The sequence below is a fragment of the Streptomyces gossypii genome (assembly GCF_025165795.1).
Classification (GTDB): Bacteria; Actinomycetota; Actinomycetes; order Streptomycetales; family Streptomycetaceae; genus Streptomyces; species Streptomyces gossypii.
Genome location: NZ_JAJAGO010000004.1, coordinates 1 through 115,343, shown reverse-complemented (window position 1 = coordinate 115,343; position 115,343 = coordinate 1). Strand labels below are relative to the sequence as shown.

87 protein-coding genes, 1 other RNA gene and 2 pseudogenes (1 of these 90 running past the window's edge) are annotated in these 115,343 nt (G+C 70.5%); 49 read left to right on the top strand and 41 right to left on the bottom strand.

What is annotated here, in order from left to right:
- Positions 1-506: the 5' portion of a hypothetical protein gene (locus LHJ74_RS09625; protein WP_260217473.1), read on the bottom strand. Its footprint begins 85 nt before the window's first position; 506 of the gene's 591 nt are visible here — the first part of the coding sequence; its start codon is at positions 504-506; its stop codon lies off the left edge, out of view.
- A gap of 167 nt (positions 507-673) precedes the next feature.
- Between LHJ74_RS09625 and LHJ74_RS09620 the strand changes: the two genes are divergently transcribed.
- Together LHJ74_RS09620 and LHJ74_RS09615 are read left to right on the top strand one after the other, a co-directional pair.
- Positions 674-1,885 carry a sensor histidine kinase gene (locus LHJ74_RS09620; RefSeq protein WP_260217472.1) on the top strand — a complete coding sequence of 404 codons (1,212 nt, stop codon included), beginning with the start codon at positions 674-676 and terminating at the stop codon, positions 1,883-1,885.
- On the top strand, positions 1,873-2,565 hold the full coding sequence (locus LHJ74_RS09615; RefSeq protein WP_260217471.1) for a response regulator: 693 nt from the start codon (positions 1,873-1,875) through the stop codon (positions 2,563-2,565). Before LHJ74_RS09620 ends, LHJ74_RS09615 begins: the two co-directional genes overlap by 13 nt.
- Before the next feature lie 56 nt (positions 2,566-2,621).
- On the opposite strand, the gene eda is transcribed toward LHJ74_RS09615, so the two are convergent.
- A complete protein-coding gene (eda, locus tag LHJ74_RS09610; protein ID WP_260217470.1) occupies positions 2,622-3,278 on the bottom strand; it encodes a bifunctional 4-hydroxy-2-oxoglutarate aldolase/2-dehydro-3-deoxy-phosphogluconate aldolase in 657 nt (218 codons plus the stop codon).
- Between the two features lie 78 nt (positions 3,279-3,356).
- On the bottom strand, positions 3,357-4,154 hold the full coding sequence (gene yaaA, locus LHJ74_RS09605; protein ID WP_260217469.1) for a peroxide stress protein YaaA: 798 nt from the start codon (positions 4,152-4,154) through the stop codon (positions 3,357-3,359).
- A 211-nt stretch (positions 4,155-4,365) separates the two neighbouring features.
- Here yaaA and LHJ74_RS09600 point away from each other — a divergent pair, with 211 nt between their 5' ends.
- The 3 genes from LHJ74_RS09600 to LHJ74_RS09590 all read left to right on the top strand — a co-directional run bounded on the left by LHJ74_RS09600 (position 4,366) and on the right by LHJ74_RS09590 (position 6,871).
- Positions 4,366-4,935 carry a Uma2 family endonuclease gene (locus LHJ74_RS09600; protein ID WP_260217850.1) on the top strand — a complete coding sequence of 190 codons (570 nt, stop codon included), beginning with the start codon at positions 4,366-4,368 and terminating at the stop codon, positions 4,933-4,935.
- 51 nt (positions 4,936-4,986) lie between these two features.
- Positions 4,987-5,401: RNase P RNA component class A (gene rnpB, locus LHJ74_RS09595), an RNA gene on the top strand.
- Positions 5,402-5,656: 255 nt separating this feature from the next.
- On the top strand, positions 5,657-6,871 hold the full coding sequence (locus LHJ74_RS09590) for an acyltransferase family protein (RefSeq protein ID WP_260217466.1): 1,215 nt from the start codon (positions 5,657-5,659) through the stop codon (positions 6,869-6,871).
- On the opposite strand, the gene LHJ74_RS09585 is transcribed toward LHJ74_RS09590, so the two are convergent.
- Positions 6,825-7,466, bottom strand: coding sequence for a response regulator (locus tag LHJ74_RS09585; RefSeq protein WP_260217465.1), 642 nt, complete (start codon positions 7,464-7,466; stop codon positions 6,825-6,827). The two genes, LHJ74_RS09590 and LHJ74_RS09585, sit on opposite strands and share 47 nt — an antisense overlap.
- Positions 7,463-8,653, bottom strand: coding sequence for a sensor histidine kinase (locus LHJ74_RS09580; RefSeq protein ID WP_260217464.1), 1,191 nt, complete (start codon positions 8,651-8,653; stop codon positions 7,463-7,465). The genes LHJ74_RS09585 and LHJ74_RS09580 overlap by 4 nt, the downstream gene beginning before the upstream one ends.
- Positions 8,654-8,821: 168 nt before the next feature.
- On the opposite strand from LHJ74_RS09580, the gene LHJ74_RS09575 reads away from it, so the two are divergent.
- Positions 8,822-9,736: an SDR family NAD(P)-dependent oxidoreductase gene (locus LHJ74_RS09575; RefSeq protein ID WP_260217463.1), complete on the top strand. Its 915-nt coding sequence runs from the start codon at positions 8,822-8,824 to the stop codon at positions 9,734-9,736.
- A gap of 445 nt (positions 9,737-10,181) precedes the next feature.
- Here LHJ74_RS09575 and LHJ74_RS09570 read toward each other — a convergent pair whose 3' ends face one another.
- Positions 10,182-10,358 carry a hypothetical protein gene (locus LHJ74_RS09570; RefSeq protein ID WP_260217461.1) on the bottom strand — a complete coding sequence of 59 codons (177 nt, stop codon included), beginning with the start codon at positions 10,356-10,358 and terminating at the stop codon, positions 10,182-10,184.
- A 74-nt stretch (positions 10,359-10,432) separates the two neighbouring features.
- On the bottom strand, positions 10,433-11,377 hold the full coding sequence (locus tag LHJ74_RS09565; RefSeq protein WP_260217849.1) for a PhzF family protein: 945 nt from the start codon (positions 11,375-11,377) through the stop codon (positions 10,433-10,435).
- 267 nt (positions 11,378-11,644) lie between these two features.
- On the opposite strand from LHJ74_RS09565, the gene LHJ74_RS09560 reads away from it, so the two are divergent.
- The 4 genes from LHJ74_RS09560 to LHJ74_RS09545 all read left to right on the top strand — a co-directional run bounded on the left by LHJ74_RS09560 (position 11,645) and on the right by LHJ74_RS09545 (position 17,064).
- Entirely contained in the window at positions 11,645-13,276 is a 1,632-nt protein-coding gene (locus LHJ74_RS09560; RefSeq protein WP_260217460.1) for an alkaline phosphatase D family protein, read from the top strand.
- Between the two features lie 82 nt (positions 13,277-13,358).
- Positions 13,359-14,660 carry a multidrug effflux MFS transporter gene (locus LHJ74_RS09555; protein ID WP_260217459.1) on the top strand — a complete coding sequence of 434 codons (1,302 nt, stop codon included), beginning with the start codon at positions 13,359-13,361 and terminating at the stop codon, positions 14,658-14,660.
- Complete coding sequence (locus tag LHJ74_RS09550; protein WP_375546705.1) at positions 14,642-15,790, top strand: serine hydrolase domain-containing protein; 1,149 nt, start codon at positions 14,642-14,644, stop codon at positions 15,788-15,790. Before LHJ74_RS09555 ends, LHJ74_RS09550 begins: the two co-directional genes overlap by 19 nt.
- Positions 15,791-15,972: 182 nt before the next feature.
- Positions 15,973-17,064: a small ribosomal subunit Rsm22 family protein gene (locus LHJ74_RS09545; RefSeq protein WP_375546704.1), complete on the top strand. Its 1,092-nt coding sequence runs from the start codon at positions 15,973-15,975 to the stop codon at positions 17,062-17,064.
- Positions 17,065-17,144: 80 nt separating this feature from the next.
- Here LHJ74_RS09545 and ddaH read toward each other — a convergent pair whose 3' ends face one another.
- Positions 17,145-17,954, bottom strand: a complete 810-nt coding sequence (ddaH, locus tag LHJ74_RS09540; protein WP_375546703.1) for a dimethylargininase — start codon at positions 17,952-17,954, stop codon at positions 17,145-17,147.
- A 445-nt stretch (positions 17,955-18,399) separates the two neighbouring features.
- Between ddaH and LHJ74_RS09535 the strand changes: the two genes are divergently transcribed.
- Positions 18,400-19,137, top strand: a complete 738-nt coding sequence (locus LHJ74_RS09535; RefSeq protein ID WP_260217457.1) for a bifunctional DNA primase/polymerase — start codon at positions 18,400-18,402, stop codon at positions 19,135-19,137.
- Positions 19,138-19,153: 16 nt separating this feature from the next.
- On the opposite strand, the gene LHJ74_RS09530 is transcribed toward LHJ74_RS09535, so the two are convergent.
- Positions 19,154-20,122 (bottom strand): SCO2278 family lipoprotein, encoded by a 969-nt coding sequence (locus tag LHJ74_RS09530; RefSeq protein WP_260217456.1) that lies wholly within the window; start codon positions 20,120-20,122, stop codon positions 19,154-19,156.
- Between the two features lie 175 nt (positions 20,123-20,297).
- On the opposite strand from LHJ74_RS09530, the gene LHJ74_RS09525 reads away from it, so the two are divergent.
- A complete protein-coding gene (locus LHJ74_RS09525; protein ID WP_260217846.1) occupies positions 20,298-21,020 on the top strand; it encodes a CDP-alcohol phosphatidyltransferase family protein in 723 nt (240 codons plus the stop codon).
- Here the strand turns inward: LHJ74_RS09525 and LHJ74_RS09520 are convergent.
- Positions 20,980-21,459, bottom strand: a complete 480-nt coding sequence (locus LHJ74_RS09520; RefSeq protein ID WP_260217455.1) for an FAD synthase family protein — start codon at positions 21,457-21,459, stop codon at positions 20,980-20,982. The two genes, LHJ74_RS09525 and LHJ74_RS09520, sit on opposite strands and share 41 nt — an antisense overlap.
- Before the next feature lie 177 nt (positions 21,460-21,636).
- Between LHJ74_RS09520 and LHJ74_RS09515 the strand changes: the two genes are divergently transcribed.
- The 3 genes from LHJ74_RS09515 (at position 21,637) to LHJ74_RS09505 (ending at position 26,147) form a co-directional block, all read left to right on the top strand.
- A complete protein-coding gene (locus LHJ74_RS09515; RefSeq protein WP_375546722.1) occupies positions 21,637-22,914 on the top strand; it encodes a glycosyltransferase family 4 protein in 1,278 nt (425 codons plus the stop codon).
- Positions 22,911-24,704 (top strand): lipopolysaccharide biosynthesis protein, encoded by a 1,794-nt coding sequence (locus LHJ74_RS09510; protein WP_260217454.1) that lies wholly within the window; start codon positions 22,911-22,913, stop codon positions 24,702-24,704. Before LHJ74_RS09515 ends, LHJ74_RS09510 begins: the two co-directional genes overlap by 4 nt.
- A gap of 198 nt (positions 24,705-24,902) precedes the next feature.
- Positions 24,903-26,147 carry an MATE family efflux transporter gene (locus LHJ74_RS09505; RefSeq protein ID WP_260217844.1) on the top strand — a complete coding sequence of 415 codons (1,245 nt, stop codon included), beginning with the start codon at positions 24,903-24,905 and terminating at the stop codon, positions 26,145-26,147.
- A 90-nt stretch (positions 26,148-26,237) separates the two neighbouring features.
- Here LHJ74_RS09505 and LHJ74_RS09500 read toward each other — a convergent pair whose 3' ends face one another.
- Both LHJ74_RS09500 and LHJ74_RS09495 read right to left on the bottom strand, forming a co-directional pair.
- Entirely contained in the window at positions 26,238-27,677 is a 1,440-nt protein-coding gene (locus tag LHJ74_RS09500) for an ATP-binding protein (protein WP_260217453.1), read from the bottom strand.
- Positions 27,678-27,760: 83 nt separating this feature from the next.
- The gene (locus LHJ74_RS09495) at positions 27,761-28,618 is read right to left on the bottom strand and encodes a class I SAM-dependent methyltransferase (RefSeq protein WP_311203276.1); all 858 of its coding nucleotides are present in this window, start codon (positions 28,616-28,618) and stop codon (positions 27,761-27,763) included.
- Positions 28,619-28,665: 47 nt separating this feature from the next.
- Between LHJ74_RS09495 and LHJ74_RS09490 the strand changes: the two genes are divergently transcribed.
- The 3 genes from LHJ74_RS09490 to LHJ74_RS09480 all read left to right on the top strand — a co-directional run bounded on the left by LHJ74_RS09490 (position 28,666) and on the right by LHJ74_RS09480 (position 31,435).
- Positions 28,666-29,244, top strand: coding sequence for a helix-turn-helix domain-containing protein (locus LHJ74_RS09490; RefSeq protein WP_260217452.1), 579 nt, complete (start codon positions 28,666-28,668; stop codon positions 29,242-29,244).
- A 177-nt stretch (positions 29,245-29,421) separates the two neighbouring features.
- Positions 29,422-30,654 (top strand): hypothetical protein, encoded by a 1,233-nt coding sequence (locus tag LHJ74_RS09485; protein ID WP_260217450.1) that lies wholly within the window; start codon positions 29,422-29,424, stop codon positions 30,652-30,654.
- Positions 30,638-31,435, top strand: a complete 798-nt coding sequence (locus tag LHJ74_RS09480) for an alpha-ketoglutarate-dependent dioxygenase AlkB family protein (RefSeq protein ID WP_260217842.1) — start codon at positions 30,638-30,640, stop codon at positions 31,433-31,435. The genes LHJ74_RS09485 and LHJ74_RS09480 overlap by 17 nt, the downstream gene beginning before the upstream one ends.
- A gap of 337 nt (positions 31,436-31,772) precedes the next feature.
- Here the strand turns inward: LHJ74_RS09480 and LHJ74_RS09475 are convergent, their stop codons facing one another.
- On the bottom strand, positions 31,773-32,711 hold the full coding sequence (locus LHJ74_RS09475; protein WP_260217449.1) for a MarR family transcriptional regulator: 939 nt from the start codon (positions 32,709-32,711) through the stop codon (positions 31,773-31,775).
- Between the two features lie 349 nt (positions 32,712-33,060).
- Between LHJ74_RS09475 and LHJ74_RS09470 the strand changes: the two genes are divergently transcribed.
- Positions 33,061-33,483 (top strand): hypothetical protein, encoded by a 423-nt coding sequence (locus LHJ74_RS09470; protein ID WP_260217448.1) that lies wholly within the window; start codon positions 33,061-33,063, stop codon positions 33,481-33,483.
- Between the two features lie 225 nt (positions 33,484-33,708).
- Here the strand turns inward: LHJ74_RS09470 and LHJ74_RS09465 are convergent, their stop codons facing one another.
- A complete protein-coding gene (locus LHJ74_RS09465; protein WP_260217447.1) occupies positions 33,709-34,713 on the bottom strand; it encodes a multicopper oxidase domain-containing protein in 1,005 nt (334 codons plus the stop codon).
- A 262-nt stretch (positions 34,714-34,975) separates the two neighbouring features.
- On the opposite strand from LHJ74_RS09465, the gene LHJ74_RS09460 reads away from it, so the two are divergent.
- Positions 34,976-37,456: a ThuA domain-containing protein gene (locus LHJ74_RS09460; protein WP_260217446.1), complete on the top strand. Its 2,481-nt coding sequence runs from the start codon at positions 34,976-34,978 to the stop codon at positions 37,454-37,456.
- 95 nt (positions 37,457-37,551) lie between these two features.
- The gene (locus LHJ74_RS09455; RefSeq protein WP_260217841.1) at positions 37,552-39,729 is read left to right on the top strand and encodes an OmpL47-type beta-barrel domain-containing protein; all 2,178 of its coding nucleotides are present in this window, start codon (positions 37,552-37,554) and stop codon (positions 39,727-39,729) included.
- Positions 39,730-39,812: 83 nt separating this feature from the next.
- Here LHJ74_RS09455 and LHJ74_RS09450 read toward each other — a convergent pair whose 3' ends face one another.
- Positions 39,813-41,306: an O-antigen polymerase gene (locus LHJ74_RS09450; RefSeq protein ID WP_260217840.1), complete on the bottom strand. Its 1,494-nt coding sequence runs from the start codon at positions 41,304-41,306 to the stop codon at positions 39,813-39,815.
- Between the two features lie 138 nt (positions 41,307-41,444).
- On the opposite strand from LHJ74_RS09450, the gene LHJ74_RS09445 reads away from it, so the two are divergent.
- Positions 41,445-42,659 (top strand): glycosyltransferase, encoded by a 1,215-nt coding sequence (locus tag LHJ74_RS09445; RefSeq protein ID WP_260217445.1) that lies wholly within the window; start codon positions 41,445-41,447, stop codon positions 42,657-42,659.
- Here LHJ74_RS09445 and LHJ74_RS09440 read toward each other — a convergent pair.
- The 4 genes from LHJ74_RS09440 to gmd form a co-directional block, all read right to left on the bottom strand.
- Positions 42,616-43,470, bottom strand: coding sequence for a glycosyltransferase family 2 protein (locus tag LHJ74_RS09440; protein WP_260217443.1), 855 nt, complete (start codon positions 43,468-43,470; stop codon positions 42,616-42,618). The genes LHJ74_RS09445 and LHJ74_RS09440 overlap by 44 nt on opposite strands.
- A 41-nt stretch (positions 43,471-43,511) precedes the next feature.
- Complete coding sequence (locus tag LHJ74_RS09435; protein WP_260217442.1) at positions 43,512-44,036, bottom strand: hypothetical protein; 525 nt, start codon at positions 44,034-44,036, stop codon at positions 43,512-43,514.
- A 29-nt stretch (positions 44,037-44,065) separates the two neighbouring features.
- A complete protein-coding gene (locus LHJ74_RS09430; RefSeq protein WP_375546702.1) occupies positions 44,066-46,144 on the bottom strand; it encodes a CBM96 family carbohydrate-binding protein in 2,079 nt (692 codons plus the stop codon).
- 101 nt (positions 46,145-46,245) lie between these two features.
- Complete coding sequence (gene gmd / locus LHJ74_RS09425; protein WP_260217439.1) at positions 46,246-47,259, bottom strand: GDP-mannose 4,6-dehydratase; 1,014 nt, start codon at positions 47,257-47,259, stop codon at positions 46,246-46,248.
- Between the two features lie 98 nt (positions 47,260-47,357).
- Here gmd and LHJ74_RS09420 point away from each other — a divergent pair, with 98 nt between their 5' ends.
- The gene (locus tag LHJ74_RS09420; RefSeq protein WP_260217438.1) at positions 47,358-48,314 is read left to right on the top strand and encodes a GDP-L-fucose synthase family protein; all 957 of its coding nucleotides are present in this window, start codon (positions 47,358-47,360) and stop codon (positions 48,312-48,314) included.
- 197 nt (positions 48,315-48,511) lie between these two features.
- Here LHJ74_RS09420 and LHJ74_RS09415 read toward each other — a convergent pair whose 3' ends face one another.
- The gene (locus LHJ74_RS09415; RefSeq protein WP_260217437.1) at positions 48,512-50,119 is read right to left on the bottom strand and encodes an exopolysaccharide biosynthesis polyprenyl glycosylphosphotransferase; all 1,608 of its coding nucleotides are present in this window, start codon (positions 50,117-50,119) and stop codon (positions 48,512-48,514) included.
- A gap of 503 nt (positions 50,120-50,622) precedes the next feature.
- Here LHJ74_RS09415 and LHJ74_RS09410 point away from each other — a divergent pair.
- On the top strand, positions 50,623-50,973 hold the full coding sequence (locus tag LHJ74_RS09410; protein ID WP_260217436.1) for a hypothetical protein: 351 nt from the start codon (positions 50,623-50,625) through the stop codon (positions 50,971-50,973).
- Between the two features lie 11 nt (positions 50,974-50,984).
- Here LHJ74_RS09410 and LHJ74_RS09405 read toward each other — a convergent pair whose 3' ends face one another.
- Positions 50,985-51,962: an aldo/keto reductase gene (locus LHJ74_RS09405; protein WP_260217435.1), complete on the bottom strand. Its 978-nt coding sequence runs from the start codon at positions 51,960-51,962 to the stop codon at positions 50,985-50,987.
- Positions 51,963-52,364: 402 nt separating this feature from the next.
- Between LHJ74_RS09405 and LHJ74_RS09400 the strand changes: the two genes are divergently transcribed.
- Together LHJ74_RS09400 and LHJ74_RS09395 are read left to right on the top strand one after the other, a co-directional pair.
- The gene (locus tag LHJ74_RS09400) at positions 52,365-53,570 is read left to right on the top strand and encodes a cytochrome P450 (RefSeq protein ID WP_260217434.1); all 1,206 of its coding nucleotides are present in this window, start codon (positions 52,365-52,367) and stop codon (positions 53,568-53,570) included.
- A complete protein-coding gene (locus LHJ74_RS09395; protein ID WP_260217433.1) occupies positions 53,516-54,676 on the top strand; it encodes a type III polyketide synthase in 1,161 nt (386 codons plus the stop codon). Before LHJ74_RS09400 ends, LHJ74_RS09395 begins: the two co-directional genes overlap by 55 nt.
- Before the next feature lie 43 nt (positions 54,677-54,719).
- On the opposite strand, the gene LHJ74_RS09390 is transcribed toward LHJ74_RS09395, so the two are convergent.
- Positions 54,720-55,391 (bottom strand): biliverdin-producing heme oxygenase, encoded by a 672-nt coding sequence (locus LHJ74_RS09390; protein WP_260217432.1) that lies wholly within the window; start codon positions 55,389-55,391, stop codon positions 54,720-54,722.
- A gap of 200 nt (positions 55,392-55,591) precedes the next feature.
- On the bottom strand, positions 55,592-56,449 hold the full coding sequence (gene map / locus LHJ74_RS09385; RefSeq protein ID WP_260217430.1) for a type I methionyl aminopeptidase: 858 nt from the start codon (positions 56,447-56,449) through the stop codon (positions 55,592-55,594).
- Positions 56,450-56,537: 88 nt separating this feature from the next.
- Here map and LHJ74_RS09380 point away from each other — a divergent pair, with 88 nt between their 5' ends.
- Positions 56,538-56,774, top strand: a complete 237-nt coding sequence (locus LHJ74_RS09380; RefSeq protein ID WP_260217429.1) for a hypothetical protein — start codon at positions 56,538-56,540, stop codon at positions 56,772-56,774.
- A gap of 15 nt (positions 56,775-56,789) precedes the next feature.
- On the opposite strand, the gene LHJ74_RS09375 is transcribed toward LHJ74_RS09380, so the two are convergent.
- A complete protein-coding gene (locus LHJ74_RS09375) occupies positions 56,790-58,076 on the bottom strand; it encodes an MFS transporter (RefSeq protein WP_260217428.1) in 1,287 nt (428 codons plus the stop codon).
- 138 nt (positions 58,077-58,214) lie between these two features.
- On the opposite strand from LHJ74_RS09375, the gene npdG reads away from it, so the two are divergent.
- The 7 genes from npdG to LHJ74_RS09340 all read left to right on the top strand — a co-directional run bounded on the left by npdG (position 58,215) and on the right by LHJ74_RS09340 (position 68,888).
- On the top strand, positions 58,215-58,913 hold the full coding sequence (npdG, locus tag LHJ74_RS09370) for an NADPH-dependent F420 reductase (protein ID WP_260217427.1): 699 nt from the start codon (positions 58,215-58,217) through the stop codon (positions 58,911-58,913).
- Positions 58,914-59,017: 104 nt separating this feature from the next.
- Complete coding sequence (locus LHJ74_RS09365) at positions 59,018-59,248, top strand: hypothetical protein (RefSeq protein ID WP_260217839.1); 231 nt, start codon at positions 59,018-59,020, stop codon at positions 59,246-59,248.
- Between the two features lie 152 nt (positions 59,249-59,400).
- Positions 59,401-59,808, top strand: coding sequence for an SseB family protein (locus tag LHJ74_RS09360; RefSeq protein WP_260217426.1), 408 nt, complete (start codon positions 59,401-59,403; stop codon positions 59,806-59,808).
- Positions 59,805-60,431: a hypothetical protein gene (locus tag LHJ74_RS09355; RefSeq protein WP_260217425.1), complete on the top strand. Its 627-nt coding sequence runs from the start codon at positions 59,805-59,807 to the stop codon at positions 60,429-60,431. Before LHJ74_RS09360 ends, LHJ74_RS09355 begins: the two co-directional genes overlap by 4 nt.
- On the top strand, positions 60,431-65,113 hold the full coding sequence (locus LHJ74_RS09350) for a putative T7SS-secreted protein (RefSeq protein WP_260217424.1): 4,683 nt from the start codon (positions 60,431-60,433) through the stop codon (positions 65,111-65,113). The genes LHJ74_RS09355 and LHJ74_RS09350 overlap by 1 nt, the downstream gene beginning before the upstream one ends.
- Positions 65,110-65,499, top strand: a complete 390-nt coding sequence (locus LHJ74_RS09345; RefSeq protein WP_260217423.1) for a hypothetical protein — start codon at positions 65,110-65,112, stop codon at positions 65,497-65,499. Before LHJ74_RS09350 ends, LHJ74_RS09345 begins: the two co-directional genes overlap by 4 nt.
- Positions 65,500-65,534: 35 nt before the next feature.
- The gene (locus LHJ74_RS09340; protein ID WP_260217421.1) at positions 65,535-68,888 is read left to right on the top strand and encodes an AfsR/SARP family transcriptional regulator; all 3,354 of its coding nucleotides are present in this window, start codon (positions 65,535-65,537) and stop codon (positions 68,886-68,888) included.
- Between the two features lie 29 nt (positions 68,889-68,917).
- Here the strand turns inward: LHJ74_RS09340 and LHJ74_RS09335 are convergent, their stop codons facing one another.
- From LHJ74_RS09335 to LHJ74_RS09315, 5 genes are all read right to left on the bottom strand, one after another.
- Positions 68,918-69,775, bottom strand: coding sequence for an ABC transporter permease (locus tag LHJ74_RS09335; RefSeq protein ID WP_375546700.1), 858 nt, complete (start codon positions 69,773-69,775; stop codon positions 68,918-68,920).
- Positions 69,772-70,788 carry an ATP-binding cassette domain-containing protein gene (locus tag LHJ74_RS09330; RefSeq protein ID WP_260217419.1) on the bottom strand — a complete coding sequence of 339 codons (1,017 nt, stop codon included), beginning with the start codon at positions 70,786-70,788 and terminating at the stop codon, positions 69,772-69,774. Before LHJ74_RS09330 ends, LHJ74_RS09335 begins: the two co-directional genes overlap by 4 nt.
- 124 nt (positions 70,789-70,912) lie before the next feature.
- Entirely contained in the window at positions 70,913-71,776 is an 864-nt protein-coding gene (gene panB / locus LHJ74_RS09325) for a 3-methyl-2-oxobutanoate hydroxymethyltransferase (protein ID WP_260217417.1), read from the bottom strand.
- A 212-nt stretch (positions 71,777-71,988) separates the two neighbouring features.
- The gene (locus tag LHJ74_RS09320; RefSeq protein WP_260217416.1) at positions 71,989-73,044 is read right to left on the bottom strand and encodes an endonuclease/exonuclease/phosphatase family protein; all 1,056 of its coding nucleotides are present in this window, start codon (positions 73,042-73,044) and stop codon (positions 71,989-71,991) included.
- A 312-nt stretch (positions 73,045-73,356) separates the two neighbouring features.
- The gene (locus LHJ74_RS09315; protein ID WP_260217415.1) at positions 73,357-75,108 is read right to left on the bottom strand and encodes an NAD+ synthase; all 1,752 of its coding nucleotides are present in this window, start codon (positions 75,106-75,108) and stop codon (positions 73,357-73,359) included.
- Between the two features lie 495 nt (positions 75,109-75,603).
- Between LHJ74_RS09315 and LHJ74_RS09310 the strand changes: the two genes are divergently transcribed.
- From LHJ74_RS09310 to LHJ74_RS09295, 4 genes are all read left to right on the top strand, one after another.
- The gene (locus LHJ74_RS09310; protein WP_260217414.1) at positions 75,604-76,803 is read left to right on the top strand and encodes a S8 family peptidase; all 1,200 of its coding nucleotides are present in this window, start codon (positions 75,604-75,606) and stop codon (positions 76,801-76,803) included.
- 164 nt (positions 76,804-76,967) lie between these two features.
- Entirely contained in the window at positions 76,968-77,996 is a 1,029-nt protein-coding gene (locus tag LHJ74_RS09305; protein ID WP_260217413.1) for an ABC transporter substrate-binding protein, read from the top strand.
- A 217-nt stretch (positions 77,997-78,213) separates the two neighbouring features.
- The gene (gene glnA2 / locus LHJ74_RS09300) at positions 78,214-79,575 is read left to right on the top strand and encodes a gamma-glutamylpolyamine synthetase GlnA2 (RefSeq protein WP_260217412.1); all 1,362 of its coding nucleotides are present in this window, start codon (positions 78,214-78,216) and stop codon (positions 79,573-79,575) included.
- Between the two features lie 206 nt (positions 79,576-79,781).
- The gene (locus LHJ74_RS09295) at positions 79,782-82,946 is read left to right on the top strand and encodes a bifunctional [glutamine synthetase] adenylyltransferase/[glutamine synthetase]-adenylyl-L-tyrosine phosphorylase (protein ID WP_260217411.1); all 3,165 of its coding nucleotides are present in this window, start codon (positions 79,782-79,784) and stop codon (positions 82,944-82,946) included.
- Positions 82,947-83,004: 58 nt separating this feature from the next.
- On the opposite strand, the gene LHJ74_RS09290 is transcribed toward LHJ74_RS09295, so the two are convergent.
- Positions 83,005-84,021: a phosphatase PAP2 family protein gene (locus LHJ74_RS09290; protein ID WP_260217410.1), complete on the bottom strand. Its 1,017-nt coding sequence runs from the start codon at positions 84,019-84,021 to the stop codon at positions 83,005-83,007.
- Between the two features lie 135 nt (positions 84,022-84,156).
- The gene (locus LHJ74_RS09285; RefSeq protein ID WP_260217409.1) at positions 84,157-85,176 is read right to left on the bottom strand and encodes a LacI family DNA-binding transcriptional regulator; all 1,020 of its coding nucleotides are present in this window, start codon (positions 85,174-85,176) and stop codon (positions 84,157-84,159) included.
- Between the two features lie 178 nt (positions 85,177-85,354).
- Here LHJ74_RS09285 and LHJ74_RS09280 point away from each other — a divergent pair, with 178 nt between their 5' ends.
- The 7 genes from LHJ74_RS09280 (at position 85,355) to pulA (ending at position 96,142) form a co-directional block, all read left to right on the top strand.
- Positions 85,355-86,623, top strand: coding sequence for an extracellular solute-binding protein (locus LHJ74_RS09280; protein WP_260217408.1), 1,269 nt, complete (start codon positions 85,355-85,357; stop codon positions 86,621-86,623).
- Between the two features lie 14 nt (positions 86,624-86,637).
- On the top strand, positions 86,638-87,663 hold the full coding sequence (locus LHJ74_RS09275) for a carbohydrate ABC transporter permease (RefSeq protein ID WP_260217407.1): 1,026 nt from the start codon (positions 86,638-86,640) through the stop codon (positions 87,661-87,663).
- 2 nt (positions 87,664-87,665) lie between these two features.
- Positions 87,666-88,496, top strand: a complete 831-nt coding sequence (locus LHJ74_RS09270) for a sugar ABC transporter permease (protein ID WP_260217405.1) — start codon at positions 87,666-87,668, stop codon at positions 88,494-88,496.
- A gap of 41 nt (positions 88,497-88,537) precedes the next feature.
- Positions 88,538-90,193, top strand: coding sequence for a glycoside hydrolase family 13 protein (locus tag LHJ74_RS09265; protein WP_260217404.1), 1,656 nt, complete (start codon positions 88,538-88,540; stop codon positions 90,191-90,193).
- Positions 90,190-91,236, top strand: a complete 1,047-nt coding sequence (locus LHJ74_RS09260) for a LacI family DNA-binding transcriptional regulator (RefSeq protein ID WP_260217403.1) — start codon at positions 90,190-90,192, stop codon at positions 91,234-91,236. The genes LHJ74_RS09265 and LHJ74_RS09260 overlap by 4 nt, the downstream gene beginning before the upstream one ends.
- Before the next feature lie 323 nt (positions 91,237-91,559).
- On the top strand, positions 91,560-93,266 hold the full coding sequence (locus LHJ74_RS09255) for a carbohydrate-binding module family 20 domain-containing protein (RefSeq protein ID WP_260217401.1): 1,707 nt from the start codon (positions 91,560-91,562) through the stop codon (positions 93,264-93,266).
- A gap of 155 nt (positions 93,267-93,421) precedes the next feature.
- Entirely contained in the window at positions 93,422-96,142 is a 2,721-nt protein-coding gene (gene pulA, locus LHJ74_RS09250) for a pullulanase-type alpha-1,6-glucosidase (RefSeq protein WP_260217400.1), read from the top strand.
- A gap of 8 nt (positions 96,143-96,150) precedes the next feature.
- Here the strand turns inward: pulA and LHJ74_RS09245 are convergent, their stop codons facing one another.
- From LHJ74_RS09245 to LHJ74_RS09235, 3 genes are all read right to left on the bottom strand, one after another.
- Positions 96,151-96,879 carry a TetR/AcrR family transcriptional regulator gene (locus LHJ74_RS09245; protein WP_260217398.1) on the bottom strand — a complete coding sequence of 243 codons (729 nt, stop codon included), beginning with the start codon at positions 96,877-96,879 and terminating at the stop codon, positions 96,151-96,153.
- Between the two features lie 130 nt (positions 96,880-97,009).
- Positions 97,010-97,657 carry a LuxR C-terminal-related transcriptional regulator gene (locus LHJ74_RS09240; RefSeq protein ID WP_260217397.1) on the bottom strand — a complete coding sequence of 216 codons (648 nt, stop codon included), beginning with the start codon at positions 97,655-97,657 and terminating at the stop codon, positions 97,010-97,012.
- Between the two features lie 82 nt (positions 97,658-97,739).
- The gene (locus LHJ74_RS09235) at positions 97,740-99,047 is read right to left on the bottom strand and encodes a sensor histidine kinase (RefSeq protein WP_260217837.1); all 1,308 of its coding nucleotides are present in this window, start codon (positions 99,045-99,047) and stop codon (positions 97,740-97,742) included.
- A 292-nt stretch (positions 99,048-99,339) separates the two neighbouring features.
- Between LHJ74_RS09235 and LHJ74_RS09230 the strand changes: the two genes are divergently transcribed.
- On the top strand, positions 99,340-99,792 hold the full coding sequence (locus tag LHJ74_RS09230; RefSeq protein WP_260217395.1) for an SPW repeat protein: 453 nt from the start codon (positions 99,340-99,342) through the stop codon (positions 99,790-99,792).
- 186 nt (positions 99,793-99,978) lie between these two features.
- On the opposite strand, the gene LHJ74_RS09225 is transcribed toward LHJ74_RS09230, so the two are convergent.
- Both LHJ74_RS09225 and LHJ74_RS09220 read right to left on the bottom strand, forming a co-directional pair.
- Complete coding sequence (locus LHJ74_RS09225) at positions 99,979-102,345, bottom strand: xyloglucanase (RefSeq protein WP_311203275.1); 2,367 nt, start codon at positions 102,343-102,345, stop codon at positions 99,979-99,981.
- Positions 102,346-102,447: 102 nt separating this feature from the next.
- Positions 102,448-104,322: pseudogene (locus LHJ74_RS09220) on the bottom strand (glycoside hydrolase family 48 protein); the annotation flags it as partial.
- An 848-nt stretch (positions 104,323-105,170) separates the two neighbouring features.
- Between LHJ74_RS09220 and LHJ74_RS09215 the strand changes: the two are divergent.
- Together LHJ74_RS09215 and LHJ74_RS09210 are read left to right on the top strand one after the other, a co-directional pair.
- Positions 105,171-106,535 carry a glycoside hydrolase family 6 protein gene (locus LHJ74_RS09215; protein ID WP_260217394.1) on the top strand — a complete coding sequence of 455 codons (1,365 nt, stop codon included), beginning with the start codon at positions 105,171-105,173 and terminating at the stop codon, positions 106,533-106,535.
- 169 nt (positions 106,536-106,704) lie between these two features.
- A complete protein-coding gene (locus LHJ74_RS09210) occupies positions 106,705-107,712 on the top strand; it encodes a LacI family DNA-binding transcriptional regulator (protein ID WP_260217393.1) in 1,008 nt (335 codons plus the stop codon).
- Between the two features lie 21 nt (positions 107,713-107,733).
- On the opposite strand, the gene LHJ74_RS34380 is transcribed toward LHJ74_RS09210, so the two are convergent.
- The 5 genes and pseudogenes from LHJ74_RS34380 to LHJ74_RS09190 form a co-directional block, all read right to left on the bottom strand.
- Entirely contained in the window at positions 107,734-107,907 is a 174-nt protein-coding gene (locus tag LHJ74_RS34380) for a Beta-galactosidase C-terminal domain (protein WP_375546721.1), read from the bottom strand.
- Between the two features lie 132 nt (positions 107,908-108,039).
- A pseudogene (locus LHJ74_RS34375) lies at positions 108,040-108,564 on the bottom strand (beta-galactosidase); the annotation flags it as partial.
- Positions 108,565-108,568: 4 nt separating this feature from the next.
- The gene (locus tag LHJ74_RS09200; protein WP_260217391.1) at positions 108,569-109,498 is read right to left on the bottom strand and encodes a carbohydrate ABC transporter permease; all 930 of its coding nucleotides are present in this window, start codon (positions 109,496-109,498) and stop codon (positions 108,569-108,571) included.
- Complete coding sequence (locus LHJ74_RS09195; protein ID WP_260217390.1) at positions 109,495-110,442, bottom strand: ABC transporter permease; 948 nt, start codon at positions 110,440-110,442, stop codon at positions 109,495-109,497. The genes LHJ74_RS09200 and LHJ74_RS09195 overlap by 4 nt, the downstream gene beginning before the upstream one ends.
- A 1-nt stretch (position 110,443) precedes the next feature.
- Positions 110,444-112,120 (bottom strand): extracellular solute-binding protein, encoded by a 1,677-nt coding sequence (locus tag LHJ74_RS09190; RefSeq protein ID WP_260217389.1) that lies wholly within the window; start codon positions 112,118-112,120, stop codon positions 110,444-110,446.
- A 231-nt stretch (positions 112,121-112,351) separates the two neighbouring features.
- On the opposite strand from LHJ74_RS09190, the gene LHJ74_RS09185 reads away from it, so the two are divergent.
- The gene (locus LHJ74_RS09185) at positions 112,352-115,204 is read left to right on the top strand and encodes a glycoside hydrolase family 3 C-terminal domain-containing protein (protein ID WP_260217388.1); all 2,853 of its coding nucleotides are present in this window, start codon (positions 112,352-112,354) and stop codon (positions 115,202-115,204) included.
- Positions 115,205-115,343: the final 139 nt, after the last annotated feature.

Below are 115,343 nucleotides of genomic sequence, written 5' to 3'. Positions count from 1 at the left end.
GCGTTCATGATCGTCGCGGCCGTACCCGTGGGCGCATCGGGGGAGCCCATGGTGTCCGGCTCGTTCCAGCGCAGGGCGCACAGGATCGTGAACGGAGTGAGGAACAGCGCGGCGGCCGAGGCCGGGATCACGGCCGCCAAGGTGGGAACGCGGCGACCGCCCAGCAGCGGCACCCAGTGCGGCAGCACCTCTCCCCAGCGCTGGACGAGCCCCAGCGCCAGCACCCCGAAGCACTCCGCCACCAGACTGAGCACGATCATGTACCACGAGAAGAAGCTGCCGGGCTGGACGTCGTGCATCGCGTTCGGCTCGGCGAAGCCCGACGGTGCGCCCAGAGCGATGGAGACCCGCCACAACCCGGTGGGCAGCACGGTGAGTGCGGCGGCCGTGGCGGCCCATCTGACCGGACGGGACACCAGATGCGTACTGTCCGGGAGTTCGGCCCGCAGCTGGGTCTCGGGGCTGCTTGCGGTGGTGGCCGGTGCGCCGGTCGCGGTGAGCGTCATGGGTGGTCCCCTGTCCGGAAGGAGTGGATCGGTGCGATGGCCTAAGCCTTGTCGCCACCGGCTTCCCGGACCATCTGCCGATCGGCGGATCATGCCGCCCGCACCCGCCCCCGCCCCGGCCGATCGGGCTATGCCGCCGAGTGGGGACAGCGCTTAGTCTCGCTTCCATGCCTTCAACCTGCGGAGAAAGACGTCCGGTGCGGGAGTACGGAGTCGGCGCCGCGGCCGGGCTCGCGGCGCTGGGGACCGTGCTCACGGTCGACGGGCCGAGCCCGTCGGGCATGCTGTCCGCCGCCGTCGCGGTGGCCGTGGCCGTATGGGCGCTCGGCTGCTGGCCGTACTCCCGGTGCCGTCTGGCGTGGCCGCTCGCCGGGGCCTCCGCGCTCTCCCTGCTCACTACCTTCCTCCAGCCGTCCGACGTGGCGGACGAGGCGGGGTGGAAGCTGATCGAGGTCTTCGCACTGCTGTCCGTGCTGCTCATGGTCGTGCGGCGGTCGCCCCGGCGGCCCGCCGTGCTCGGCGCCGGGACGGCCCTCGCGGCGGTCGCCCTGTGGACCGTGCCGTTGGTCGGCCCGTCCGTGCTCGAGCGTGCCGGTGCCGCGCTTTTGTGGTCGCTGCCCGCGCTGGCGGCCGTCGTGGCCGGGGGATACCCCCGCTGGGCGGCTCGCCGGGCGCGGCTGGCCGTCACCGATGCCCGTCGCTTGCAGCAGCTCGAACTCGCCCGCGATCTGCACGACTTCGTCGCACACGACGTGAGCGCGATCGTCGTACAGGCGCAGGCCGCGCGCTTCGTCGCGGACAGCGACCCACGGCAGGCCGTCCTCGCGCTGGAGCGCATCGAGCAGGCGGGGCTGAGCGCGCTGGCGTCGATGGACCGGACGGTACGGACGCTGCACGAAGCAGACGGCCGGACCGTGGCCGCGTCCGCGCCGCCGGGGGCTGGTCAACTGCCGCAGCTGGTGGAGCGGTTCGCGGCCGAGCGGGACGCCGACTGCCGGTTCGCCGCCGAGTCCGGCGCGGCCGAAGCACTCTCCCGCGAGGCGGGGGTGGCCGCCTACCGGCTGGTCGTGGAGGCGCTGACGAACATCCGGCGGCACGCACCGGGCTGCGCCCGCGTCGAGGTGACGCTGGGGCGGTCCACCAAGTCCGGCGCCGTCGAAGTCCGGGTGACCAACGACGCACCACGGGGGGTGGCCGGTGCGGGGCCCTCACCGCTGCGGCGGCGCGGCGGGAGCGGGCTCGCCGGGCTGCGCGAGCGCGTCGAGGCGGCGGGCGGCAGGCTCACCGCCGCTTCCGAGGGCGGCGGCTGGCGGGTCGCTGCCGTGTTCCCCGAGGCGTCCGCCCGGCCATCGCCCGAGGCGGCATCATGGCCGGGGTGACCACACGCATCCTGATCGCCGACGACCAGGAGGACATCCGCAGCGGCTTCCGGCTGGTCCTCGACTCGCAGCCGGACATGACCGTCGTCGGCGAGGCCGCCGACGGCGAAGCGGCCATCGCCCTCGCCCACGAGCTGAAGCCCGATGTCGTCCTCGCCGACATCCGCATGCCGCGCCTCGACGGACTGGAGGTGACCCGGCGGCTCGCGCCGACCACCCGCGTCGTCGTGGTCACCACCTTCGACATGGACGACTATGTGCGCACCGCGCTGCGCGACGGCGCCTGCGGCTTCCTGCTCAAGCGCTCGGGGCCGACGCTGCTGATCGAGGGGATACGCGCCGCGATGGCCGGGGACACGCTCATCAGCCCGCAGATCACCGTCCGCCTGCTGCGCGAACTCTCCGCCACGGGCGGAGCGTCGGCGGGGAAGCTGCCCGGGGCGGGTGCGGCCGGGGCGGCCGTGCCGCAGCCGAACCCGCTCACCGGCCGCGAAATGGAGATCGTCCGCCTGGTCGCCCGCGGCCTCACCAACGCCGAGGCCGGCACGGAACTCTTCATCAGCGCGGGCACGGTGAAGACCCACCTCGCCAACATCCAGGGAAAGCTGGGCGTTTCCAGCCGGGTCGCCATCGCCGCCTGGGCCTGGGAGCACGGTCACGCGGTACCGGGCACACCCTGACCGTGACGCCTCATGCCCCGCGCCTGATGTCCCGCGCCTGATGTCCCACGCCCGCGTCAGGCGGAGACGCGCAACTGCGCAGCCGCACGGGCCAGACGCTCCACCCGTGACCAGTCCTTCGCCGCCAGCGCGTTTGAGGGCAGCATCCAGGTGCCGCCGACACACCCCACGTTGGGCAGCGTGAGATAGTCCGGGGCCGATGCCGCGCCGATGCCGCCGGTGGGGCAGAACCGTGCCCGGGGGAGCGGCGCCGCCAGCGACTTCAGATACGGCACCCCGCCCGCGGCCTCCGCCGGGAAGAACTTCATCTCGGTCACCCCTCGCTCCAGCAGTGCGACGACCTCCGAGGTCGTCGAGACCCCGGGCAGGAACGGCACGCCCGGCGCACGCATCGCGTCCAGCAGTCGGTCGGTCCAGCCGGGGCTGACCAGGAAGCGGGCGCCGGCGTCCACAGCGGCACGTACCTGCTCGGGCGTGAGCAGCGTCCCCGCGCCGATTACTGCCTCCGGCACCTCCGCCGCGATCCTCGTGATCGCGTCCAGCGCGGCGTCCGTACGCAGCGTGACCTCGATCGCGGGCAGCCCGCCCGCCACCAGCGCCCGCGCCAGCGGCACCGCGTCCTCGACGGCGTCGAGGACGACGACCGGGACGACGGGGGCGAGATCCAGCACGGACGGCAGGGGGTGCTGCGGCGGGTGCGACGAGGTGGTCATGGCGGCCATCCTCCCCCTGGGGTGCGTTATCCGCAACGAGCGTTGCGCTTCGTGCAACCGCGAGGAATGGGTGGCGCCTCAGAGATCCCGCACGATCACATCGAGCGACCAGGGCCTCCCCCGCCCCGCCGGGGCATCGCCCTCCACCGTGTAACCAAGTTCCCGCAGGGCACGGACCAGCGCCGCCGGGTCGCGCGGTGCGGCGCCCGCCTCCAGCAGGTCCCGCACCAGGCGGCCCTTGGTCGCCTTGTTGAAGTGCGAGACCACACTCCGCTTCTCCGCACCGGCCACCATCCGGGACTGCAGCACCCGTACCGTCGCCGTCCGCTCCGCGAGCGCGCCCTCCGGCTTCCACATCCCCGCATAGGCAGTCGAACGCAGATCCAGCACCAGGCCGTCACCCGCCGCCTCCGGGATCACCGCCGCCATCGGCGGCCGCCAGTGAGCCGCCAGCGCACCCAGCCCCGGCAGCCGCACGCCGCCGGAACACCGGTAGGCGGGAATCGGGTCCTTGGGCCGCACCGCACCCCACAGCCCGGAGAAGACCAGCAGCGAACGGTTCGCACGCCGCTTGGCCGCCGGGCTCAGCGCCGACAGGCCCAGCGCCTCGTACAGCACGCCGGTGTAGATCTCCCCGGCGGGCCGCACCGGCGCGGTCGGCAGCCCGGCGTTCCTGGCGACCTCCCCCCGCAGCCCCTCGCTCAGACCGAGCACCTCACGAGCCTTGCCCTCGTCACCGGAGCAGAGCGCGACCAGCTCCGCCAGCACCGACGCGCGCGTCTCCGTCAGACCCGGCAGCGACAACGCGGCCAGATCCAGCACGGACCTGGACCGCACCACGGCCTTGCCCTCGGACGGCGGCAGCAGCACGAGCACGGGCTCTCCTTCAACAGGCGGGTCGGACGGGGCAGCGCCCCGCCCCGCAGCCTACGACCCGCGATGACCCGCGAGGACTCCCCCTCGCGCCCGCCTGACGCCACCTGTCTTGGTGTGCCACGATCGGGTGAAAGACCCCGCAGCACGCGGTGCCGACCCCCTCGGCGCCTCAGCATGGTCGTGACCAAGGAAAGGGCGTGACATGACTGTCATGGCACACGAGCCGCTTTCGCAGGAAGAAGTCCTGCTGGAGGGCTTCTTGGCCCTGGACACGCCGGAAGGCTTCCGGGCCGAGTTGATCGAGGGGGAAATTGTCGTGACGCCACCGCCGGACGGCGACCACGAGGACTACATCAGCTTGATCCTCAAGCAGGTGGTCAGGGAATCCTCGACGGATATGGACTTCTCGGCCAACAAGGGTCTCAAGGTGACTCGCGGGCCGTCGGGCCTCACCCACCGCGTCATCCCGGACGGGACCTGGACGCCGACGGACCGGCGCCTCTTCCGGGGGGCGGAGTCATGGATGCCCACCGAAGGGGTTGCCATGGTCGCCGAGGTGACCTCCAGTCGCGCGGACCGCGACCGAGAGGCCAAGCGCCGCTGCTACGCGCAGGGGAGGATCCCGCTCTACCTGTTGGTGGACCGCAGCCGGAGCGCGGTCACGCTGTTCAGCGACCCCACGGACGGCGACTACGGGGACGTGGTCACCCACCCCTTCGGCAAGCCGCTCGCGCTGCCCGCGCCGTTCTCCTTCGACCTGGACACCTCCGCGTTCGGCTGACGGGCTGGGCCGCGGAGGGCCTGACCGTCCGGGTAGGATGAGGGTTGGAGACGAGTCGTGCGGGCGGTCGCGTCGGGATCCGCAAGGGTTCCGCCGAGGAACGTCCGGGCTCCACAGGGCAGGGTGGTAGGTAACGCCTACCTGGGGTGACCCACGGGAAAGTGCCACAGAAAGCAGACCGCCGGGGCCGCGAGGCGCCCGGTAAGGGTGAAACGGTGGTGTAAGAGACCACCAGCGGCCAGGGTGACCTGGCCGGCTCGGTAAACCCCACCCGGAGCAAGGTCAAGAGGAGCCGTCATTCCGTAGGGGACGGCGGCTCTGCGCGGATGTCCGAGGGCGGCCCGCCCGAGTCCGCGGGTAGACCGCTAGAGGTCGTCGGCGACGGCGACCGTAGATGGATGACCGCCTCCGGGCGGACCGCGAGGTCCGCCCGAGACAGAACCCGGCGTAGAGCGCGGCTCGCCTCCGGCCCCACCCCTCACCAGGGGCGGGGCCGTTTTTTCGTCCGCCCCCACGCGGGCCCCCACGCGTACCCGGGTGCCCCTCACGCCCCTGCCTGCTTCCGTTTCGTCCCCAGATCGGGTGGCTCCCTCTCGGGCCGGGTGGCGGAGGGCTCCCGCTGGGCAGTCCACGCCGTACGGGCACGACGACACCACTCGGCCGACTGCACGGGCTCCCTCCCCGCACCCGCAGCCAGCGCCGGAACCGGAGGGGCAGGCGGATGGCTCAGGAACAAGTAGGGGGCAGGCGGCGGGATTCCACCCCCTTGCCCGTCCCGGCGGGCGGCGGCGGGAGGGGGCGCCCGGCGCGGCTGGACTCCCTGACCGGGGTCCGTTTCTTCGCCGCCAGCGGCGTCGTCTTCGCGCACGCCATGACGTTCGGCGCGGACGGTCCTGCCCCGGAGGTGGTCAGCTGGCTGGGCATGAGCGCGGTGACGCTCTTCTTCATCCTCAGCGGCTATGTGCTCACGCACTCCTGGCGGCCGGGGGACACGGCACGGGCGTTCTGGCGGCGCAGGGCCGCCAAGGTGCTGCCCAACCACGTACTGACGTGGGGCGGGGCCCTGCTCGTCACCGCGGTCGTCGGGACGGCCCTGACGCCCCGCGACCCCGGAGCCCTGGCCGATGTGGCGGCCCTGCTGCTGGTGCATACCTGGGTCAGCCCCGAATACGCGCTCGCCGGAAACGTCGTCGCGTGGTCCCTGGCCGCCGAAGCACTGTTCTACCTTCTCTTCCCCGCCCTGATCCCCCTCGTCCTGCGGCTGACCCGGCGAGGCTGCCTGGCCCTGGCGGCGGTGTCCCTGGTGGTGCTGTGGTCCCTGCCCCTGTTCTGCGCGCTCCTCATCGACCCGCACACCATGGACGGCATCCCGCAGGGCTCGGACGCCTCCTGGTTCCTGTATGTGCTGCCCGCAGCCCGGCTCCCTCAGTTTCTTCTGGGCATGGTGGTGGCCCGGCTGTCCGTCCTGGCCCCCGAGCTGCCACGGATCGGGGTGCTGCGTGTCTGCGGGCTGCTGACCGTCACGCTGCTGGCCGGTTCCGCATGGCTGCCGGACGCCTTCATGTGCTCCGCGGTCACCACCTTCTCCCTGGCCCTCCTGATCCACGCCGTCTCGGGGCTGGATCTGCGCGGAGAGTGGTCACTGCTGCGCACACGGGTGGCGGTGTTCCTCGGCGAGATCTCCTACGCCCTCTACCTCGTCCACTTCCAGATCCTCATCCTCACCCACCACGTCACGAGCGAGCACGGATGGTCGCGCGGGCCCGCACTCACCCTGGCGCTGACGCTCACGCTGCTCATGGCATGGCTGCTCTACGTGTCCGTCGAGCGCCCCTTCATGCGCCGCTTCGCCCGCCCGCGCCCGCGCCCGCGCACCCAGCCGCCCGAGGTCAGCCGAGGTCGCGGGCGGCCATGGCGGCCTGGACGCGGTTGGTGACGCCCAGCTCGGTGAGGATGCGGCTGACGTGGGCCTTGACGGTCGATTCGCGCAGGTGCAGGAGTCTGCCGATGTCCGCGTTGGTCATCCCGTCCGCCAGTGCCGCGAGCACCTGGCGTTCGCGCGGGGTGAGCCTAGCCGCCGCCGCTCTCGCGGCCTGGGCGCGGGCCGTGTCGGGGCGGTGGAAGCGGCTGATCACCGTACGGGTGACGGTGGGGGAGAGCAGGGCCGCGCCGCCCGCGATGATCCGTACCGCGCGGAGGATCTCCTCCGGCGGGGTGTCCTTGAGCAGGAAGCCCGCCGCGCCCGCCTCCAGCGCGCCGTACACGTACTCGTCCAGGTCGAAGGTGGTCAGCACGGCAACCGCCGGGGCGTCGGGGAGCTTCCGGAGCGCGCCGGTGGCCGCGATGCCGTCCATGACGGGCATGCGGATGTCCACCAGTGCCACGTCTGTGCGGTGCCTGCGGGCGGCTTCCACCGCCTCGCGGCCGTTCGCCGCTTCGGCGACCAGTTGGAGACCGTCGTCGGTGGCGATGAGGTCGGTGAGTCCGGCGCGGACGAACGCGTCGTCGTCGACGACGAGCACCCGGATCATCGCGGGCTCACCGCTTCCGCCATCGGTGCCGTCTCTTCCAGCGGATGGGCGGGTACGGGCAGTTCGGCCCGCAGGACGAAGCGGCCTTCGTCGGTGCGGCGGGTGGTCAGTTCACCGTGCAGTGCCGAGACGCGTTCGGCGATGCCCACCAGACCGTAGCCGTGGTGCGCGCCGTCGCCGTGCCGGGCGGTGGGCGGCGGGCAGGCGTTCTCCACGCGGATCTCCACCCGCCCGCGCCGCACGGTGACGGTGAGGTCGACCGGCGCCGCGGGGGCGTGCTTGCGTGCGTTGGTGAGCGCCTCCTGGACGATCCGGTGGACGGCCAGCCGTACGGCGGCGGACAGCCCGTGCAGTGTGCCGAGCCGGGCATGCACCCGGATGCCGGCGGCCTCGGACTCGGCGATCAGGGCGGGCAGATCGTCGGATGTGGGTGCCAGGGGAGCCGGGCCCTCGTGGTCGCGCAGGGCGCCGAGCAGGTCCCGCAGGTCGTCCAGAGCGTGCGCGCTGGTGTCGCGCAGCAGGGAGAGGCGCTCGCGCACCGGTTCCGGCACCTCCTCGCCGCGCCGTTGCAGTACCCCGGTGTGGAGGACCAGCAGGCTCAGCCGGTGGGCGAGCACGTCGTGCATCTCCCGGGCGATGCGGGCCCGTTCGGCCAGCCGCACCTGGTCGTCGCGCAGTTGGTGGGCGGCTCGGATGTGCTCCAACTGCCGGGCCAGCGAAAGGGCGAGGTCGCGGTGGCTGCGGGCGGCGAGCCCGAAGGCCAGCGGCACGGCCAGCACGGCACACGGCAGGAAGGTGACCTGCGGCATGTTGACCAGGGTGCGGAAGGGGTCGAGTGCGGCGGGGACGAAGGCGATGGCGGTCAGGCCCAGCGCGAGGGCGCGGGGGCGCCACAGGGTCACGGCGTACAGGGCGACGAACGCGGGCCAGATCTGGCTCTCCAGCAGGAATCCGGTGATCGTCACCAGCGCCACCGTGACCGGCAGCCGGTGGCACAGCAGCAGTACGGCGCACAGCCCGGCGGTGACGAGGCCGCTCACCCCTGGGTCCGCGATGAGCCCCTCGCGCCCGTCCAGCGCGGTGCGCAGCGACTTGAACACGACGAAGGCGAACCCCGCGGCCAGCAGCGACTTCCGTTGCCATGGCGTCAGCAAGCGGCCTCGCTGGGGCTGTTCCGGGGTGGTCATACCCGCATCGTAGGCAGCGTGGAGTGCCCTGCGCATGCGACGAAAGTCGATGGTTCGGTGCCGTACCACCGCCGTTCGTCGGCTCTTCTCCGCCGACTTGTGGCGGATGTACGCGGTGCCGCCCGGTTGGACAGTGGGCGCGTATCCGCAGTACGAGGAGGAACACGCATGCAGGACAGGACCGGATCCACCAGGCGCCGCACGGTGCTGGGCGGCGCGGCGGCCGCCACGGCGGCGGGCTTCGCGTTCGGCCGCCCGGCGGCCGCGGCGGCGCCGTCCGCCGAACGCGGCGGAAGAGGCCGCCGCTACCGGGGAAAGACGGTGCTGGTCACGGGGGCCACCTCGGGCATCGGACGGGCCGCTGCCATGGCCTTCGCGGCCGAGGGCGCGAAGGTCGGCTTCTGCGGGCGGCGGGAGCGGCTGGGCCGGGAGGTGGAGCGGGCAATTCGCGAGGCAGGCGGCGAGGCGACGTACATCAGGGCCGATGTGCGGCGTGCCGGTGAGGTGGAGTCCTTCGTCGACCGCGTGGTGCAGAAGTACGGCGGTCTCGACGTCGCTCTCAACAACGCGGGCATCCAGAAGCCCTTCACCGATCTGCACGAGGTGTCCGTGGCGGACTGGGACGACGTCACGCACACCAACACCCGCGGCGTGTTCCTGGCCATGAAGTACGAGATCCCCCACCTGCGCCGCAACGGCGGCGGGGTGATCCTGGTCACCGGGTCGTCGAACCAGTTCGCCACCCGGCAGGGCCTCGGCTCCTACACGGCGAGCAAGAACAGCGTGTCGGGCCTGGTCCAGGCGGCGGCCATCGAGAACGGAGGGCACGGCATCCGCGTCGTCGCGCTGGCCCCGGGCACGACGGACACGCCGATGCTGGACGTCCACCGCCCCGGCGGCCTGTCCGACGAGGAGTGGGCGGAGGCCAAGAAGGAATTCGCCGCCCCGGGTGTCGACGCGCTGAAGCGGATGGCCAAGCCGGAGGAGATGGCCACCGCCGCGCTGGCGCTGGCCTCCTCCGATCTCAGCTTCCAGACCGGCACGACGGTCGTCGTCGACGGTGGCCAGCTGGCCGGACTGTGAGCAGCGGGCCGTGAGCTGCCGCGCGCCCCCGTGCTCCGGTGTGAGCGCCGCACGCGCCCAGGGCGGCACAGGGGAAAACCCTTGATGCTTCGGATGGTGTGACGCGCGGGGGCCGACGGTCTGGTTTCGTGGCCTTTACAGCCGGTACGGTGGTCCAGACCACATAATGAGGTGGGGGGATCATGAACTGTACAAAGTGCGGAGCCCCGGTTCTTCAGGGGCCCAACGGCGACTGGTCATGCAATAACTGCGGAGCGAGCGGATGAGCAAAGAGTCACCCCGGTACATCTCCGACCGGGCAACACTCAACTGCGCCCACTGCGGATGGGGCGACGTGCAGACTGGGCCACAGGGCGGATACGTGTGCCCGCAGTGCTTCCACACCAAGATCCCACCGGGCCAGCCCCACGCGGACGACAGATGACGAGGGCCTCCCGACAGGCTCTCAGGCGGCCTTCGTCAGCTCCGCACGGACGGCCGCCTGCCAGACCATGCGGAGTCTGTCCAGCTCCGTGAGCGCGGCGGGCGACCATGCCGTCCGCCCGGTGACGAACGCGCGGATCGCGGCGTTCGCCTCAGCTGCGGACGGAAGGTGCGGGCGAGGCTGAGCGGTGCTTGGCATGAGTTCAATCTAGGCGGCGGCACTGACAACGGCACCCGCATTCCGTACGCCGCCCGGCGGCTTCTCAGCCGGGGTCAGCCGATGCGGACCGCCGTACCGGAGACATGGACGCGCGGGTCGCCGGGGCGCAGTTCGACGGTGAGGACGCCGGGGCGTCCCATGTCTTCGCCCTGGTGCAGAGTGAGCGTGGCATCCGCCGCCACCAGGCCCAGCTCCCGTGCGTAGCCGCCGAAGGCCGCAGCCGCCGCGCCGGTCGCCGGATCCTCCACCACGCCGCCGACGGGGAACGGGTCGCGGACGTGGAAGACGCTGCCCGACTCGGCTGCCGGATCACGCCACACCAGCTGGAGGGTGGTCAGATCCAGACGCAGCATCAGGGCCTTGACCCGCTCGAAGTCGTAGTCCAGCCTGGCGAGCCGCCTGCGGGTGGCCGCCGCGAGCACGAGGTGCCGCGCACCGGCGAAGGCGATACGGGGCGGAATCGCCTGGTCCAGATCGGACTGCTGCCAGTCCAGCGCCTCCAGCGCCTCCGCGAGGTCGGCGTCAGCGACCGGAGACGAGTGCGGCTCGACGCTGCTGAGCGTGGCGCGCGGGCCGGTGGCGCCCTCGGTGTTCTCGGTGTTCTCGGTGACGGATACCGGGATGGTGCCCACGGGCGAGGCGAAGAGCAGCTCCCCGAGACCGGCGGTCTCGGCGAGCGCGACGGCCGTCGCCACCGTGGCGTGCCCGCAGAAGGGGACCTCGGCGACCGGGCTGAAGTAGCGGATCGTGTACGCGCGACCGGGCTCCGCGCCGGTCAGGCCGGGCGGGGGAGGGGTGAGGAAGGCGGTCTCGGAGTAGCCGACCTCGGCGGCGATCGCGAGCATCGCCTCGTCGCTGAGCCCCCGTGCGTCCAGCACGATTCCGGCGGGGTTGCCGCCCTCCGGGCTGCTGGAGAAAGCGGTGTAGCGGAGGGGCTCGGCGGTGGCAGCTGCGGTGCCCGCTTCGGGGGCGGCCGTCTCGTTCGCGGCGTCGTTCATGGTCATGGCCCCCACAACGGCCCCCGCCCCGGCCCTATTCCGCGCCGCGCTGCGCCATGCGTGTCGCGCTCCGGCAACGCGCCTGCCGTGCACCGGTGCGCGTTCCTTGCCCGATAAAGTCGGCTTTGTCGCGCGCGCGTGCCGCCGTGCAGGGCCCCGCCCGCCCCGCGGGTGCGTGGGGAGGGCACGCATGTTGCCATCGGATGGACATATGCCTGTCGCGTACGCGCCAACAGGGCGCCGTTCCGCGCCGATGCAGTCGGCCTCATGACGCACACAGTGAGCGCCGACCGAGAACTCCGTGCCGCGGCCCGTCATCTGGGCCGCCGCCGGTTCCTCACAGTCACGGGTGCCGCGGCCGCGCTGGCCTTCGGTACGAACCTCCCCAACACCGCCCACGCCGCCCCCGCCCTCGATCCACGCCGCATCGGCAAGGACCCGTTCACCCTCGGCGTGGCCTCCGGTGACCCGCTCCCCGACTCCGTGGTGCTGTGGACCAGACTCGCCCCCGAGCCGTACCAGGCGGACAGCGGGCTGCCCGCCGAACCGGTCACCGTCACGTGGGAGCTCGCCCGCGACAAGAAGTTCCGCCGGTCGGTCCGCAGCGGTGAGGTCACCGCACACCCGGAGTTCCACCACTCGGTGCATGTGGAGCCGGACGGCCTGGAGCCCCGCCGCCGCTACTACTACCGCTTCCGGGTGGGCGAGTGGACCAGCCCCGTCGGCCGCACCCGTACCGCGCCCGCCGACGGCGACCAGCCCGGCTCGGTGCGCTTCGCCGCCGTCTCCTGCCAGGCATACCACCACGGCTACTTCACCGCCCTGAAGCACCTCGCGGCCGAGGAGGACGTCGACGTGGTCTTCCACCTCGGCGACTACCTCTACGAGTACGCGGTCGACTCCGCCGGCGGCGAGCGGAAGTACACCGGCACCGTCCTGCCGGACCACTTCAACAAGGAGACCGAGACGCTGGAGGAGTACCGCCTCCGCTACTCGCTCTACCACGCGGACCCGGACCTGCAGGCCGCGCACGCCGCCCACCCCTGGATCGTCACCTGGGACGACCACGAGACCGAGAACAACTACGCGGACGACACCCCGGAGAGCGGCGGCCCCGCCGAGGACTTCCTCATCCGCCGCGCCGCCGCCTACCGCGCCTTCTACGAGAACCTGCCGCTGCGCCTCCCGCAGCGCCCCGAGGGCCCCGATCTCCAGCTCTACCGGCGGCTGCGCTACGGGCGGCTCGCGCAGTTCGACGTACTGGACACCCGCCAGTACCGCGACAACCAGGCGAACGGCGACGGCTGGAAGGTGCCCACCCCCGAATCCGAGGACGCCGACCGCACCCTCACCGGCACCTCGCAGGAACGCTGGCTGACCGAGGGCTGGCAGAAGTCCGACGCGCTCTGGAAGGTCGTCCCGCAGCAGGTCGTCTTCTCCCGGCGCCGGAACCGGACCGAGGGCCCCTACCCGCTTTCCATGGACGCCTGGGACGGCTATCCCGCATCCCGGCAGCGGGTGCTCGACGGCGCGCGCGCCGCGGGGGTCGAGAACCTGGTGGTGCTCACCGGCGACGTCCACGTCCACTACGCGATGGACATCAAGGACGACTTCGACGACCCCGGCTCCCGCACCCGCGGCGTCGAAATCGTCACCACCTCCGTCACCAGCGGAAAGGACGGCGCCGAACACCCGGGCAACTGGGAGCAGATGCGCGCGGCCAACGCGCACATGAAGTTCTACGACGGCCGCCGCGGCTATGTGCTGGTCACCCTCGACGAGCAGCGGCTGCGCGCTGACTACCGCGTCGTGTCGAAGGTCACCACCCCCGGCGGTACGGTCAGCACCGCCGCGTCCTTCGTCTCCCTGGCCGGTGACGCAGGTCTCAAACCCGCCTGACCTTCCGGGATGTAAATGGTTGGGCCGGGGTGGGTTTCCCTGGGAGAATGTGTCTGCCGTTAACAATCTCCTGGAGAGGTGCATGACCAACCCCGGCCCGTCAACTTCGGCCGTCATAGCCGCCCGCTCCCCGGTCGCCGCCAGCGCCATCGAGGGACCCGCCACCGAACCACAGTTCACCCCCCGGCAACGGGCCGGTCTGCTGGTCACCCTCATACTCGGCAGCCTCACCGCGTTCCCCGCGCTGTCGATGGACATGTACCTCCCGGCGCTCCCCGACGTCGGCACCGCCCTGCACGCCCCGGCGGCGTCCGTCCAGCTCACGCTGACCACCTGTCTGCTCGGCCTGGCCATCGGCCAGCTCGTGGTGGGCCCGATGAGCGACCAGTTCGGCCGCCGTCGCCCGCTGCTCGCAGGGATGGCCGTCTACGTGGTTGCCAGCGCCGCCTGCGCGCTCGCGCCGACGATCGGCACCCTCACTCTCTTCCGCCTCGTCCAGGGCCTCGCCGGGGCCGCGGGCATAGTGATCGCCCGCGCGGTCGTACGCGATCTGTACGACGGGCTCGCGATGGCCCGGTTCTTCTCCACGCTGATGCTGATCTCCGGCGCGGCCCCGATCCTGGCCCCCGTGCTGGGCGGACAGGTGCTGCGTTTCACCGACTGGCGCGGCGTCTTCCTGATCCTCACCGCCATCGGCCTGGTGCTGATGGCGGTCGTGCTCCGCAAGCTGCCCGAGACGCTGCCGCCGCAGAAGCGCACCCGGGGTGGCGTGCCCGTCGCCCTGCGCACCATGCGGGGCCTCTTCGCCGACCGGGTGTTCACCGGCTACCTGCTGGCCGGAAGCTTCACCTTCGCCGGTCTCTTCGCCTACGTGGCCGCCTCTCCGTTCGTCATGCAGGAGATCTACGGCGCCTCGCCGCAGACCTTCAGCCTGCTCTTCATGGCCAACTCCGTCGGACTCGTCGGCGTCGGCCAGATCAACGGCAAGATCCTGGTGGGCCGGGTCTCGCTGGACAAGGTGATCCACTTCGGCCTGTGGGTGGTCACGGCCGCCGCCGTCGCCCTGCTCCTGATGACGCTGGGAATCTTCGGCGAGCCCGGACTGGTGCCCGTCGCCGCCGGGCTGTTCGTGCTGATGTCCGGCATGGCGCTGATCCTTCCCAACGCCAACTCGCAGGCACTGATGCGCACCCCGCACGCCGCCGGGTCTGCTTCGGCGCTGCTGGGCGCCTCGCAGTTCCTCGTCGGCGCGATCGCCTCGCCACTGGTGGGCATCGCGGGCGAGGAGACCGCGGTACCCATGGCTCTCGTACAGCTCGGGTCGCTGCTTGTGGCGGGGGCGTGTTTCCTGGGACTGTGCCGCCCGTGGCGTACGCGAGACTGAGACACGCGGCCTCGCCCGAGCGGGCGGGGCTGCGGTCGGATGAGCTGGCGGCGCTGGCGCACGGCGTCGACCGGCTGCCGGGCCGCTGGTGCTCCGGCGCGGTCGTACTGGCCGGGCGCGGCCCGTACGTCGCCCTCGAGCACGCCGCCGGGTGGGCGGTGCGCTACGCCGCGTACGACCCGGAGCAGGACCGCGGGGTCGAGCTGCCGCGCGACCGGCAGCTGCCCGCCCGCCCCGACACCGTCTTCGACCTGGCCTCGCTCAGCAAACTCTTCACGACCATCGCGCTGCTCCAGCAGGTCGAGCGGTCCACCCTCCACCTGGACGCGGAAATCGCCCGCTACGCGCAGGAGTTCGGACGGCGGAAGCTTCCGGCGCACGGCATCACCGTCCGGCACCTGCTCACCCACACCTCGGGGCTGCGCCCGGAACTGCCGCTCTACGACTACGGGCCGCGGAACCGTACGGACCTGCTGTGGGCCGAGGAGCCGCTCACCCCGCCGGGCAGTGCCTACTGCTACTCCGACCTGAACCTGCTGCTGGCCCAGGGCGTGCTGGAACTGGTGACCGGGCAGCCGCTGGACGTGCTCGTACAGGAGGGGATCACCCGCCCCCTCGGCATGAGCCGCACCCGCTATCGCCCGCCCCCCGGCTGGCGCCCGCGGATCGCCGCCACCGAGGATCAGCGCAAGCCCTGGGCCAAGCTCGACCGGGGGATGCTGCACGGCCGTGTCCACGACGAGAACGCGTACGCGCTGGGCGGCGTCGCGGGCCACGCGGGCCTCTTCGGCACGGCTGGTGACCTCGCGGTCTTCTGCCGCACGCTGCTGAGCGGCGGCGCGTACGGGCCCGCGCGCATCCTCGCACCGTCCTCGGTCGCGCAGCTGCTGGCGCCGCCCGGACTGGGCTTCGGCGTCGGGCAGCGCTGGTTCATGGGGGAGCTGGCGGGCCCGATGAGCGAGGGCCGAGCGGCGGGACACACCGGTTTCACCGGGACGAGCCTGGTGCTCGATCCGGTCACGGACACGTTCCTGGTGCTGCTGGCGAACACCGTGCACCCCGTCCGCCGCCCCGCCGACTCGACGCCCCGCGCGGCGGCGGCGACCCACCTGGCCCGCGCGGTGCGGTGACGGCGTCCGCCGTCGCCGCACCGTCCGGCGCGAACTCCCCGGCAACCCTCCCGGTCACCGCCCCCGTGCCGTGTCGGGCCAGGTGAACGACCGGGTGGGGCGGGAGGGAGGGGCAGGCGCCCTGCCGTCAGGGCCAGGGCGGCGAGCGGGGCGGACCACCTGACGCGCACTAGACTGCACTGGTGCACGACATCAGCTCCCCACCGGTCGAAGAGCAGCTGCGCGTCGCGCTGGCCGGGCTCGTCGACGGGCTGCCCGCGCGGCAGGCGTCCACCGCGGTGGACCGTCTGATCGCCCACTACCGGGGGACCACGCCGACCCACACCCCCGTGCTGCGGGACCACGCCGACGTCGTGGCGTACGCGGCGTACCGGATGCCCGCCACCTTCGAGGCGGTGGTCTCGGCGCTGACCGCCTTCGCGGACCGCGCGCCGCACTGGTCGCCCGCCTCCCATCTGGACGTCGGCGGCGGTACGGGCGCGGCCGTCTGGGCGGCTTCCCTGGTGTGGGGCGACGGCCCGGGCGCGGATTCCGGCGAGGTCTTGCCGGTCCGGCGGACCACCGTGCTCGACTGGGCGCAGCCCGCGCTGGCGCTCGGGCGCGAACTGGCGGGCGGCTCCGCGTCCGCCTCGCTGCGCGCCGCGCGGTGGGAGACCGGGAAGCTGTCCGCGACGGCGCTCGCCGCTGCGGCCCGGACGGAGCGCACGCCCGCACCCGCGCCCCCCGTGGAGCTGGTCACCGTCTCGTACGTGCTGGGGGAGCTGACCGCCGAGGACCGGCGGGAGACCGTGGCCGCCGCCGCCCGGGCGGGGCGCGCCGTGGTGGTCGTCGAGCCCGGCACACCGGACGGCTATCTGCGCGTCCGGGAGGCCCGTGACCTGCTGGTCGACGCCGGACTGACGGTGCTGGCACCCTGCCCGCACAGCGCCGCCTGCCCCCTCACCCCCGGCGAGGACTGGTGCCACTTCGCCGCCCGGGTCAGCCGCTCCTCGCTGCACCGGCAGGTGAAGGGCGGCTCGCTGCCCTACGAGGACGAGAAGTTCAGCTATGTCGCGGCGATGCGCCCCGGCGCGGTGAACGGCACGCCCGCCGGGGCGCGCATCGTACGCAAACCGCAGCTGCGCAAGGGGCAGGTGCTGCTGGATCTCTGCGGCGCCGGCGAGGTGATGGGCCGTACCACCGTCAGCAAGCGGCACGGCGCGCTGTACCGCGAGGCCCGCGAGGCCGCGTGGGGCGGCGTCTGGCCGCCGGAGCAGGGCCCGGACGAGCCCTGACCCGGCCCCCGGAGCTTCCGGGGACCGGGCTGGGGCCGTGCCGGACCGTGCCAGGGGCCCGGACTAGGGCGCCGGGTCGCTCAGGACCGCAGTTCCGCCGTGCAGCACTTCACGCTGCCGCCCCCCTTCAGCAGTTCGCCCAGGTCGACACCGACCGGTTCGAACCCCCGTTTCCGGAGTGGTTCGAACAGGCCCTGTGCCGCTTGCGGCACCAGCACATGGTGGCCGTCGCTCACCGAGTTCATGCCGAACGCCCGCGCGTCCGCCGCGTCGGCGACGATCGCGTCCGGGAACAGCCGGGCGAGTACGGCCCGGCTGCCCGGCGAGAACGCCTCCGGGTAGTACATGACCGCGCCGTCCACCGCGTCGTCCAGCACGCACAGCGCCGTGTCGAGGTGGTAGTAGCGCGGGTCGACAAGGTCCAGGCCGATCACCGGGCGGCCGAAGAACTCCTGGACCTCGCCGTGCGAGAGCGGGCTGCTGCGGAAGCCGCGCCCCGCCAGCAGCCAGGAGGCGGTGATCGCGAAGTCGCCCTCGCCCTCGTTGATGTGCTCCGGCTCCCGCACGTCCGCGAAGCCGTGCGAGAGGTACCAGTCCCGGTGGGCGACCGCCTCACCGGCGCGTTCCGGATGTGCGAAGCGCGCGCCGAGCACCCGGCCGTCGACGACGGTCGCACCGTTCGCCGCGTACACCATGTCCGGCAGGTCCGGTTGCGGCTCCAGCACCTCGACCGTATGGCCGAGCTCGAGATAGCGGTCGCGCAGATGTTCCCACTGTGCGATCGCCAGCGGAAGATCCACGGGTTTGCCGGGGTCCATCCAGGGGTTGATGGAATACGTCACACGGAAGTGCTCGGGTGGGCACATCAGATAGCGGCGGGCACTGAACAACGAGAGCTCCTCACGGGGTCGCCGTGCACTGTCGTGGCCATAGTCCACTGTGCGGAGCCCGTTCGCCGGGATTCGGACGGAAAGAAGGCCAGCGTCTCGCTTCGCACGCCGCCGCGCGGCTGACGTGCGAAGAAGAGGAAGGTGAACGAGAGGCGAGCTGCGAGCGGGCGGGAACCGGCCTGGTCCCGGGTCGGCGACCGGAGATCAGGACCGGTCAGGACCGATCACAACCGGAGACCGGGGCCCGCCGGGGACGAGATCACGACCGGCGGGAGCCGCCCGCGAGCCCGAGCGCCGAGAGTGATCATTGCCCGTGATCGCTGATCGTGACCCGGATTCGGTCCTGCACTGCCGCCTCGCTGCGTACCCTCGACATATCCGGGGGCGAGGGATCCGCCTCCGGGGATCAGGATTCACGGTCCCGGTCGCGAGAGTGAGGCGGTAGATGGAACGCGAGGGCAGACTCTCCCGGTGGCTGCGGCGGCGCGGCGGCAGCGGTGCGAGCGGCGGTGCCACGGCGGGCGACCTGCAGGCCCGCGAGGATCTGCTGCTGACGGCGGCCGGAGCGGGGTTCCCCCTGGCACCCGCCGCGTATCCGGAGGGGTACGGCTGCTCCTGCGTCCGCATCGGCTGTCCGACCCCCGGACGGCACCCGGTCTCCTTCGCCTGGCAGACCCAGGCGACGACCGACCCCGAACAGATCGCGCGCTGGGCACAGGGCCAGCCCGAGGCCAACTTCATCACCGCCACGGGCCGCACCCACGACGTACTGGACGTACCGGTTCCGGCCGGGCGGATGGCGCTGGAGCGGTTCGACGACGAGGGCACCGGCACGGGGCCGGTCGCCGTCTCCGGCGGCGACCGGATGCTCTTCTTCACCGCCACCCGGGGCACGCCGGAGGACGAGGACGAGTGGTGGCCGTGTGAGCTGGACTGCCACCCGGAGACGATGGACGAGCATCCGGGGCTGCGCTGGCACTGCCGGGGCAGCTATGTACTCGTCCCGCCCGCGAGGCTGCCGGGCGACGCGCCGGAGGCGCTGGTGCGCTGGGTACGGCCGCCGGTGCCGGGCGCCGTACTGCCCGAGCCGCTGACCTTGCTGGAGCCCCTGACGGATGCCTGCGCGGTGTACGCGGGGGAGCAGCCGGACCAGGACACCGTGGCTCCCTGGCCCGCCCGCTAGGGCCGCGCCAGCCGGCTCACTCGCCGCGGGCGCTGATCAGACCGGTGATCCGGCTGACGAAGGCGACGTCGCCGCCCTCCTTCGCGGTGGGCACCGTCACCGCCTGCCCCGAGACCCGCACATAGGTGATCGACTGCTTCGGCGTCCCGGTCATCAGCGCCTTGACGTACGGGTCCTTGACATTGGGTGAGTACCCCTTGGCGACTGTCTGCTTCTTCTGGTGGTGCGAGGCGAAGAAGACGAGCGCGCCGCCGCCCTCGGTCCGCAGCCCGAAGGGTGCGAACTGCGGCGGCTTGGCGGCGAGATCGGCCCACTCGCTGCGGACGCCCGACTGCTTCGCCGCCTTCTCCCGCTGGTCGCGCCATGCGTCGGTGTGCGGGCCGGGCGCGAAGTCGCCCTCGCCCTCCTGTAGGTAGCGCACGTACTCTGCGCTGAGCTTGCTGGGCGGGACCGCCAGCTTCGAGCCGGAGGTGTCCGGCACCTCCTCGGCGTAACCGTCCTCGTCGGTGGCGAACTTCGGCATGTCACCGTCCGGGACCACCCCGAGATAGGTCGCCTTCCAGTCCGCGTCGACGCTGTTGCGCTGGAAGACCAGCAGCCAGCGTCCGCCGCGGCTGAGGTTGCTCTCGGTGTCGGCGACGAAGGACTTCGGCCAGCCCGCCTGCTGGGGTATGAGGAAGCGCGGGTCGGTCAGCTCGAGCGGCTTGAAGTCCTTGTTCTCCGCCCCGTCGACCTCCCTGCGGGCCTTCAGACCCGCCTGGTCGATCGCGCCGAGCGCACCCCCCTCGATGGTGGCGTTGAGCTTCGCGTCCTGGTTCTTGTTCGACTTGTTGTGCGTCTTGGCGAACTTCTCGAGGACCTTCTTCGCCTCGGACTTGCCGACGGCGGGGACCACGGCCGTCTCGCCGTGCACGGTGAGGCACCCCGACAGCGTCGTGGCCAGCACCGTCGCGAGGGTCGTCGCCGTCAGCAACCGGGCTCTCATCCTGCGTCCTCCCACAAGGCATTCCAGGCTTCGAAACCCTACCGCTGCCCGGAAGCCCGCGAAGGGCGGGACCCGGCGAGGCGGGGCGGTATGGGATCATGCGGCGGATCGGGGTGGATGTCAGGGGGATTCGGTGACGCACCGGGGGGAATACCGGCGGCAGTTCCGCACGGCGATGCGTGAACTGCGCGGGGCGCAGAAGACGGCGAAGGGAGTGTCGCTCTACTCGCGCCATCTCAACCGGCCCGCCGGTCGTGTGCTGGCGGCGGGTGCCTATCCGCTGCGGCTCACCCCGAACCAGGTAACGCTGATCAGCGCGGTGTGCAGCTTCGCCGGAATCGCCGCGCTCGCCCTCTTCTCCCCGTCCTGGCCGCTCGCCCTGGGCGTGTGGGCCGCGCTCGCCGTCGGTTTCGCCTTCGACTCCGCGGACGGGCAACTGGCCCGGCTGCGCGGCGAGAGCAGCGCGGCGGGGGAGTGGCTGGACCATGTGGTGGACTGCGCCAAGATCACCGCGTTGCACGCGGCGGTGCTCGTCTCCTTCCACCGGTTCTTCGAACTGCCCTCCTCCGGCTGGCTGCTGCTGCCGCTCGCGTTCCAGTTCGCCGCGGTGCTGATCTTCTTCGGCGGTCTGCTCACCGACAAGCTGAAGCCGCGCGGGCCGGCGGGGCAGGGCGCTGCCGCGCCGCCGACCCGGCCCGCCGTACCGCCGCCGTCCCGGCTCCGCGCCGTCGCCCTGCTGCCCGTCGACTACGGCGTCTTCTGTGCCGTCTTCCTGCTGCTGGGCAGCGAGCGGGCCTTCCTCGGCGGCTACGCGGCCTTCTTCGCCGCCCACGCGCTGTTCCTCGTCGCCTTCCTGGTCAAGTGGTTCCGGGAGCTGTCCGCCCCGAACGCGGGCTGACGCGCGACGCCGCCGTGCGTCCGTCCAGCGCGTCCAGCGCGCGCCGCAGCTGGGTGCTGGAGGTGTGCATGGTGTACGGGAAGTAGACGATCTCCACACCGACGGTGCGGAAATCCGCCTCTAATCGGTCGCCCTTGGCCGTCCCGCGCCAGTCGTCGCCCTTGAAGAGCAGGTCGAAACGTATCTGCTGCCAGGTGTCCAGCTTGTCCGGCACTGTCTCCACGAACGCGGCGTCCACGAAGCGGATGCTGCGCACGATCTCCAGCCGCTCCACCAGCGGTACCACCGGCTGACGCCCCTTGGCGCGGGCCGCCATCTCATCGGACACCACACCGGCGACCAGGTAGTCGCACCGGTCGCGGGCGTGGCGCAGCAGATTCAGATGCCCCACATGGAAGAGGTCGTACGCCCCCGGCGCGTAACCCACGGTCTGACTCATTCGCGATCCCCCCACGGAACTCGGCGAACACGGTGGACCCCGGCCCCGGCCCGGCCGACGCCGCAGATGGCGCCGATCCAACCACAACCCGGAGAGGATGGGGGTAGCTTGTGTGGACGATGTGCCGGTAACCACTCACTATCCTGCACCAGGACGTAAGGTGCGCCATCGGGGGATATTGAGGGGGGACCGCGCGTGGGTGCGCTGCCGGTACGGCGATTACTGCTGGTTTCCACGAACTACGCACCGGAGCAGGCCGGAATCGGCCCGTACGCGACTCAGATCGCCGAACACTGGGCGGCCGACCCGGAGACCGAGATGCATGTCCTCACCGGCATGCCGCACTATCCCTCCTGGCGCGTCGACCCCGCCTACCGGGGCAACTGGCGGACGGCCGAACTGCGCGCCGGCGTACGGGTGCACCGCAGACGGCACACCGTTCCGCCCCGGCAGACCGCACTGCGCCGCGCGCTCTACGAGGCGTCAATTCTCGGGCACGGCCTCCTGGTACCGCCCCGCACCGGCGGCCCGCCGCACGCCGTGGTGGCCCAACTGCCCAGTCTCGCGGGCGGCGTGCTCGCCGCCCGGCTCGCCCGGCGCCACCGGGTGCCCTTCGTGCCCGTCGTCCAGGACTTGATGGGCGCCGCCGCAGCCCAGAGCGGAATCCGGGGCGGCGACCGTGCCGCCCACGCCGCCGCGGCGGTCGAGCGCCGGGTGCTGCGCGCCGCCACCCTGGTCGGAGTCATCCACGAGAGCTTCGTCGACAAGGTCGCCGCCATGGGCGTACCGAGCGAGCGGGTCAGACTGGTGCCCAACTGGTCGCATGTCGCCGCCCCTTCGGCCCCACGCGCGCAGACCCGCCAGCGCCTCGGCTGGACCGGGGACCGCACCGTCGTCCTGCACTCCGGCAACATGGGCCTCAAACAGGGGCTCGACGTGCTGATCGAGACCGCCAGGCTCGACCCGGGACTGCGCATCGTGCTCATGGGTGACGGCAACCAGCACCGCAGGCTGCGCACGCTCGCCGCCGGGCTCGCCAACGTGCAGTTCCTGCCCCCCGCCGACGAGGCCGACTTCCCCGATGTCCTCGCCGCCGCCGACGTGTTGGCCGTCACCCAGCGCGCCGCCGTACTCGACATGAGCGTGCCCTCCAAGCTCACCTCCTATTTCGCGGCGGGCCGTCCCGTCGTCGCCGCCGTCGCCGAGAGCGGCGGCACCGCGCAGGAGATACGGCGCTCCGGTGCGGGCAGACTCGTGGCACCGGAGGACCCGTCGGCACTGGCCGGCGCGATCCGCGCGCTGTCCGCCGACCCGGCCGCCGCCGACGCCCTGGGGGCCCGGGGGCCCGCCTACGCGGAGTCCCGTCTCGGCCGCCGGGCCGGGCTCGCGCGGATCACCGGACTGCTGGACGAGGCACTGGCGGAGCACACCGGGCAGAGGGGGGCCACAGCATGAGGGACGGCGGAAGTGGAGGAGGCGCCGGAGCCGGGCCCGGCACCGGGAGCGGCACGCGCGAGGACGGCCGGACCTCCTCCGCGTACGAGGAACCGGACCTGCTGCGCGAGCAGTTCCGGCAACTGCTGCGCTACCGGACGCTCATCGTCCTGGGGCTGCTGACGGGTCTGCTCGGCGGCGGCTGGCTCGGCGTCTCCGGCGGCGACTCCTACGCCGCCTCCACCGAGGTCACCCTGCGGGCGACGACCGCCGACCCCCTCGGCGACTCCGGCGGCTCCAGGGCCGAGATCAGCATGGGATCGGAACGCCGCACCGCGCTCAGCCGCGTCGTCGCCGAACGCGCCGCCAAGGAACTGGGCGTCCCGACCCGCGCCGTCCCCCTCTCCCGCGACCTCCAGGTCACCAATCCGCCGAACACCGTGGTGCTGCGCTTCGCCTACACCGCCGGCACACCGAAAACGGCGGCCAAGCGGGCCAACGCCTTCGCCCAGGCATACCTGGACCACCGGCAGAAGGACACCGACCGGCTCATCGTCAACACTGTCGTCGCCTACGAGGAGCAGCGGGCACCGCTGGTCGAGGAACGGAACCGGCTGGCCGCCGAGATCAGGGAACTGCCCGACGGACGCGTCCTGGACGCCTCCGTCTCCTCCCACTCCTCCCTCCTCGGCCGCATCGCCGACATCGACAGCAACATCAGCAAGCTCGAAGCGCTCGACACCACACCCGGCACCGTCGTCTCCGCCGCCACCCCGCCCGCCTCACCCACCGGACCGGGCCTGGCCCTGCTGCTCGGACTCGGCGCCGCCGTCGGCATCGGCATCGGACTGCTCGCCGCCTGGGTCCGCCTGGTCTTCGACCCGACGGTCCGCTCCTCCGGCGACGTCGTACGCGCACTGCGCGCACCCGTGCTGGGCACACTGCCCCGCGGCAGGCGCGGACACCCGGGCGTGCTGCTCGCGGAGGGGCGGCTCGCCGAGGAGTACCGGTCCGTCGCCTTCCGGCTCGCCTACGACGAACAGTTCGCCCAGCGCCGCAGGCTGCTGGTCGTCGCCCCGCGCGGCACCATCGAGACGGCACTGGCCGCCTCCGTCAACCTCTCCGCCTCCTTCGCCGAGATGGGCAAGGACGTGCTGCTGATCGAGGCCGACCTGCGCACCCCCACCCTGACCGAGCAGTTGCACCACGCGGACGGTGTACGGCCCGGCTGGGCGCGGGCGCCCGAGCAGGGCACCGGAGGCTGGCCCACGGGGCGGCGGGTGCCCATCGACGCCGGCGAGTCCGGTGTCTTCGACCTCGTCCCCGGCCGCCGGGTGCGCAACGTGCCGCGTGCGCTGACCTCTTCGGCCGCGACGCAGCTGATAAGCCAGGCCGACGCCCGCAACGCGGTGGTCGTCGTCCTCGCCCCCGCGGTCCTCTCCTACGCCGACGCCATCGCGCTGACCGACCGGGTCGACGGCGTGCTCGTCGTCTGCGACCCCAGCGACGTACGGCGGGACGACCTCAGCCGTATAAGAGAACTGATCGTCGGCGCCGGGGGCGTGCTGCTCGGCGCGGTGCTCCACTCCCACGGCAACGCGGAGGCCAAGGACAGCGGCGGCAAGGGCCGCAAAGGCTCCAAGCGCTCCCAGCGCGGCTCCGAACCGCCTCCGGCAGCCGACGAGCCGGCCGGCGGGCGCCCACCGGGATGGGACCGCGCGCCGGTACCGCACCGCGACATCGGCTCCGAGACCGTCGGACTGCGCATCGTCGACCCCGCCGACCTCGAAGAGCCCACCCCGCGCCCGTGACCGCGCAGCTCCACGAGCCGGTGCCGCGTCAGGCAAGGTTCACCCCCCTCGCCGCCCTGGCACGGCCATGCGCCGCGTTGCCCGATCGGCCGAGCAGGCCCACTACGAGGCCGGTCAGGCGCCTTGCGCCTGACCGCACCAGGACGCCTCGCTATGGGGCAAACCATGCCTGAAGCGGCACCAGCCGATCCGACCCCGCTGCGGGCGCGCACCGCCGTGCTCTGCTCCGTCGCGGACCAGGGGGTGGCGGCGCTCACCAACATCGCGGTGCTGGTGGTCGCCGCCCGGCAGTCCACCGCCGCCGGGTTCGCCGTCTTCTCCGTCGTCTACACCGTCTTCGCGCTGGCACTCGGACTGTTCGTGGCGTACGTCGGCCAGGCGCTGGTGCTGGAGCGAGGCGAGCCGCAGCAGGTGCGCGCCGCCTGCCGGTCCGCCGTCGCCTTCACCGGCTGCGCGTCCTCCGCTCTGGGCGCCCTCGCTCTCCTGCCCCTGTGGCTCACCACCGGACTGCGCGGCGAACTCGCCCCGGGGCTGGCGGCGCTGGCCGCCGTACTGCCCCTGGTACTCACCCAGGACTGCCTGCGCTACGCCTTCTCCACCCTCGGTGCGCCGCACCGGGCCCTCGCGTCCGACCTGCTGCGGCTCGCCGCCGCCCTGCCGTTGCTGGCAGTGCAGCCGCACGGCGCGGGCGCGGACCGGCTGGTGCTGGTCTGGGGCGTGTCGGCGCTGCCCGCCCTGGCCCTCGGGCTGGCCCTCCTGGCACCGCTGGTACGGGGCGGCTGCCGCGCGCAGTCGGGCGGCGCGCTGCCGGGGACGCGGCGCTACCTGCGCCGGGGGCACCTCGGGGGACGCTTCGCGGTCGAGTTCGCCGTCGGCAACGCCGGGACCCAACTCGCCGTCATCGGACTGGGTTTGTGGGCCACCCCGCTGGCGGTCGGCGCGCTGCGCGGCGCGACCACGCTGTTCGGCCCGATGAACGTGCTCTACAACGCCGCGACCGGCTTCGGCCCGCCGCTGCTGAACCGCCGCGGCGGCGACCACCGCCGTACGGCCCGCACCGCCGCGGTGGCAGGCGGCGTGCTGGCCGCCGTCGCCGCCCTGTGGGCGACCGTACTCATCCTGCTCCCGGACCGCTTCGGCCGCATGCTGCTGGGTGACACCTGGACGGCGGCCTCCGCCCTGCTGCCCGCCACCGGCAGCCAGTACGCGGTGATGGCCCTGGGCACCTGCGGCCTCCTCACCCTCCGCGTGCTGCGCCCCCGCACCACGCTCCCCCTCCAGCTGGTCTTCTCCGCGCTCTCCGTCTGCGCCCTGCTGGTGGGCTACGCCTGGGGCGGCGTACTGGGCGCGGCCTGGGGCCTCTGCCTCGGCTCCGCCTGCAAGGCGGCAGCCACCTGGCTCCGCGTCCGCAGTGTGCTCCGCACTACGGACCGCGCCTGTTGATTGTCCGGTTGATCTTCATCCGTCGACGGAACTGACATGGTGAGGACGAAATCATGTCCACAGCATCGACCGGCGAAGATCGCCACGCCCTTATAGGGGTTGCCAGGCGCGGAGGAGATCTTCCGGGCCCCAGCGCGCGGCCAGCGGCAGGTCGTCGGCCACCCCGCAACGGGAGACCGCGACCAGTGGCGTCTCGGGTGTGGCACCGGGGACGGCGAGCATGTCGCGCACCAGGGCGTCGTACTCATGACGGCCGAAGGCGTGGTTCTCCAGCCACTTGACCGATCCGACGAAGTGGACCTGCCGGGCCACCGGTTCGCGGTCCGCACCGATCAGGTCGATCTCGGGGTTGTTCTGGCGGTTCCACCAACCTCCGACTGCCTCGGTCCCGGGCCACTCGTCATCGGGCAGCAGCCGCAGCAGGGACTCGCGGATCAGTGGCTCGACCGCGCGGCCACGCCACGCCGTCCAGGACCGCTCGATGCGTTCCAGCGCAAGATCGCCCCGGCCGCGCTCGATGAGCGGGATCCCGCGTTGGAGGAACGCCAGCCAGAACCTCAGATACGGGTCGGCGATCCGGTAGCGCTTGTTCTTGCTGTCCGGCTTGGTGGAGAGCGGTAGGTCGGCAGCCAGGACGCGTTTCGCCTGCAACATGGTCAGCAGCGGGGACAGCGTGCCGGACGGCAGCGCGCTGCTGCCACCCGCCCGGGCGGCGATTGTGCTGAACGTACGCTCACCGCTGCCGGTTGATTCCAGCACAGCCCGCGAATGCGACGTTTCGGGGAATTCCCCCAGCAGGGACAGCTGACCGGCCATCAGCAGTGGGGACAGGGGATTCGCGAAGGAGGCCCGCAGGAAGTCCGTCCGGCTCATCCCGGGCCGCCACGACTGCACGATCTCCGGGAACCCGCCGGTGATCAGCTGGGCATCCACTGCGTCTGCGGCACCGAGCTCGGTCATGGCCTGCACGTCTGCGAGATGCAAAGGCTGGACGGTCATTCTCGCCGCCCTCCCGAAGAAGGGGCGTCCGTACGACTGCAACGCCTCCATCACCGGCATGTCGCTGCCGACCAGCAACAGAAGCACCGGCTTGGGCGACAGATGACGGTCCCAGACGGTCTGGAGTGCGCCCTCGAATTCCTGATCCTGCTCCACCAGCCAGGGCACCTCGTCGATCACCGCGATGCTGGGTGAGTCATCGGGGACTGCGAGCGCCAGTGAGCGCAGGGCCTGATTCCAGTCCTGCGCCTGGAGACCCGCGACCAGCGCCGCCCCGGGCAGGGCCGACTGCGCCATCGCCGCGATGAAGTCAGCACGCTCCGTGACCGGGCTACGTCCCCGGGTGGCCTGGAACACCACGTACGGCGCCCCCGAACGATCACAGAACTCCTGGACCAGCCGAGACTTCCCCACTCGCCGTCGCCCTGTCACCGTGACCGCCCGCCCCCGCGTGGCACCCTCGCCTGCTGCGACCGCGCGATACTGCTCAGCCAGCACCGTGAGGTCTCCAGTGCGGCCCTGAAACTCCACGCTACTCTCCTCGATCACAGCTTACGTAGATAAATTCTTACGTAGATTGCATCTTACTTTACCGCTTCTGGCGAGGCTTGAGGTCACTGCGACGGGCGTTGTTGTGGCCGCTTGGCCACCCAGACGGTCCGGGTCGTGCGGACGGTGAGGTCCTGGCGTCGCAGGACGCCGTCGGGGCCGTCGCTGTCGATGAGGGTGTCGAGCGTGGCCAGGTCCTCGCCGTCCATCAGGCCGTCGAGGTGCGCGCGCAGACGCCGCAGGCACGCCTGGGCGTAGCGGCCGGTGGCCGCCGGGAGGGGGTGCTGCAAGTCGATGACGAAGGGACGCTTCGTCTCCAGGGTGAATCCGGCATCCAGCAGCGCCGGGTTCAGGTCACCGCCGTGATCCTCGTTCAGGGCGGCGTGGACGCGTGCTTCGAGTCCGGGGCGGCCCAGGCCGAGGTGATCGGACAGAAACCGGGGGAAGAAGTCCATCTCGGCGATGGCCAGGAGCCCGCCGGGGCGCAGCGTCCTGAACGCCTCGGTGAGGATGTGGTCCGGATCTGCCATGTGGTGCAGGGACGAGGCCGCCCATGCCAGGTCGGCGGGGTCCAGGGAGGGCCATGGTGCATCCAGGTCCGCCAGGACGGTGTGGACCCGTTCGTCCAGGCCGCGCGCGCAGGCGCCGTCCCGCAGGCGGTGCAGCATCTGGGGGGAAACGTCCAGCGCGGTCGCGTGGGCCTCCGGGAAACGCTCCAGCAGAGCGAAGGTGCCCGTGCCGGTCCCGCTGCCCAGATCGAGAATCCGTCGGGGCGGGCTGCCGTCGGAAAGGTCGGCGAGCCAGGCGGTCACGTCCGCCTGGTATGTGTGCAGTACCTCGGCGTCGAGGTCCAGAACCTCGGCCATGGCTGCTTCGCTCGGCGCGGCCGCCGCGTGGTGCGGGTGGTGTTCCTGGTTCGTCATACTCCGACCGTACTGGCGGTTTGCGGTGATGGCATAAGGTCTTGCGTATGACGCAAGAAGGCGATGTGGACAGTGTCGTGCGCCAGCGCATCAAGGGGCTGCGGCTGGCCCGTGGCTGGTCACTCGATGACCTGGCCGCACGCTGCTATCTGAGCCCGTCCACCCTGAGCCGCATAGAGACGGGCCACCGGCGGCTCAGCCTGGACCAGCTGACCGCGCTCGCCCGCGCCCTCGGCACCTCCCTGGACCAGCTGGTGGAGTCGGCCGATGACGACGACGTGGTGATCAGGCCGCATCGGGACCAGGAGCGCGGCCTGACCACCTGGCTGCTGAGCGGCGAGGGTGGACCGCAGGGCATGACCGTCGCCAAGATCCGCCTCACTCAGCAGGCTGATCCGCGCGGAACCGACGAGCTGGGGGTCCACCCGGGCAAGGACTGGTTCACCGTCCTGTCGGGGACCGTCCTCCTGCTGCTCGGAGAGCGGCGCGTGCTCGTCGAGACCGGCCAGGCGGCACAGTTCTCCACCATGACCCCCCACGCCATGAGGGCCCACGGCGGCCCTGCGGAGATCCTGGCCATCTTCGACAACGACGGCCAGCGCACCCACCTCCACCCTCCCCCCTGACCGCACCCCGCCCGTACAGCAGAACCCGTTGCCCGCTGTCGAGCCCCGTGAGAGCATCAAGGTTCAATGGTCCGTATCCTTTCGTTTGCGCTTCGCAACGCAAACGAAAGAGTGCGGGCCGTTGCCATGTCCACGGTTTTGAGCAATCCATCAAGATCTGTGAATGGCAGGTACCGTTTGACGTACACAACAGAGCCAGCAGAAGCCTGCATCGAGGATGCGAGCAACATTTTGGTTGCGCCTTCGATGTTGCAAGATAATGACTTGATCAGGGACTTCTTCGGGTCCACAATCACGCCGGAGGACCTTGCTTCTGGTTCTCCCAGCCTCGTGCAGAAGACCGTCTACCTGTGTGGCGATATATCCGGGATCAGCGGCCGCCAACTGCATGCGGCTGCCCGGGTATTCGTTATCCGGGAGCTATCACACGGTTACCACGAGGACGTCGGCAAATCTTGGACCCTCGTCGGCCTCGGCCGAGTCCCCATCCGCGTACACGGCGTCGGCGTGTACTATCGCCGCTTTTTCGGACTCGGCGCCGATCACTTCCAACGGATCCGTGCGGAGCACGAGTTCCAGTCCCTGACGGAGTCCACCAAGCCTGGAACGGCCCATCGCAGTGGAATCTATCTGACGCCCGTCACACGAAACGGTGATGAACTAAATTTCCACCTGCTCCGGTGCTCCACGAATCTCTCGGGGCCGACCGAGAGTTTTCGCCCGACCGACACGCGCATCGTCGAGGATCTGAACCGCGAGGCCGCCGCCGTCTTCCGGAACCAGGCACCGCTAAATCACGTCCTCGCTCAGATCTACCACAACACCCTTGCCACGGCCGAGCGCAAGCAGTCCAAGGCCAAGATCTCGGCCCATGCCGACAAGACCAAGGACATGCCCGTCAATGGCATCATGGCCTTCTGCACCTTCTATGACCGGCTCGACAGGCTGCAGCCCCTGGCCGAAGACGCCTTCGACCACGGCGTGAAGGGTGCCAGCGGGCTGACCAGACTCCACTTTCGCCTCAAGGAGCCGACCGAAGAACGCGACGGGGTCGCGCTCCCCGCGCAGTTCACCCTGACTCTCTACCCCGGCTCCGTGTTCTTCATGCCGCTGTCCACCAACCGCCTGTATACGCACGAAATCCGGCCCTCAACGTTGGACGCCGAGTTGCTCCCGACCCGCCTGGGATACGTGGCGCGCTGTTCGAGCGCCGAAGCCGTTCACAAGAACGGCCACACGTTCCTCAAAGTGGCCGGAGATTTGGTGGAGCTGGGGCAACCCGCACCGGCCGGCATGAACGAGCTGCGCAGGCTGTATGCCGAGGAGAACAGCACCTCGTCCTTCATCGATTACGGCGATGGATTTCTCTTCAGTATGAACACGGGAGACTATGTTGCCCCCCGAGTCTAGGATCTCGGATGAGATCCTCTCGTGCGCTTTGCCAACCGAGGAGAATCTCTTCGGGGAGCTGTCTGCGTCGGCTCGTTTGGAAGACGTAGGAAAAGGCCGCCGAGGCGCCGCGCTTACCAAGGGCGACGAGGCGGGTGGTGTGCCTCTCGTACGTACTACCACTCGATACAGCAGCCCGCCGCAGCGTTTCCGGGCGGTGCACGAACGGCTGGCGCAGCAGATTCAAGAACGTGCGGCGCTTTCGGTCGGCTTCAACAGCGCTCTCATCGAGAGCTACACGAACGCTTACACAACCATGGGCAGCCATTCCGACCAAGCCCTCGATCTGGCCGACGAGTCGTTTATCGCCGTCTTCTCCTGCTACCAACATCCCGAAGCGAGCCCGCCCAGGAAGCTGATCTTCGAATCAAAGGAATCCGGTGGCGAGAAGCTCGAGATCCCTCTCGCCCACAACAGTATCGTCGCGTTTTCCGTCGACTCGAATCGGCGGCTCAGGCACAAAATCGTACTGGACACGCCCGTCCAGACGGCGGACAACCAATGGTTGGGCGTAACCTTTCGAACGTCCAAGACCTCCGTTCGGTTTCGCGACGGACATGTATACCTCCCGCAGGGTGCGCGCCTCATGTCGGCCGACGATGAGCAGCGGCGCGAGTTCTACCGACTACGGCGCCGTGAGAACAATGAGTCGGACTTCATCTACCCCCTGCTGACATACACCATCAGCGAGAGCGATCTGATGCCGCCCATTCTGTTAGGGGATCTAAGGGCTGTCCCGTGATCCCTGGCGGGCGCACGACGACAGCTACGGCACCTCGCTGCATTGTCGGAACGCCCGGACACGCACGGTATGAGGACGCCCCTCCGCCTTGCGAAGCACCGCATCTGACGCCGCGCGCTGATCCACCAGGGATCACGGGACAGCCCTTAACCTTGAGGGCTTTTGAACAACCTCGGCAACGCCCTGCAGTTGCGGGTTGTCGGCAGGCATCGCTGCGCCGGGAGAGCACCACGCATCTGTGGTGTGCCCTGGCGAGGCCGCCCTCGCGCGAAGGGTGGGAGGAGGCGGGGGCCACTTCGTGTGGCGGCGCTTGCCGGAGAAGCCCCCAACTCGGGGGCTACCCGACAGGTGATGGACCGGCGGTCGGGGTGTTGAGCAGGGCGAGCCCGAGGGCGGTGGGGCTGTGGAGTGCCGTGTTGTGGTGCCGGATGGTACTGATCAGCCCGGCACCGCGCAGGGTGGTCGCGTGCTCACTGGCACTGGGAGACGCGAGGCTCGTGAAGGTGGCGAGTTCCTTGGTCGAGCACCCCGGGTGCTCGGCGATGGTGTGGAGAACGGCGGCCCTGGTCCGGCCCAGGAGAAGGGCCAGTGGCGACCGGGTCCCGGGCGGGGCCGGAAGCGCGGGTGAGGCGCAGAAAGGCAGCGAGCCGGCGGGCTGATCGTGGCCGACCGGGTACCTCATCACGGGCTGCGGCTCGGCGTCGACATCGATGGCGGGTGATCCGGCTCCGAAGACCGAGGGGACGAGCAGCAGTCCGCGTCCCTCGAGGTACAGGTCACCGTCGAAGCCGGAGACCATCGCGAACTCCAGGACGGGCGGATTCCAGCGGATCCGCCGCGGGTGGAGCGAGGCGAGGAGGCGCTCCACACCGCCGGTGAGCGCCTGCCGTGTCCGTATCCCCCGGTCTGCCGCCGCTTCGCTGGTGACGTGCGCCCAGTGGGGCGCCAGCAGCACCGCGTGGACGTGGTCCAGGCTGTCGCAGAGCTGCCGCAGCAGGCCGGAGTCGTCGGCCAGCCGACGCGCCCACGGCGGGAACGCCTGCCGCTCCGCCGCGTGGGCCAGATCCCTGCGGATCCGGGACTGTGGCGTGGCACGCACCTGCTCCAGCAACTCCTGCGGGCCGCCGGCACTGGCAGAGGTAAGAAACGTGGGTGCCCAGCCTTCGGGCGGTATCAGGTCGAGGACCATGCGCGCCCTGGGATCCAGACTGCCGCAGGCGGCGCGTCGCCATGCGTCGAAGCGCACCGGGTGGCTGCGACTCTGCAGGCTGCGCACCGCGGCGCTCAGTTCCAGCAGTGGCGGGGGCTGCCCCACTCGCGTTCTGGCCAGATCTTCAACGGTGAAATGAATGCGGTAGACCACGAGTTCCCCCAACTCCGAGCGGAACAGTCGGGGCGATTCTCCGGGAATGCCGTTGTTCGCCCCAGACCGAATCACGTCGATGTCCGGCTCAGCCGACGCGAAGACTGAGTCACTACGCGTGGGAGACACCGGCACGTGCTTGATGGGGAAGCGCGTGCCGGGGCGCAACCACCGGGGTGCTCCACGGAAACGGATCGTGAATCGAGCCAGGCCGGCGCCGGAGCGCCGGTGGCAGTTTCGATCACACAAGAAGGGGGAGCAGATGTCTGCTCAGGAGGCACAGCATGAGGTGGGACGCAGGGGTGGCACCCGTTGGCGGAGAGCCCTCACGACGGCGGCCGTCGCCGCCGCGGCGGCAGGTCTCGTCCTCAGCACGGCGCCGCAATCGGCAGCCGCCACTCCCTACCGCAACTGGAACCAGGCGCCCAGCAATGCCGCCGGGGTGAAGTTCACGCCCTGCGGGGACGTGTGGGAACTCTGGGACAACGTGAACGACAACCAGTACGCCCGTGCGCGTTTCCACTACAAGGGCGTCGACGACACGTGGAAGTATCCGATCGCAGTAGCCGACGGGTACACCCGCACGCAGCGCAATGTGTACGAGAAGTACCACATCTACTTCCAGGTATACGGCAGCACGGGGTGGAGCTCGAGCGTCGAATACCACACGAACGGCGGCTGCTGAGCGCACAACAGACGTCGTCCTGATGGCAGTTGCGCGCAGCTGAACATCTGGCCACGGCCGTGTGGGGTGCGCAACAGCAAGGGGGCCCGGTCCGGGGGACCGGGCCCCCTTGACGCGCACTCTCCGGGCTCGCAGCCCCGGAGGACGGCGGGCGGCGCCGCGCGGGGCGGGGGAAGTCGTCCCGCGCGGCGGCGGGCCGCCGTCACGCGTCAGGGAGCCGCCGGATCAGTGGTGGCCGGGGTCGTCGCCGCCATGGTCGTGGTCGGGGTCGTAGCCGGGGACCGTGCCGTCCTTCTTGGCTATCAGGAAGAGGCCGGCCATGCCCATGTCGGAGTGGCTCTGGACGTGGCAGTGGTACATCCAGGCGCCCGCGCCCACCCCTTCGCCCGCGAGGAACTGGAAGCCGAACGAGTCTCCCGGGCCGGTGATCTTGTTGTCGATGACCTGGCTGGGGTCGTCGGGGCCGGTGAGGATTCCGGTGCGGTTGTCGGCCCAACGGTGGGCATGGATGTGGAACGTGTGGTAGTACTCGCCATGCGTGATCATCACTACTTCGAGCCGGTCGCCGACCGTCGCCTCGAAGTTGGGCCCCCCATGGGCGGGCCTGTTGTTGATCGACATGTCGTTGAAGACGATCGTGAACGTCTTGTCCGGGAGGATGTCGCCCTTGCGTCGCACGATCAGACCTCCGTACAGGCCCTTCCGGACGCCGCCGGTGCCGTGGTCGGTGCCCACCACATGGTCGTGGTAGTTCCAGTAGCCCGCGCTGCCCGCCCGCCAGGTTCCGTCCTTGCGGCGGCCCGGCTTGTGGGTGCGCCAGGTGTAGGTGCGGGTGCCGCCCGGTTCGACGTGGCTGTTGTTCATCCGGGTGCCGTCGCTGCCGATGTCGTAGTCGACGCCGTGCGGGTGGAGGCTGGCGTCGACGTCGAGGAGGTTCTCGAACTCGATGTGCAGGGTGTCGCCTTCGACGATCTCGATCAACGGGCCGGGAATCGACGCCTTGCCTTTCTCCAGACCGTAGCCGAGCTGCCCGTCGGGGAGCTTCTCGGCGTACATCTTGAGGTGCCGGACCTCGCCGCCCGGCCGAGCGGTCTTCGCGGAACTGTCCGGTTTGGGGGCGGCCTCGGCGGTGGACATCGTTGTCAGGCCGGAAGTGGCAACCACTGCGCCGCCGGCGAGGAAGCGCCGGTTGAAGCCCCGCCTGCCGAGTGCGCCTGCCTCTTCACTCATCTCACCGAACTCCTTTGGAACCTGAGCGGATTGCCGGGCCACGAGTGACCCCTGGGGACGGCCCACACGGTAGCCCCGGGTTCTCCGTTTATCCACATGCAGGACAAAGTTCGATGGATTTCGTCCATAGGTATTGGCGAACCGAAGAAAGGGGTCTAGTTTCAGCCGCGCCGTTGCTACGACCGACGAGGTGGGTGAACACATGCGGCTCACACCGCATCAAAAGCCCTTGCCACCACAAGGGTTGAGCCGAACGAGAACGATGTCCCGACAAGCCGGACGGCGCGCCGGAGCCGCTGCGGTGCTGGCCGGAGCCATGATCACCGGTCTGCTCGCGGGAGGTACGGCCGAGGCGCGGCCGCAGCCGTACCCGGATCCGTCCGACAGAGTATCGACAACGATGTCACTCCCCTCCCCGCCGGGCGGGTCCAATGTGCGGGTCCTGGTCTTCCACGGCTCGGCCGGTGACGAACCGCCGACCGTCAACGCGGGCATCCGGGCGATCGAGAAGATCGGCAACTCCGGTCCGCGGAAACAGCGCTTCAAGACGGTGGCCACCGATGACGCCTCGGTGTTCACCAACGAGAAGAAGCTCGGACGCTTCAACTCCGTCGTCTTCCTGACCGGCGGCGGAGACGTCCTCGACCCCGAGCAGGAAGCGGGCCTTGAGGCGTACATGGAGGCTGGCGGCGGTTTCGTCGGCCTCCATGACGCGGCCCGCACCGAGCCGTACTCGCAGTGGTTCGGGGAGCTGATCGGCGCCCGTGCCAAGGACGGCAGCGGGGCGAGCGTCCAGCGGGCGACCGTCGAGGTCGGTGACCGGAAGCACCCGGCCACCAAGAGCCTGCCGCTCGAGTGGAAGCGGCCCGACAAGTGGCTGAACTGGGAGGAGAACCCGTCCGGCGACGTGCACACAGTCGCCAGGGTGCGGGAGTCCACCTACAAGCCGGGCGAGGGCGCCAACGGCGCCGACCACCCGGTCTCCTGGTGCCGCGACTACGACGGCGGCCGCTCCTTCTACACCGGCATGGGCGGCACGGCGTCGAGCTACGCGGAGACGGACCTCCGTACGCATCTGCGCGGCGCGCTCAACTGGACGAGCAGGATCGTCCAGGCCGACTGCAAGGCCGCCATCGACTCGAACTACAAGGCCGAGCGGCTCACCGAGCCCAACCAGCCGGGCCAGAACGACCAGATCGGCGAGCCGCACGGCATGGTCACCGCCGAGGACGGCCGGGTCTTCTACATCGGACGCGGCGGGGCCGACTCCTCGCAGCCGGTGGTCACCGACTGGGACGACCCCGAGACCGGCAAGGGCCAGGGCCAGATCCACGTCTACGACCCGAAGACGAAGAAGGTGTCCCTGGCGGGCTCCCTGACGGTCTTCGGCAACAAGGGCGGCGGCGACGAACTGGTCAAGAACGAGGAGGGCCTGCTCGGCATCGAGCTGGACCCGGACTTCGAGGCCAACGGCTGGGTGTACCTCCACTACACCCCGCACTCGGAGATCAACCGCGAGACCCACATGGCCGAGCGCCGGGTCTCCCGCTTCACCTTCGACAAGTCCACCGCGAAGCTGTCGGAGGACTCCGAGAAGGTGCTGCTGGAGTGGCCGGTCCAGATCCACAGCTGCTGCCATGCGGGCGGCGGCATGGCCTGGGACTCCGACGAGAACCTCTACATCGCCACCGGTGACAACAACTCCTCGCGGTTCAGCGACGGTTACTCGGGCAACAACCCGGAGCCGAACTTCAAGGGCGTCTCGTTCGCCGACGCCCGCCGCACCGCGGGCAACACCAACAACCTCAACGGCAAGATCCTGCGCATCCACCCCGAGGACGACGGCACCTACACGATGCCGGACGGGAACCTCTTCACCGGCAAGGAGCCGGACGAGGGCGGCGGCAAGACCCGTGGCGAGATCTATGTGATGGGCGTGCGCAACCCCGCCCGGATCTCGATCGACGAGAAGACCGACACGCTGTACGCGGGCTGGGTCGGCCCTGACGCGGCCGAGCCCTCGACGACCTGGGGCCCGGCGAAGTACGACACCTTCGCCGCCATCACCAAGCCCGGCAACCACGGCTGGCCGTACTGCATGGGCAACAAGCAGCCCTACCGCGACCGCAATCTGCCGGACCCGACGAAGCCGCTCGGCTGGTACGACTGCGACGCACCGAAGAACGAATCCCCCAACAACGACGGCCTGGTGAACCTGCCGCCCGTCAGCGCCAACAACATCTGGTACTCGCCGTCCGGCGGTGGCGCGGACTTCCCGCGCGACGAGAACGGCATCCCCTCCTACAAGGCGGAGGAGGCGACGTACTCGATGCCGTGGCTCAAGGGCGGCGGGCAGGCCGCGATGAACGGACCGCTGTACCGCTACGACGCCGAGAGTGACAGCTCCACTAAGTGGCCCCAGTACTGGGACGGCAAGTGGTTCGTCGGTGACTTCTACGACGCCGACCAGCCGCGGCACGCCGTGCTCATGGATCCCGAGACGGTCGGCAAGGGCGGCATCCCGGTGCACGCCGAGACCCTGAAGAAGATCGTGCCGATCGGTGAGGACGGCATCAGGAACCTCATGGACTGGAAGTTCGGTCCGGACGGCGCGCTCTACGTCCTCGACTACGGGCGCGGCTTCTTCACCTCGGACGCCAAGTCTGCTCTGTGGCGTGTCTCTTATGAGGGCGGCGGAGCCACACCCGCCGTCAAGGACCTGGCAAGGAAGGGGCGCCGATGAGCCCGGGAACGAGACCAGCGAACGAGAGAAGTGCGGGACGGCGATCCCGGCGGAAGGCCACGCAGCTGTGGACGGCGCTGACCGCCGCACTGCTCATGCTCGTCGGACTGACGGCGACCACGGCCGCCGGACAGTCCCGGTCGGGCGACTCCGCCGCCGCCGAGACCGCCGCCGACCAGACCCTGACCTGGACCGCTGACAACAGCATCACCGCCTACAAGTCGGCGCCGACCACGGCCGTCGCCGGGCCGGCGACGATCGTCTTCGAGAACAGCGAGGCGACCGGCAACACGACCGGGATGCCCCACACCCTGACGTTCGACACCAGCAACCCGGAGTACAACCAGGACGTCGACCTCAACATCAGCGCCAACCCCGGTGACGCGCAGGGCGGCAAGTACACGGCCGAGGTGAACCTCACCCCGGGCACCTACCGTTACTTCTGCGCCTTCCCGGGCCACGGGTCGATGCAGGGCACCCTCGTCGTCACCGAGGGCGGCGGCGGCGAGGACACCGCCGCCCCCGAGACCTCCGCGAAGGTGGAGGGGCAGCAGAACGCCGACGGCGGCTATGTCGGTTCCGCGACCACCACGGTCACGGCCACCGACGCGGGCTCCGGGGTCGACAAGGTCGAGTACGCCCTCGACACGGACGGCGCCGACGGCGCGTGGCAGCCGTACACCGACCCGGTCGTCGTCGACCAGGTCGGGACCCACTCGATCCGCTACCGGGCGACCGACAAGGCGGGCAACACGGCCGAGGTGAAGCAGGAGGACTTCACGGTCGTCAGTCCGCCCACGGACGACACGACCGCGCCGGAGACCTCGGCGACGGTCAGCGGTGAGAAGGACGACCAGGGCCGGTACAAGGACATGGCGACCGTCACCGTGACGGCCTCCGACACCGGCTCCGGCGTCAACACCATCGAGTACGCGCTGGGTGCCGACGGCGCCTGGCAGCCCTACACGGCCCCGGTCATGATCCACGAGCCGGGCGACCACGTGGTCCGCTACCGGGCGACCGACAAGGCGGGCAACGCGGCGGCCGAGAAGAGCGCGGAGTTCGCGGTGGTCACGCCGCCCGCCGAGGACACCACACCGCCGGAGGTGACGGCGAAGGTCGAGGGTTCCAAGAACTCCGACGGCGCCTACATCACCAGCGCCGAGGTGACGCTCAGCGCCACCGACGACGACTCGGGTGTGGCCGGCACGGAGTACTCACTGGACGGCGGCCCGTACCTGGCCTACGCCGATCCGGTCCTCGTCGACCGCGTGGGGCGGCACACGATCGCCTACCGGGGCACCGACAAGGCGGGCAACACCTCCGAGGCGAAGGAGGTCTCCTTCACCGTCGCGGAGGGCGGCGGCGTCCCGGCGCCGTCGTGCGCCGAGTTCGACGAGCGCCTCACGGTGATCGTCGGCGACGTCGACACCGGTGTGCCCAACCGGGTCACCGGCAACCGCTGCCGGATCAACGAGCTGATCGAGGACGAGAAGGAGTGGACCTCCCGCGCCCTCTTCCTCAAGCACGTCGACGGCGTCCTGGACAAGCTCCTCAAGGACGGCGAGATCGACCGGCGCGAGTTCCGCAAGATCACCAAGGCGGCCAAGCGCTCCGACATCGGCAAGCCGGGGCACAACAAGGGCTACCGCAAGATCTTCGACGGCACGAAGGACACGTTCGCCAAGTGGGAGCAGGTCGGCGGCGGAAAGTTCGAGCTCAACGAGGACGGCTCGATGACCAGTTCCACCGAGGTGGACGGCATGGGCATGCTGTGGTTCCCGGAGCGGAAGTACGGGGACTTCTCGATGAAGCTCCAGTGGCGCGACGACGCCCCGGGCAGCGGCAACGCCAACGCCGGTGTGTTCGCCCGCTTCCCGCAGGTACACGACCACCCGGAGGAGTCACGGCCCGAGTGGGTCGCCATCAAGTACGGGCATGAACTCCAGATCCTGGACCGCCCGGACGGCGACATGTACAAGTCGGGCTCCGTGTACGGCTTCGACCGTGTCGGGCTCGGCGGCGCGGGGGTCACCCCGAAGGGCACCTGGAACGACTACGAGATCCGCGTGGTCGACCAGCACTACGAGATCTTCCGTAACGGTGTCCTGATCAACGAGTTCGACAACACCGGCGGCCAGGAGTTCACCCCGCCGCGCGGGGACGACCCGGGCACCGACGGCAGGCGCTATGCCTCCGGCTATGTCGGCCTCCAGGTCCACGGAGTCACGGACGTCATCTCGTACCGCGACATCAGGATCAAGGAGCTGTAAGGAGGCAGCAGGAGGCTCTTGCTCCGTGAGCGCGTGGGCCCCCTTCCGCAGGCATTCCGCCCGCGGGAGGGGGCCCACGCCAGCTACCGCAGGCGCTTGCGTTGCGGCTGGTGGCGGAAGGTCGTGACCAGGGCGAGGCAGAGGGCGGCGATGGCTATGCGGCCCGAAGCCTGGAGGAGGGGGCCGCGCAGCAGGATGAAGCTGTAGCCGGCGACGAGCGGGATCACCACCGCCGGGATGTTGCCCGGTCCGGTGTCGTCCAGGGTGTGCCGGACATAGCGGCGGTCGGCGCGGGACGCCAGGTAGCCGATGCCGAGGAAGCCGCCCAGCATGCCCAGCGGGCCGAAGTCCAGCCAGAGTTCGGCCCACAGCGGGGAGGACAGGTTGGTGTTCTTCATGCCCATCCACTCGCCGACCCGCACCCCCGAGTCCTCCGCCTTGCCCTGCCACAGCGACCGCGGTACGAAGAACAGGACCGTGGAGGAGAGCTGGCCGCCGTAGGTGTGGCCGGTTCCCGCCTCCGCGAAGGAGATGGTGTTGGCGAACATGCCGATCTGGTCGTAGTCCTTGAGCGTGAGCGGCGCCAGCAGGGAGTCCGACTCGGGCTGGCGCGCGCCGTCCTCCTCGTATCGGAAACGGTCGGCGAAGGGGAAGACGAGCAGCGCGATCACCACGCCCAGCGCCAGCGCGTTGCGGTACATCACCGGGCTGCGCGGGAACGCCGTGAACAGCAGCGCGAAGAGCACCGTCAGGAACCAGTAACGCGGGTTGGAGACCGGGTTGTTGACGATGACGTTCAGGCCGAGCAGCCCGGCCCACATCAGCACCACGGAGGGCTTGCGCCGGGCGGTCCGCGAGGTGACCAGCCAGCGGGTGAGGAAGAGCAGTGCCAGCAGCGCCGGTACCGTGCCGAAGCCGCGCAGGAAGGCCGAGCCGGCCTGCGAGGCGGCTGCCCCGCCCGACTCGGCACCGGTCGCGGCCTGAAGGCTCTCGCTGATGCCCTGCCGGCTGCTGAAGAAGACGCCGACCCCGCCCAGTTGCACGATCATCACCGCGCTGCCCGCGTAGGCGAGCGCCACCAGCAGATAGAGCCGGTGGCGGTGCACGGTGGAGGCGGGACGTTCACGGCGCCCGAGCCCGTGCAGCGAGGGGCGGTGCCGGGCGAGCAGCGCCCCCACGTCGAAGGCGACGACCCCGCCCAGCACCAGCGCGATCGCGAGCACCGTGTGCTCGCCCGGGCCGACGACGGGCGTCGGCGTACGGGCGAGCACCGTCTGAGCCAGTGGCGCGATACCCATCGCGATATAGACGAACAGCCAGAAGGAGCCCTGTACGAGGCGCCGCCGGGCGGTCAGCACCATGGCGGACAGCCGGGCTCCCGCGTAGCAGCACAGGGTGAGCTGGAGCCAGAAGGCGGCGTCCCGTAAGCCCGGCCCGTCCTGGGAGGCGACGGCGACGGGCAGCACCCCCACCATGCCCACCACGAGCGGCACCGCGAGGGCGCGGGAGAGCAGGGCGCGGGGCGTGGCGTCGCGCAGTTCGACGGGCTCCCGCACGGGCGCGGGCGAGCCGCCCATCGGGATGTCAACGCTCACCCGGGCCACCCCCCTCCGCGTCCCCGGAGACCGGATCGCAGTCTACGGCCCGCGCGATCACCACTCCGCAGCCCGCTGACACGTCTAGGCTGAGCCGCACGCCCAGGGGAGGGGAACGCCGTGAAGGTCCTGCATGTCGTCACGCTGCACACGCCCACCCATGACTTCGGAGGTCCGACGCGGGTCGCGCTGAACCTCTCACGCGGCCTGCGCGCACGCGGGGAGCAGGCGGTGGTCGTCGCGCTCGGCGACGGCTTCGAGGGGCCGGGCCCGCTGCCCCGGGAGGTGGACGGCGTGCCGGTGCGGCTGTTCCAGGCCCGGCATGTGCTGCCGAAGTTCGAGGTCAGCGGCATCACCTCACCCGCGCTGCTGGCGGGCGCCGGGCGGATGGTGCGCTCGGCCGATGTCGTGCACGTCCATCTGATGCGCGATCTGATCACGCTGCCGGTGGCGCTGACCGCGCTGCGGTGCCGCCGTCCGCTGGTGCTGCAGACGCACGGCATGATCGATCCGACCGAGAAGCGGGTGGCCCAGGCGGTGGACGTGCTGGGGCTGCGCCGGGTGCTGAAGCGGGCCGACGCGGTGCTGCATCTGACCGAGCAGGAGCGGCTGGACACGGCCGCGGTGGTGGCCCCGGAACCGATGGCGCCCGCGTACCGGCTGGTGAACGGCGTACGTCCGCAGGAGCGACGCTCCGTACGCGGCGCCGTCGGTGGGGCGGGCGGCGGCGCGGGCGAGCGGCGGCCGCCGACGGTGCTGTACGTGGCGCGGGTGCAGGAGCGCAAGCGTCCGCAGGATTTCGTCACGGCGATCCCCACCGTGCTGCAGAAGCACCCGGACGCCCGCTTCGTGCTGGCGGGCCCCGACACCGGGGCGATGGCGGAGGACATGCTGGCGATGGCCCGTGGTCTGGGGGTGGGGCACGCGCTGGAGTACGCCGGGCCGCTGGAGCACGGCGAGGTGCTGGCGCGGTTGCGGAGCGCCGACGTGTACGTACTGCCGTCCGTGGTGGAGCCGTTCGCGGTTTCCGTGCTGGAGGCGATGTCGGTGGGCCTTCCGGTTGTCGTGGCGCGCACCGGCGGGCTCTCACCGGATGTGGCGGCGGCGGGCGCGGGGCGGGTGGTGGACAGCCGCCCGGACGCCGACAACGGGGAGCTGATCGGGCAGGCCGTGCTGGAGCTGCTGGACCCGGCCGCCAACGCGGCGGCGTCCGAGGCGGCGTGGCGGCTGGTCCAGGAGAGCTTCACCATCGACGGCGTGGTGGACACGCTGCGGGGGATCTACGGCGAGGTCATCGAGCAGCACGCCCGGCGGCAGCGGCTTCCCTCGCCTTGAGCCCGATCTGCCACCGGTAGAAGCTCATCGCCAGCGCGTAGTCCAGACCGGCCCGCCCGTCCAGGAAGCCGCGCTTGTAGAGATAGGCGTAGCCGAACGACACCAGCGGCTTGAACGGCGCCCGGTGGAACAGCTGCCCCTGCCGGGTCTTCGCCTGCCGGATCTGCTCGCGCACCAGCGGGTGTTGCTCCAGCCATGCCTCCCAGTCGGAGTAGCGGTTGTGCCGGTCGAACCAGGTGCGCACCGGGTCCAGGTCCTGGTGCTCGATGGGCGCCGTGAGGGTCATGACCGGATCGGCCAACGGCTGGTAGTGGCCCTCCTGTTCACCCATCCCCGGTGCGGCGAGGTCGTCCGGCTCGGGGAAGCGGCAGCGGGTGCGATCCAGCAGCGCGCGCTTGACGATGGTGTAGCCGTGGCGCAGCCGCCGCCCCGCGAACCAGTAGCCCAGCGGGATGTCGAAGGCGGCGGGCCGCAGCGTCCTGCCCGCCGGGACGGTGAAGATCCGCCGCAGTTCGGCGATCAGTTCGGGACTGGGCGTCTCGTCGCCGTCCAGGAAGAGCAGCCAGTCGGTGCCGGTGTGCACGTTGTCGAGGCACCACTGCTTCTTCTTCGGGTAGCCGCCGTCCCAGGTGTACGGCACGACCTCGGCACCCGCCTTCTCCGCCAGGGCGCGGGTGTCGTCCGTACTGTCCGAGTCGACGACGACGACCGCCGCGAAGTGGCCGAGGACGGAACGCACCGTCGAGGTGATGTTCTCGGCCTCGTTCTTCGTCGGTATCGCGACGACGATGGGCAGGGCGGCGGCTTCCACGAGGTGTCTCCGATCGTGCGGTGGGTGGGAGGGCGGCAGCACTAGCCGAGGCCCGCGGCCTTGAGCAGCGGCTTGAATGTGGGGCACAGGTGCCGGACGGCGTCCTCGGCGTTGGCGATCTCGCCCGCCTTGAGGGCGCTGACGGCCGCCTTGCGGTCCCCGTCGGCCGTGGATCCGATCCGGTCGCAGGCGGCCTTTCCGGCCTCCAGGATGGCTGCCGGATCGGTGCCCTGGGGGACCCGGTCGACCAGGTACTCCTTCTGCCGCTTGGTGAACGTGCCGGTGGCGGGGGTGAGTTCGGCGGCGGGCACCTTGGGGCCCTTGACGGCGTCCTCGGGCTCGTCGTCCGGGCCCGGGGCGCCCTGCCCGTCCGAGGGCGAGGGTACGGACGAGGAGGACGGCGCTGACGTGGACGGTGAGGAAGGGAGCGGAGACGCCGGGTCGGAGGCGGTCCGGGAGTTCTCCCTCGCATCCGGCTTGCCGTCGCCGTCCTCGCCGTCCCCCTCTCCACCGCCGCTGCATCCCGCGCCGAGCACCATGACGGCCGTCAGAAGTACGGCCGTCATGGTGCCCCGTGCCCCGCCCGTGCTCAGCCTCATGCCGCCTCGAAGGTGAGGGTCAGCCGTGGCCCCTTGGCGGCACCGGACTCGCTCGCCCACAGCCAGAGACTGTCCGTGCCCGTGCTGGTCAGCGCGAGATCGAGGGTGCCGTTCAGCGATCCCGCGATCTCGGCGGTGTCCAGGGTCACCGACTGTTCGCTGTCGGGTCCGGACGCCCCGCTCAGCGTGCCCAGGGTGGTGCCGCCCAGCGCCGGCCTTGTCGCGTAGGTGACATCGGACTCGGACCAGTCGCCGGTGACCGCCCGTACCCGTGCGTCGTCCGCCGAGCCCGCGTAGGTCTCACTGCTGGTGCGGACGGCGAGCTTCGCTCCGGTCAGTTTCATGCCGCTGGGTGCGGCGGGCAGGCTGAAGCGCGCGTAGGTCTCGTACGCCGAGCTGCCGCGTACGGCCAGCTGCTGGTGCGTGCCGTAGGTGGAGGTGGCGGCCGAGCCGTTCACATAGGCGTCGGCCGTGGCCGCGCGCTCCACCGTCGTCTGCGCGGGCGTGCCCGGGGTCGTCACGGAGGCGCCCGCCGACTGGCTGCTGGTGTTGGCGCCGCCCGCGTCGCTCGCGGTGACGCGGTAGGTGTACTTCGTGCCCGGCTGGGCGTCCGCGTCGGTGAAACTGACGGTGGGCCGCTTCCAGAACACCGAGTCCGCCGTCATCGTGTGGACGGGTGTGCTGGAGCCGTTCCGGTAGATCCGGTACGTCAGCCTGCTGTCGTCCTCGTCCAGGCCGGCGCGCCAGCTGACCTTGACCTTGCCGCCGGTGACGTTGGCGGCGGTCACCTGGTCGGGCACGCTCGGGGCGCCGGTGTCGGGGCCGCTGGCGAAGCGGACAAGGCCCTGCTGCCGCATGTTCCCGTGGGTGACGATCCGGGTGAACTCGCCGCCCACCCACATGTAGTCGGTGCCCGAGCGGGACGAGGTGATCATCGTGCGCGGCCCGATCTGTTCGGTGCCGGAGGGACCGTCGTCGGTGTCGGGGAACCAGGAGAGCAGCGGCTTGGGGTTGCCCACCGACTCGGCAAGCAGGTGCTGGCGGTCGTTCATCTGCGGGAACTGCCCCATGCTGCCGCAGTCGTGGGCGTGCGAGGCACTGTAGAGCACCGAGTCGTAGACCGTGACGTCCTGGGTGGCGCCCAGGCAGGTGTCGCGCCAACGCTGGTTGAAGTCGCTCAGGTCGAGGGCGATGCGTCCGTCGAAGACCCCGCCGCCGGTGCCCTCGTTGGCGGTGTAGACGCCGCTCGCGTCGACGGCCAGCCCCTTGACCACCGAGGAGCGGTGGATGAACGTCGAGCCGTAGGTCTTGGTGGTCGCGCCCGAGGAGGAGTTGACGACGGCCAGCGCGTGCGAGGACTTGCCGCCGATGGTGTCGAAGTCCCCGCCGAGCACGATGTTCTTGCCGTCCGGGGTGACTTCGAGCGCACGGGCGACATCGTCGGCCCTCGGGTTCCACGAGGTGACGGCGCCCGAGGTGCTGACGGCGGCGAACCGGGCCCGGCTCTGGCCGCCGACCGTGCTGAAGTCGCCGCCGAGATAGACGGTGTCGTCGGTGACGCCCAGCGCCCGCACGGTCGCCGAGACCGACACCTTGAAGCCGGACTTGACCGAGCAGTCGGCGAGGTCGACCGCGGCGACGTTGCTCACCGAGGTGCCGTTGACCGCGCCGAACCGGCCGCCCGCGTAGAGCGTGCTGCCGTCGGGGGAGACGGCGAGGGCCCGGACCGTGGCGGTGCCGGACCCGACGGTGAAGGACAGCTCACAGTCCGTCGGCGCGCCCGTGGCGGCGTTGAACGCCGCGAAGTTGAGCGCGTCCCGCTCGTCACTGCCCGCCGCCGCGCCGGGCGGGCGGATGGCCGAGAAGGTGCCCCCGGCGAAGACGACACCCTCGTGCTGCGCCATGGCCCAGACCACGCCGTTTGTCTGCCAGGTGGGCAGATCGTCGGCCGTGATGCCGACCGGCGGGGTCACGGCGCCCGCCTCCGTGGGGCTGACCAACTGCACGCCCGTCCAGGACGCGACGGTTACCAAGAACGCGACGCCGAAGGCGACCGTCCTTCTGGCTCCTCGCACCTTCCCCCCGCTCACTCCCGCCGTACCGTTCACCGAACCCCACCTCGTCTGCTTCCGTGTGCTGCCTGCCATGCTCGCTGCCGTGCCCTCTGCCGTGCCGTTCACCGGTCGATCCGTACGGTGGCCCCGGTGAGTTCGGCCTCCAGGACGCTGATGTCCGCCTCGACCATGATCCGTGCCAGCTCGGGCCATCGGACCCGCGGTTTCCAGCCGAGCAGCGACTCCGCCTTCGTCGCGTCGCCGATCAGCGCGTCGACCTCGCTGGGCCGCTCGTACTTCGGGTCGAAGCGCACATGGTCCCGCCACTCCAGTCCGGCGGCCGAGAAGGCGGCGCCCAGGAAGTCCCGGACGGAGGCCGCCTCACCGGTGGCCACCACATAGTCGTCCGGCTCGTCGTGCTGGAGCATCCGCCACATCGCCTCGGTGTACTCGGGGGCGTAACCCCAGTCCCGTACCGCATCCAGATTGCCGAGGTACAGGTGCTGTTGCAGCCCCTGGCTGATGCGGGCCACCGCTCGGGTGATCTTCCGGGTCACGAAGGTCTCACCCCGCCGGGGTGACTCGTGGTTGAAGAGGATGCCGTTCACCGCATAGAGGCCGTACGCCTCGCGGTAGTTGACGGTCGACCAGTAGCCGAAGACCTTGGCGCAGCCGTACGGGCTGCGCGGGTGGAAGGGGGTGCGCTCGTGCTGCGGGGGCGGGGCGGAGCCGAACATCTCCGAGGACGACGCCTGGTAGATGCGGGTGTCGATGCCGCTCGCCCGGATCGCCTCCAGCAGCCGCAGTGCACCCATCGCCGTGACGTCCCCGGTGTAGAGCGGTGAGTCGAAGGAGACGCGGACATGCGACTGGGCGCCGAGGTTGTAGACCTCGTCGGGGCCGACCTCGCGCAGCAGGTTGACCAGGGCGACGCCGTCGGTCAGATCCGCGTGGTGCAGGATCAGCCGCCGCTCCGCCTCGTGCGGGTCCTGGTAGATGTGGTCCAGCCGGGCGGTGTTGAAGGACGAGGAGCGGCGTACCAGGCCGTGCACCGTATAGCCCTTGGACAGCAGCAGTTCCGCCAGATAGGAGCCGTCCTGGCCGGTGATGCCGGTGATGAGAGCACTCTTGCTCATAGGTCGAGCCCCTGTGTCGGATGGGTGGGGTGAAACAACGGCTTCTGAGCCGGGATACTTCGCCCGCGCGGCGCGGCACGCTGGCAGAATCCGGTGGCATGACCCCACCGAAGCGGCTGCTGCCGCCCCGCGCCCGGATCTTCGTCGCGGGCCACCGCGGGCTCGTCGGTTCGGCGGTGGCGCGGTGCCTCGCCGCCGAGGGCCACGAGGTGATCACCCAGGACCGCGCGGCACTCGACCTGCGCGACTCCGGGCTCACGGGCAGTTTTCTGCGCGAGGCACGTCCGGACGCGGTGGTGCTGGCGGCGGCCCGGGTGGGCGGCATCATGGCCAACCAGAACTTCCCGGTCGCCTTCCTGGAGGACAACCTCCGCATCCAGCTCAGCGTGATCGCCGGCGCACACGCTGCCGGGGTGGACAGACTGCTGTTCCTGGGCTCCTCCTGCATCTACCCCAGGCTGGCGCCGCAGCCGATCCCCGAAGAGGCGCTGCTCACCGGTTCCTTGGAGCCCACCAATGAGCCGTACGCGCTCGCGAAGATCGCCGGTATCACCCAGGTCCGCGGCTACCGGCGCCAGTTCGGCGCCTCCTACATCTCCGCGATGCCGACGAACCTCTACGGCCCCGGGGACAACTTCGATCTGGAGACCTCGCACGTGCTGCCCGCGCTGATCCGCCGCTTCCACGAAGCCGCCAGGGACGGCTGCGACGAGGTCGTGCTGTGGGGCAGCGGCACCCCGCGCAGGGAGTTCCTGCACGTGGACGATCTCGCGCGGGCCTGTTCCCTGCTGCTGCGCGAGTACGACGAGGACTCGCCCGTCAACATCGGCTGCGGCGAGGACCTGACGATCCGCGAACTCGCCGAGACGGTGCGGGAGGTCGTCGGTTTCGGGGGAGGCATCTCCTTCGACACGGGCAGGCCGGACGGCACGCCGCGCAAGCTGCTGGACGTCTCCCGGCTGCGCGCGCTCGGCTTCGCGCCGCGCGTCCCGCTGGCGGACGGCATCCGCGACACCTACCGGTGGTGGCTCGACGCGCAGGCGCAGCAGGCTTGACGGGCACCGCACCAGCGCTGCTCGGCACAGCACCAGTGCTGCGCCGCGCAAGTTCGTGGGGGCCGCAGCGCCCGGTACGGCCATCTGCCGCGTTGTCGGAGCCGCCCGAGTACGGCCCGGTACGAGGGCGATCCTCCGCCTTGCAGCTGACCGCACCGGGCACCGCGGCCCCCTCCACGAACTTGCGCGGCCCAGCACTAGTACGCCCCGCGTCCGTCGACGACCGCGCGGAACGTACGCGCGAGCACATCCATGTCCGTGGTCAGCGACCAGTTGTCCGCGTACCGCAGATCCAGCGCCAGGCTCTCGTCCCAGGACAGATCCGAGCGCCCGCCCACCTGCCACGGCCCGGTCATCCCCGGCTTGACGCCCAGCCGCCGCAGCTCCACGGCGTTGTATGCGGCGACCTCGTCGGGCAGCGGCGGGCGCGGGCCGACCAGCGACATCTCCCCCCGCAGCACGTTCACCAGCTGCGGCAGCTCGTCCAGCGAGGAGCGGCGCAGCAGCCGCCCCACCCGGGTCACCCGGGGGTCGCGGCGGATCTTGAACGCCGGACCGTCCTGCTCGTCCGCCGCCGCGAGCCGGGGCCGCAGCAACTCGGCGTCCGCCACCATGGAGCGGAACTTCCACATCCGGAAGGGGGTGCCCCGCTGCCCGATCCGGGCCTGCCGGTGGAAGACCGGGCCCTTCGAGTCCAGCCGGACGGCGAGCGTGAGCAGCGCGAACAGCGGTGCCAGCAGCAGCAGTCCGAGCCCGGCTCCCACCCGGTCCAGCACGTTCTTGAACGCCAGCTGCGGTCCCCGCCGGACGGGCGGGGAGATGTGCAGCAGGTTCAGCCCGGCGGCGGTGGCCAGCCGGACCCGCCGCAGCGCCACCTCGGTCAGCCCGGAGGCGATCACCAGCGGCAGCCCGGCGTCCTGTACCGCCCAGGAAAGCTGCCGCAGCCGTTCGCCGGTGAGCCGGGCCCCGGGGACGATCAGCACCACCTCGGCGCCGAGCCGCTGGGCGGCGTCCAGCACCGCGCTGCCGTCGTCCTGGCGGCCGGGTCCGCAGTGCGCGGCGATGCTGAGGTTCAGGGTGATCTCGCTGTGCGGCGGGAGGCCGCGGCCGTCCCCGGCGGGTTCCTCGGCGGGGCCATTGGCCGGTGCCGGGGATGGACGTGCGGCCGGCGATGCCGTCGGCGGTGCCGCTCTCGGCGCCGACGGGCGCCGGCCGGTCAGCCTGCCGAACTCGGGGACCCCGCTGCGCAGCTCCGTCTCGCCGACCGCGACCGCGCCGATCACCACATACGCGTGGTCCGTACGGGCAGCGAGCTGCCCCACCACCTCGTCGACCGGGTGCGCCTCGCCGACCACCAGCGCCCGGCACACCGACTGCGCCGCCCGCCGCTGCCCGCCCAGATGGTGATGGGTGAGCGCCCGGCATGCTGCCGTGAGTACGAGCGCGGGCGTCAGGGCCAGCAGCGCGTGTGCGGGCGCGGAGCTCTCGGAGGTGGCGACCCGGATCACCGCCAGCAGGCCCACCAGCGTCAGCCAGTCCTGGGTGGCGGACAGCAGCCCGCGCGCCTCGCCCAGCGACCGGGTGCTGTAGCGCTTGCGGGCGAGCTGGACCGCCGTCCACACGGCCGTGGCGGTCACCGCGGCGAGGACGGGGTGCGGCCTGCCGGTCGCCAGGAACACGAAAAGGACCGGTAACCCGGTCCCCATCACGTCCGTGGCCAGAGCCAGAGGTACGTACCACACTGCCTTGTCCCGGATCGGGGGCAGCTCCCTCCCGGGTCCGGCCGGGATCTCCGGTTCCTCCACGGGTCTCTGGCCACCGGACAGAAACATGGCGTCGCGCCGCATGTACCCCCCAGGTACGGAGAAGACCCCCAGACGGCGTCATGTCCACTTCCCCAAGTGGGACGCGCCCCTGATGTGAAGGAGACCTTAAGTCATATCGGCGTGGTTCCACCTCTGTTTGTTCAAAATTCGCCCGATACGTTGCGCGGGTCGACCGGCTGGGCTCCGGGTGGGGAGTTGGGGTGATTTCTGGTTGCATGCCCGGAGTTCGGGGTCATGATCCGTCATAGGTTGGTTCTTTTTGCTCGCCCTGGTGTCTGGGATGCTTGAGTGCGGGGCGGGAAGTGACGAAAAGCCTCCGAGATGCAGACATCTGTGCGATGTGCGGGTGATATGCGAGATGGCTGACTTGTGCCGTCCGTGACACGAAGGCTCGCCTGCGGCGCACCGGCGGGCCAGGATGAGAGTGGGCGATGGGTCGCGTGCGGCGTGGTGGGGCGTGGGCGGGTGCGGGAGTCTGCTGGATGGTCGCGGCCGGGATGGTGACGAGCGGGGTGGAGGCCCTGCTCGCACCGGGGGCCGAGTGGTGGTCGGTTGCGTGGTTCGTGCCATGGATCGCGGCGGGCGCGTTCCTGCTGGTGTGGGTACCGCTGCGAGGGAGTGAGAAGAGCCGCGCGGCGGCGGCCGGTTCGGTGCGCTGGGCACCTCGGGAGCCATCTGTCGTCACCGGACGCCGGAAGAGGTCCGAGGTATACGGGCGGCAACGGCCGTACGGGCGGCACCGGCCGCCGTACGGGCGCGCGGGTCGGCGCGGTGGTGCCGGCGGGGACGACTGCGGAGGCGGAGAAACGATCCATTACACCCACGAAGGGTGACCGGGGCCAATTCAGCCGCCCGAGCCCGGAACCGGCGCCTCCCGGGGGAGCAGACCCTCCGACTTGAGAGCGGCCCAGAGCGCGTCGGGTACGGGGTGTGCGAAGTATTCGGCGCTCGCGCTGACTTCGGCGGGCGTCCGGGCACCGACGAGCACGGTGCTGACCGCGGGGTGGGCGAGCGGGAACTGCGTCGCCACGGCGAGCGGCGAGGTTCCGTAGCGCTCACACACCGCCCGCAGGGCCTGAATGCGCGCGGCGAGCGCGGGGGGCGCCGCCGTGGTGCCGGTCAGCAGGCCGCCCTGGAAGACACCCGCCGCGATCACGGCGACACCGCGCTCCTCGCAGAGCGGCAGCAGATCCTCCAGCCCCGACTGGTCGAGCACGCTGTAACGGCCGGCCAGCAGCACGCAGTCGGGGCCGGGCTCGGGTGCCTCGCGCAGGAAGCGGGCGGCGACATCGGCGTGATTGACACCGAGCGACACCGCGCGCACCGCGCCCCGCCGGCGCAGCCCGGCGAGCGCGGGGTAGGCACCGTGCAGCGCCGTCGCGTAGTCCTCGTCCGGATCGTGGATGTGCAGAACGTCGAAGCGGTCCACGCCGACCCGCTCCATGCTCTCCTCCACCGAGCGCAGCACGGCGTCGTAGGAGTGGTCGCGCCGGGGCCCGACACCCGGCGGCGGGTCGGCCCAGATCGGCTGGGTGTCCGGCCCGCCCGGCTCGATCAGTCTGCCCACCTTTGTGCAGAGCACCATCTCCGCGCGCTGCCGTGCCCGCAGCGCCCGGCCGGCGCGCGCCTCCGAGCGTCCGTATCCGTAGACCGGCGCGGTGTCGAACAGGCGCAGGCCCAGCTCCCAGGCACGGTCGACGGTCGCGCGGGCCTGCTCCTCGCTGACTGGGGTGAACAGGCCGCCGATGGAGGCCAGTCCGAGCCCCAGCGGGGTCACCTGCAGTCCGGTGCGGCCGAGCGTCACGCGTGCGTCGGGCTTCATCGGCCCAGCTTCGCAGACCCCGTGCGCTCGGGGCAGCCCCCTTCAGGCACGGAGGAGCGTGCCCTCCAGCGCGATCCGGCCGGCGACCGCCACCGTCTCCGTGGACGAGAACGCGCAGCTCCCGGGCGCCGGTTCAGGTGGTACGGATACCGGTGGTACGGACACCGGTGGTACCGACACCGGCGGCTCGGGCATCCCCACCACCGGCCTGTTGGCCGGCGCGGCCGTCGCCCCCTCCGGGCGGCGGGCACGGGTGCCGAATATCCTCTCGGACTATTCACTCAAATCAGCTAATTGTGGCGTATGAGTGAGTGTTCAGCTCCCGCGTGGGGAGGAAGGGCCTGCCCGGCCGATCCGCTTGCCGGTCTCCGTCCCTCCGTCCCTGTGTCCTGGAGCTCCGCCGTGGATGTCGCCGATGCCGTGTGGTCCTGTCCGTTCGATTTCGCACGGGCCCTCGAATTCGACCCGTTGCTCAAGAGGTTGCTGACCGAGGAGCCTGTCGCCCGTATCCGCATGCCGTACGGCGAGGGTGAGGCGTGGCTCGTCACCAAGTACGACGACGTGCGTACCGTCACCACGGACCGCCGCTTCAGCCGGAGCGCCGTGGCCGGCCGGGATTTCCCGCGCATGACGCCCGCGCCGATCGTCCAGTCCGAGGCGATCAATCTGATGGATCCGCCGGTCAGCAGCCGCCTGCGTGGCCTGGTCGCCAAGGGGTTCACCGCCCGGCAGGTCGACCGCATGCGGTCGCACACCCAGAGCGTGGTGAACGCACTGCTGGAGCGCATTGCCGAGTCCGGCGAACAGCCCGACCTGATCGCGCAGTTGGCAGCGCCACTGCCGCTGACCACGATCTGCGAAGTCCTCGACATCCCCGAGGCGGACCGGCCCGGCCTGCGCACCCGCGCCCTGACGATGATGAACATCGGTGCGGCGAGCAAGGACGCCGCAGTGGTCGCCAAGGCCGAACTGCGCTCATACTTCACCGAGTTGTCGGCCCAGCGGCGCCGTTCCCCCGGCGACGACCTGATCAGTACGCTGGCGACCGCCCGTGACGGCGCGGACCTCCTCGACGAGCAGGAGCTGGCCGTCATGGCGATGGTGCTGCTCATCACCGGCCAGGACACCACAACTTACGAGATCGGCAATCTGGCCTACACCGTGCTCACCCGTCCAAAGGTGCGCTCCGCACTGCGCGAACGCCCGGAGCTGCTGCCGCGCGCGCTCCAGGAGATGCTGCGGTTCATCCCCTTCCGCAAGGGGGTGGGAATTCCGCGGATCGCCACCGAGGACGTCGAGTTGGGCGGTGTCACCATCCGCGAGGGCGATGTCGTCCACGTCTCCTATCTCACCGCCAACCGCGACCCCGCCAAGTTCGAGCGCCCGGACGAGCTGGACTTGGAGCGGTCCGCCACCGGCCATATGACCTTCGGCTGGGGCGCGCACCACTGCCTTGGGGCGCCGCTCGCCGAAATGGAGCTCGAAGTGGCCCTGGGCACCCTGCTGGAGCGCTTTCCCGGCCTGCGTCTCGCGGTCCCGCCCGCCGAGGTGCAATGGAACACGACGTCGATCTGGCGGCATCCGCTGGCACTGCCGGTGACCTGGTGAGGGCAGCGGCCGGTGCCGGTGGAGAAGTCCGCCCCGCGCCCACCCTGTGCCGGCCAGCGGTCGCCGTACCGGAGCATGTGGTCACGCAGGAGCAGACTCTGCAGCTGGCGCGGGAGATACACCCACGGCACCCGCAGCTCGGCCTGGCGCTGCGGCTGATCGAGAACACCGGCGTCCGCACCCGTCGTCTCGTGCAGCCGCTGGACGTGACGCTCCGCCATCCCGGCTTCGAGGTCCGCAATCTGCTCTACGAGAGCGAGGCCAAAGCCCGGGTGCCCGGTGTCGTCAACGGGGCGCTGGGCCACGCCGAGTTGGAGCCGGACGAGATCGACCTGATCATCTATGTGTCCTGCACCGGCTTCATGATGCCCTCGCTGACCGCCTGGATGATCAACACCATGGGCTTCCGGCCGGAGACGAGGCAGCTGCCCATCGCCCAGCTCGGCTGCGCGGCGGGCGGTGCGGCCATCAGCCGGGCGCACGACTTCTGCATGGCGTACCCGGAGGCGAACGTCCTCATCGTCTCCTGCGAGTTCTGCTCGCTCCTCTACCAGCCGACGGACCTGGGAGTCGGCTCCCTCCTGTCGAACGGCCTCTTCGGTGACGCGCTTTCGGCGGCGGTCGTGCGCGGCCGGGGCGGCGTGGGCATCCGGCTGGAGCGCAACGGTTCCCATCTGGTCCCGGGCACCGAGGAGTGGATCTCCTACGCGGTGCGTGACACCGGCTTCCACTTCCTCCTCGACAAGCGGGTCCCCGGCACCATGGAGATGCTCGCCCCGGCCCTGCGGTCGCTGACGAAGCAGCACGGCTGGGACGTCTCGGTGCTGGATTTCTTCATCGTGCACGCGGGCGGGCCGCGCATTCTGGACGACCTGTGCCTGTATCTCGGCGTCGCGCCGGAGATGTTCCGCTTCAGCCGGGCCACGCTCACCGAGTACGGGAACGTCGCCAGTTCGGTCGTCTTCGACGCGCTGGCCCGGCTCTTCGCGGAGGGCGGGGTCCCGGAGTCCGCGCGAGGGCTGATCGCCGGATTCGGGCCCGGCATCACCGCGGAGGTCGCACTCGGGCGATGGGCGGGCGCGCCGGAGCCCGCGGTGGTGCCCTGAGGGCCGCCCGGCCGGGCGGGCTGCTGCCCGGGAGCGCTCCGCCTCAGGCGCTCAAGGGGAACTGCTCGCCCAACTCCCGGAAGACCGCGGTGTTGAGTGCGAAGGCCCGCTTGCACTCGTCCACGACGCGCTGCTTCTCCAGGTCGTCCGCCGCCAGTTCGTCCAGCCGCTCGCGGTAGTCCCGCTTGAACGCCGCGGGGTTGCCGATCTGCTCGAAGACATAGAAGCGCACCCCGTCTCCCTTGCGCGTGAAGCCCCAGGTCCGCTCCGCCTTGCCCCGGATGATCTGGCCGCCGGAGAGGTCACCGAGATAGCGGGTGTAGTGGTGGGCGACATAGCCGCCGGGCCAGTCGCGGGCGACCTGGGAGACGCGGGCGGCGTAGGCGCGCGTGGCGGGGAGGGGCCGTATCTCCGTACGCCAGCCGGACCGCCCGTGGAGGTGGTCGAGATCGCGCTCCAGGGCGGGCAGGCGGAAGAGGCCGGTGCGTATGAACGGCCCTGCGACCGGGTTGTCGGCCAGCGGACCGGCGGCCTCCTCCAGCGCCGTGTAGAGGAACCACAACTGCTCGGTGTAGCGCCGGTACGCGTCCACGCCGAGCCGCCCGCCGAGCAGGTCGGCCATGAAGGACGTGGACTCGGCCTCGGTGTGCTGCTCGTGCGAGGCGGTGCGGATCAGGGTGGAGAACGGGGTGCGTGCGGGATCGGACGCGGCCATGGCGGTCCTCCGGGGAAGCGATGCGGGGAGCACGGGGAACGGGGGACGTGGGGCAGGGGAGGCGCCGACGGGAAGCCGACGCTGGACCGATACTCTTACTTAGGCTTACCTAAGTCAATGGTTTGCCGACGCACTGTCGGCAAGTTCCCTGCTCGCGGCACCCGAATCCCCGACGCCGTACCCGGTGCACCCGCCCCAGGTCAGGGCAGCGTGAGGATCTCCGTCCCGGTCGCGGTGACCAGCAGCGTGTGCTCGAACTGCGCCGACCGTTTGCGGTCCCTGGTGACGACCGTCCAGCCGTCGTCCCACATGTCCCACTCATAGGTGCCAAGGGTCAGCATCGGCTCGATGGTGAAGGTCATCCCCGGCTCGATCACCGTGGTGGCCCGCTCGTCGTCGTAGTGCGGGACGACCAGTCCGGAGTGGAAGGCGGTGTGGACGCCGTGCCCGGTGAAGTCACGGACCACGCCGTAACCGAAGCGCTTGGCGTACGACTCGATGACCCGGCCGATCACATTGATCTGGCGCCCCGGCCGGACCGCCTTGATCGCACGGTTCAGGGATTCGCGCGTCCGCTCCACGAGCAGCCGCGACTCCTCCTCGACCTCGCCGCACAGATAGGTCGCGTTGTTGTCCCCGTGCACACCGCCGAGAAACGCGGTCACATCCAGATTCACGATGTCGCCGTCGCGCAGCACGGTGGAGTCCGGGATGCCGTGGCAGATGACCTCGTTCACGGAGGAGCACAGCGACTTCGGGAACTGCCGGTAGCCGAGGGTGGACGGATACGCCCCGTGGTCGCAGAGGTAGGTGTGCGCGATCTCGTCGAGCTTGTCCGTGGTCACCCCGGGCGCGATGTACTGGGCGGCCTCCGCCATCGCCCGCGCCGCGACACGGCCCGCGACCCGCATCCGCTCGATGGTCTCCGCGTCCTGCACCGCGGGCCCGGTGTACGGGGCGGGGGCCTTGCGGCCGACGTATTCCGGGCGAGGGATCGAGGACGGCACCGTGCGCGGAGGGGTGAGCGTGCCGGGTACGAGAATTGGCTGGCCTGACATGACCGCGAGTCTAGTGCTGCGACCGGAACGGGGTGCCCGGCCCGCGCGGGAGTGGTCCGGGGCCTTGCTCTGGGGGAGCATGGGGAGCATGGCCCTGTTCAAACGCAAGACGGTCGGCAAGCCCGGCGAATGGTTCTACTGCCTGGAGCACCAGAAGGTCGAGGAGGGCCCCGAATGCCCTGGCAAGGACCGCTTCGGCCCCTACGCGAGCCGGGAGGAGGCGGCCCACGCGATGGAGACCGCGCACGAGCGCAATCTGCAGTGGGAGACCGACTCCCGCTGGCATGACGCCTCGCGCCGCGCGGCGGCAGAGGACGACGACTGATCGTCCCCCGGCGCGCTACGCCTCCGCCGGTGCCTCCCCCGCCTTGCGTTCGCGCAGCGTACGGGCGTGCGGGTCGGTGCGTGCGTCGTAGGCCATCAGCTTCGGCAGCGCCAGGGCCAGCAGGCCCACCGCCGCCACGCACACCACCCCGCCGCTCCACACCGAGGTACGGACGGAGGTCATCGCCGCCATGCCGCCCGAGCGCAGCTGACCGAGCTGAGGTCCGGCCGAGTACGAGAGCAGCTCGATGCCCGCCAGCCGTCCGCGGAGCTCGTCCGGGATCGTCTGGTTCCACATCGTCGTACGGAAGATGCCGCTGACCATGTCGAATCCGCCGGCGATGGTGAGGAAGAGCAGCACCAGCCAGATGTTCCCCATCAGGCCGGCGACCCCCATGGAGGCGCCCCAGCACACCGCGGAGAGGGCCACCATCCGGCCGTGCCGGTGTATGCGCCCCGTCCAGCCGCTCGTCGCGCTCACCAGCATGGCGCCCAGCGGCAGCGTCGCGTACATCAGGCCCAGCGCCCATTCGGCGTCGAGCTGGTCCGCGAGGAAGGGGAAGAGCGCAAGCGGGAAGGCGAAGAGCATCGCCGACAGGTCGATTGCGTACGTGCCCAGCAGTTCCTTCCTGCTCCAGGCGTAGCGGGCGCCCTCCCAGATGCCCCGCAGCGAGGGTTTCTCCGCGTCGTGCGCGGCGGGGGAGGGGGCCAGTCCTCGCCCCAGCAGGACGGACCCGGCGAAGGTGAGGGTGTCGAGGGCGTAGGCGGTCTTCAGCCCGGCGTAGGCGATGAGCACTCCGGCAAGCGCCGGTCCGGCGACGCCTCCGATCTGCCAGCGCAGGGCGTTCAGCGCGGCGGCGGCGCTGAGCTGGCTGTGCGGGACGATCCGCGGAATGATCGCGTCCAGTGCCGGTCGCTGGATGCCTACGAGTGCGCTGGTCAGCGCGCCCGCGACATACAGCGGCCAGATCATCGGCTGCGGCAGCAGCGTGTTCAGCAGCAGGCCCAGCGCGACGACACCGAGCGCGGACTCGCTCCAGAGGATGATCTTGCGCCGGTCGACGGCATCCGCGAGCGCTCCCCCGTACAGCCCGAAGACGATCAGCGGGGCCAGCTCCACCGCACCCAGCGCGCCGACCGCCACCGGCGAGCCGGTCAGCTCCTTGAGCTGGAAGGGCAGCGCGACGAAGGAGAGGAAGCTGCCGAAGACGGTGACGGCCCCCGCGATCCACAGCAGGCGGAAATCGCGCGAAGAGCGCCACGGGGAGAGGTCGGGCAACAGATCCCGCAGCTTCGACGACACGAGCCGTAATCTTTCGCCCGCCGGACGGCCGGAGCAACCGAATATCGGGCCGGCCCCGCCGCAGGACCGCCCCGGAGTGATCACCTTCACTGCCGCCGGGCCGCGCGGGAGGCCGTACGGGCTGGCAGGATCACTGCCATGACTTCTCCCGCAGCACCTGCACCCAAGAAGGACCCCTGGGACCTCCCGGACGTCTCCGGGCTGACCGTCGGTGTGCTCGGCGGCACCGGAGACCAGGGACGCGGGCTCGCCTACCGGCTGGCAAGGGCGGGCCAGTCGGTGATCATCGGCTCGCGCGTGGCCGAGCGCGCTCAGCAGGCGGCAGCCGAACTGGGCCTCGGCATCGAGGGCGCCGAGAACGCCGAGTGCGCGCGCCGCGCCGACGTGGTGATCGTGGCCGTGCCCTGGGACGGGCATGCGAAGACGCTGGAGGCGGTCCGGCCCGAGCTGGACGGCAAGCTGGTCGTCGACTGTGTCAATCCGCTCGGGTTCGACAAGAAGGGCGCCTACGCCCTGACCCCGCCGGAGGGCAGCGCCGCCGAGCAGGCCGCCGCGATACTCCCGGACGCGCGGGTGACCGCGGCCTTCCACCACCTCTCGGCCGTGCTGCTCTCCGACCCCGAGATCGAGGAGATCGAGACGGACGTGATGGTGCTGGGCGAGGTGCGGGCGGACTGCGAGATCGTGCAGGCGCTGGCCGGACGCATCACCGGCATGCGGGGCGTCTTCGCCGGTCGGCTGCGCAACGCGCACCAGGTCGAGTCGCTCGTCGCCAACCTGATCTCCGTGAACCGCCGCTATAGCGCGCACGCGGGCGTCCGGCTCACCGACATCTGAGCCCCAGCGAGCTGAGCCTCACCGACATCTGGGGGCCGGGCGGCATGGGGGAGAATGGCGGCAGCACGTCCACCCGCCCGCACCGCCGACTGGAGCCCGCCCCCATGCCCGCCGCCCCGCTGTCGTCGCCGTCGTCCCGGCCGTCGTCCCGCCTTCCTCGTGGTATCGCCCTCTACGTCACGGTCCTCTGCGTGCTCGCCGTGGTCGCCTCGGTGATCTCCTTCGTCAACGGCAGCTGGCTGGGCGTCGTCTGGCTGCTGCTGGCCGGGCTCACCTCCAACATGGCCTTGTACTACCTGCGCCGCTCCCGAGCCGCGCGGGTCGACCCGCGGTAGCTCTCGCGCTCGGGCGGACGCCGTGTGCGTGTCCGCGCCAGGTGCGGTCAGTTCGTCAATCGTGCAACAGACATCCCCAGACCTGCGGATATCTCCCAAGCCGTGGCTACCTTGGGTGCCGATGGCCGAAAACGAACTACCGGGGGTTCGCGGTGGAGCTGGCAGACGAAATCGCGGCGAGGCGCGCCGGGACGGGTGACCCGCGGGCGCTGGTGGGGGAGTTCCGGCGGGCCGCCGTACTGGTTCCCGTAACGGACGGTGGTCTGACGACGGCTGTGTACGGCGGGGTGCGGTGGATCTACGCGTTCACGGACGAGGCCGCGCTGGCACGCTTCGCACTCGCCCGCACAGCGATGCCCGACCAGCCGCGCGGGTACGAGTCCGTGCTGGGCGCGCGGTTGCTGGACACGGTCGTCCCCTCCTTGGACCGGCCCGCCGGGGTGGCCGTGAACGTCGCCGACGCCGACGGGGCCATGCTGTTCCCCCCGGCAAGGGGGATCGTGCCGGACGCGGTGGCCGTCGACGCGGAGCCCGGACTCGCCGGGCAGGCCGTGCGATGAGCGCCGACGGCGATCTGAACATCAGCCCGACCTCGCTGGACTTGATCACCAAGGGGCTGAACGCGGCCATGGGTGAGCTCAAGGAGATCGGGACCAGCACCGGGGCGTTGCAGGGCAGCGGCTTCGAGTCGATGGCCATGACGGGGATGGAGGCGGGCGGGGGCGGTCTGGCCGACAACTTCGAGGACTACTGCGAGCGTTGGGAGTGGGGGGTCCGTGCGCTGGTGCAGGACGCCAATGCGATCGCGCAGCGGCTGGGCCTGGCAGCGGGCATGATCTGGTCGGAGGACCAGTACTGGGACGGCACCTTCAAGATCGGGGTGAACTCCCTGGTGGGCAACCCGCACGCGACGGAGGAGGAGGTCACCCAGCAGAACTGGGGCGGCCTCCTGACGCCGGACGCGCCGGACTACAGCGGCGAGTCCTGGGATCAGGCCGGGCAGGACATCGAGCAGGACTGGAAGGACACCGGACGCGCGCTGCTCACCGAGGGGCGCGGCGGTGACCAGGCCGAGCAGATGAACGACGCGCTGGGCATCGATCAGGAGCGGTTCGACCAGATGGTGGACGACGTCTACGGGCCGTCTCCGGAGGAGCGCGCCGCGCAGGAGGGGACCGGCTGATGGGGATCGGCGACTTCATCCCCGACCCGGTGGAGGACTTCTTCGAGGACGGTGCCGAGGTCGTCGGCGAGGGTGTCGACGACTTCGGTGACTGGTCGGCGGACCGGCTGGAAGACGTCGGCTGGGAGAGCGGCGCCGACTGGGTCCGGGAGACCTCGGATTCGGCGGCCAACGTGCTGGGCGCGGACGTCGGCGAGATGCAGCTGGGCCAGACGGAGGACCCCAAGAAGCTCATCCACGGCAGCGTCTCCACGCTGCGCTCCAACTCCAGCCATCTCAAGGACTTCAAGAACGCCTTCAACAAGGTCGGGAACGGTCTGAAGGGCCTGGAGTCGGACCAGTTGAAGGGGAAGGCGGCAGACACCTTCCGGGAGAAGGTCTCGATCGAGCCGAAGAAGTGGTTCAAGGCGGCCGGAGCCTGCGAGAAGGCGTCCAAGGCACTTGGCGACTTCGCCGACACCGTCGAGTGGGCACAGGGCCGGGCGAAGACCGCGATAGAGAAGTACAAGGCGGCGAAGAAGGAGTCCGAGGAGGCCCGCACCGCCCACAACACCAAGGTGGACGAGTACACGACCGCCGCCGAGACCTACAACGCCAAGGCACGCGCCGGGGAGGACCCGGGGACACGGCCGGTGCAGCCGGGAGAGTTCAAGGACCCCGGAATCGCAGGGCGAAATGAGGCCGAGGAGATTCTGAAGGAGGCCCGGACCCAGCGGAACACGGCCCGCACCACCGCGGAGACGGCGGTGAGCGAGGCCCGGGACGAGGCACCGGCGAAGCCCTCTTACTCGGAACAGGTGCAGGACGGGCTCACCGGTGTGGGGCTGGACGTGTCGCACGCCTTGGGCGGCGTCATCAAGGGGAGTGCGGGCCTGGTCAGCTTCGTCCGCAGCGTGAACCCGACGGACCCGTACAACGTGACCCACCCGGCCGAGTACCTCACCAACTTGAACAGCACCGTCACCGGTCTCGTGCAGGTGGCCAACGACCCGGTGGGCACCGCCCAGAACATGTGGGACACCTTCAAGCAGGACCCCGCCGAGGGAGTCGGCCGACTGCTCCCGGAGTTGCTGGGGACCAAGGGGCTGGGGGCCGCCAAGAAAACCGCCACCGTGGGCCGGCACGCCGACGACGGCCCGCCCGGGCGCAGCCAGTTGGACAAGGACAGCCCCGGAACGAACGACCGGCCGGACGCTGACCGGGAGTCCGGCGGCACCGACCCGGTGGACCTGGCGACCGGCCGTATGTATCTCCCGCAGACGGACGTGACGCTGTCAGGCGCGTTGCCACTCGTCTTCGCACGACGGCTGGACTCCGGCTACCGGGCCGGGCGCTGGTTCGGCCCGTCCTGGTCCTCGACAGCGGACCAGCGGCTGGAGATCGACTCCCGTGGCGTGGTCCTGGTGACGGCGGACGGGCTGCTGCTGGCCTACCCGCATCCCGCGCCGGGCGTGCCGACCCTGCCGGAGAGCGGGCCCCGGCTGCCGCTGGAGCGCACACCGGAAGGCGACTACACGCTGAGCGATCCGGACAGCGGCCGTACCTGGCTTTTCCGCGCCCCGGACGACGACGGCACCGGCGGCGAGGCGCGCGGCGGAGCGGGCGGCGCCGACGGTGAGGCCCGGCTGGAACAGATCAGCGACCGCAACGGGCACCGGATCGACTTCGAGTACGACGAGACCGGCGCACCCTCCGGCATCGTGCACAGCTCGGGTCGTCGCCTGCGGCTGACCACCCAGGACGGCCGGATCACCGCGCTGCATCTGGAGGAGCGGGAGCTGGTCCGCTACGGCTACACGGACGGGAACCTGACCGAGGTCGTCCGCTCCTCGGGCCTGCCGCTGCGCTTCGACTACGACGACGAGCACCGGGTGATCGCCTGGACGGACACCAACGGCCGGCGCTATGACTACGTGTACGACAACCGCGACCGGTGCATCGCGGAGGGCGGCACCGCGGGCCACCTCCAGGTACGCATCGGCTACGGGGCGGCGGACCCGTCGACCGGTCACCGGGTCACCACGGTCACCACCGTGCGGGGCCGGGTCAGCCGCTATGTGATCAACGACCGCAGCCAGGTGATCGCCGCGTACGACCCGACCGGCGCTGTGGTCCGCACCCGCCGTGACCACCGGGGCCGGGTCCTCTCGCGCACCGACGCGCTGGGCCGTACGACCCGCTTCCACTACGACGAGGAGGGGCGGCTCTCCGGCGTCACCCGGCCGGACGGGTGCTCCTTGGCGATGGAGTACAACGCGCTCGGTCTGCCCGTCTCCGCAGCCGGGGCGGACGGCGCGCGGTGGGCCCTTACGTACGACGCGTACGGGAACCGCACCACGCTCACCGATCCCTCGGGCAGGGTGACGCGGTACGGCTACGACGGGCTCGGCCACCTGAGTTCGGTCAAGGACCCGTCGGGCGCGGAGACCCGGGTCCGCTGCGACGCGGCCGGGCTGCCCGTCGAGGTGACCGACCCGGGAGGCGGGGTCACCCGCTACGCACGGGACGCGTTCGGCCATGTCACCGCGCTGACCGATCCGCGGGGCGCCGTCACCCGGCTGGAGTGGTCGGCGGAGGGCAGACTCACCCGCCGCACCGATCCGGACGGTGCCGAGCAGCGCTGGACCCATGACGGGGAGGGCAACTGCGTCCAGCACGTGGACGCTTCGGGCGGCGTGACCTCCTACGAGTACACGCACTTCGACCTGCTCGCCGCCCGCACCGATCCGGACGGTACGCGCTACGAGTTCGACCACGACACCGATCTGCGCCTGACCGGCGTCACCAACCCGCAGGGCCTGACGTGGAGTTACGTATACGACGAGGCGGGCAGGCCGGTGTCCGAGACGGACTTCGACGGCCGCACGCTGACGTACGCCCATGACGCGGCCGGACAGCTGGTCAGCCGCACCAACCCGGCGGGCCAGACGGTCTCCTTCGCGCGGGACATCCAGGGCCGGATCGTTCGCAAGGACGTGGACGGCCATGTCACCACCTACGGCTACGACCCCGCCGGACGGCTCACCGAGGCCCTCGGCCCCGACGCCGAACTCCGCTACCACCGTGACAAGCTCGGCCGTGTCAAGTCGGAACTCGTCAACGGCAGGGTGCTGAACCACTCCTACGACCCCGCGGGCCGCCGCACCCGTCGGGTCACCCCCAGCGGTGCGGTCTCCACCTTCGGCTACGACCTGGCGGGCAACCGCACCACGCTGACCGCCTCCGGCCACACGCTCGGCTTCACCCACGATGCCGCGGGCCGTGAGACCGAGCGCAGCATCGGGCCGGGCACCACGCTCCAGCAGGACTGGGACCCGGTGGGGCGGCTGACCGGTCAGACCCTGACGAGCCAGGCTCTGACCGGTGAGGACACCGGCACGCTCCAGCGGCGGTCGTACAGCTACCGGCCGGACGGCCATCTGACCGCCCTGACCGACAAGCTGGGGGGCGACCGCAGCTTCGAACTGGACCTGGCGGGCCGGGTGACCGCGGTGCACGCGGCCGGCTGGAGCGAGTCGTACGCGTATGACGAGGCGGGCAACCAAACGCATGCGGACTGGCCTGGCCGGCACCCCTCGCCGGAGGCCCGGGGGGCGCGCAGCTACACCGGTACCCGGGTCCATACGGCCGGGAAGGTCCGCTACGAGTACGACGAGGCGGGCCGCATCGTCCTGCGGCAGAAGGCGCGGCTGTCCAAGAAGCCGGACACCTGGCGGTACCGCTGGGACGCGGAGGACCGCCTGACGCAGGTGGTGACCCCCGACGGCACGGTGTGGCGGTACCGCTATGACGCGCTCGGCCGCCGTACCGCCAAGCAGCGGCTCGACAGCTCGGAACAGGTCGCCGAGCAGGTCGACTTCACCTGGGACGGCCCCACCCTCGTCGAACAGACGACCACCGCACCCGGCCTGCTCCACCCGGTGACCCTCACCTGGGACCACGACGGGCTCACACCGCTCTGCCAGACCGAACGCCTCTGCGACGCCGCCTCGCAGACCGAGATCGACTCCCGCTTCTTCGCGATCGTCACCGACCTGGTCGGCACCCCGACCGAGCTGGTCGACGAGAGCGGCGGCATCGCCTGGCACACCCAGCGCACTCTGTGGGGCACCACCACCTGGAACCGGGACGCCACCGCCTACACCCCGCTGCGCTTCCCCGGCCAGTACCACGACCCGGAGACCGGCCTCCACTACAACTTCCACCGCTACTACGACCCCGAGACGGCCCGCTACACCAGCCCGGACCCGCTGGGCCTCGCCGCGGCCCCGAACCCGGCCGCCTATGTACGGAACCCGCACGCGTGGACCGACCCGCAGGGACTCACCCCCTGCCGGCCCTGGATCGTGGGCAAGGGGGACGACCCGATCGTCCCGGAGCTGGCGGACGAAATCCATGCCCGGTATCCCGGTCACGTGAAGGCGGAGGGGATCGAGATCATGGGCCCGGACGGAAAGCCGCTGACAGACTTCGACCTGGTCACCGAGAACGCCGTGATCCAGGTGAAGAGCGGCGGCGGGAAGGGCGCGCTGGACCAGGCGCTGCGAACCCAGGCACTCACCGACCGGCCGGTGATCGTCTATCTGCCGACGGGCAAGGGGAGCGTGGTCCGCTCCCTGGAAGAGGCGGGCATCATGGTCACCCGCGACAAGGAAACACTGATGGGAGTCATCGCACCGTGAGAGACACCTTTGTCCTGCTGACCGCCCAGGAGGACGCCGCAGGGGTGCAGGGCCGCATTCTCGCGCTCGACGAGATCACGGGTGACGAGCACTTCCGGTATTTCACACTCGGTGACTGCGTGTTCGGTGTCGGGACCAGCGGATCCGTTCTCCAGGACTACGACGAGGACGAACTGCGGGAGATCCGGGAGCGGCTGGGAGAATTCGAACCGCTGCTCATCGAATACCAGAACATGGATTGCGCGCGGGCCCTCCTGGGGCGCTGCCTGGCCGATGCCAGGGGAATCGTGGACACCAATTACGGGGACCTGCTGGACTACCCGGAAGTGCTGCGCAGAATCCGGGAGAGGCCGGGCTGGACGCTGCGGCAGACCGGCGCCGGGTGAGGGCAGAGCGGACAGCCCTTAGCGCCCGGCCAGTCGTGACCTGGCAGTATGAACAGGTGCGCTACCGGTATCGCGTTCTGGGGACTACGCAGGCACTTCGCGCGGACGGCACTTCGGTGCCGCTCGGTGGGGCACGGCTGCGCGCGCTGCTGACAGCGCTGGCGGTGGCCGGAGGACGCCCGGTCCGTACGGACACGCTCGTGAGCGAGGTATGGGCGGCTGATGAGGAACCGCCGACCGACGAACTCGCCGCCCTCCAGGCCCTGGTGGGACGGTTGCGGCGGGCGCTGGGCCGCGAGGCGGTCGCCTCCGGCGCGGGCGGCTACCAGCTGGTGGCCGAACGGGACGACATCGATCTCTTCCGTTTCGAGCGGCTTGCCGACGAGGGCGCACAGGCCCTGGCGGACGGCGATCCGGGCAAGGCGGTCGAACAACTGGACGACGCGCTGGCGCTGTGGCGCGGGCCCGCGCTGGCGGATCTGCCCGACGGCGACACGGTGGCCGCACGGGCACAGGCCCGGCAGCTTGCCGCGCGGCGCAGCAGGCTGGAGGCGGAATGCGCACTTGGCCGCGCCGAAACGGCACTGCCCGCACTGCGCGAGCTGGCCACGGCGCACCCGCTGGACGAGCCGCTGTGGGCGCTGTATCTGCGGGCGCTGCGGGACACCGGCCGCCAGGCGGAGGCACTGGCCGCCTACGAGGAGGTACGGGTCACCTTCGCGGACCGCCTGGGCACCGACCCCGGGCCTGAACTGCGGGCCCTGCACGGGGAGCTGCTCGGCACCTCCGGCGCCCCCGACGCCACAGCGCACCCGACGGGGCAGGACCCGGCAGGATCCGTCCGTCCCGGCAACCTCCGCGCACGGCTCACCTCCTTCGTCGGACGCGAGACGGACGTGGAGGCCCTCCGCGGCGACCTGTCCGGTGCCCGGCTCGTCACCCTGCTCGGCCCCGGCGGCGCCGGGAAGACCCGGCTCTCCCAGGAGGCCGCCGAAGCCCTGGGCAGCGCATGGCCCGACGGCGTCTGGCTCGCCGAACTGGCGCCCGTCCGCGACCCGGAGGCTCTCGCCGAGGCCGTGCTCACCGCACTCGGCGGCCGGGAGACGGTCATCCGGGGCACGACGGCCGAGGGGCTGCGTGCCGCCACCGACCCCCACGCACTCGACCCGCTCGCCCAGCTCGCCGAACGGTGCGCCGCCCGGCGGATGCTGCTCGTACTGGACAACTGTGAGCATGTGATCGACGCGGCGGCCCGGCTGGTGGAGACCCTGCTGACGGAGTGCCCACGCGTCACCGTCCTGGCCACCAGCCGGGAGCCGCTCGGCGTGCCGGGGGAGCGGGTGCGGCCGGTGGAGCCGCTGCCCGATCCGGTGGCGCTGCGGCTGCTCGCCGACCGGGGCGGGTCCGCCCGCGCCGGATTCCGGGTCGAGGAGGACTTGGAGGCGTGCGCGGAGATCTGCCGCAGGCTGGACGGACTGCCGCTCGCCATCGAGCTGGCCGCCGCCCGGCTGCGCTCGCTCACCCCGCGCCAGCTCGCCGACCGGCTCGACGACCGCTTCCGGCTGCTGACCGGCGGCAGCCGCACCGTCCTGCCCCGGCAGCAGGCGCTGCGCGCGGTCGTCGACTGGTCCTGGGATCTGCTGGACGATGCCGAGCGGGCGGTGCTGCGCAGGCTCGCCGTCTTCTCCGGCGGCTGCGGGCTGGCCCAGGCCGAGGAGGTCTGCGCCGACCCGGCGGGCTGCACGCCCGTCGACCCGCGTGACATCCCCGCGCTGCTCGGCGCACTTGTCGACAAGTCGCTGGTGGTGGCTGCCCCGGCGGGGGACGGCGCGATGCGCTACCGGCTGCTGGAGACGGTGGGCGAATACGCGGCCGAGCGGCTGGACGAGGCGGCCGAGCGGCCGGCCACCGAGCGGCGGCATCTTGTCGCCTACCGCGAACTCGCCCGCACCACTGACCCGTTGCTGCGCGGCCCCGGCCAGCGCGAGCATCTGGAGCGGCTGGAGCGGGAACACGACAACCTGCGCACCGCGCTGCGGTGGGCGGTGACCGCCCACGACGAGCAGGAGGCGTTCTGCCTGGTGCTGTCGCTGCACTGGTTCTGGGAGCTGCGCGGGCACCGTTCGGACGCGAGCATGTGGTCGCAGGCCGCGCTGAACCTCGGCCCCCACCCCTTCCTGCCGCCCGGCAAGCCTGCTCCCTCGCTGCGGGAGCGCTGCACCGACAGGCCGCCTCCGATGCCGCCCGAGCAGCTGGAGGAGGCCCGACGCGGCGCGTGGCTCATCCATTTCGCCAGCACCCAGCCCGACATGATCGTGATCAACTCGCCCGAGATGCGGGAGAGGCTCGAGGCTCTGTCGCAGACCTACCAGCCCGGCCAGCCGCAGGTCTGCCGCCCGCCCGGAATCTCCTGGTTCTTCGCGATGATCCTGCTGGGCGACTACGCGCGGCTCGGCGAGATCCTGAACGCCGCCGTGAGCGGCACCCGCGAACTGGGCGACGACTGGGCACTGGCCGCAGTGCTCCAGCTGCGGAGCAAGGTGCTCAACGACCGGACCGACGCACTCGACCGTGCCGCCCTCGACGCCGACGAGAGTCTGGAGATCTTCACGCGGATCGGGGACCAGTGGGGAGTCGCCGAGGCACTCGCGGGCCGCGGCGAAACGCGCGAGAGACGTGGTGACCTGGCCGGCGCGGCGGCCGACTACCGGCGGGCCGCCGCCATCGCGGAGGAGCTGGGCGCCCATGCCCAGGTGCCGATGCTGCGGGCCCGGCTGGCCGGGGCGCTGCTGGACTCCGAGGAGGACATCGGCGAGCAGGGCGAGGACGGCGAACGCATGCTCTACCAGGCGGTCGAGGACGGCGAACGCTCGGGCGGGGACGCGGGGCACTTCGCGCGGGTCGGGCTGGCGCTCCGCCTCGGCCGGGTGGGCCGGACCGACGAGGCCAGGCAGCATCTCGCCGTGCTGCGGGAGAAACTCCAAGGCGTGGCACCCCCGCTCTTCTTCGGCATGCTCGCCGGGGTGGACGGCTGGCTGGACGTGCGTGCGGGCAGACCGCAGGAATCGCTGCCCAAGTTCCTGACGGCCGTGACGGTGACGCGCGAGGATCCGCTGACCCAGTTCGTCGCCCCGCAGCTCACCGTCTGGCAGCTGGCGTCCGCGGCTGAGGCGCTCGCGGAGCTCGGCCGGCACGCTGATGCGGCGCGACTGCTCGGCGCGTTCGACGTGCAGGAGGTGCCGCTCGGCTCGGGGACTCTCGCCGCCCGGGAGAGCCGCGGGCGTGCCGCCCGCGTCGCCAGTGCAGCGCTGGGCGAGCAGCGGTACGAGGAGCTGCACCGCGAGGGTGGCGGCCTCTCCGTCGAAGAGGCCGCCACCCTGCTCAGCTGACGCGACGCGTGCCTTCCGGGGCGCCCCCGTCAGGTCTTCTTGCGGAACTTGTTGATCGCGATGGGGGCCACCACCGCAGTGAGGCCGACGGCCCAGATGACCGTCCACATCGCCGGGCTCGCGATCGCGCCCTCGCCGAGCATCAGCCCTCGCGAGGCATCCGCCACATGGGTGAGCGGATTGACGTCGGTGAACGCCTTCAGCCAGCCCGGCATGGTGCCGACCGGGACGAACACCGAGGAACCGAACTGCAGCGGCATCAGGATCAGGAACGACACGCCCTGCACGGCCTGCGCGGTGCGCATGGTGAGACCGAGCAGCATGAAGATCCACACCAGTGAGGCGCCGAAGATCGTGGTCAGGCCGATCGCGGCCAGCATCTCCAGCCACCGGCCTTCGATGTCCAGGCCGACCAGGAAGCCGACCGTCAGCAGCACGACTATGGCGATCAGCATGCGGCAGATCTCCACCGCCACCTTGGCGATCAGCACCGAGGACCGGGCGATGGGCATGGACCGGAAGCGGTCCATCACACCCTTGCGGAAGTCCTCGTTGATGCCGGTGCCCACCGCCATGGCGATGTTCATGCCCATCATGGCCATCATGCCGGGCATCAGGTAGTTGGTGTACTGGTCGCGGTCGCCGCCGGGACCGATCGCGCCGCCGAAGACGAACACGAACAGCAGCGTGAAGATGATGGGCATCAGCAATGCGTCCATCATCGATTCCGGGTCCTGCTTGATCTGCAGCGCGTTACGGCGCACGAGTGCGCCGATGTGGCGCAGGTTGGCGCGCAGCCCGATCCGGCCCTCGTCCTCGCCCTGCTTGGGCGACGGCGGGGTGGGTTCCGAGTCGGGTGCCTTGGTTGTAGCGGTGGCGGTTGTCACGCCGCTACCTCCTTGAGCTTGGTCTCCTCGTCGTCCTGGTGGGTGGCCTTCTGGCCGGTGATGGCCAGGAACACCTCATCCAGGCTGGGCAGGTGGGTGGCGATGTCGGAGATCGCGAAGCCGCGCTCACCCAGCAGGCCCACCACGGCGGTCAGCTGCTCATCGCTGATGATCGGGACGGTGACGACGCCCTTGTCCTCGTCGGCCGTCGCGCCGGCCAGGCCGTCGAGACCGGCCTGGGCGAGGGCACCGACCATGCGGTTCAGCTCACCCGTGTCGCTGGGGCGGATCTCCAGGGTCCGGCCGCCGACCTTGGCCTTCAGCTCCGGGACATTGCCCTCGGCGATGATCTTGCCCTGGTCTATCACCGTCAGCTCGGTGGCCAGCTGCTCGGCCTCCTCCATGTACTGCGTGGTGAGCAGCACGGTGTTGCCCTCGGAGACGATGCGCTTCACCTCTTCCCAGACCTCGTTACGCGTCCGCGGGTCCAGGCCGGTGGTGGGCTCGTCCAGATAGAGCACCTTCGGGTGGCCGATCAGCGAGGCGGCCAGGTCGAGCCGCCGCCGCATACCGCCGGAGTACTGCATGACGGGCTTCTTCGCGGCGTCCGTGAGCGAGAAGCGCTCCAGCATCTCGTCGGCGCGCTTGCGGGCGCCGTCCCGCGAGAAATCGAGCAGCCGCCCGATCATGTAGAGGTTCTCCCAGCCCGCGAGCTTCTCGTCGACCGAGGCGTACTGACCGGTCAGGCCCATCGTCCGGCGGAGCTGCCGGGGCTGGCGCACCACGTCGTACCCCGCGACCGTGGCCTTGCCGCTGTCGGGCAGGAGCAGCGTGGAGAGTATGCGTACGAGGGTCGTCTTGCCCGCGCCGTTCGGCCCGAGTACGCCCATGACCGTGCCCTCGCGCACGTCCAGGTCTATGCCGTCCACTGCTTTGGTGTCCCCGAAATGCTTCACCAGGCCGCGGACTTCGACGGCGTTGTTGCCGTGGCCGGTGGTGTTCTGTCGCGTCATGCAGTACAAGATGCCAGCCGCCACCGACAAACGGCCGACAGCCCGCCTACACGCGAGCGTCGGCGGGCTGTCCAGAGACCGGAAAGTGACGCGAATCACACACGGTCAGCTCATAGTGGGGGCCTCAGGTGAAGCTGTGCTCCTCGCTGGGGAACGTACCGCCGGTCACCTCACCGGCGAACGCCTTCGCCGCCCCGCCGAGGCTCTCGCGCAGCTGTGCGTACTGCTTCACGAAGCGGGGCAGCTTGCCCGGGGTCAGCCCGGCCATGTCCGTCCAGACCAGCACCTGCGCGTCGCAGTCGGGCCCGGCGCCGATGCCGACGGTGGGGATCTCCAGCGAGCGCGTGATCTCCGCACCCACCCCGGCGGGCACCATCTCCAGCACCACGGCGAACGCGCCCGCCTCCTGCGCCGCCTTGGCGTCCCGCAGCAGCTCGTGCGCGTCCCTCTCGCCGCGCCCCTGCACGCGGTAGCCCATGGAGTTGACGGACTGCGGGGTGAGGCCGAGATGCGACATCACCGGTATCCCGGCGGAGGTCAGCAGCTCCGTCTGGGGCAGTGACCGTTCGCCGCCCTCCAGCTTGACCGCGCCCACACCCGACTCCTTGACCAGCCGGGTCGCGTTGCCCAGCGCCTGGGCGGGCCCTTCCTGGTACGAGCCGAAGGGCAGGTCGGCGACGATGAGCGGGCGCTTGGTGCCCCGCACGACGGCGGCCGACAGGATGGCCATCTCGTCCATCGTGACCGGGACGGTCGTCTCGTAACCGAGGTGGCAGTTGCCCATCGAGTCGCCCACGAGCAGTACGGGGATTCCCGACTCGTCGAAGACGGAGGCCGTCATCGCGTCGTAGGCCGTGAGCATCGGCCACTTCTCGCCGCGCTCCTTGGCGGCGGCGAGGTCGCGGATGGTGACCCGGCGGTTCTGGGCCCCTCCGTACAGCGTCTTGACGGAATTCTGGGAACCCTGGGAGTTCTGGGCAGGCGTCATGGCACATGCTCCTGAGAGTCGACGTCTCGAGGCGCCCTTACGGCGTCCCCGGATCTCCCAACCATGCTGGCACGCCAGGCGCGGCGGGGGAAGGGGAGGCAGACGGCCGGCAGCCGCCCGTCACAGAGCGCTGGGGTGTGCCCCCGAAGCGTGACAGCTGTCCGGCGCTCACCGATGCCGCCCGTCCCGATGCCGCCGTCCCGATACCGCCGTCACTTCGGGAAGTTCATGGACGCCGCCACCGGAAGGTGGTCGCTGCCCGTCGGCTCCATCGTCCAGGACGAAGCAGGCTCCAGACCCTTCACCATGATCTGGTCGATTCGCGCCATCGGGAAGGAGGCCGGCCAGCTGAAGCCCATGCCCCTTCCGCTCGCACCCTGCGTGGAGCGCAGCTGCGAGGTGACGGGCGCGAGCGCGCGGTCGTTCATCGTGCCGTTGAGGTCACCGAGCAGCACCAGCCGCGGGACGGGGTCGTCCTCGATCCGCTGTCCGAGCATCTCGGCGCTGACGTCCCGCCGCCCCGCCGTGAACCCGGAGCGGAACTGCACCCGCACCGACGGCAGGTGCGCCACATAGACCGCGACCTGCCCCTGCGGGGTCTCCACCGTGGTGCGCAGCGCCCGCGTCCAGCCCATGCCGATGTCCACCGGCTCGGAGTCCCGCAGCGGATGCGCGCTCCAGATCCCGACGGTGCCCCGTACGTCGTGGTACGGGTAGGCGTCCGCCAGTTCCCTCTCGTAGACCTTGATCCGGCGGCCCGCGATCTCCTCCAGCGCGATGACGTCCGCGCCCGAGCCCTTGAGCTGTCGCGCGGTGGCGACCGGATCAGGGTTTCCGGCGTTGACGTTGTGGGTGACCACGGTGAAGTCGCCACCGGTGCTTCCCCGGTCCGTCAGGAGCCCGCCGAACAGGCTCAGCCAGGCGATCAGGGGCACCAGCAGCGCGGCCAGCGCCGTGACCGACCGGCGGATGAGTGCGATCAGCAGCAGTACGGGGATGAACAACCCGCCCCAGGGGAGGAACGTCTCCCACAGTGAGCCCAGGTTGCCTATCGTGTTGGGGATCACCGAGTGCAGCATCAGGGCCAGCCCGAGGAAGACGGCGAGCACGGCCGTCACCCAGCCACGTCGCCAGGTGCGGGCGCTGCGCCAGCCCTCCTCGCCGCCCCAGCCGCCGAAGGCCCGGCGCAGTAGCCGGGCCGGCGCCCGGGAGCGTGACCGACGTGCCTCGTCGGTCTCCTCGGTCTCCGTCGTGAACACCCGTGCCATCCGCCGTCCTCATTACCCGTGGTGCCGCCTGGAGAACGATAGGTGAGAGGCGGACCCGCCCGCGCGGTGCGGGCACCGGCCCGCCGGTCGCTGCCGCTCGTCACCCTGATCATGCCAGGCCGTACGAGTGCCGTGTCAGGCAAGATGAACGCCCCGCTCGGCGCCTTGGCACGGCACTGGAGAACAGGACGAGCGGTGCGGGGGCCCGGGTTCCGGTTCCGGCCCTTCCTGTGCGCCCTGTGACAGAACGCGCACATTGAGCAGGAGGAGGCGGACGGGGCCCGCGCGTGGGCCGCAGAGCCTCCGAGCTGCTCAGCCCGTCTCCCGCCAGCGGTTGGTGACGGGGAGCCGGCGGTCCTTGCCGAAGCCCTTCGGCGAGATCTTGGTGCCCGGCGGGTACTGGCGGCGCTTGTACTCGGCGGTGTCCGTCATCCCCAGGACCCTGGTGACCAGCCCGGGGTCGAACCCCTGTGCGATGATCTCGGCGCGGCCGCGGTCACGGTCGACATACAGCTCCAGGACTTTGTCCAGGACGTCGTAGTCCGGCAGCGAGTCGGAGTCGGCCTGCTCCGGCCGGAGCTCGGCGCTGGGCGGCTTGGTGATCGAGCTCTCCGGGATGGGCGGGGTGTGGCCGCGCTCGCCGGCGGCCTTGTTGCGCCACTTCGCCAGCTTGAAGACGGTCGTCTTGTAGACGTCCTTGATCGGGCCGTAGGCGCCGACGGAGTCGCCGTAGAGCGTGGAGTATCCGGTGGCCAGCTCCGACTTGTTCCCCGGTGCCAGCACGATGTGCCCCTCCTGGTTGGAGAGCGCCATCAGCATGGTGCCGCGCAGCCGGGCCTGGAGGTTCTCCTCGGCCAGGCCGGTGAGGCCGAGCGATTCCATGTAGCTGTCGAACATCGGGCCGATCGGGACGGTACGGAAGTTCAGCCCCGTACGCCGCGCGAGCTCCGCCGCGTCCTCGCGGGAGTGCCCGGAGGAGTAGCGGGAGGGCATCGAGACGCCGTAGACGTTCCCGGCACCGACCGCGTCGCAGGCGATCGCGGCGGTGAGCGCGGAGTCGATGCCGCCGGAGAGGCCGATCAGCACCGAACGGAAGCCGTTCTTGGCGGCGTAGGCGCGCAGACCGACGACGAGCGCCGTGTAGACCTCTTCCTCGTCCTCCAGCCGGGGTGCCTCGCTCCCGGTGACCTCAGGCTCGTACGCCTCCAGCGGGTCGGCGGAGAGGGTGACGTGCTCGATCCGCAGTCCGTCGTCCACCGTCCCGGAAGGCGCCGGGCCCGCCGCGGGCAGCTCCAGGTCGAGCACCACGCAGCCCTCCTCGAACTGCGGCGCCCGTGCGATCACCCCGCCGTCGCGGTCGACGACGATCGAGTCGCCGTCGAAGACCAGTTCGTCCTGGCCGCCGATCATCGCCAGATACGCCGTGGTGCAGCCCGCTTCCTGGGCGCGCTTGCGCACCAGTTCGAGCCGGGTGTCGTCCTTGGCGCGCTCGTAGGGGGAGGCGTTGACCGAGACGAGCAGTCCGGCGCCCGCCGTACGGGCCGCCGGGACCCGGCCGCCCTCCTGCCACAGGTCCTCGCAGATGGCGAGGGCCACATCGACGCCGTGCACCCGGATGACGGGCAGCGTGTCGCCGGGCACGAAGTAGCGGAACTCGTCGAACACGCCGTAGTTGGGGAGGTGGTGCTTGGCGAAGGTCAGCACCACCTCGCCGCCGTGCAGCACCGCCGCGGCGTTCTGCGGAGCGCCGGCGGGCTGGCCGAACCGCTCCTGTGCGTGCTCGGCCCGGTCGAGATAGCCCAGGATCACCGGGACCGCGCCGAAGCCCTCGGCCGCCAGCCGCTCCGCCAGACCGCGGAGCGCGGCGCGGCTGGCCTCGACGAAGGAGGCGCGCAGCGCCAGGTCCTCGACGGGGTAGCCGGTGAGCATCATCTCCGGGAACGCGACGAGATGCGCCCCCTGCTCGACGGAGTGCCGAGTCCAGTGCAGGACGGATTCGGCGTTCCCGCTGAGGTCCCCGACGGTGGAGTCGATCTGATTCAGGGCGAGACGTAGTTGAGGCACACCTCCACTCTAATCGTCTTCCTGACGCAATATGCGGGACGGCCGGTGTGAGTGCTGCCACCGGCCCTGGGCCCGGTGGCTCGGGTCCGCCCCCGGCTCGGCCCCTCCAGAAGAGGTGAGACGCCGTCAGCTCGCGGACCCCGGCACTCGTGGCTTCCCGGTGCCGCCTGCGTGCCCTGATGGACCGTCTGGGTGCCGCCCCGACTTCCGACTCGGCCTGCGGGCGGCGCGTCCAGGGTGGATCATCACCGGCTGCGACGGGATCGGCGACGGCCTGTGGACGGTCTGACCGGCGCGGGTGTGACGGGTCAGGGACCAGCGCTGAGGGCCGATGGACGCCGACAGCGGCGATCTGCGCCGGCGACTCGTGCCCGAGTCTCACTCATATTCCGTAATGACCTGCCCGGACGATGCCTTGGTCCGGCAGCGTCCATGCGATGTGCTGCTCGCATGCGCCCCCACAGCGCACCCCCCACAGGAGAAGGAATCCTCGATATGGCAGCAATGCGCAGGAAGCTCGCCGTCGGAGTCTCGGCGGCGGTCGCCGCGGCCGCGATGGGTACTGTCGCCGCCCTCCCGGCGAACGCCGGTGCCCCGGAAGGCAGGGTGATCGGAGCCGACTCCGGAACAGCCGTCCAGGGCAGCTACATCGTGACCCTGAAGAAGTCCTCCTTCGAGGCGGACTCCGCCCAGGGCAGGTCGGTCGTCACCGGCCACGGCGGCGAGGTGCGGAGAACCTTCACCCACGCGATGAACGGCTACGCCATCGCCATCCCCGCCGGGGAGGCGCGCGAGCTGGCCGCCGACCCGGCGGTCGAGAAGGTCTACGCCAACCAGCGGCACAGCATCACGGGCGAGCAGCCGAACCCGCCCAGCTGGGGCCTGGACCGCATCGACCAGCCCAGGCTGCCGCTGGACGGCACCTACACCTATCCCGACACGGCGGGAGAGGGCGTCACCGCATACGTCATCGACACCGGGGTCCGCAAGAGCCACGCGGACCTCGGCGGCCGTGTCGCCGGCGGGTACGACGCGATCGACGACGACAGCGAGGCCCAGGACGGCAACGGCCACGGCACCCACGTCGCCACCACCATCGCGGGCGGGACCCACGGGGTCGCCAAGAAGGCGGACGTGGTCGGCGTCCGGGTGCTCAACGACGAGGGGTCCGGCACCACCGCCCAGGTGGTCGCCGGTATCGACTGGGCGACAGGGAAGGCATCCGGCCCCTCGGTCGCCAACCTGTCGCTGGGCGGCGGCGCGGACGAGGCCCTGGACGAGGCGGTGCGCAACTCCATCTCGGCCGGGATCACGTACGCGGTGGCGGCGGGCAACGACGGAGACGACGCGGGCAACAGCTCGCCCGCGCGTGTACGGGAGGCCCTCACGGTCGGTGCCACCGACCAGCGGGACGACCGGGCCAGCTTCTCCAACTTCGGCCGGTCGCTCGACCTCTTCGCCCCCGGCGTCAGCATCACCGCGGGCTGGAACAGCAGCGACAACGCCACCCGCACCCTCTCCGGTACGTCCATGGCCGCGCCGCACGTGGCGGGGGCCGCGGCGGTCTATCTGGCGGGCAACCAGAGCGCCACGCCCTCGCAGGTGGCCACGGCCCTCACCGAGGGTGCCTCCTCCGGTGTCGTCGGCGACGCCGGCAGGGGTTCGCCGAACCTGCTGCTCGACATCGTCGAGTGAGCGGAGCCGAGTAGACGCGCACCGGCCGCGGTCCGGCACCGTCCGGGCCGCGGTCCGGTCTGTGCGCCGTGTCTGCGCAGGTGCGGCGGCGGGCGGCACTACCGGGACGGTCTGTATTAGGTTAGCCTCACCTAATTCACTCCGATCCGAGAGAAGTCCGAGCCATGAAGAACGCTCCCCGTCCCCCGTTGTCCCGGCGCGGCCTGCTCGCCGCGGGCGGCGCCCTCGGCCTCGGCGGCCTCCTCGCCGCCTGCGGCGGCAGTGCCGACGACGGCAAAAGCCCCGGCGGGGGCGGATCCGGCCCTTGGAGCTTCACGGACGACCGGGGTGAGAAGCTGAAGGCCGACCGGCGTCCGCGCAACATCGTCGCCTTCGTCGGCTCGGCCGCGGCGCTGTACGACTACGGCATCGAGTGCACCGGCATCTTCGGCCCCAGCGAGCCCGTCGACGGAAAGCGCAACCCGCAGACGGGAGAACTCGACCTCGGTGGGCTCACCAGCCTCGGCAACGCCTGGGGAGAGTTCAGTATCGAGAAGTACGCCGGGCTCAAGCCCGACCTGCTGATCAGCAACATGTTCCCGCCGCCCGACCTGTGGTTCGTCCCGCCGGAGAGCGCGAAGAAGATCGACTCGCTGGCCCCCACGCTGGGGATCAGCGTCGCGCACACCACCCTCCTCGATCCGCTGAAGCGCTACGAGAAGCTTGCCCGGTCGCTCGGCGCCGACCTGGAGGCCAAAAAGGTAACCGAAGCGCGGGCCCGCTTCGAGAAGGCCGAGCGGACGCTGCGCGAGGCTGCCAAGGCCAGGGGCGGACTGAAGGTCCTCGCGATGACCGGCGACCAGGACCAGATGTATGTCGCCGTCCCCGAGTCCTACACCGACCTGCACTACTTCAAGGATCTCGGCGTCGAGTTCGTGCAGGGGAAGAAGAGCGACGAGTTCGGCTTCTGGGAGTTCCTCAGCTGGGAGAACGCCGACAAGTACCACGCCGACCTGATCATGGTCGACAACCGCGCCTCCGCACTCCCTGCCGCCGAACTCGCCAAGAAGCCGGTCTGGGCCGGACTGCCCGCCGTGAAGGCGGGGCAGACCACTCCCTGGGCGATGGAGGAGCGGTGCAGCTACCGGGGCTACGCCCCGGTGGTGGAACGCCTCGCCGCCGCACTGAAGGGCGCGGACAAGCTGAAGCCCTGACTCGCCGAGCCCAGCCCCCTTTTCCCGGTTCCCACTACTCCGAGTGGCCCTGTTCCTCCGGCCCCGGCCCTGTCACTCTGGCCTCCGGACCTCCGATTCCTCCGCGGGGTGCCCGGGTGCGTAACACGTTCGAAAACGTGTGGTGGGATGCTCGTATGCCTTGACGCGTGTTCCGGCTCGTCAGGGCCCTGGGCTCGACCAGCGAGGATGGGTGAATATGGATAAGCAGCAGGAATTCGTGCTCCGCACGCTCGAAGAGCGCGACATCCGGTTCGTCCGGCTCTGGTTCACCGATGTCCTCGGCTTCCTGAAGTCCGTCGCCGTCGCACCCGCCGAGCTTGAACAGGCGTTCGATGAAGGTATCGGCTTCGACGGCTCAGCGATCGAGGGCTTCGCCCGCGTGTACGAGTCGGACATGATCGCCAAGCCCGACCCCAGCACCTTCCAGATCCTGCCCTGGCGCGCCGAGGGTCCCGGCACCGCCCGGATGTTCTGCGACATCCTGATGCCCGACGGGTCCCCCTCGTACGCCGACCCGCGCTACGTCCTCAAGCGCACGCTGGCCAAGACCTCCGACCTCGGCTTCACCTTCTACACCCACCCCGAGATCGAGTTCTTCCTGCTCAAGGACAAGCCCGTCGACGGCACCCGCCCCACCCCCGCCGACTCCTCCGGCTATTTCGACCACACCCCGCAGCACGTCGGCCAGGACTTCCGGCGGCAGGCGATCACCATGCTCGAGTCGATGGGTATCTCGGTGGAGTTCTCGCACCACGAGGGCGCGCCGGGACAGCAGGAGATCGACCTGCGGTACGCCGACGCGCTGTCGACCGCCGACAACATCATGACCTTCCGGCTCGTCATGAAGCAGGTCGCGCTGGAGCAGGGCGTCCAGGCCACCTTCATGCCCAAGCCGTTCTCCGAATACCCCGGCTCCGGCATGCACACCCACCTCTCCCTCTTCGAGGGCGACCGCAACGCCTTCAACGAATCGGGCGCGGAATACCAGCTGTCCAAGGTCGGCCGCTCCTTCATCGCCGGCTTGCTGCGCTACGCGGGCGAGATCTCGGCCGTCACCAACCAGTGGGTCAACTCCTACAAGCGGATCTGGGGCGGCTCCCAGCGCACCGCCGGTGAGGGCGGCGAGTCGCCCTCGTACATCTGCTGGGGCCACAACAACCGCTCCGCGCTGATCCGGGTCCCGATGTACAAGCCGGGGAAGACCGGCTCCACCCGGGTCGAGGTCCGCTCCCTCGACTCCGGCGCCAACCCCTATCTCGCATACGCCGTGCTGCTCGCCGCCGGGCTCAAGGGCATCGAGAAGGGGTACGAACTGCCGGCCGGTGCCGACGACGACGTGTGGGCGCTCTCCGACTCCGAGCGTCGCGCGATGGGCATCGAGCCCCTCCCGCAGAACCTCGGCGAGGCGATCGCACTGATGGAGCGCAGCGAACTGGTCGCCGAGACCCTCGGCGAGCACGTCTTCGACTTCTTCCTCCGGAACAAGAAGCAGGAGTGGGAGGAGTACCGCTCCGAGGTCACCGCCTTCGAGCTCCGCAAGTCCCTCCCGGTGCTGTAGTGCTGCGCCGCGCAAGCCTTCGAGGGCCCGTGCGGGAGGATGCCCGGGAACCGGAGCCTTCCCCCGGGGCTTGTCGGACGGGGCCGGCCGCCGCGCGGCCCCGCGAGCCAGTCGACGGCGGGGCGGTGTCGCCGGGATGATGGGCCACCGGCGCGGGCACGCGGCCGACGGGTGAGGACAGACGCACGGCCGGAGAGGGCGTACACGTGGCGGCGCAGGGCGGGCGGCGGGACAGCAGGTTCGGGCAGTTGCTGCGGCGGGGGTTCACCGATCCGGCCGCCGCCGGGGCGCTGCTCGACATGGTGGAGCTGGAGACCGTGCGGGAGGACACCCTCTTCCTGGACGCCCTGGCCGCGACAGCCGACCCCGACCTGGCGCTGTTCGGGGTTGTACGGCTCGTCGAGGCACTCGCGATGGGCCCCGAGAAGCCCGGGGGAATGGCGAAGCCCGAAGGCGACCGGGGACGGGCCGAGGCGCAGATCCTGCTGGACACCCTGCTCACCGCCAAACCGCTGCGCGACCGGCTGCTCGGCGTGCTCGGCGCCTCCGAGGCGCTCGCGGACCACCTCGCCCGCCACCCCTCTGACTGGCGGGCTCTGGTCACCTACGAGGCCGCCGACCTGCACCCGGGCGTGGCGGAGTTCGAGGCCGCGCTCGCCGACGTCGCCGGCCCCGACGACCTGCGCGTCGGCTACCGGCGCTGCCTGCTCTCCATCGCCGCCCGCGACGTGTGCGGTACGACCGAGTTGGCCGAGACCGCCGCCGAACTCGCGGATCTCGCCACCGCGACCCTGCGAGGCGCTCTCGCGCTGGCACGGGCCGAGGAGCCTGGCGACGCCGCCGCATGCCGGCTTGCCGTCGTCGCCATGGGCAAGTGCGGCGGCCACGAGCTCAACTATGTGTCCGACGTCGATGTGATCTTCGTCGGCGAACTCCCGGAAGGCGCCCCGGGCGCCGGAAGCGCGGCGGGCGGCAACGGGGGAAACGGCAACGGAAGCGGCACCGGCGGCATGGAGGAGGCCGAGGCGGTACGGGCCGCCACCCGGCTCGCCTCCCGCATGATGCGGATCTGCTCCGACACCACCGCCGAGGGCACCATCTGGCCGGTCGACGCCAACCTCCGGCCGGAGGGCCGGAACGGGCCCCTGGTCCGCACCCTGAGCAGCCATCTCGCCTACTACCAGCGCTGGGCGAAGACCTGGGAGTTCCAGGCGCTGCTCAAGGCCCGCCCGGTGGCCGGTGATCGGGCGCTCGGCGAGGCCTATATGGACGCGGTGGGGCCGCTGGTGTGGCAGGCATCCGAGCGGGAGAACTTCGTCGGCGACGTCCAGCGCATGCGCCGCCGGGTTGTGGAGAACATCCCCGCCGCCCATCTGGAACGGGAACTGAAACTGGGCCCCGGCGGGCTGCGGGACGTCGAGTTCGCCGTACAGCTGCTCCAACTGGTGCACGGGCGGTCCGACGCCACACTGCGCAGTCCGACGACCCTGGTGGCGCTCGCCGAGCTGGCCGCCGGCGGTTACGTCGGGCGGCAGGACGCCGCCGCGCTCGACGCCTCGTACCGCTTCCTGCGCACCATGGAGCACCGCATCCAGCTCTACCGGCTGCGCCGCACCCACCTGATGCCGGACGATCCGGCCGACCAGCGCCGCCTGGGCCGCTCGCTCGGCTTCCGCGTGCAGCCCGTCACCGAGTTGCACCGGGCATGGCGGCGGCACGCCACCTCGGTGCGGCGGCTGCACGAGAAGCTCTTCTACCGGCCGCTGCTCGACGCCGTCGCCCAGCTCGCCCCGGGCGAGAACCGGCTCTCCGCCCGCGCCGCTCAGCAGCGGCTGGAGGCCCTGGGCTACGCCGACCCCGCCGCCGCACTGCGGCATCTGGAAGCGCTGGCCAGCGGCGTCAGCCGCAAGGCGGCGATCCAGCGCACCCTGCTGCCCGTCCTGCTGGGCTGGTTCGCGGACTCGGCCGACCCGGACGCCGGGCTGCTCGGCTTCCGCAAGGTCTCCGACGCCCTCGGCAGAACCCCCTGGTATCTGCGGCTGCTGCGGGACGAGGGCGTGGCGGCGGAGAATCTCGCCCGGGTGCTGTCCGCCGGGCGGCTCGCCCCTGACCTGCTGCTGCGCGCCCCGGAGGCGGTCGCGCTGCTCGGCTCCGCTCGCGAGCTGGAGCCGCGCGACCGGGCCGCGCTGACCCAGGAGGTGCTGAGCGCCGTCGGGCGCGCGGACGGCCCGGAGCAGGCGGTCGCGGCAGCGCGCGGCGTACGGCGGCGCGAGCTGTTCCGTACGGCGGCGGCGGACATCATCCAGGCGTACGGCACCGAGGACACACCCATCCCGGAGGACCCGGGCCCAGCCGTCGAGCGGGTCGGCGGCGCGCTTTCCGACATCAACGCCGCCACGCTGGCGGGCGCACTGCGCGCCGCCGTCCGGGGGCGGTGGGGCGACGAGCTGCCCACCCGTTTCGCCGTCATCGGCATGGGCCGCTTCGGCGGCCACGAGCTGGGATACGGCTCGGACGCGGACGTGCTGTTCGTGCACGAGCCGCGCCAGGGGGTGAGCGAGGAGGAGGCGGCGAAGGCCGCTTTCGCCGTCGCCAACGAGATGCGGAGACTTCTCCAGCTGCCGACCTCCGACCCGCCGCTGCTCATCGACGCCGACCTGCGGCCGGAGGGGAAGTCCGGGCCCCTCGTGCGCTCGCTCGCCTCCTATGCCGCGTACTACCGCCGCTGGTCACAGGTGTGGGAGAGCCAGGCGCTGCTGCGGGCGCGTCCGGTGGCGGGGGACGCGGAGCTGGGTGCGCGCTTCATCGAGCTGATCGACCCGCTGCGCTACCCGCCGGGCGGGCCGAGTGAGGAGTCCGTACGCGAGATCCGCCGTCTGAAGGCCCGGATGGAAACGGAACGGATGCCACGCGGAGCCGACTCGACAACCCACACCAAGCTGGGCCGGGGCGGCCTCTCGGACGTGGAGTGGACGGTGCAGCTGCTCCAGCTGCGGCACGCGGGAGCGGTGCCCGAGCTGCGTACGGCCCGCACCCGGGAGGCCCTGGCCGCCGCGCGGGAGGCGGGCCTGTTGGACGCGGCGGACGCCGGCACCCTGGACGAGGCATGGCTGCTGGCGACCAGGGTCCGTAACGCGGCCATGCTCGTACGGGGGCGCCCCTCGGACACCTTCCCGTCCGGGCCGCGCGAGCTGGCGGCGGTCGGCCGCTATCTGGGATACCGGGGTGCGGACGACGCCGGAGCGAGCGCGGCGGTCGCAGCGGGGCGGGCGGAGGGGGAGAGCGTCGGCGTGGGGGAGATGCTGGACGACTACCGCCGGACGACCCGGCGCGCGCGTGCGGTGATGGAACGGCTCTTCTACGGGGCGTGAGCCTGGGCCACGGCAGGCCACGGCAGGCCACGGCAGGCCACGGCAGGTCGTGGCCGCCTCAGTGCGAGGTGGGTGACGGCGCGGAAGCCGACGGCGCCGGGTCCGGTACGGACGGTGATGCCTCAGCAGTCGGCACCGGCGAGACCTGCGGCACCGGCGAGACCTGCGGCACCGCGGGACTCGACGCCGCAGGGGCGGTGCTCAGGCCGCCGCGCCCGGCGTGCTGACCGAGTGTCACCCGCCGTGGCATCTGGTGCGCGAGCCGTCCGTAGTACAGCCGGGACAGAGCGAAGCCGAGAGCGAGGCAGAGCAGGCCGCCGACGGCGTCCAGCCAGAAGTGATTGGCGGTCGCCACGATCACGAACAGTGTCGCGAGCGGGTAGAGCGCGCCCAGCAGCTTTCCCCACAGCGGCTTCGCCAGTGTCGCGATGGTGATGCCGCACCACACCGACCAGCCGATGTGCATCGACGGCATCGCCGCGTACTGGTTCGACATGTCGGCGAGGTTGCCGGAGGCCATCGAGCCCCAGGTCTGGTGCAGCTGCACCGTGTCGATGAAGTGCATGCCCTCCATCAGCCGGGGCGGGGCGAGAGGAAAGAGGTAGTAGCCGAGCAACGCCGTGCCGGTGGTCGCGAAGATCACCATCCGGGTGGCCGCGTACCGGCCGGGCTGCCATCTGTAGAGCCAGACGAGTACACCTATGGTCACGACGAAGTGCAGCGTCGCGTAGTAGTAGTTCGCCGAGACTATGAGCCAGGTCACGCCGTTTACCGAGTGGTTGACCGATTCCTCGAAAGCGAGGCCGAGACTGCGCTCCGTCTCCCAGATCCAGTCGGCGTTGCGCAGCGCGGATGCCCGCTGTTCGGGTACGGAGTTCCGGATCATGGAATAGACCCAGTAACTCACGGCGATCAGTGCGATCTCGAACCAGAGGCGAGGTCTGCGGGGGGCCCTCATCCGCTGGACCAGCGGATGTGTGCGCTTCACCGCCGAATCAGCCCCGCGAGACTCCTCGTGAGTAGTCGCGGCGGCCGACCGGCCGGCTGTCTTGGTCCTCACAGTCGGTGCCCCCATAGGGCAGTAGTCTGCCAGACTTCGGAGGTGGTCCGATCATCCTCCGGTCGGGTAATGGAGCACTTTCTCCCCGTCGTCTCCTGTGTTCCCTCGTGACGCCAGGCCACACTCTGCCCAAAGAAATCTGGTGTCGGATCAGGCAGGCGGCGCCGAGGCAGTTGAACCGCGAACCACCAGTTCGGGGAGGAAGACGAACTCACTGTGCGGGGCGGGCGTACCGCCGATCTCCTCCAGCAGCGCACGCACGGCGGCCTGCCCCATCGCCGTCACCGGCTGCCGGATCGTGGACAGCGGCGGATCGGTGAAGGCGATCAGCGGGGAGTCGTCGAAACCGATGACCGAGACATCCTCGGGGACGCTCAAGCCCCGCTGGCGTACCGCCCGGATCGCCCCGAGCGCCATCATGTCGCTGGCGCACACCAGCGCGGTACAGCCCTGCTCCAGCAGCGCCGAGGCGGCCGCCTGACCGCCCTCCAGGCTGTACAGCGAGTGCTGGATCAGCTTCCTCGTGTCCGCTTCCGCGAGGCCCAGTTGCTCCTGCACGGCCTGCAGAAACCCGTCCGTCTTGCGCTGTACGGGGACGAATCGCTCGGGGCCGAGCGCCAGGCCGACCCGCCGGTGACCGAGCGACGCCAGATGCGTCACGGCAAGCCGCATCGCCGCCCGGTCGTCGGGCGAGATGAACGGGGCCCGCACCTTTGGAGAGAAGCCGTTGATCAGGACGAACGGGACGCCCTGGGCCCGTAGTCGGTCGTAGCGCTGGGTGCTCGCGGTGGTGTCGGCGTGCAGGCCGGAGACGAAGATGATCCCGGCGACTCCGCGGTCCACCAGCATCTCGGTCAGCTCGTCCTCGGTCGAGCCGCCGGGCGTCTGGGTGGCCAGCACCGGGGTGTACCCCTGGCGGGTCAGACCCTGGCAGATCACCTGTGCGAAGGCGGGAAAGATCGGGTTCTCCAGCTCCGGGGTGATCAGCCCGACGAGGCCCTCGCTCCGCCGGCGCAGCCGGACAGGCCGCTCGTACCCGAGTACGTCGAGTGCGGCGAGCACTGATTCGCGGGTGGTCGCGGAGACGCCTGGTTTGCCGTTCAGGACCCGGCTGACCGTCGCTTCGCTCACCCCCGCCTGGGCTGCGATGTCAGCTAGCCGTGCGGTCACGCCCCGGACTGTACCGGCCGGGTTCCACGCTGCACAGCGCGCAAGTTTTTGCGTAAGATTTTGCGGTCAAGTTTCTGAAAGGTTGCCGCAAGGTCTTTCGGAAACTTTCAGGCGCTGTTACGTTCCTCGGCAACTGGACGCCGCAGAGGCGCCGGGGAACACCTTGGGAGGATCAGACATGCGGCGTGGCATAGGGGCCACCGCTCTGGTAGCGGCTCTCGCGCTTGCGGCAACAGCTTGCGGCGGGGACAGCGAGGGCGGCGAGAAGGGCGCGGACGGCGAGATCACCGGCACCGTCACATACTGGGACACCTCGAACGACGCGGAGAAGGGCACGTACAAGAAGATCGCCGAGGACTTCGAGAAGAAGCACCCCAAGGTGAAGGTCAAGTACGTCCACGTCAACTTCGGCGACGCGAACGCCAAGTTCAAGAACGCGGCGGGCGGCAACTCCGGGGCCCCCGACGTGATGCGGACCGAGGTGGCCTGGGTCGCCGACTTCGCCAACCTCTCCTACCTCGCCCCGCTGGACGGCACACCCGCCCTCGACAACGAGGACGACTACCTCAAGGCCGCCGCCGGCAGCACGAAGTTCGAGGGCAAGACGTACGCCGTCCCGCAGGTGACCGACACCCTGGGCCTCTTCTACAACAAGAAGCTGCTCAAGGAGGCCGGCGTCGAGGTCCCCGCCTCGCTCGACGCGCTCAAGACCGCCTCCGCGAAGATCAAGAAGGAGACCGGCGCCACCGGCCTCTACCTGCGCGGCGACGACCCGTACTGGTTCCTCCCCTACCTCTACGGCGAGGGCGGTGACCTCGTCGACGTCAAGTCGAAGAAGATCACCGTCGATGACGGCCCCGGTGCCAAGGCGCTCGCGGCGATGAAGGACCTCGTCGACTCCAAGGCCGCGGTCAGCGACGCCAACAACGGCCAGGAGAACGGCCTCAAGGCGTTCAAGGACGGCGACGTCGCCATGATGGTGGACGGGCCGTGGGACATCGCGGGCGCACTGGAGGGCAAGGAGTTCAAGGACAAGAGCAACTTCGGCGTCGCTCCCGTCCCGGCCGGCAGCGCCGGCCAGGCCGCACCGCAGGGCGGCTGGAACCTCTCGGTGTACGCCGGCTCCAAGAACCTCGACGCCTCCTACGAGTTCGCCAAGTACATGAGCTCCGCCGAGGTGCAGAAGCGCACCACCGAGGAGCTGAGCCTGCTGCCGACCCGCACGTCGGTCTACGAGGAGCCCTCGGTCAAGAAGAACGAGATGGTGCAGTTCTTCAAGCCCGCCGTGGCGAAGGCGCACCAGCGGCCCTGGATTCCCGAGACCAACTCCCTCTTCGAGCCGGTGCGTGTCCAGATGAACGCGGTGCTGTTCGGCGGCACCAGCCCCGAGGACGGTGCGAACAAGATCGGCTCGGAGTTCGGCAAGCTGCTCAAGGACTACAAGTAAAGGGCCCCCGACCCATGGCTGTGGACACCGGCCGGTCGGTGGCGAAGGCCGCGGACGGAGACGACGACTCCGTCCGCGGCCGCCGCCGCACGACCGCCAGAAACGGAAACACCCCGGGGCGGCTGCGCCGCGTGCTCTCCCGGCACTGGTACGCCTGGACGATGGTCGCCCCGGTGGTGCTGGTCATCGGCGTGATCGTCGGCTACCCGCTCGGGCGCGGCATCTATCTGTCGCTCACCGACGCCGACGAGGCGAACGTCGCCCGCAGTATCGGCGTCAACGAGATTCCGGCGACATACGACTTCATCGGCCTCGACAACTACACCGCGATCCTCGCAGACAGCGTCTTCTGGGACCGGCTCGGCTGGACCCTCGTGTGGACGGTGGGCTGCGTCAGCGTCACCTTCCTGCTCGGTCTGACGCTGGCCAACATGCTCAGCCGCGAGGTCAAGGGCCGCTCCTTCTACCGGATCGCGATGATCGTGCCGTGGGGTATCCCCGCGTTCGTCTCCGTCTTCGCCTGGAAGATGCTGTTCAACGAGAAGTACGGCATCCTCAACGAGGTGCTCGACGGCGGCGGAATCGACGCCGTGCCCTGGCTGAGCGACCCCACCTGGGCAAAGATCGCCGTCATCGCGGTCAACGTCTGGCTCGGCGTCCCGTTCATGATCGTGGCCATGCTGGGCGCACTGCAGTCCATCCCCGACGAGCTGTACGAGGCCGCCGAGATGGACGGTGCGAACCCCTGGCAGCGCTTCGTCAACATCACTCTGCCCGGCATCCGCTCGGTCAGCACCACGGTGATCCTGCTGAGCACCATCTGGACCTTCAACATGTTCCCGGTGATCTATCTGCTCACCAGCGGCGGCCCGGGAGACGAGACCGAGATCCTGGTGACCTACGCCTACCGGGTCTCCTTCGTGAACAGCCCGCGCGACTTCGCCACCTCCGCAGCCTGGGGTGTCCTCATCCTGCTGATGCTGTCGCTCTTCACGATCTTCTACCGACGTGCGCTGCGCAAGCAGGGAGAGGTGTGGTGACGATGCGCACCAGGAAGAGAAGCAAACCGGCCTCCATCGCCCTGCACACCGGCCTGTTGACCGGTGCCGCGGTGGCGCTGTTCCCGCCGCTGTGGCTGCTGGTGACCTCCTTCAAGCCCTCGAGTGAGACGTTCTCCACCGCGCTGGTGAAGGACTTCACCCTCGGCAACTACGACCACGTGCTGGCCGACACCCACTTCCTCGACTGGTTCGGCAACTCGCTGATCGTCGTGTTCAGCACCACCCTCATCGGTGTCTTCATCGCCTCCACCACCGGATACGCCCTGAGCCGCTTCCGGTTCCCGGGCATGCGCCCGCTGATGTGGGTACTGCTGATCACCCAGATGTTCCCGATGGCCGTGCTCATCGTGCCGCTCTACAACACGATGGCGAAGCTCGGCCTGCTCAACCAGCCGGTCGGTCTGATCGTCACCTACCTCACCATCGCGGTGCCCTTCTGCGCCTGGATGATGAAGAGCTTCTTCGACACCGTCCCGGTCTCCATCGACGAGTCCGGAAGAGTCGACGGGCTCAACCCGTTCGGCACCTTCTGGCGGCTGATCATGCCGCTCGCGAAGCCCGGTCTCGCGGTCACCGGTTTCTACACCTTCGTCACGGCCTGGGCCGAAGTCGCCTACGCCACCGCCTTCATGACCGGCGAGGAGAACCTCACCCTCGCCGGCGGGCTGCAGACCTTCGTCAACCGGTACGGAGCCGACTGGGGATCGATGACGGCCGCAGCGGTCATCATCGCGGTCCCCGCAGCAGTGGTCTTCGGCTTCGCCCAGCGCTACCTCGTGTCCGGCCTCACCGCCGGCGCGGTCAAATCTTGATGGCCGGGTTGGGCCCCCAACTCCTCGAACCCAGGGAAGACATGACCCAGCACTCATCCGCCACGCCCTCCACCCACGTCGGCACCGGCCCCGCAGTGCGCCGCCCGGACGACGGTGCCGGGTGGTGGCGCGACGCCGTCATCTACCAGGTCTATCCACGCTCCTTCGCCGACGGGAACGCCGACGGCATGGGAGACCTCCCGGGCATCCGGGCCCGCCTGCCCTACCTCGCCGAACTGGGCATCGACGCCGTATGGCTGAGCCCGTTCTACGCCTCCCCGCAGGCGGACGCCGGCTATGACGTCGCCGACTACCGGGTGATCGACCCCATGTTCGGCGAACTCGCCGACGCCGAGGCACTGATCAGCGACGCCCACGACCTGGGCCTGCGGATCATCGTGGACATCGTCCCGAACCATTCGTCCGACCAGCACGAATGGTTCCAGCGTGCCCTGAGCGAGGGCCCCGGATCGCCCTCCCGCGAGCGCTACCACTTCCGGCCGGGCCGCGGTGAAGGGGGCGAAGAGCCGCCGAACGACTGGGAGTCCATCTTCGGCGGCCCCGCCTGGACCCGCAGCAAGAACCCGGACGGCAGCCACGGCGAGTGGTACCTCCACCTCTTCGCCCCCGAGCAGCCCGACTTCAACTGGAACAGCACCGCCGTACGGGACGAGTTCCGCTCCCTGCTCCGCTTCTGGCTGGACAAGGGGGTCGACGGCTTCCGTATCGACGTCGCACACGGCATGGTCAAGGCCGACGGCCTGCCCGACATGGGCCACGGTGAGCAGCTCAGACTGCTCGGCAGCCAGGTGCTGCCCTTCTTCGACCAGGACGGCGTGCACGAGATCTACCGCTCCTGGCGGGCGATCCTCGAGGAGTACGGCGGCGACCGCATCGGTGTCGCGGAGGCGTGGACACCCAGCGCCCAGCGCACCGCGCTCTACCTGCGCCCCGACGAACTGCACCAGGCGTTCAACTTCCACTATCTGAACGCCGGATGGGACGCGGCCGAACTGCGCGCGGTAATCGACGAGTCCCTCGGCTCGCTGCGCCCCGTCGGCGCCGCCACCACCTGGGTGCTCTCCAACCACGACGTCGTACGGCACCTCACCCGGCTCGGCGGCAGCCTGGAGCGGGCCCGCGCGGCGACGCTCCTGATGCTGGCGCTGCCCGGCTCCGCCTACGTCTACCAGGGCGAGGAGCTTGGCCTGCCCGAGGCCACCGAGCTGCCGGACGAGGTGCGCCAGGACCCGTCCTTCTTCAAGAGCGACGGCCAGGACGGGCTGCGCGACGGCTGCCGGGTGCCGCTGCCCTGGACGAGGGAGGGCTCCTCGTACGGCTTCGGTGAGGACGGCAGTTGGCTGCCGCAGCCGGACGGCTGGGCGGCACTCAGCGTCGAGGCGCAGACCGGCGACCCGGACTCCACCCTGGAGCTGTACCGCACCGCGCTGAGCCTCCGCCGCGCGCACCCCGATCTGGGGGCCGGGGACGCCGTGGAGTGGCTGGACGCCCCGGCCGAGGTGGTGGCCTTCCGGCGCGGCGCCTTCGTATGCGCGGCCAACACCGGTACCGCCGCCGTGGAACTGCCCGCCGCGGCCTGGCCGCCCGGCGGCGCCCGAGTGCTGCTGACCAGCGGCGCGTACGACGGCGGCAGCATCCTGCCCGCCGACACGACGGTCTGGTGGACCACCGGATGACGGCTCTGCCCACCGCCCGGCTCGCCGACATAGCCCAGCACGCCGCGGTCAGTGAGGCCACGGTCAGCCGGGTCCTCAACGGCAGGCCGGGCGTCGCGGCGAGCACCCGGCAGAAGGTGCTCGCCGCACTCGACGTGCTCGGCTACGAGCGGCCCGTACGGCTGAAACAGCGCAGCGCCGGGCTGGTCGGGCTGGTCATCCCCGAACTCACCAACCCGATCTTCCCGGCCTTCGCCCAGGTCATCGAGCACTCCCTGAGCGGATACGGCTACACCCCGGTGCTGGGCACCCAGACGCCGGGCGGCGCCACCGAGGACGAGCTTGTCGACCAGCTCGTCGAGCGTGCCGTCACCGGAATCATCTTCCTCTCCGGACTGCACGCCGACCTCTCCACCGACCCCGGGCGGTATGTCAGGCTGGCGGGCCGTGGTGTGCCGTTCGTGCTGGTCAACGGCTACAACGACCGGATCAGCGCGCCCTTCGTCTCACCCGATGACCGGGCCGCGGCCCGGATCGCGGTGCGGCACCTGCGCGATCTGGGACACGAGCGGATCGGACTGGCCGTCGGGCCCGAGCGGTTCGTGCCCTCCCGGCGCAAGGCCGAGGGCTTCGAGGACACGGTACGCGCCTCGAACGGAGCGGTGAAGGGGCGGATCGAGCACACCCTCTTCACGGTGGAGGGCGGCCAGGCCGCCGCAGGGGCGCTGCTGGACCACGGCTGTACGGGCATCGTCTGCGGCAGCGACATGATGGCGCTGGGCGCCGTGCGGGCGGCCCGGCAGCGAGGTCTGCTGGTGCCCGGCGAGGTCTCGGTGATCGGCTACGACGACTCGGAGCTGAACGCCTTCACCGACCCGCCGCTGACGACCGTCCGGCAGCCCGTCCGTGCCATGGCCAACGCTGCGGTGCACACGCTGCTGGAGGAGATCGGCGGAAACCCGGTGCCGCGGGCGGAGTTCGTCTTCCAGCCGGAGCTGGTGGTGCGCGGCTCCACCGCCCAGGCCCCGTCCCTGCGAGCAGGGGCGGAGCTCCCCGCGCCCTAGAGTCCGAGGCCGCAGCAGCCCGCAGCAGGCCGCTGCAGGCCGCAGAGAAGCGGGGGGGCCCCCCCCCCGGCGCCGGGGGCGCGCCCCCCCGCTTCTCTGCGCCGCACTGCGGGACAGCTCGTGCAAACCCACGAAACCTCGGTGCAATCTATTCCAGAAGTTTCTGCAAGCTGTTACGTTCGCCACTGTTCCGGTCCGGCCGGCCGGGGGCCCCGCAAGGGCCCCACGCGCCCGGCCGGTCGGATTGGTTCAACCGCCTTACGGGCGCGGCGCGTTGCCCCGGGGCTGAAACACGACATCAGCTTCATCTCTCAGGAGGCATCGTGGCCCGAAGAACCGTCACCGCCCTGCTCGCGACCGTCGCGGGCGTGGCAGCGTCACTGATCGCGGTACCACAGGCCCAGGCGGCACCACAGGGTGAGAAGGACGTCACCGCGGTGCTGTTCGAGTGGGACTTCGACTCCATCGCCCGCGAGTGCACCAGCAGGCTCGGCCCGGCCGGCTACGGCTACGTCCAGGTCTCACCGCCCCAGGAGCACATCCAGGGCGGCCAGTGGTGGACCTCGTACCAGCCGGTCAGCTACGAGATCGCCGGGCGGCTCGGCAACCGGCAGCAGTTCCAGGACATGGTGAACACCTGCCACGGCGCCGGGGTCAAGGTCACCGTCGACGCCGTCATCAACCACATGACCGCCGGGTCCGGCACCGGCACCGGCGGCTCCCAGTACACCCACTACGACTACCCGGGCACCTACTCGTCCGCCGACATGGACGACTGCCGGACCGACATCGGCAACAACTACGGGGACCGCTACAACGTCCAGCACTGCGAACTGCTGGGCCTGGCGGACCTGGACACCGGCGAGAACTACGTACGCGGCCGCATCGCCGAGTACCTCAACGACCTGCTGTCGATGGGCGTGGACGGCTTCCGCGTCGACGCCGCCAAGCACATGCCCGCCGGAGACCTCGCCGACATCAAGTCCCGGCTGAGCAACCCGGACGTCTACTGGAAGATGGAGGTCATCCACGGCGCGGGCGAGGCCGTCTCGCCCGACGAGTACCTCGGCACCGGCGACGTCCAGGAGTTCCGCTACGGGCGCGACCTGAAGCGGGTCTTCCGACACGAGAAGCTCTCTTCCCTCGGCAACTACGGCGAGGGCTGGGGCTATATGGAGAGCGGCAAGTCCGCCGTGTTCGTCGACAACCACGACACCGAGCGCAACGGCTCCACGCTCAGCTACAAGGACGGCGCCGACTACACCCTGGCCAACGTCTTCATGCTGGCCTGGCCCTACGGCTCCCCCGACGTGCACTCCGGGTACGAGTTCTCCGGTCACGACGCCGGACCGCCCAGGGGCGGCACCGTCAACGCCTGCTGGGAGGACGGCTGGAAGTGCCAGCACGCCTGGCCGGAGATCGAGTCCATGGTCGGCTTCCGCAGCGAGACCCGCGGCCAGTCCGTCACCGACTGGTGGGACAACGGAAACGACGCGATCGCCTTCAGCCGCGGCGACAAGGGCTTCGTGGCCATCAACCACGAGGGCGGCTCACTGAACCGCACCTTCCAGACCTCGCTGCCCGGCGGCGACTACTGCGAGGTGCAGAGCGGCAGAACCGTCACCGTGGACGGCTCCGGCCGGTTCAGCGCCACACTCGGCGCCAACACCGCCCTCGCCCTGCACACCGGGGCGCGGGACTGCTCCGGCGGCAACCCGGACCCGGACCCGCCGGCCGGTGAGGGCGTCGACCTCCAGGTCAACGCCACCACCGTGCCGGGCCAGAACGTCCATGTCGCGGGCAGCTGCGAGGCGCTCGGCAACTGGGACACCGGCCGCGCTCCGAAGCTCGACCCCGCGGACTACCCCCGGTGGAAGCTGTCGCTGGACCTGCCCGCGGGCACGTCGTGCGAGTACAAGTACATCCGCAAGGACGGGAACGGCACCGTGCAGTGGGAGAGCGGCGGCAACCGTTCGTTCACCGTGCCCAGCGAGGGCGGTGTGAAGGTCACGGACAGCTGGCGCAGCTGACGCGCATGGGTCCGATCCGCCTGACCAGCTGGACCGCATGACCAGCTGGCCGCAGCAACTCGGGCCGCCCGGCGCCTTTCCGGATTCCCCGCCCGCCGGGCGGCCCGTCACATCCCCGCCCCTGCCCCCACCCACCACCGGAAGGAGAGCGCTCCGTGAACGGAAGCTCCGTGCGCCGCGGCCTGACCGCCGCCCTGGCGGCTGTCCTGCTCACCCCGCTCATCGGCGCGGCGGCCCCCGCCGGTGCCCTCGTACGGGACTCCGCGAAGGCCGCACCCGCACCCGCACCCGCGCCCGCACCAGAGCCCGCCGCCGAGGCGCAGTGGATCGACCGCGAGACCGTGGTCTGGGACACCGACGCCTCCAGCCCCTCCGAGGCCACCGAAGGGACCCGGCGGCAGCTCGACTACGGCGACGGCAGGCACGAGCGACTGCGGCTGAACCTCGTCGACGGCGGGCTGTCCGAGGCGCAGCGCGCGAAGTACCCGCATCTCAAGGGCTATTCGGCGTTCACCGTCGACCGGCGCGACCGCGACCGCATCCGCGAGGCGACCAGGGGAAGCCTGATCGTCACCCGGCGGGCGGCCGACGGCACCACGCTGGAGTCGACCGGCGTGCAGATCCCCGGAGTGCTCGACGATCTGTACGGTGAGAAGGCCGCGGAGGTCCGGCTCGGCCCCGTCTTCGACCGGCAAGGGCGGCCCACCCTCTCCGTATGGGCCCCCACCGCACGCCAGGTGGCGCTGGAACTGGACGGCGAGACCGTACGGATGCGGCGCGACGGAGCCACCGGCGTGTGGAGCGTCCGGGGTGACCGGGACTGGCGTGGCAAGCCCTACCGCTTCCGGGTGCGCGTGTGGGCGCCGTCCGTGCGCGAAGTTGTCACCAACAAGGTGACGGACCCCTATTCCACCGCGCTCACCGCGGACTCGAAGCGCAGTCTGCTCGTCGACCTGAGTGCCCGCGAGCTCACGCCCCGCGGCTGGGAGCGGTTGCGGAAACCGGCGGCGACCCCGCTGCGCGACGCCCGTGTCCAGGAGCTGCACGTCCGCGACTTCTCCGTAGCCGACACCTCGGCTCCAGCCCGGCACCGGGGCGGCTATCTCGCCTTCACCGACCGCCGCTCGGACGGCATGCGGCAGTTGCGGGAACTGGCCCGCTCCGGCACCTCCCATGTCCACCTGCTGCCGACCTACGACATCGCCAGCATTCCGGAACGGAGGCGCGACCAGGCCGAACCGGACTGCGACCTCGCCGCCCTGCCCGCCGATTCCCCGCGCCAGCAGGAGTGCGTGGGGGAGGTACGCGGCAAGGACGCCTACAACTGGGGATACGACCCGCTGCACTACACCGTGCCCGAGGGCTCCTACGCCACCAGCCCGGACGGCGCCCGACGCACCCTGGAACACCGGGAGATGGTGCGCGGCCTGAACCGCTCCGGGCTGCGGGTGGTCCTCGACGTCGTCTACAACCACACGTACGCCGCCGGCCAGGACCCGAAGTCGGTGCTGGACCGGATCGTGCCCGGCTACTACCACCGCCTCCTCAAGGACGGTTCGGTCGCCACCTCCACCTGCTGCGCCAACACCGCGCCAGAGCACACCATGATGGGCAAGCTGATCGTGGACTCCGTGGTCACCTGGGCCAGGGAGTACAAGGTCGACGGCTTCCGCTTCGACCTGATGGGGCATCACCCCAAGGCCAACATCCTTGCCGTGCGGGCCGCGTTGGACAGGCTCACGCCCGCGAAGGACGGCGTCGACGGCAGGAACGTCATCATGTACGGCGAGGGCTGGGACTTCGGGGAGGTCGCCGGTGACGCCCGCTTCGTCCAGGCCACCCAGCCGAACATGGCCGGAACCGGCGTGGCCACCTTCTCCGACCGCGCCCGCGACGCGGTGCGCGGCGGCGGCCCGTTCGACGAGGATCCCGGAGTCCAGGGCTTCGGCAGCGGCCTGTACACCGACCCGAACGGTTCGGAGGCGAACGGCACCCGGCAGGAGCAGCGCGCCCGCCTGCTGCACTACCAGGATCTGATCAAGGTCGGCCTGACCGGCAGTCTCGCCGGCTACAGCTTCACCAACTCCGCCGGAAAGCGGGTGAAGGGCTCCGAGGTCGACTACAACGGCGCACCGGCCGGATACACCGCGTCCCCCGAGGAGGCCGTCGCCTACGCCGACGCGCACGACAACGAGACGCTCTACGACGCCCTCGCCTACAAGCTGCCGCAGGACACGACGGCGGCCGACCGGGCCCGTACGCAGGTGCTCGCGATGGGCACCGCCGCCCTCTCCCAGGGCCCGGCGCTCAGCCAGGCGGGCAGCGAGCGGCTGCGTTCCAAATCGCTGGACCGCAACTCCTTCGACTCCGGCGACTGGTTCAACGCGATCCGGTGGGACTGCCGCGACGGTGCGGGTAACGGCTTCGGCCGCGGCCTGTCGCCCGCCTGGGACAATCAGGACAAGTGGCCGTACGCGAAGCCGCTGCTGGCCGGCCCGGCGCTCGTCCCCTCCTGCCGGGATACCGAGGCCGCCTCCGCCGCCTACCAGGATCTGACGCGGATCCGGGCCACCGAGGCGGCCCTCTCCCTGGACAGCGCCGCCGAGGTGCAGCGCCAGGTGTCCTTCCCGCTGTCGGGCACCGAGGGACAGACGCCCGGTGTCATCGTGATGCGCTCCGGCGACCTCACCGTTGTCTTCAACGCGACGCCCGAGCGGCAGCGCCCGTCCGTCGGCACCCTCGCCGGGCGGGACTACGCGCTGCACCCGGTGCAGGCCAGGGGTGCGGACCGGACGGTGAAAGCCTCCTCCTACGACGAGGCGACCGGCACCTTCACCGTGCCACCGCGCACGGTGGCGGTGTTCAAGGCCCGCTGACCCCCCGCTCAGACGGGGCCGGGCACCGGGACGCGGCGCGGGGCCAGCGCCAGCACCTCGCTGACCAGGCCGTCGATCGGGCCGTCCGCCGGCTCCTGCGCGAGCACGGCCCGCACGACGCCGGCCGTCTCCGCATCCTGCATCGCCGTGACCGCCGCCAGCGCCAGGAAGTCGTGGACGAGCTGGATCTCCAGCTCCTCGCGCGGCAGGCTTCGGCCGTCGAGCCAGGTCAGCGCGGTGGTCTCGGCGAGGCCGACCCAGGAGCGGACGACGAGCGCGAGCCGGGGGCCGGGCTCGGCGATGCCGAGGTGTGCGAGGACCTGTGCGTGCGCGGCCTGCCGCACGTCGTCGATCATGGCGTTCGCCTCCGCCGAGCCCACCGCCGGACCGCCGCGCAGCAGGGCGGAGAAACCCGGGCCGTGGTCCGAGACGAAGTCGAAGTAGCGGCGCATGACCCGCAGCAGCCGCTCGCTCAGCGGGCCCTCCTGCGGCTCGGCGAACCGGGACGCGAGCTCCTCGGCCGCCCGTCGTACCGCCTCCTCGTAGAGACTGTGCTTGCCGGGGAAGTAGTGGTAGACGAGCGGCCGGGAGATCCCTGCTGCGCTCGCGATGTCGTCGATGGAGACATCCTCCGGGGAACGGCGGCTGAACAGCTCCAGCGCCACGGCGATCAGCTGCTGCCGTCGCTCCTCGACACCCATCCTGCGGCGTGCACCGGTGGTCGGGGTGGTCGTCATGGGGATAACCCTAACGAGCCCGGTAACCCTGCGGGGGTACGGACCCGGCGGAATCCGGACAGAGTTGCACGGGCGCCTGCACGGGCGTTTGCACAGGCGCGCGTCCGGTCCCAGGCATCCGGACAGGCCCTCAGCCCCGGTCGAGGTAGGCCAGCACCGCCAGCACGCGGCGGTTGTCGTCGTCGGAAGGGGGCAGCCGCAGCTTCCCGAAGATGTTGGAGGTGTGCTTGGCGACGGCCCGCTCGGTGATGAAGAGCTGGGCCGCGATCGCGGCGTTGGAGCGGCCCTGGGCCATCAGCTCCATCACCTCCTTCTCCCGGGCCGTCAGGTTCGCCATCGGCTTGTCCTGCGCCCGCCGGGACAGCAGTTGCTGGATCACCTGCGGGTCCATCGCCGTGCCGCCGGAGGCCACCCGCCGGACCGCGTCGATGAACTGCTCCACATCGAAGACCCGGTCCTTGAGCAGATAGCCGACCCCGCCGTTCCCGTCGGCGAGCAGCTCCCGTGCGTACAGTTGTTCGACATGCTGGGAGAGCACCAGTACCGGCAGGCCGGGCCGGTTGCGGCGGGCCTCCAGCGCGCACTGCAGGCCCTCGTCACTGAACGACGGGGGCAGCCGTACGTCGACGACCGCGACATCGGGCTGCAGCTCCGCCAGTGCCCGGGTCAGCTCCGGCCCGTTGTCCACCGCGGCGGCGATCTCGAACTCGTACGCCTCCAGCATCCGGACGAGGCCGTCTCTCAGGAGAAAGAGGTCTTCTGCGAGGACAACGCGCACGGAAACTCCATCAGGGCGGCTGGATCGTCGGACTGCTGAACCGGGGGCCGGATCACGAAGAATCTACCGCCTGCGAAGCCGCCTATGACCCTGTCGGGCCCGCTACGACGATCTCGCAGGGGATCTCCATGGTGACCATCGTCGGCCCGTCCGGCGGACTGCTCACGGCGAGAACGCCGTCCAGTGAGCCCAGCCGCCGCTCGATACCGCGCATGCCGGTGCCCTTGTCCAGCGAGGCGCCGCCGCGCCCGTTGTCGGTGACGGCGATGCGGAGCATGTCGCCCGCCGAGCGGCTGTGGTGGATGTCCAGCCACACCATGGAGGCCCCGGAGTGCTTCGCCGCGTTGGTGAGCACCTCGCTGATCGCGAAGTAGGCGGCGGACTCCACCGGCTCCTCGAACCGGCCCGGCAGCTCCACGTCCACCTCGACCGGGATCTGCATCCGCAGCGCCAGCGCCTTGGCCGCATCGCCCAGACCGCGCTCCGCGAGCACCGGCGGGTGGATGCCGCGCACCAGGTCGCGCAGCTCGGTGAGCGCCTCGGCGGACGAGGAACGGGCCTGGGCCAGCAGCTCCTTGGCCTTGGCCGGATCCTTCTCGATGAGCGCCTCGATGGTGCCCAGGCTCATGCCCATGGCGACCAGCCGAGCCTGTGCGCCGTCGTGTAGATCGCGCTCGATGCGGCGCAGTTCGGCCGCCGAGGAGTCCACCGCGTCGTGCCGGGTCTCGTAGAGCCGCTCCACGCGGCGGGCGAGCTGGGCGCCCCGGGTGGGCGCGATCAGACTCCTGGCGATCAGGAAGTGCGCCTTGACCAGATACGGGTTGACCCACATGGCGGTCGCGAGCAGCGCGGCGCCGAGCAGTGCGCACTGCACGCCGCTGACGAAGCCCTCGACGCGGATGAAGCCGTACCAGTAGCCATCGCCCATCACCCGCCACAGCCCCAGCATCATCAGGAGGCCCTCGACGCCGTACGCGATCATGGCGGGCGGAAACAGCGCCGTGACGAAGCCCGCGACGGCGTCGACCAGCAGCCAGAGGATGTCCCGCCAGGTGGCGGGATCCTTGAGGAGGAAGATCAGCCGCTCCACCACGCCGGTCACGCCCGGCCGCATGTCGCGTGGCAGTGGCCGGTAGGGCGGCGGGATGGCGACGCCGGACCACTGGGAGGCGAGCAGGCGCCGCTGGTTGGCGTGCATCCGCACCCAGGACAGCACCACCGGGGTGGTGAAGACGCCCACTCCGGTCACGATCAAGGCGATCGAGACGACCGAGAGGATGAACAGCGCGAGCGAGACGCCGATCGACAGCAGCGCCAGCGCCAGGCCCTGCGCCGCCGCCAGCAGTGACCTGCGGATGGAGGGTCGCCGTCGCCCTGCCGACGTGTCCACGATGCTCACTTGCGTGCTCCTTCTCCGCCCGGGGCCTCCGGCGGCATCCCGCCGGTCCGTTCCAGGATGGCTCCAGTCTCCTGTGCGCGGGGCCGCAGGTCACGGGGACCGGCCCCCTGACCGAGGTGTATCTGGCACCACTGCCCGGCAGACCCGGACGAGATGAACTCGATGAAATCTGTCCCATATCTACCGATAAGGGCGCAATGCGCGCACAATGAGAATGCGGACGGCTCGACAGGCGTCCGGCGTGGTCAGACCCGACTTGCGAGATCATAAGGAGGCGAGTCCTGTGAGCAACGTCTCGCAGACCAGAGGTGACATCGCAGGTCACCCCGATGCGCCTGAAATGCGCGCACGCTACTCCCGCATGCTGAACGGGCGGGATGTCGTGCTTGTCGACGGGCCGGTTTTCCTGGTCGGCCTCTACTGTGCGGTCTCCCCCTGGACGATCCATTTCTCCGGATCCCAGCCCGAGCTGGCGACACACCACCTCATCGTGGGCGTCGCGCTCGGCTTGCTGGCCCTCGGGTTCACCGTGGCGCCGGAGAGGATGTACGGCCTGAGCTGGGCCATGTGCGCGATCGGCGCATGGCTGGTTCTGTCCTCCTGGATCGTGGGGACCGATCCCGACGCGGGGATCATCTGGAACAACGCCATCATCGGCGGCCTCACCTTCCTGCTCGGACTGGCATGCGCGGCAGTGGCGATGAGGACCAGTCGCAAGGTCGGCCGCGAGAAGTGACGACGACCCGGCGGGGCGCCGTGAACGCTCCGCCGGTCCTCGACGCGCACGCCGCGTGAGTGAAGACGCCCGGAGAGTGGTCAGACGCCGGAGAGCACGCAGGCGCGGTCCCGGTCTCCCGCCCCGCGGTGCCACAGCGGCACCGCGGGGCTTCCCGGACAACGGGAGGCGCGCATACGTGCGAGGTCACTGGTGCTGCGCCGCCGTGTCGCCGTAGACGATGCCGCGCCCGTTCGTGGAGACGTACACCCGGCCGTAGATCCGTGGGTCACCGGTGATCGACGCGCCGGTCCAGCCCCACTGATGCTCCTCGTCGTTGACGCGTACCCAGGACGCGCCTGCGTCCGTGGAGCGGAAGATGCCGCGCTCACCGCCGATCTTCGCGCTGGTGTAGAGCGTCTGGTACGAGGCGCCCGGCGCCGCCTTGCCGAAGCCGATGGTGTCGGCCTCCTCGACACCCGGGACCTTGGTGAAGCTGGCGCCGGAGTCCGTGGAGTGCCACAGCCCGTACGTCCCTCCGCTGCCGCCCGCGAGCCATATGTCGCCCTCCTCGCCGGGGACGGCACGGAAGCGGACGGAGCTGCCGGACGGGAGGCCGTCCGACTCCCGCTCGGTGAACGTCGCGCCGCCGTCCGTGCTCACGTAGAAGGAGCCGGAGGCGAAGCCGTAGAACTTCCGCGGGTTCACCCGGTCCGCCTCGACGACCGCGCCCGCCGGGATGCCGTCGGATGCCGACCACGAGTTGCCGAAGCCCGACGCGTGGTGGACGCCCGTGCCCTCCGGGCTCCACACGAAGCGGCTGCCGTCTGCGGCCGCGGCCACCGTGCCGCCGCCCGAGACGCCCGAAGGGTCGCTGCCCGCCCACCAGTTGGCGCCGTTGTCCGTGGAGAAGGCCACATGCGGGCCGGTGTCGACGTTGCCGGTTCGCACCACCGTGCCCGGATTCGACTCGGCGAAGTCGAGACTCGTCGTGGTGCTGAAGTTCGGCGAGGTGTACATGAGCGACGGGACCTTGGTGAGGTCCGTGTGCCGGAAGCCGCCGATGTCGCCCAGCGCGCTCAGCAGCGGCGCCCCGGACGGGGGAGAGGCAAGGTCGTTGACCGCGGTCTCCTCCAGGCCCTCGACCATCGGCGTGATGGTGAACTGGCCTCCCGTGTCATCCCAGTTGGTGAGGTTCTCCGTCCCGTAGACCGTCGCGCCCGTCCCGTACATCATCCGGTCCGAGTCGAACGGGTCGATCTCCAGCGCCTCCGTCATCCACCCGAGCTTCGGGGTCTGCTCCGGCGGCGACGGATGCGCGCCCCAGGAGAGCCAGGGCACCGAGGAGACGTCCATGGTGTAGCGGTTCGAGCGGTTCGGATAGGACGTGTAGTCCCAGGCGTTCGTCCAGTTCTCGCCGCTGTCCTTGGTGCGGAAGATCTGGGTGTCCGGCCACCAGGCGCTGTAGCCGGTCACCATGACCGTGCCCGGGTGCTGCCGGTCGACGGTGAGTCCGCTGAAGCCGTAGAAGGTGTCACCCGCGGCGACCGGGCTGATGTCCTTCCACTCGCCGCTGCCGGTGTCATAGCGCCAGACCTGCCCCTGGCCGCCGTCGTAGGGGCCGCCCTTGTCGCTGTAGGCGACGTACAGATAGCCGTTCTCGGCGTCCAGCACGCCCTTGTGCGGAAGGAAGCCGGTGGGCTGTCCGCCCATGCGCTCCCAGCTGGCGCCGCCGTCCGTCGAGCGGTAGACGGCGTTCTCCTTGTCGGCGACCCCGACATAGACGGTCTGGGTGGCGCCGCCCGCCGTGCCCGTCGACTCGTCGAAGGTGACCCAGACGACGCCCTGGTTGTCGGAGGCGTAGCCGGAGCTGTCGGACGGATCCTGCTGGTAGTTCCCGGGGTTGGGGAAGGCCGTCACCTCGGACCAGCTCACGCCCGAGTCCGTCGAACGCCACAGCCCTTCGCCGCTCGGCGCACCGAGATACAGCACGCTGTTGTCGTTCGGGTCGACGGCGAGCCGCTCGCCCATGCCGCGGCCAGGCATGTTGCCGCCCAGCTTGAACGGCAGGTCGGCCTTCTGCCAGTTCTCGCCCCGGTCGCCGGAGCGCAGCACGGCGCCGTTGCCCGGATCCCAGTCGTTCGTGTACGTGCCGACGGCGGCGTACACCTTGTCCGGGGCGACGGAGTCGGAGGCGATGCTCACCACGCCCGTGTGGCCCCAGTCGTCCCAGCCCACCGAATCCAGCAGGGGCGTCCAGGTCTTGGAGGACTGCTGCCAGCGGTAGGCGCCGCCGATGTCGGTGCGGGCGTAGGCGAGGTTCGGCTCGGTCCGGTTGAAGACGATGCCTGGGACGAAGCCGCCCCCGTCGATGCGGGCGTTCTTCCAGTCGTACGGCTCGGCGGCGGTCTCGGCGGTCTCGGCGGTCTCGGCGGTCGCTGCGACCGCGGCGGGTGCGGAGTGTGCGGTGCTCGGCTGGGCGGACGCCGACGAGTTGCCCGCGAGCAGCCCGCCGAGGAGGCCCAGCAGGGCGGGTAGGGCGCGCGCTCGGGGCGCGCGGAGCGCAGGAGGCATGGGGAGTTCCCTTCACAGCCTGTCCGTCTGTGCTGGCATGGGGAGGACCGGACAGGGCCCGAGGCCCGGTCCGGCCCGGTACGCGGAGAGAGGGCCGGGCCGTTACTCCAGCAGCTCCGCGTACACCCCCAGGGCCAGTGCGATGTCCGCCTGGGCCCAGAAGCGGTGGTAGGTGAAGGAGGGCACCGGACCGCCCCCCAGATAGGCCTCCACCTTCGGCCAGTCCTCGTCGTCCTGGTAGAAGGAGCGGATGGAGGCGAAGGTCGAGGAGGAGTCGACGGGATCGCCGTTCGGCATGGTTCCCGACCAGCCGCCCGGTACGTACACCGGGTCCGAGAAGCGGCGGTAGTCGGCCCGTTCCTCGGGCACCGCCACGCCCAGGTCGTCCTGGTAGCGCTCCCACAGGCCGTCCAGCAGCGCCTTGGCCGTGGATGCCGCTTTGGTGTGGCCGGACGCAGCCGCGTAGTACGTCAGCGTCTTGGCGTACGCGGCTGCCACCCCCACGTCGTCGGTGTAGTCGGCGACCGACACGTGAAGACCCGCGTTCCCGCCGGGGTTGGCCGGGTCCCAGTCGTCGGGCTGCCCGGACCAGCGCAGCGTGGACGGGAAGCTGTACGTGCCGTCCGCGTTGACGGTCGTCTCGGAGAGTGCCCACGCCACCCACCGATCGAGTACGACCCGCGCGTCCGTGTCGTCCGTCTCGTGGCAGTACTCGGCGACGCGCTCCATCGACCATGCCTGGAAGCCGAACCACTGGTTGGACGGCGGGTCGTGGTAGACGGGCTTCTCGTCGTAGTGCATGCCGTAGAAGGTGGCGGTGCCGGACGGAGGTTCGGCGTAGCGGCCCCGCCAGCTGTTCGTCGCGCCGCCCGCGATGGCGCCCTCGGCGGACTGCAGCCAGCGGTAGAACTCGATCTGGCGGGTGAGGCTCTTTGCCCAGTCCTCCTTGCCCGTCGCCGACTTGGGCTGGAGCGGGGCGTACGAGCTGAGCACGTGGGCGGCCAGCGGGTTCTGGTACCCGCCGTGGCTGTGGCTGCAACCGATGCGCCAGGCCCAGCCCGCCGAGGTGTCCGTCGCGCCGCCCCACGCGTAGTACCAGGACAGCAGGTAGTGGGAGCTGCTCTTGCCGCTGCCCGGTGTGCAGCCGGAGGGGTCCGTGCAGTCGCCGATCTGCTTGAAATACTTGTCGAACATGGCGTAGCGCAGATAGTCGCCCATCTTCGCCGCCTTGGCGACGGTGCCCGCGATCTCGCCCTCCTTGCCCTGGGCCGAGGCCCACACATGGGCCCAGTAGGCGGCTTGGACGGCGCGGGCGTCGGCGTCCGGCGCATTGGTGTACTTCCACTGCCTCGCATAGGAGGCGTCGCCGGTGAAGAGGTCCAGATAGCCGTTCGGGCCGCCGTGGGCGAACTCGTCGCGAGTGGGGTGCGGGACGGTCTCCCAGACCGACTCCTGCGGGCCGCGCTGGAAGGTGTTGATGTACACCGGGCCCGTCGCGCCGCCGCCGTAGCCGTAGACGTTGTCGACGTCCTGCAGCCAGTGCATGCCGTAGATGTCGTCGGTGCCGTACGCGCTCTTCAGCTCGGCCGCGATCGGGTCGGAGCCGGCCGCGATCGACGGGTCGAGCTGGGAGGGATAGGCCGACGGAAGATCGTGCTCGCCGGCGTAGGTGGCTGGTTTCGACGCATTGTAGAAACTGTTCGTCGGCTGCTGCGCATGAGTCGGGATCATGAATTGCTCCATGATTTCCCATGCCGCGTTGAACCGGCTCCAGTCGCCGCTGACCTTGCCATACATGGCCTGTAGCCAGATCAGATAGCTGTACGCCTCCGAGGTCGTCTCATGGCCGTGGTCGGGGGCCTCGACGATCAGTGTTTCGACGGAGTGATAGGGAATGCCGTCGGGCGAGAAATAGCCGTTCGCCGAGTCGGTGATCTTCCCGTAGAGATCGAGGAAGCGTTGCTCGTACTCGGTGGCCGCGACGCCGGCGGAGGCAGCGTGGGCGCTCTGACCTGCGGGGTTCAGGGATACTGCGAGTGGTGTCGCGAGGGCTGCGGCACCCAGGGCGAGCAGGCGTCTGCGACTGAACTGCCCTGGGGATTCATGGGGGTCGGGTAAGGCGCGCATGCGCTGGACTCTCCTGTCGGGTCGATGGGGGGTGAGCTCTGTGCGGCGAGCAACGAACCAGTGGGAGCGCTCCCAAAGTCCATGTGTCCCGAAGAGATGTCAAGGGCGTTCGCGTGAATTGAACTATCGAACAACTTCGACAGGAAAATCCAAGAAACCCGTTCAACCTATCTGTTCACGGCGGCGGCACAGTGCTAGCTTCCGCTTTTACCAGTGGGAGCGATTCCGTTAGTTGATCTTGCGTGACGCGCCGTCGGACGACGGCACGCCACGGCTGACCGACAAGGAGTCGCTCATGCGACACCCCCCACGCCTGCTCCGCATCCTGGCGGCCCGCAGGTGTCGTGCTCACCACCGCCTGGTCTGGCGGTGCCCGCCGTCCTGCCGACGGCGGGCACCGCACGGGTCGCCGCGGCACCCCCACCTGTCCTGTAGGCCGAGGGCAACCAGTCCGTCGGCGAGGACGGGAGCACCCACCGGCTCGGAGCCGGCCTGCGCGCAGCCCGCCGCAGCCCGCCGCGGTCCGGTACGTCCAGAACTTCAACACGCCCCGCCGGGGTGCCTGCCGAAACGGCAGCCGTCACCGGTCGCTCATCGGGCCCTTCCCTGAACAGCTCTCACGACGGCACACCGACCGCATTCGGTACCGGGCCGCGCGAGCATCCGCGTGCCCTCAACTGAGAGGAAACACCCCCATAATGAAACGCACTCATACCCAGCACCGCAGGCGGCGCACGCTCGGGGCCGCGCTCTGCGCCCTGGCCGTCACGGCGGGCGGCGGCGTGATCGCGGCGACCGGCACCGCCAGCGCCCAGGCCGCCGAGCGGGTCGACAACCCGTATGTGGGCGCCAAGCAGTACGTGAACCCCGAGTGGTCCGCGAAGGCCGCCGCCGAGCCCGGTGGCGGCGCCGTGGCCGGTGAGCCCACCGGTGTCTGGCTCGACCGGATCGCCGCGATCGAGGGCGCCGGGGACACCATGGGCCTGCGCGACCACCTCGACACCGCCCTCCAGCAGGACGCCGACGTCATCCAGTTGGTCATCTACAACCTGCCGGGACGCGACTGCGCGGCCCTCGCCTCCAACGGAGAGCTCGGTCCCACCGAGATCGGCAGGTACAAGACCGAGTACATCGACCCGATCGCCCGCATCCTCGACGACGCCAAGTACGAGGACCTGCGGATCGTCACCACCGTCGAGATCGACTCGCTGCCCAACCTGGTCACCAACACCGGCGGCCGCGCCACCGCCACTCCCGAGTGCGACACGATGCTCGCCAACGGCAACTACGTGAAGGGGGTCGGCTACGCGCTGAACAAGCTCGGCGACGTCGGCAACGTCTACAACTACGTGGACGCGGGCCACCACGGCTGGATCGGCTGGGACGACAACTTCGCCACCTCCGCCCGGGTGTTCCACCAGGCCGCGACCGCGGAGGGCAGCACGGTCGACGACGTGCACGGCTTCATCACCAACACGGCCAACTACAGCGCCCTCAAGGAGGAGAACTTCACGATCAACGACTCGGTCGGCGGCAGGTCCGTCCGCGAGTCGCAGTGGGTCGACTGGAACCGCTACACCGACACCCTCTCCTTCACCCAGGCATTCCGCCGGCAACTGGTCTCCACCGGCTTCAACTCCGACATCGGCATGCTGATCGACACCTCGCGCAACGGCTGGGGCGGCTCGGAGCGGCCCAGCGGACCGGGGCCGCAGACGAACGTGGACAGCTATGTGGACGAGGGCCGTTACGACCGCCGCATCCACATCGGCAACTGGTGCAACCAGTCGGGCGCGGGTCTCGGTGAACGCCCGCAGGCCGCACCCGAGTCCGGCATCGACGCCTACGTATGGATGAAGCCTCCGGGCGAGTCCGACGGATCGAGCAAGGAGATCCCGAACCCCGACGGTAAGGGTTTCGACCGCATGTGTGACCCGACGTACAACGGCAACCCGCGCAACGGGTACAACCCGTCCGGCGCGCTGCCGGACGCACCGATCTCCGGCCACTGGTTCTCCGCCCAGTTCCAGGAGCTGCTGAAGAACGCGCACCCGGCGCTGTAACGCACGCGAGGCGCCGGCGGGGAGCCACCCCCGTCGGCGCCGACGGGTGTGCTGCGAGCGGACGTTGAAGCTGGGCGTTGAAGCGCTTCGACGCGCCCTCTGGACAGGTCCGCGAGTGCCGCTTTAAGATCTGGATCTCATCGTGTGCTGCCATGACCAGGAGAGCCGAATGGTCACCCTTGCCGAGGTCGCCAAGCACGCGGGAGTCTCGGCCAGCACGGTCAGCTATGTCCTCAGCGGCAAGCGCAAGATCTCCGCCGGCACGCGCGAGCACGTCGAGCGCAGCATCCAGGAGCTCGGCTACCACCCCCACGCGGGCGCCCGCGCACTGGCGAGCAGCAGGTCCAACGTCATCGCGCTGATGATGCCGCTGCGCACCGACATGTATGTGCCCGTGATGATGGAGATCGCCGTCGCGATCGCCACCACGGCCCGTACGCACGGCTATGACGTGCTGCTGCTGACCGGCGAGGAGGGCGCGCCCGCCGTGCGCCGCGTCACCGGAAGCGGCCTCGCCGACGCGGTGATCCTGATGGATGTCGAGCTCGACGACGGGCGGCTGCCGCTGCTGCGCGAAAGCGGGCTTCCCGCGGTGCTCATCGGGCTCCCCGCCGAAACGGCCGGGCTGACCTGTGTGGACCTCGACTTCACGGCCACCGGCGCGCTGTGCGCCGAGCATCTGGCCGGCCTCGGCCACCGCGATGTCGCGGTGATCGGCGAGGCCCCGGCGGTCTACCAGCGGCACACCGGCTTCGCGGAGCGCACCCTGGACGGCCTGCGCGAGAAGGGCCGCGAACTCGGCCTCCGGCTGATGCACCGCCCCTGCGAGACGGGTTACGGGCCGACGATGGCCACGCTCGCCCGGATCCTGGAGGAGCGCCCCGGCACGACGGGATTCGTCGTGCAGAACGAGTCGGCGGTCGAGCGGCTGCTCGGCCTGCTGCGCCAGCAGGGCCGGGCCGTCCCGGAGGACGCCTCGGTGATCGCGGTCTGCCCGGACCAGGTGGTGCTCCAGGCGTCCGTGCGGCTCACCTCCGTCTCCATCCCCGCCGAGGCGATGGGCCGGCAGGCGGTGGAGCGGGTCGTCGCCAAGCTTGCGGGCCATGACGAGGACGAGGTGGTGCTGCTCGCCCCCGAACTGACCGTCCGGGCAAGCACCGGACCGGTGCCCGTCTGACGCCTGCGGCCCGGTGCCGTGTCAGGGGGTGTGCGGCTCCAGCACGGCGGCCCCGCGTTGGGTGAGGGTGAGCGTGCCCTCAAAGGTCTCGCCGGTCAGTACGTCGAGGTGGTGGCCGTCCGGCAGGTCGACGGTGACGGCGTCCCGGCGGTGGTTGAGGAGGAAGAGCAGCTGACCGCGGCGTACGGCCTCCACGCCAGGGGGGAGGCCGCCGAGCGGAGGCCGTACGCCTGCTTCCGCGGACACGCGCGCGAGCAGGGCGCGCAGGGCCGTCGGTTCGGGCAGCGTGGAGACGTACCAGGTGCGGCCGTGGCGCAGTACGGCGGGCAGCCCGTCCAGCGCACCTCCCTGGTAGGCGGCGGCGGCCTCGTCGCCCCAGTCGTAGGTGCAGTATTCGTTGTTGATGTGCCACATGGTGAGGGCCGGGTGGGTGCCGTAGCGGGCGGCCAGGTCCTCGGTGAGGGCGGCGGCATGCCGCCGGTAGGCCTCGCTGGAGTGCGAGAAGTGCTGGCGTGAGCCCCACCATTCGGTCTGCCCGTTCTCGTCTCGGGGCAGCGTCTCGGGGTGGAGCCGCCCCAGCCAGGGCGGGGGAGCGGATGTCGGGGTCGCGAGGACGACGCCGATGCCGTTGTCGTGCAGGAGATCCATCAGGCGGTCCAGCCAGCCGAACTCCCGTGCACCGGGCCGGGGTTCGAGCTTGGCCCAGGAGAAGACGCCGAGGGTCACGGAGTTGACGCCCGCTTCCCTCATCAGGCGTATGTCGTCGTGCCAGACCGCCTCGGGCCACTGCTCGGGGTTGTAGTCGCCGCCGAAGAGAATCCGGCCGCGAGTGGTGTCGTCGAGTGCGGGCATCCGCCTACCCCTTGATCGCGCCGGTGAGCATGCCTTGCTTGAAGTGCCGCTGGACGAAGGGCGACAGCACGGCCACGGGCAGTAGTGCCAGCACCATCACGGCCATCTGGATGGCCAGCGGTGAGAGATGACCGGTGTTGATCGCCTGTGCCAGGCCGGTGGGCCGGGTCTGCTTGATGACCAGCTGCTGCATGATGTTCTGCAGGGGCAGCATGTCGGGGTCGTTGATGTAGATGGAGGCGTTGAACCAGGCGCCCCAGTAGCCGACCGCGTAGAACAGCGTGATCACCGCGATGACGGCCCGGGAGAGGGGCATGACGATCTGCCACAGGATGCGGAAGTCGCCCGCGCCGTCGATGCGGGCGCTCTCGATCAGCTCCTGTGCCGTGCTCATGAAGAAGGCCCGCAGGACGAGGATGTTGAAGACGTTCAGCGCGCTCGGCAGGATGAGGGAGAGATAGGTGTCCGTGAGGCCGAGGCCCTGTACCACCAGATACGTCGGGATCAAGCCAGCCCCGAAGAACATCGTGGCGATCAGGAACACCAGGATCGGCCGGTGCAGCACGGACCCGGTGCGCGAGAGCCCGTACGCGCACAGGACGGACACCGCCATGCTGAAGAGCGTGCCGACGACGGTGACGCCTACGCTGACCGTGGCCGCACGGGTGACCTGGCCGCCGCTGAGCAGCTCCTGGTAGGCGACGAAGGTGATGCCCTTGGGGATCACCACCAGGCCGCCGGTCTCGGTGATCGTCTTGACCGAGGAGAGGCTGGTGACGACCACCACCCAGACGGGGAAGATCACGGCCAGGCAGACCAGGGTCAGCGTCACGCCCTTCGTGGCGAGTCCGGCCCTGCTGGGCTCCTCCTCCCACGCCGGGCGGAGACGGCCGCGCACAAAGCGCCCCTCGGTGGTTCCGGTCAGCGTGCTCATCGCTTGTACACCCCCTGTTCGCCCAGCAGATGGGCGAACTTGTTGGCCGCGAGCACCAGCAGCAGACCGAAGACGCCCTTGATGATTCCGACGGCGGCCGCGTAACTGAAATCGCCGTTCTGGATTCCGACGTTCCAGACATAGGTGTCCAGGACTTCGGCGGAGGTCGGTCCGACCGCCGTGCGCTGGAGCAGGATCTGCTCGAATCCGACCGTGAGCGCGTTGCCGACCTGGAGCACCAGCAGCAGCGCCACGACCGGGCGCAGGGCGGGCAGCGTGATGTGCCACATCCGCCGCCAGCGGTTCGCGCCGTCCATCGCGGCGGCCTCGTACAGATCGGTGCTGACGGCGGCCAGCGCGGCGAGGAAGACGATCACCCCCCAGCCCGCGTCCTTCCAGATGATCTCGAAAGTGATGAGGAACTTGAACAGCCCCGGATTCGTCATCAGGTCGAATCCGCCGTGGCCGTGGTCGCGCAGGGTCTGCGCGACGAGACCGGCGCCGCCGAACATCTGCTGGAAGATGGTGACGACAAGCACCCAGGAGAAGAAGTGCGGCAGGAAAAGGATCGCCTGGGCGATCGCGCGCACCCGGTGACGCACGAAGCTGTTGATGAACAGCGCGAGCAGAACCGGTATCGGGAAGAACAGCGTCAACTGGATCAGGAAGATCGCCAGGGTGTTCCGGACCGACTGCCAGAACAGCGGGTCGTCGACCATCCGCTGGAACTGCTCGAATCCCACCCATGGGCTCTGCCCGATGGCCCGGAAGGCGTTGTCCGCGATGTAGGGGTCGTACTCCTGGAAGGCGACGATATTGCCGATCAGCGGCACGTAGTTGAAGATCAGCAGAAGCACCAGGGCGGGAAGGACCATCAGCAGCAGGAGGCGGTCCCGCCGCAACCGGTGCCGCAGCGTGCCCGCTCTGACGGAGGGCGGCGCCACCTCAGGACGCCGAGTCGCCGGTCTCGTCGAGCAGTTTCTTGTACCAGTCGCGTAGCTTGTCGCCGCCGCTGGACTTCCAGCCGGAGACCGCCTTCTTCATGTCGCCGACCTTCTTGCGGCCGCGCACGATGTCCTTCTCCAGGTCCTCGAACTGGCTGTTGAGCGCGGTGTAGCGGTTCGGTTCCTGGATCTGCATGCCGTAGAAGAGCGGTCTGGTCAGATGCGCTCCCTGGCGCTGCTGCCAGCCGGTCATGCCCTCGACCACGTCCGGGTGGTCGGGGTAGGCGAGGAATGCGGCCGGGGAAGCGAGGTACTCGTATGTCCCGAACACCTGGTTGTTGCCCGTCCCGTTCTTGCTGAGCACGCCGTCGGCGAGAGTGTGGTGGACGCCCTCGACGCCGAACTGGCGCAGCCGCTGCTCCTTGGAACCGTAGGGCGCGGCAGTGAAGTTGGCGAGTGCGAGCAGGTCGACGACGGTCTTCTCGTCGGCCTTCTCGCTGGCGAAGCACCACATGTTGGAGGGCGCGTTCGTGTAGAGGGTGGGGTCGCCTCCGTCGTGGGCGAAGTAGTCCATCGCGGCCATCGCGAACTTCGGGTTGTCCACGCGCTGCACGACGGTTTTGCCGTACCAGTCGGAGAGGTCGGCGTTGTACATCATGACCTTGCCGCTGGAGAAGAGGTTGCCGATGTCGCTGCTCTCGGACTTGGCGTCCGGGTGCACGAAGCCGGCCGAGTAGAGAGTCCGGGACCAGGCCAGGGCCTCCAGGTACTCGTCGGTCTCGTAGCGGTTGACGAGCTTGCCGTCCACGAGTCTCCAGTAGTACGGCTTCTCGGGCAGCACACCGAAGAAGTTCCACGCCGCCCAGGTCATGTCGCCGCAGGCCCACACCCGGCTCTTGGGTGCGTTGAGTTCCTTGCAGAGGTCGTAGAACTCCTTGGTGGTGCCGGGCGGTTCGTACCCGCGCTCCTTGAAGAGGTCGGCTCGGTAGAACGCCGCGATGTTCGGGGTGTCGGCGCCCGGCATCGGCAGGCCGCGCAGCTTGCCGCCGAACACGGCGCGTTGCCAGGCGGCAGTGGGGATGGCGGCGAGGTTGGGGTAGTCCTTCACCTTGTCGCCGGTCAGATACGGGCCCAGATCGGCGAACTTGTTGTTGATGGCGCTGGGGATCTTGCCCATCAGCTCCCAGCCGGGGATGACGACGGCGTCGGGTATGGAGCTGGAGGCGAGGACGGCGCCCAGCTTCTGGCCGTACGTCGTGCCCTCCTGGTTCTCCCACTTGACGGAGACTCCGGCCCCCTCGTCCATCGCCGTCCAGTACGGGTTGCCCTGTTTCGGGGAGGTGCCGTAGATCGGCGCCATGATGGTCAGTTCGCTGCCCTTGCCGAGCTTCTTGGGCACGGAGACGGCGAGTTCACCGGCCGGGACGGCGGTGGTGAAACCCGCGGCCGAGCCGTTCTTGCTCGGGATGTCCGCGGCGACCAGGTCGGAGGCGACATAGGCCGGGAGCAGATCCTTGAGGTTCTCCCCCGTCGTGGTGCCCTCGTTCTTCGACCCGCTGCCGCCGCAGGCGGTGAGCAGTGGAATTCCGCCGGCAATCCCGGCCGTGGCGAAGGCCGAGGAGGCGAGAAAACCTCTGCGGCTCAGAGCGGAGCTGGGGGAGGAGGAGTTCGGCGTCATTGCGTCAACCCTTCGTGGCATGCCAGGACACAGGGCGGAATCGCCCGGCTGGTTGTCGAAGTTTCGAAGCGCTTCAATGTTGGGTGCGAGAGTAAGTGAAGGCTTGGGCCGTCACAAGGCGCGGACTCTATATTCCTCAAGGGATACAGGTGCTATAACGGCTCCGAAGCGAGTTCGAAGCGCTTCGAAGATCCGCTCGGCCACTCGACCACCTCGCTGAAGGGATTCGCCGTGATCGAGAGTTCGCCGCCATTCCGAGATCCAGAACTGTCCTTCGACAGGCGCATCGACGACCTGCTGTCCCGGCTGACCCTCGACGAACGCATCGCCCTGCTGCACCAGTTCACGCCCGGAGTGGCACGGCTCGGCATCGGCCCCTTCCGCACCGGTCAGGAGGCCCTGCACGGCGTCGCCTGGATGGGGCCCGCAACGGTCTTCCCGCAGGCGGTCGGTCTCGGCGCCACCTGGAACGACGACCTGGTGCGCAGGATCGGGGAGGCGGTCGGCACCGAGGCGCGGGCCATGCGCTCCCGCGACGAGCGCGTGGGTCTCAACGTGTGGGCGCCGACCGTGAATCTGCTGCGCCACCCGCTGTGGGGCAGAGGCGAGGAGGGCTACTCGGAGGACCCCGGGCTCACCTCCGCGCTCGCCGTCGCCTACACGCGCGGACTGCGCGGCGACCACCCGGTCTACTGGCGCACGGCGCCCGTCCTCAAGCACTGGCTCGCGCACAACAACGAGACCCGGCGGGACACCACGTCCTCTTCCGTGCGCCCTCGCGTGCTGCACGAGTACGACCTGCGGGCTTTTCGTACGGCTGTCGAGGCGGGGGCCGTCGCCGGGGTGATGCCCGCCTACAACCTGGTCAACGGACGCCCCAACCACGTCTCGCCGTATCTGCGCGAGCATCTGCGCCGCTGGACCGGCCAGGAACTGCTGGTCTGCTCCGACGCGGGCGCGCCCACCAACCTCGTCGTCTCCGAGAAGTACTTCGACACCCACGAGCAGGCAACCGCCGCCGCGCTCCGCGCCGGCGTGGACAGCTTCACCGACCACGGCACCGACCCCTCGGTCACCACCGGCCGGCTCCACGGCGCCCTGGAACAGGGCCTGCTCAGCGAGACCGACATCGACATGGCGGCGCGTCGGCAGCTGTCCGTCCGGTTCCGCCTCGGGGAGTTCGACCCGCATCTCGACCCGTACGCGGCCACCACCTCGCGGGACTTCGACACCTCCGGACACCGGGACCTCGCCCGCGAGGCCGCCGAGCAGGTCATCGTGCTGCTCAAGAACGACGGGATGCTGCCACTCGCGGAGGGCACCCGGATCGCGGTCGTCGGGCTGCTCGCGGACGTGTGCAAGACCGACTGGTACAGCGGGACACTGATCCGCCGCTCCACGGTGCTCGACGGCTTGCGCGAGCGCTTCGGCGCCGGGAACGTCACCTTCGCCGAAGGCGCGGACCAGGTCCGGCTGAAGTGCGCCGGGGGCTGGCTCCAGGTGCCTGCCCCTCAGACCGGGGCTGGGGCCGGAGCAGGGCGTGACGCCGAGGGTGCGCTGGACCCGGCGCTGCTGGAGGGCCGCACTGATCTGCCGCCGCTGACCGTGGGCAGCGAGGCCACAGCATTTGCCCTGATCGACTGGGGCGAGGGGGCATGGACGCTGCGGGCACCCGACGGCCGGTATCTCTCCGTCGCGGCGGACGGGTTCCTCCGCGCATCGGCGGACGATCCGGGCGGATGGGTGGTCCAGGAGACGTTCACACGGGAGCGCCACGGGGAGGGCTGCCTCCTCAAGCACAGAGGGACGGGTCAGTACGTCTCTGTCGCCGCCGACGGCGTGCGGGTTGCCGCGCGGGGCGAGGTTTTTGAGATCGAGTACCTGGAGCGCGGTGCCGAGGCCGTGACCCGTGCCGCGGCGGACGCGGAAGTCGTCCTCGTCGTCGCCGGGAACGACCCGCACATCAACGGCCGCGAGACGGAGGACCGCACCACACTGGCGCTGCCACCTCAGCAGGAGCGACTGTGGCGCGCGGCGCACGCCGCCAACCCCCGTACCGCGCTGGCCCTGGTCTCCGCCTATCCGTACGCGGTCGGCGACGCGGACGCCGCGCTGCCCGCACTTCTGTGGACGGCGCACGGCGGCCAGGCGGCGGGCACCGCACTCGCGCGCGTGCTGGCCGGAGACGTCTCCCCGGCCGGACGGCTGCCGCAGACCTGGTACGCGGCCGACGCCGATCTGCCGGACCTGCTCGACTACGACATCATCGGCTCCCGCCAGACCTACCTCTACTTTGAGGGCACGCCGCTCTTCCCGTTCGGGCACGGCCTGGGCTACTCCTCCTTCATGTACCGGGGCTTGGAGGCCGGTTGGGACGGCGACGTCCTCACGATCTCGTTCACCGTCACCAACACCGGTTCCCTGGACGCCGACGAGGTGGCCCAGCTCTACATCCGGGCAGTGGGCGGTCCGGTCGTCCGGCCCTCCCGGCAGCTGGCCGGGCATCGTCGCCTCCACCTCGCGGCCGGGGCGGCGCGGCACCTGGAGTTCCGCGTTCCGCTGGCGGAGTTGGGAATCTTCGACGTCGCGCACGACCGCTGGACGGTGCCACCGGGCACATACGAACTGCTTGCCGGAGCCTCCAGCGCGGACATCCGGATCACCTCCTCCATCGAGGTCGACGGCGATCCGATCGGCCCCCGTCCGGTGCGGGAGCAGGGCCTCGCGGCGGTGGCGTACGACGAACAGGTCGGGACCGAGATCGTCGACCACACCAAAGCCTCCGGCGACGCGGTGACGCCGGCCCACTCCAAGGGTGAACTGCTCTTCCGTGACTGCGACTTCAATACGGGCGTCACCGCCGTCATTGTCGAGGCGACGGGCGGGGGAGCGGTCTCGGTCACCACCGGCACCACGACCACCATCCTGGAGCCCGTCGATCCGACCGGTGGGACGTATGACTACACACCCCGCACCGCTGCCTTCACCGCTTCCGGTGTGCGGGACCTGCGCGTAGGGCTGCGCGGGCCCGTCCGTCTGGCGCGGCTCGACTTCCAGAGGAGCCCTACCGATGATGTTCACTGACGGCTTTTGGCGGATGCGTGAGGGTGTTGAGGCCTCTTACGCGGCGCAGGCCCGTGAGGTCACCACCGGTGAGGGTGCCTTCACCGCGCATGCGGCGGTGCGGCGGGTGGAGCGGCGTGGTGACACGTTGAACGCGCCG

What these genes read in the sequence shown, in the direction of transcription:
- LHJ74_RS09465 (WP_260217447.1), bottom strand. Translation starts at nt 34,713, where the DNA reads ATGAGTGAAGAGGCAGGCGCACTCGGCAGGCGGGGCTTCAACCGGCGC.
- npdG (WP_260217427.1), top strand. Translation starts at nt 58,215, where the DNA reads ATGACTTCTCCCGCAGCACCTGCACCCAAGAAGGACCCCTGGGACCTC.
- LHJ74_RS09305 (WP_260217413.1), top strand. Translation starts at nt 76,968, where the DNA reads ATGAAGAACGCTCCCCGTCCCCCGTTGTCCCGGCGCGGCCTGCTCGCC.
- LHJ74_RS09600 (WP_260217850.1), top strand. Translation starts at nt 4,366, where the DNA reads ATGGCACACGAGCCGCTTTCGCAGGAAGAAGTCCTGCTGGAGGGCTTC.
- LHJ74_RS09535 (WP_260217457.1), top strand. Translation starts at nt 18,400, where the DNA reads ATGGAACGCGAGGGCAGACTCTCCCGGTGGCTGCGGCGGCGCGGCGGC.
- LHJ74_RS09520 (WP_260217455.1), bottom strand. Translation starts at nt 21,459, where the DNA reads ATGAGTCAGACCGTGGGTTACGCGCCGGGGGCGTACGACCTCTTCCAT.
- LHJ74_RS09410 (WP_260217436.1), top strand. Translation starts at nt 50,623, where the DNA reads ATGGTCGCGGCCGGGATGGTGACGAGCGGGGTGGAGGCCCTGCTCGCA.
- LHJ74_RS09225 (WP_311203275.1), bottom strand. Translation starts at nt 102,345, where the DNA reads ATGCCTCCTGCGCTCCGCGCGCCCCGAGCGCGCGCCCTACCCGCCCTG.
- LHJ74_RS09450 (WP_260217840.1), bottom strand. Translation starts at nt 41,306, where the DNA reads ATGGGCGGCTCGCCCGCGCCCGTGCGGGAGCCCGTCGAACTGCGCGAC.
- LHJ74_RS09210 (WP_260217393.1), top strand. Translation starts at nt 106,705, where the DNA reads ATGGTCACCCTTGCCGAGGTCGCCAAGCACGCGGGAGTCTCGGCCAGC.
- LHJ74_RS09245 (WP_260217398.1), bottom strand. Translation starts at nt 96,879, where the DNA reads ATGACGACCACCCCGACCACCGGTGCACGCCGCAGGATGGGTGTCGAG.
- LHJ74_RS09420 (WP_260217438.1), top strand. Translation starts at nt 47,358, where the DNA reads ATGACCCCACCGAAGCGGCTGCTGCCGCCCCGCGCCCGGATCTTCGTC.
- LHJ74_RS09565 (WP_260217849.1), bottom strand. Translation starts at nt 11,377, where the DNA reads ATGAACGACGCCGCGAACGAGACGGCCGCCCCCGAAGCGGGCACCGCA.
- panB (WP_260217417.1), bottom strand. Translation starts at nt 71,776, where the DNA reads ATGACGCCTGCCCAGAACTCCCAGGGTTCCCAGAATTCCGTCAAGACG.
- LHJ74_RS09380 (WP_260217429.1), top strand. Translation starts at nt 56,538, where the DNA reads ATGGCCCTGTTCAAACGCAAGACGGTCGGCAAGCCCGGCGAATGGTTC.
- LHJ74_RS09560 (WP_260217460.1), top strand. Translation starts at nt 11,645, where the DNA reads ATGACGCACACAGTGAGCGCCGACCGAGAACTCCGTGCCGCGGCCCGT.
- LHJ74_RS09570 (WP_260217461.1), bottom strand. Translation starts at nt 10,358, where the DNA reads ATGCCAAGCACCGCTCAGCCTCGCCCGCACCTTCCGTCCGCAGCTGAG.
- LHJ74_RS09590 (WP_260217466.1), top strand. Translation starts at nt 5,657, where the DNA reads ATGGCTCAGGAACAAGTAGGGGGCAGGCGGCGGGATTCCACCCCCTTG.
- LHJ74_RS09460 (WP_260217446.1), top strand. Translation starts at nt 34,976, where the DNA reads ATGTCCCGACAAGCCGGACGGCGCGCCGGAGCCGCTGCGGTGCTGGCC.
- LHJ74_RS09190 (WP_260217389.1), bottom strand. Translation starts at nt 112,120, where the DNA reads ATGACGCCGAACTCCTCCTCCCCCAGCTCCGCTCTGAGCCGCAGAGGT.
- LHJ74_RS09455 (WP_260217841.1), top strand. Translation starts at nt 37,552, where the DNA reads ATGCTCGTCGGACTGACGGCGACCACGGCCGCCGGACAGTCCCGGTCG.
- LHJ74_RS09530 (WP_260217456.1), bottom strand. Translation starts at nt 20,122, where the DNA reads ATGAGAGCCCGGTTGCTGACGGCGACGACCCTCGCGACGGTGCTGGCC.
- LHJ74_RS09395 (WP_260217433.1), top strand. Translation starts at nt 53,516, where the DNA reads ATGGAACACGACGTCGATCTGGCGGCATCCGCTGGCACTGCCGGTGAC.
- gmd (WP_260217439.1), bottom strand. Translation starts at nt 47,259, where the DNA reads ATGAGCAAGAGTGCTCTCATCACCGGCATCACCGGCCAGGACGGCTCC.
- LHJ74_RS09575 (WP_260217463.1), top strand. Translation starts at nt 8,822, where the DNA reads ATGCAGGACAGGACCGGATCCACCAGGCGCCGCACGGTGCTGGGCGGC.
- LHJ74_RS09320 (WP_260217416.1), bottom strand. Translation starts at nt 73,044, where the DNA reads ATGGCACGGGTGTTCACGACGGAGACCGAGGAGACCGACGAGGCACGT.
- glnA2 (WP_260217412.1), top strand. Translation starts at nt 78,214, where the DNA reads ATGGATAAGCAGCAGGAATTCGTGCTCCGCACGCTCGAAGAGCGCGAC.
- LHJ74_RS09495 (WP_311203276.1), bottom strand. Translation starts at nt 28,618, where the DNA reads ATGACGAACCAGGAACACCACCCGCACCACGCGGCGGCCGCGCCGAGC.
- LHJ74_RS09215 (WP_260217394.1), top strand. Translation starts at nt 105,171, where the DNA reads ATGAAACGCACTCATACCCAGCACCGCAGGCGGCGCACGCTCGGGGCC.
- LHJ74_RS09510 (WP_260217454.1), top strand. Translation starts at nt 22,911, where the DNA reads ATGAGGGACGGCGGAAGTGGAGGAGGCGCCGGAGCCGGGCCCGGCACC.
- LHJ74_RS09265 (WP_260217404.1), top strand. Translation starts at nt 88,538, where the DNA reads ATGACCCAGCACTCATCCGCCACGCCCTCCACCCACGTCGGCACCGGC.
- LHJ74_RS09585 (WP_260217465.1), bottom strand. Translation starts at nt 7,466, where the DNA reads ATGATCCGGGTGCTCGTCGTCGACGACGACGCGTTCGTCCGCGCCGGA.
- map (WP_260217430.1), bottom strand. Translation starts at nt 56,449, where the DNA reads ATGTCAGGCCAGCCAATTCTCGTACCCGGCACGCTCACCCCTCCGCGC.
- LHJ74_RS09620 (WP_260217472.1), top strand. Translation starts at nt 674, where the DNA reads ATGCCTTCAACCTGCGGAGAAAGACGTCCGGTGCGGGAGTACGGAGTC.
- LHJ74_RS09525 (WP_260217846.1), top strand. Translation starts at nt 20,298, where the DNA reads ATGCGTGAACTGCGCGGGGCGCAGAAGACGGCGAAGGGAGTGTCGCTC.
- LHJ74_RS09580 (WP_260217464.1), bottom strand. Translation starts at nt 8,653, where the DNA reads ATGACCACCCCGGAACAGCCCCAGCGAGGCCGCTTGCTGACGCCATGG.
- LHJ74_RS09365 (WP_260217839.1), top strand. Translation starts at nt 59,018, where the DNA reads ATGCCCGCCGCCCCGCTGTCGTCGCCGTCGTCCCGGCCGTCGTCCCGC.
- eda (WP_260217470.1), bottom strand. Translation starts at nt 3,278, where the DNA reads ATGACCACCTCGTCGCACCCGCCGCAGCACCCCCTGCCGTCCGTGCTG.
- LHJ74_RS09270 (WP_260217405.1), top strand. Translation starts at nt 87,666, where the DNA reads ATGCGCACCAGGAAGAGAAGCAAACCGGCCTCCATCGCCCTGCACACC.
- LHJ74_RS09310 (WP_260217414.1), top strand. Translation starts at nt 75,604, where the DNA reads ATGGCAGCAATGCGCAGGAAGCTCGCCGTCGGAGTCTCGGCGGCGGTC.
- LHJ74_RS09615 (WP_260217471.1), top strand. Translation starts at nt 1,873, where the DNA reads ATGGCCGGGGTGACCACACGCATCCTGATCGCCGACGACCAGGAGGAC.
- LHJ74_RS09405 (WP_260217435.1), bottom strand. Translation starts at nt 51,962, where the DNA reads ATGAAGCCCGACGCACGCGTGACGCTCGGCCGCACCGGACTGCAGGTG.
- LHJ74_RS09260 (WP_260217403.1), top strand. Translation starts at nt 90,190, where the DNA reads ATGACGGCTCTGCCCACCGCCCGGCTCGCCGACATAGCCCAGCACGCC.
- LHJ74_RS09350 (WP_260217424.1), top strand. Translation starts at nt 60,431, where the DNA reads ATGGGGATCGGCGACTTCATCCCCGACCCGGTGGAGGACTTCTTCGAG.
- LHJ74_RS09355 (WP_260217425.1), top strand. Translation starts at nt 59,805, where the DNA reads ATGAGCGCCGACGGCGATCTGAACATCAGCCCGACCTCGCTGGACTTG.
- LHJ74_RS09275 (WP_260217407.1), top strand. Translation starts at nt 86,638, where the DNA reads ATGGCTGTGGACACCGGCCGGTCGGTGGCGAAGGCCGCGGACGGAGAC.
- LHJ74_RS09490 (WP_260217452.1), top strand. Translation starts at nt 28,666, where the DNA reads ATGACGCAAGAAGGCGATGTGGACAGTGTCGTGCGCCAGCGCATCAAG.
- LHJ74_RS09470 (WP_260217448.1), top strand. Translation starts at nt 33,061, where the DNA reads ATGTCTGCTCAGGAGGCACAGCATGAGGTGGGACGCAGGGGTGGCACC.
- LHJ74_RS09435 (WP_260217442.1), bottom strand. Translation starts at nt 44,036, where the DNA reads ATGACGGCCGTACTTCTGACGGCCGTCATGGTGCTCGGCGCGGGATGC.
- LHJ74_RS09390 (WP_260217432.1), bottom strand. Translation starts at nt 55,391, where the DNA reads ATGGCCGCGTCCGATCCCGCACGCACCCCGTTCTCCACCCTGATCCGC.
- LHJ74_RS09330 (WP_260217419.1), bottom strand. Translation starts at nt 70,788, where the DNA reads ATGACGCGACAGAACACCACCGGCCACGGCAACAACGCCGTCGAAGTC.
- LHJ74_RS09280 (WP_260217408.1), top strand. Translation starts at nt 85,355, where the DNA reads ATGCGGCGTGGCATAGGGGCCACCGCTCTGGTAGCGGCTCTCGCGCTT.
- LHJ74_RS09290 (WP_260217410.1), bottom strand. Translation starts at nt 84,021, where the DNA reads ATGGGGGCACCGACTGTGAGGACCAAGACAGCCGGCCGGTCGGCCGCC.
- LHJ74_RS09555 (WP_260217459.1), top strand. Translation starts at nt 13,359, where the DNA reads ATGACCAACCCCGGCCCGTCAACTTCGGCCGTCATAGCCGCCCGCTCC.
- LHJ74_RS09200 (WP_260217391.1), bottom strand. Translation starts at nt 109,498, where the DNA reads ATGAGCACGCTGACCGGAACCACCGAGGGGCGCTTTGTGCGCGGCCGT.